The organism is Psychrobacter halotolerans, from assembly GCF_039680845.1.
Taxonomy (GTDB): Bacteria; Pseudomonadota; Gammaproteobacteria; order Pseudomonadales; family Moraxellaceae; genus Psychrobacter.
Genome location: NZ_JBDKWD010000007.1, coordinates 1 through 115,343, shown reverse-complemented (window position 1 = coordinate 115,343; position 115,343 = coordinate 1). Strand labels below are relative to the sequence as shown.

The 115,343-nt window shown below is 43.1% G+C and carries 117 protein-coding genes and 2 tRNA genes (1 of these 119 running past the window's edge); 90 read left to right on the top strand and 29 right to left on the bottom strand.

Annotated elements, in window-relative coordinates:
- Together AAJP47_RS12615 and AAJP47_RS12610 are read left to right on the top strand one after the other, a co-directional pair.
- On the top strand, positions 1 to 1,926 hold the 3' portion of the coding sequence (locus AAJP47_RS12615; RefSeq protein ID WP_346718246.1) for a type I restriction endonuclease subunit R. 1,329 nt of this gene lie to the left of the window's left edge; the window shows 1,926 of its 3,255 coding nt (coding positions 1,330-3,255); the start codon falls outside the window, past its left edge; its stop codon occupies positions 1,924 to 1,926.
- Between the two features lie 28 nt (positions 1,927 to 1,954).
- Complete coding sequence (locus AAJP47_RS12610) at positions 1,955 to 3,163, top strand: hypothetical protein (protein ID WP_346718245.1); 1,209 nt, start codon at positions 1,955 to 1,957, stop codon at positions 3,161 to 3,163.
- 1,203 nt (positions 3,164 to 4,366) lie between these two features.
- Here the strand turns inward: AAJP47_RS12610 and AAJP47_RS12605 are convergent.
- The 6 genes from AAJP47_RS12605 to AAJP47_RS12580 form a co-directional block, all read right to left on the bottom strand.
- The gene (locus AAJP47_RS12605; RefSeq protein ID WP_346718244.1) at positions 4,367 to 6,802 is read right to left on the bottom strand and encodes a DUF927 domain-containing protein; all 2,436 of its coding nucleotides are present in this window, start codon (positions 6,800 to 6,802) and stop codon (positions 4,367 to 4,369) included.
- 62 nt (positions 6,803 to 6,864) lie between these two features.
- Positions 6,865 to 7,113, bottom strand: coding sequence for a helix-turn-helix domain-containing protein (locus AAJP47_RS12600; protein WP_346718243.1), 249 nt, complete (start codon positions 7,111 to 7,113; stop codon positions 6,865 to 6,867).
- 3 nt (positions 7,114 to 7,116) lie between these two features.
- Complete coding sequence (locus tag AAJP47_RS12595; RefSeq protein WP_346718242.1) at positions 7,117 to 7,395, bottom strand: helix-turn-helix transcriptional regulator; 279 nt, start codon at positions 7,393 to 7,395, stop codon at positions 7,117 to 7,119.
- 128 nt (positions 7,396 to 7,523) lie between these two features.
- Positions 7,524 to 8,492 (bottom strand): hypothetical protein, encoded by a 969-nt coding sequence (locus tag AAJP47_RS12590; RefSeq protein ID WP_346718241.1) that lies wholly within the window; start codon positions 8,490 to 8,492, stop codon positions 7,524 to 7,526.
- Positions 8,493 to 8,652: 160 nt separating this feature from the next.
- The gene (locus tag AAJP47_RS12585) at positions 8,653 to 10,116 is read right to left on the bottom strand and encodes a tyrosine-type recombinase/integrase (protein ID WP_346718240.1); all 1,464 of its coding nucleotides are present in this window, start codon (positions 10,114 to 10,116) and stop codon (positions 8,653 to 8,655) included.
- A 172-nt stretch (positions 10,117 to 10,288) separates the two neighbouring features.
- Positions 10,289 to 10,365 (bottom strand) — tRNA-Arg (locus AAJP47_RS12580).
- Positions 10,366 to 10,727: 362 nt separating this feature from the next.
- Between AAJP47_RS12580 and AAJP47_RS12575 the strand changes: the two genes are divergently transcribed.
- From AAJP47_RS12575 to AAJP47_RS12540, 8 genes are all read left to right on the top strand, one after another.
- Entirely contained in the window at positions 10,728 to 11,396 is a 669-nt protein-coding gene (locus AAJP47_RS12575) for a c-type cytochrome (protein ID WP_346718239.1), read from the top strand.
- Positions 11,397 to 11,733: 337 nt separating this feature from the next.
- Positions 11,734 to 12,696, top strand: coding sequence for an ABC transporter ATP-binding protein (locus AAJP47_RS12570; protein ID WP_346718238.1), 963 nt, complete (start codon positions 11,734 to 11,736; stop codon positions 12,694 to 12,696).
- Between the two features lie 44 nt (positions 12,697 to 12,740).
- The gene (locus AAJP47_RS12565) at positions 12,741 to 13,514 is read left to right on the top strand and encodes an ABC transporter permease (RefSeq protein WP_346718310.1); all 774 of its coding nucleotides are present in this window, start codon (positions 12,741 to 12,743) and stop codon (positions 13,512 to 13,514) included.
- A gap of 166 nt (positions 13,515 to 13,680) precedes the next feature.
- Positions 13,681 to 13,860, top strand: a complete 180-nt coding sequence (locus tag AAJP47_RS12560; RefSeq protein ID WP_346718237.1) for a hypothetical protein — start codon at positions 13,681 to 13,683, stop codon at positions 13,858 to 13,860.
- A 118-nt stretch (positions 13,861 to 13,978) separates the two neighbouring features.
- Positions 13,979 to 14,368, top strand: a complete 390-nt coding sequence (locus AAJP47_RS12555) for a hypothetical protein (RefSeq protein ID WP_346718236.1) — start codon at positions 13,979 to 13,981, stop codon at positions 14,366 to 14,368.
- Between the two features lie 122 nt (positions 14,369 to 14,490).
- On the top strand, positions 14,491 to 15,528 hold the full coding sequence (locus tag AAJP47_RS12550) for a FecCD family ABC transporter permease (protein ID WP_346718235.1): 1,038 nt from the start codon (positions 14,491 to 14,493) through the stop codon (positions 15,526 to 15,528).
- On the top strand, positions 15,525 to 16,817 hold the full coding sequence (locus AAJP47_RS12545; protein WP_346718234.1) for an ABC transporter substrate-binding protein: 1,293 nt from the start codon (positions 15,525 to 15,527) through the stop codon (positions 16,815 to 16,817). The genes AAJP47_RS12550 and AAJP47_RS12545 overlap by 4 nt, the downstream gene beginning before the upstream one ends.
- A gap of 33 nt (positions 16,818 to 16,850) precedes the next feature.
- A complete protein-coding gene (locus AAJP47_RS12540) occupies positions 16,851 to 17,627 on the top strand; it encodes an ABC transporter ATP-binding protein (RefSeq protein ID WP_346718233.1) in 777 nt (258 codons plus the stop codon).
- Here AAJP47_RS12540 and AAJP47_RS12535 read toward each other — a convergent pair.
- Positions 17,617 to 18,489 carry a DMT family transporter gene (locus AAJP47_RS12535; protein WP_346718232.1) on the bottom strand — a complete coding sequence of 291 codons (873 nt, stop codon included), beginning with the start codon at positions 18,487 to 18,489 and terminating at the stop codon, positions 17,617 to 17,619. The genes AAJP47_RS12540 and AAJP47_RS12535 overlap by 11 nt on opposite strands.
- Positions 18,490 to 18,698: 209 nt before the next feature.
- Here AAJP47_RS12535 and queF point away from each other — a divergent pair, with 209 nt between their 5' ends.
- Entirely contained in the window at positions 18,699 to 19,577 is an 879-nt protein-coding gene (queF, locus tag AAJP47_RS12530) for an NADPH-dependent 7-cyano-7-deazaguanine reductase QueF (protein WP_346718231.1), read from the top strand.
- Positions 19,578 to 19,660: 83 nt separating this feature from the next.
- Here the strand turns inward: queF and AAJP47_RS12525 are convergent, their stop codons facing one another.
- Positions 19,661 to 21,379, bottom strand: coding sequence for a proline--tRNA ligase (locus AAJP47_RS12525; protein ID WP_346718230.1), 1,719 nt, complete (start codon positions 21,377 to 21,379; stop codon positions 19,661 to 19,663).
- 922 nt (positions 21,380 to 22,301) lie between these two features.
- Between AAJP47_RS12525 and AAJP47_RS12520 the strand changes: the two genes are divergently transcribed.
- The gene (locus tag AAJP47_RS12520; protein WP_346718229.1) at positions 22,302 to 23,060 is read left to right on the top strand and encodes a DUF4230 domain-containing protein; all 759 of its coding nucleotides are present in this window, start codon (positions 22,302 to 22,304) and stop codon (positions 23,058 to 23,060) included.
- A 123-nt stretch (positions 23,061 to 23,183) separates the two neighbouring features.
- Here AAJP47_RS12520 and AAJP47_RS12515 read toward each other — a convergent pair whose 3' ends face one another.
- The gene (locus tag AAJP47_RS12515; protein ID WP_346718228.1) at positions 23,184 to 24,800 is read right to left on the bottom strand and encodes a cryptochrome/photolyase family protein; all 1,617 of its coding nucleotides are present in this window, start codon (positions 24,798 to 24,800) and stop codon (positions 23,184 to 23,186) included.
- Positions 24,801 to 25,060: 260 nt separating this feature from the next.
- Between AAJP47_RS12515 and AAJP47_RS12510 the strand changes: the two genes are divergently transcribed.
- From AAJP47_RS12510 to AAJP47_RS12475, 8 genes are all read left to right on the top strand, one after another.
- Positions 25,061 to 25,744: a phosphoribosylanthranilate isomerase gene (locus AAJP47_RS12510; protein ID WP_346718227.1), complete on the top strand. Its 684-nt coding sequence runs from the start codon at positions 25,061 to 25,063 to the stop codon at positions 25,742 to 25,744.
- Between the two features lie 86 nt (positions 25,745 to 25,830).
- Positions 25,831 to 27,105 carry a tryptophan synthase subunit beta gene (gene trpB, locus AAJP47_RS12505; RefSeq protein WP_346718226.1) on the top strand — a complete coding sequence of 425 codons (1,275 nt, stop codon included), beginning with the start codon at positions 25,831 to 25,833 and terminating at the stop codon, positions 27,103 to 27,105.
- 155 nt (positions 27,106 to 27,260) lie between these two features.
- Positions 27,261 to 27,749 (top strand): HNH endonuclease, encoded by a 489-nt coding sequence (locus tag AAJP47_RS12500; protein WP_346718225.1) that lies wholly within the window; start codon positions 27,261 to 27,263, stop codon positions 27,747 to 27,749.
- Between the two features lie 24 nt (positions 27,750 to 27,773).
- Positions 27,774 to 28,598 (top strand): tryptophan synthase subunit alpha, encoded by an 825-nt coding sequence (gene trpA / locus AAJP47_RS12495; RefSeq protein WP_346718224.1) that lies wholly within the window; start codon positions 27,774 to 27,776, stop codon positions 28,596 to 28,598.
- 338 nt (positions 28,599 to 28,936) lie between these two features.
- Positions 28,937 to 29,893 (top strand): acetyl-CoA carboxylase, carboxyltransferase subunit beta, encoded by a 957-nt coding sequence (gene accD / locus AAJP47_RS12490; RefSeq protein ID WP_346718309.1) that lies wholly within the window; start codon positions 28,937 to 28,939, stop codon positions 29,891 to 29,893.
- Between the two features lie 186 nt (positions 29,894 to 30,079).
- Complete coding sequence (locus AAJP47_RS12485; protein ID WP_346718223.1) at positions 30,080 to 31,465, top strand: bifunctional folylpolyglutamate synthase/dihydrofolate synthase; 1,386 nt, start codon at positions 30,080 to 30,082, stop codon at positions 31,463 to 31,465.
- Between the two features lie 271 nt (positions 31,466 to 31,736).
- Positions 31,737 to 32,861 (top strand): SPOR and LysM peptidoglycan-binding domain-containing protein, encoded by a 1,125-nt coding sequence (locus AAJP47_RS12480; RefSeq protein ID WP_346718222.1) that lies wholly within the window; start codon positions 31,737 to 31,739, stop codon positions 32,859 to 32,861.
- Between the two features lie 269 nt (positions 32,862 to 33,130).
- A complete protein-coding gene (locus tag AAJP47_RS12475) occupies positions 33,131 to 33,661 on the top strand; it encodes a DUF2726 domain-containing protein (RefSeq protein ID WP_346718221.1) in 531 nt (176 codons plus the stop codon).
- Here the strand turns inward: AAJP47_RS12475 and AAJP47_RS12470 are convergent.
- From AAJP47_RS12470 to gatC, 7 genes are all read right to left on the bottom strand, one after another.
- Positions 33,658 to 34,629, bottom strand: a complete 972-nt coding sequence (locus AAJP47_RS12470) for a DUF1853 family protein (RefSeq protein ID WP_346718220.1) — start codon at positions 34,627 to 34,629, stop codon at positions 33,658 to 33,660. The two genes, AAJP47_RS12475 and AAJP47_RS12470, sit on opposite strands and share 4 nt — an antisense overlap.
- 99 nt (positions 34,630 to 34,728) lie before the next feature.
- A complete protein-coding gene (locus AAJP47_RS12465; protein WP_346718219.1) occupies positions 34,729 to 34,902 on the bottom strand; it encodes a hypothetical protein in 174 nt (57 codons plus the stop codon).
- A gap of 140 nt (positions 34,903 to 35,042) precedes the next feature.
- Complete coding sequence (locus AAJP47_RS12460) at positions 35,043 to 36,533, bottom strand: hypothetical protein (protein ID WP_346718218.1); 1,491 nt, start codon at positions 36,531 to 36,533, stop codon at positions 35,043 to 35,045.
- Between the two features lie 210 nt (positions 36,534 to 36,743).
- Positions 36,744 to 36,820, bottom strand: a tRNA-Pro gene (locus AAJP47_RS12455).
- A 117-nt stretch (positions 36,821 to 36,937) separates the two neighbouring features.
- Entirely contained in the window at positions 36,938 to 38,467 is a 1,530-nt protein-coding gene (gene gatB, locus AAJP47_RS12450; RefSeq protein ID WP_346718217.1) for an Asp-tRNA(Asn)/Glu-tRNA(Gln) amidotransferase subunit GatB, read from the bottom strand.
- Entirely contained in the window at positions 38,467 to 39,963 is a 1,497-nt protein-coding gene (gene gatA / locus AAJP47_RS12445; RefSeq protein ID WP_346718216.1) for an Asp-tRNA(Asn)/Glu-tRNA(Gln) amidotransferase subunit GatA, read from the bottom strand. The genes gatB and gatA overlap by 1 nt, the downstream gene beginning before the upstream one ends.
- A gap of 70 nt (positions 39,964 to 40,033) precedes the next feature.
- Positions 40,034 to 40,348, bottom strand: a complete 315-nt coding sequence (gene gatC, locus AAJP47_RS12440; protein ID WP_346718308.1) for an Asp-tRNA(Asn)/Glu-tRNA(Gln) amidotransferase subunit GatC — start codon at positions 40,346 to 40,348, stop codon at positions 40,034 to 40,036.
- 689 nt (positions 40,349 to 41,037) lie between these two features.
- Here gatC and AAJP47_RS12435 point away from each other — a divergent pair.
- From AAJP47_RS12435 to rplQ, 33 genes are all read left to right on the top strand, one after another.
- The gene (locus AAJP47_RS12435; protein ID WP_497198730.1) at positions 41,038 to 42,075 is read left to right on the top strand and encodes a rod shape-determining protein; all 1,038 of its coding nucleotides are present in this window, start codon (positions 41,038 to 41,040) and stop codon (positions 42,073 to 42,075) included.
- A gap of 201 nt (positions 42,076 to 42,276) precedes the next feature.
- Positions 42,277 to 43,137: a rod shape-determining protein MreC gene (gene mreC / locus AAJP47_RS12430; protein ID WP_346718214.1), complete on the top strand. Its 861-nt coding sequence runs from the start codon at positions 42,277 to 42,279 to the stop codon at positions 43,135 to 43,137.
- A gap of 120 nt (positions 43,138 to 43,257) precedes the next feature.
- Complete coding sequence (gene mreD / locus AAJP47_RS12425; RefSeq protein ID WP_346718213.1) at positions 43,258 to 43,743, top strand: rod shape-determining protein MreD; 486 nt, start codon at positions 43,258 to 43,260, stop codon at positions 43,741 to 43,743.
- 74 nt (positions 43,744 to 43,817) lie between these two features.
- On the top strand, positions 43,818 to 44,501 hold the full coding sequence (locus AAJP47_RS12420) for a Maf family protein (protein WP_346718212.1): 684 nt from the start codon (positions 43,818 to 43,820) through the stop codon (positions 44,499 to 44,501).
- Between the two features lie 171 nt (positions 44,502 to 44,672).
- Positions 44,673 to 46,310 carry an Rne/Rng family ribonuclease gene (locus tag AAJP47_RS12415; RefSeq protein WP_346718211.1) on the top strand — a complete coding sequence of 546 codons (1,638 nt, stop codon included), beginning with the start codon at positions 44,673 to 44,675 and terminating at the stop codon, positions 46,308 to 46,310.
- A gap of 406 nt (positions 46,311 to 46,716) precedes the next feature.
- Positions 46,717 to 47,028: a 30S ribosomal protein S10 gene (gene rpsJ, locus AAJP47_RS12410; RefSeq protein ID WP_010196670.1), complete on the top strand. Its 312-nt coding sequence runs from the start codon at positions 46,717 to 46,719 to the stop codon at positions 47,026 to 47,028.
- 49 nt (positions 47,029 to 47,077) lie between these two features.
- Complete coding sequence (gene rplC, locus AAJP47_RS12405; protein ID WP_346718210.1) at positions 47,078 to 47,716, top strand: 50S ribosomal protein L3; 639 nt, start codon at positions 47,078 to 47,080, stop codon at positions 47,714 to 47,716.
- Between the two features lie 14 nt (positions 47,717 to 47,730).
- On the top strand, positions 47,731 to 48,333 hold the full coding sequence (rplD, locus tag AAJP47_RS12400; RefSeq protein WP_193006042.1) for a 50S ribosomal protein L4: 603 nt from the start codon (positions 47,731 to 47,733) through the stop codon (positions 48,331 to 48,333).
- Positions 48,330 to 48,680 carry a 50S ribosomal protein L23 gene (gene rplW / locus AAJP47_RS12395; protein ID WP_040641832.1) on the top strand — a complete coding sequence of 117 codons (351 nt, stop codon included), beginning with the start codon at positions 48,330 to 48,332 and terminating at the stop codon, positions 48,678 to 48,680. The genes rplD and rplW overlap by 4 nt, the downstream gene beginning before the upstream one ends.
- A gap of 11 nt (positions 48,681 to 48,691) precedes the next feature.
- Entirely contained in the window at positions 48,692 to 49,522 is an 831-nt protein-coding gene (gene rplB / locus AAJP47_RS12390) for a 50S ribosomal protein L2 (RefSeq protein ID WP_193006038.1), read from the top strand.
- A 12-nt stretch (positions 49,523 to 49,534) separates the two neighbouring features.
- Positions 49,535 to 49,810: a 30S ribosomal protein S19 gene (gene rpsS / locus AAJP47_RS12385; RefSeq protein WP_010196682.1), complete on the top strand. Its 276-nt coding sequence runs from the start codon at positions 49,535 to 49,537 to the stop codon at positions 49,808 to 49,810.
- A 10-nt stretch (positions 49,811 to 49,820) separates the two neighbouring features.
- Entirely contained in the window at positions 49,821 to 50,150 is a 330-nt protein-coding gene (rplV, locus tag AAJP47_RS12380; RefSeq protein ID WP_021813373.1) for a 50S ribosomal protein L22, read from the top strand.
- A 3-nt stretch (positions 50,151 to 50,153) separates the two neighbouring features.
- Positions 50,154 to 50,882: a 30S ribosomal protein S3 gene (rpsC, locus tag AAJP47_RS12375; protein ID WP_062843939.1), complete on the top strand. Its 729-nt coding sequence runs from the start codon at positions 50,154 to 50,156 to the stop codon at positions 50,880 to 50,882.
- Positions 50,883 to 50,885: 3 nt separating this feature from the next.
- Positions 50,886 to 51,299 carry a 50S ribosomal protein L16 gene (gene rplP, locus AAJP47_RS12370; RefSeq protein WP_010196693.1) on the top strand — a complete coding sequence of 138 codons (414 nt, stop codon included), beginning with the start codon at positions 50,886 to 50,888 and terminating at the stop codon, positions 51,297 to 51,299.
- On the top strand, positions 51,299 to 51,496 hold the full coding sequence (gene rpmC, locus AAJP47_RS12365; RefSeq protein ID WP_346718209.1) for a 50S ribosomal protein L29: 198 nt from the start codon (positions 51,299 to 51,301) through the stop codon (positions 51,494 to 51,496). Before rplP ends, rpmC begins: the two co-directional genes overlap by 1 nt.
- Positions 51,493 to 51,768 (top strand): 30S ribosomal protein S17, encoded by a 276-nt coding sequence (gene rpsQ, locus AAJP47_RS12360; protein ID WP_021813375.1) that lies wholly within the window; start codon positions 51,493 to 51,495, stop codon positions 51,766 to 51,768. The genes rpmC and rpsQ overlap by 4 nt, the downstream gene beginning before the upstream one ends.
- Positions 51,769 to 51,950: 182 nt before the next feature.
- Positions 51,951 to 52,319: a 50S ribosomal protein L14 gene (gene rplN, locus AAJP47_RS12355; RefSeq protein WP_010196702.1), complete on the top strand. Its 369-nt coding sequence runs from the start codon at positions 51,951 to 51,953 to the stop codon at positions 52,317 to 52,319.
- Between the two features lie 8 nt (positions 52,320 to 52,327).
- On the top strand, positions 52,328 to 52,645 hold the full coding sequence (gene rplX / locus AAJP47_RS12350) for a 50S ribosomal protein L24 (RefSeq protein ID WP_011279796.1): 318 nt from the start codon (positions 52,328 to 52,330) through the stop codon (positions 52,643 to 52,645).
- A 21-nt stretch (positions 52,646 to 52,666) separates the two neighbouring features.
- Positions 52,667 to 53,203 carry a 50S ribosomal protein L5 gene (gene rplE / locus AAJP47_RS12345; RefSeq protein ID WP_346718208.1) on the top strand — a complete coding sequence of 179 codons (537 nt, stop codon included), beginning with the start codon at positions 52,667 to 52,669 and terminating at the stop codon, positions 53,201 to 53,203.
- 12 nt (positions 53,204 to 53,215) lie between these two features.
- Entirely contained in the window at positions 53,216 to 53,521 is a 306-nt protein-coding gene (rpsN, locus tag AAJP47_RS12340) for a 30S ribosomal protein S14 (RefSeq protein WP_062843941.1), read from the top strand.
- Between the two features lie 11 nt (positions 53,522 to 53,532).
- On the top strand, positions 53,533 to 53,931 hold the full coding sequence (gene rpsH, locus AAJP47_RS12335) for a 30S ribosomal protein S8 (protein WP_346718207.1): 399 nt from the start codon (positions 53,533 to 53,535) through the stop codon (positions 53,929 to 53,931).
- Between the two features lie 223 nt (positions 53,932 to 54,154).
- Positions 54,155 to 54,688 (top strand): 50S ribosomal protein L6, encoded by a 534-nt coding sequence (gene rplF / locus AAJP47_RS12330; protein ID WP_346718206.1) that lies wholly within the window; start codon positions 54,155 to 54,157, stop codon positions 54,686 to 54,688.
- Between the two features lie 11 nt (positions 54,689 to 54,699).
- Complete coding sequence (gene rplR / locus AAJP47_RS12325; protein WP_346718205.1) at positions 54,700 to 55,050, top strand: 50S ribosomal protein L18; 351 nt, start codon at positions 54,700 to 54,702, stop codon at positions 55,048 to 55,050.
- A 2-nt stretch (positions 55,051 to 55,052) separates the two neighbouring features.
- A complete protein-coding gene (rpsE, locus tag AAJP47_RS12320) occupies positions 55,053 to 55,568 on the top strand; it encodes a 30S ribosomal protein S5 (protein WP_193006028.1) in 516 nt (171 codons plus the stop codon).
- 20 nt (positions 55,569 to 55,588) lie between these two features.
- Complete coding sequence (gene rpmD / locus AAJP47_RS12315) at positions 55,589 to 55,768, top strand: 50S ribosomal protein L30 (RefSeq protein WP_010196714.1); 180 nt, start codon at positions 55,589 to 55,591, stop codon at positions 55,766 to 55,768.
- Positions 55,768 to 56,208 carry a 50S ribosomal protein L15 gene (rplO, locus tag AAJP47_RS12310; RefSeq protein WP_346718204.1) on the top strand — a complete coding sequence of 147 codons (441 nt, stop codon included), beginning with the start codon at positions 55,768 to 55,770 and terminating at the stop codon, positions 56,206 to 56,208. Before rpmD ends, rplO begins: the two co-directional genes overlap by 1 nt.
- Positions 56,209 to 56,227: 19 nt before the next feature.
- Positions 56,228 to 57,559 (top strand): preprotein translocase subunit SecY, encoded by a 1,332-nt coding sequence (gene secY / locus AAJP47_RS12305; protein ID WP_346718307.1) that lies wholly within the window; start codon positions 56,228 to 56,230, stop codon positions 57,557 to 57,559.
- Positions 57,560 to 57,590: 31 nt separating this feature from the next.
- Positions 57,591 to 57,707 (top strand): 50S ribosomal protein L36, encoded by a 117-nt coding sequence (gene rpmJ, locus AAJP47_RS12300; protein WP_010196721.1) that lies wholly within the window; start codon positions 57,591 to 57,593, stop codon positions 57,705 to 57,707.
- Between the two features lie 251 nt (positions 57,708 to 57,958).
- Positions 57,959 to 58,315: a 30S ribosomal protein S13 gene (gene rpsM / locus AAJP47_RS12295; RefSeq protein WP_021813384.1), complete on the top strand. Its 357-nt coding sequence runs from the start codon at positions 57,959 to 57,961 to the stop codon at positions 58,313 to 58,315.
- Positions 58,316 to 58,335: 20 nt separating this feature from the next.
- Entirely contained in the window at positions 58,336 to 58,725 is a 390-nt protein-coding gene (gene rpsK, locus AAJP47_RS12290; protein WP_058368279.1) for a 30S ribosomal protein S11, read from the top strand.
- A gap of 48 nt (positions 58,726 to 58,773) precedes the next feature.
- Positions 58,774 to 59,415 carry a 30S ribosomal protein S4 gene (rpsD, locus tag AAJP47_RS12285; protein ID WP_010196731.1) on the top strand — a complete coding sequence of 214 codons (642 nt, stop codon included), beginning with the start codon at positions 58,774 to 58,776 and terminating at the stop codon, positions 59,413 to 59,415.
- Positions 59,416 to 59,493: 78 nt separating this feature from the next.
- Positions 59,494 to 60,501 (top strand): DNA-directed RNA polymerase subunit alpha, encoded by a 1,008-nt coding sequence (locus tag AAJP47_RS12280; RefSeq protein ID WP_193006024.1) that lies wholly within the window; start codon positions 59,494 to 59,496, stop codon positions 60,499 to 60,501.
- Positions 60,502 to 60,520: 19 nt separating this feature from the next.
- Complete coding sequence (gene rplQ / locus AAJP47_RS12275; RefSeq protein ID WP_021813387.1) at positions 60,521 to 60,880, top strand: 50S ribosomal protein L17; 360 nt, start codon at positions 60,521 to 60,523, stop codon at positions 60,878 to 60,880.
- An 83-nt stretch (positions 60,881 to 60,963) separates the two neighbouring features.
- Here the strand turns inward: rplQ and AAJP47_RS12270 are convergent, their stop codons facing one another.
- Positions 60,964 to 61,584: an L-threonylcarbamoyladenylate synthase gene (locus AAJP47_RS12270; protein WP_346718203.1), complete on the bottom strand. Its 621-nt coding sequence runs from the start codon at positions 61,582 to 61,584 to the stop codon at positions 60,964 to 60,966.
- A gap of 305 nt (positions 61,585 to 61,889) precedes the next feature.
- Positions 61,890 to 62,663, bottom strand: a complete 774-nt coding sequence (locus AAJP47_RS12265; protein WP_346718202.1) for an elongation factor P hydroxylase — start codon at positions 62,661 to 62,663, stop codon at positions 61,890 to 61,892.
- 158 nt (positions 62,664 to 62,821) lie between these two features.
- Here AAJP47_RS12265 and AAJP47_RS12260 point away from each other — a divergent pair, with 158 nt between their 5' ends.
- The 6 genes from AAJP47_RS12260 to lysM all read left to right on the top strand — a co-directional run bounded on the left by AAJP47_RS12260 (position 62,822) and on the right by lysM (position 67,361).
- Positions 62,822 to 63,415 carry a YceD family protein gene (locus AAJP47_RS12260; protein ID WP_346718201.1) on the top strand — a complete coding sequence of 198 codons (594 nt, stop codon included), beginning with the start codon at positions 62,822 to 62,824 and terminating at the stop codon, positions 63,413 to 63,415.
- Positions 63,416 to 63,731: 316 nt separating this feature from the next.
- Positions 63,732 to 63,914 (top strand): 50S ribosomal protein L32, encoded by a 183-nt coding sequence (gene rpmF, locus AAJP47_RS12255; RefSeq protein WP_010196743.1) that lies wholly within the window; start codon positions 63,732 to 63,734, stop codon positions 63,912 to 63,914.
- Positions 63,915 to 64,349: 435 nt separating this feature from the next.
- Positions 64,350 to 65,318, top strand: coding sequence for an ACP S-malonyltransferase (fabD, locus tag AAJP47_RS12250; RefSeq protein WP_346718200.1), 969 nt, complete (start codon positions 64,350 to 64,352; stop codon positions 65,316 to 65,318).
- Positions 65,309 to 66,043, top strand: coding sequence for a 3-oxoacyl-ACP reductase FabG (gene fabG, locus AAJP47_RS12245; RefSeq protein ID WP_346718306.1), 735 nt, complete (start codon positions 65,309 to 65,311; stop codon positions 66,041 to 66,043). Before fabD ends, fabG begins: the two co-directional genes overlap by 10 nt.
- A 270-nt stretch (positions 66,044 to 66,313) precedes the next feature.
- The gene (gene acpP / locus AAJP47_RS12240) at positions 66,314 to 66,550 is read left to right on the top strand and encodes an acyl carrier protein (RefSeq protein WP_058368288.1); all 237 of its coding nucleotides are present in this window, start codon (positions 66,314 to 66,316) and stop codon (positions 66,548 to 66,550) included.
- Between the two features lie 274 nt (positions 66,551 to 66,824).
- Positions 66,825 to 67,361, top strand: coding sequence for a peptidoglycan-binding protein LysM (gene lysM / locus AAJP47_RS12235; RefSeq protein ID WP_346718199.1), 537 nt, complete (start codon positions 66,825 to 66,827; stop codon positions 67,359 to 67,361).
- 130 nt (positions 67,362 to 67,491) lie between these two features.
- Here the strand turns inward: lysM and queG are convergent, their stop codons facing one another.
- Entirely contained in the window at positions 67,492 to 68,739 is a 1,248-nt protein-coding gene (queG, locus tag AAJP47_RS12230; RefSeq protein ID WP_346718198.1) for a tRNA epoxyqueuosine(34) reductase QueG, read from the bottom strand.
- A 192-nt stretch (positions 68,740 to 68,931) separates the two neighbouring features.
- On the opposite strand from queG, the gene AAJP47_RS12225 reads away from it, so the two are divergent.
- Complete coding sequence (locus AAJP47_RS12225; RefSeq protein WP_346718197.1) at positions 68,932 to 70,758, top strand: NAD(P)H-hydrate dehydratase; 1,827 nt, start codon at positions 68,932 to 68,934, stop codon at positions 70,756 to 70,758.
- On the opposite strand, the gene AAJP47_RS12220 is transcribed toward AAJP47_RS12225, so the two are convergent.
- On the bottom strand, positions 70,755 to 71,249 hold the full coding sequence (locus tag AAJP47_RS12220) for a DUF4124 domain-containing protein (RefSeq protein WP_346718196.1): 495 nt from the start codon (positions 71,247 to 71,249) through the stop codon (positions 70,755 to 70,757). The genes AAJP47_RS12225 and AAJP47_RS12220 overlap by 4 nt on opposite strands.
- An 874-nt stretch (positions 71,250 to 72,123) precedes the next feature.
- On the opposite strand from AAJP47_RS12220, the gene AAJP47_RS12215 reads away from it, so the two are divergent.
- From AAJP47_RS12215 to AAJP47_RS12180, 8 genes are all read left to right on the top strand, one after another.
- Positions 72,124 to 73,923, top strand: a complete 1,800-nt coding sequence (locus AAJP47_RS12215; RefSeq protein ID WP_346718305.1) for an acetolactate synthase 3 large subunit — start codon at positions 72,124 to 72,126, stop codon at positions 73,921 to 73,923.
- Entirely contained in the window at positions 73,923 to 74,417 is a 495-nt protein-coding gene (gene ilvN / locus AAJP47_RS12210; RefSeq protein ID WP_346718195.1) for an acetolactate synthase small subunit, read from the top strand. The genes AAJP47_RS12215 and ilvN overlap by 1 nt, the downstream gene beginning before the upstream one ends.
- Before the next feature lie 152 nt (positions 74,418 to 74,569).
- Positions 74,570 to 75,586 carry a ketol-acid reductoisomerase gene (ilvC, locus tag AAJP47_RS12205; RefSeq protein ID WP_346718194.1) on the top strand — a complete coding sequence of 339 codons (1,017 nt, stop codon included), beginning with the start codon at positions 74,570 to 74,572 and terminating at the stop codon, positions 75,584 to 75,586.
- A gap of 453 nt (positions 75,587 to 76,039) precedes the next feature.
- Positions 76,040 to 76,465 (top strand): hypothetical protein, encoded by a 426-nt coding sequence (locus AAJP47_RS12200; protein ID WP_346718193.1) that lies wholly within the window; start codon positions 76,040 to 76,042, stop codon positions 76,463 to 76,465.
- A 376-nt stretch (positions 76,466 to 76,841) separates the two neighbouring features.
- Positions 76,842 to 77,054, top strand: a complete 213-nt coding sequence (locus AAJP47_RS12195; RefSeq protein WP_057758834.1) for a cold-shock protein — start codon at positions 76,842 to 76,844, stop codon at positions 77,052 to 77,054.
- A 281-nt stretch (positions 77,055 to 77,335) separates the two neighbouring features.
- Positions 77,336 to 77,896: a DUF421 domain-containing protein gene (locus tag AAJP47_RS12190; protein ID WP_346718192.1), complete on the top strand. Its 561-nt coding sequence runs from the start codon at positions 77,336 to 77,338 to the stop codon at positions 77,894 to 77,896.
- A 606-nt stretch (positions 77,897 to 78,502) separates the two neighbouring features.
- Positions 78,503 to 79,252 (top strand): electron transfer flavoprotein subunit beta/FixA family protein, encoded by a 750-nt coding sequence (locus tag AAJP47_RS12185; RefSeq protein WP_346718191.1) that lies wholly within the window; start codon positions 78,503 to 78,505, stop codon positions 79,250 to 79,252.
- 129 nt (positions 79,253 to 79,381) lie between these two features.
- On the top strand, positions 79,382 to 80,314 hold the full coding sequence (locus AAJP47_RS12180; protein WP_346718190.1) for an electron transfer flavoprotein subunit alpha/FixB family protein: 933 nt from the start codon (positions 79,382 to 79,384) through the stop codon (positions 80,312 to 80,314).
- Positions 80,315 to 80,415: 101 nt separating this feature from the next.
- Here the strand turns inward: AAJP47_RS12180 and AAJP47_RS12175 are convergent, their stop codons facing one another.
- Together AAJP47_RS12175 and AAJP47_RS12170 are read right to left on the bottom strand one after the other, a co-directional pair.
- Positions 80,416 to 81,210: a TrmH family RNA methyltransferase gene (locus AAJP47_RS12175; RefSeq protein WP_346718189.1), complete on the bottom strand. Its 795-nt coding sequence runs from the start codon at positions 81,208 to 81,210 to the stop codon at positions 80,416 to 80,418.
- Positions 81,211 to 81,327: 117 nt separating this feature from the next.
- Complete coding sequence (locus AAJP47_RS12170; RefSeq protein ID WP_346718188.1) at positions 81,328 to 82,311, bottom strand: class 1 fructose-bisphosphatase; 984 nt, start codon at positions 82,309 to 82,311, stop codon at positions 81,328 to 81,330.
- A gap of 391 nt (positions 82,312 to 82,702) precedes the next feature.
- Here AAJP47_RS12170 and AAJP47_RS12165 point away from each other — a divergent pair, with 391 nt between their 5' ends.
- Genes AAJP47_RS12165 through AAJP47_RS12155 form a run of 3 tightly spaced genes read left to right on the top strand, consistent with a single transcriptional unit; the run spans position 82,703 to position 85,588 of the window.
- Positions 82,703 to 83,776 (top strand): aspartate carbamoyltransferase catalytic subunit, encoded by a 1,074-nt coding sequence (locus tag AAJP47_RS12165; RefSeq protein ID WP_346718187.1) that lies wholly within the window; start codon positions 82,703 to 82,705, stop codon positions 83,774 to 83,776.
- 59 nt (positions 83,777 to 83,835) lie between these two features.
- Complete coding sequence (locus AAJP47_RS12160; RefSeq protein WP_497198729.1) at positions 83,836 to 85,047, top strand: dihydroorotase; 1,212 nt, start codon at positions 83,836 to 83,838, stop codon at positions 85,045 to 85,047.
- Positions 85,040 to 85,588 (top strand): DUF2127 domain-containing protein, encoded by a 549-nt coding sequence (locus tag AAJP47_RS12155; RefSeq protein ID WP_346718186.1) that lies wholly within the window; start codon positions 85,040 to 85,042, stop codon positions 85,586 to 85,588. The genes AAJP47_RS12160 and AAJP47_RS12155 overlap by 8 nt, the downstream gene beginning before the upstream one ends.
- Positions 85,589 to 85,673: 85 nt before the next feature.
- On the opposite strand, the gene AAJP47_RS12150 is transcribed toward AAJP47_RS12155, so the two are convergent.
- From AAJP47_RS12150 to AAJP47_RS12140, 3 genes are all read right to left on the bottom strand, one after another.
- Positions 85,674 to 86,948, bottom strand: coding sequence for a cation:proton antiporter (locus AAJP47_RS12150; protein WP_346718185.1), 1,275 nt, complete (start codon positions 86,946 to 86,948; stop codon positions 85,674 to 85,676).
- A 156-nt stretch (positions 86,949 to 87,104) separates the two neighbouring features.
- Positions 87,105 to 88,739: a DUF2254 domain-containing protein gene (locus AAJP47_RS12145; protein WP_346718184.1), complete on the bottom strand. Its 1,635-nt coding sequence runs from the start codon at positions 88,737 to 88,739 to the stop codon at positions 87,105 to 87,107.
- A gap of 256 nt (positions 88,740 to 88,995) precedes the next feature.
- On the bottom strand, positions 88,996 to 90,546 hold the full coding sequence (locus tag AAJP47_RS12140; RefSeq protein ID WP_346718183.1) for a YihY/virulence factor BrkB family protein: 1,551 nt from the start codon (positions 90,544 to 90,546) through the stop codon (positions 88,996 to 88,998).
- Positions 90,547 to 90,765: 219 nt separating this feature from the next.
- Here AAJP47_RS12140 and wrbA point away from each other — a divergent pair, with 219 nt between their 5' ends.
- Both wrbA and AAJP47_RS12130 read left to right on the top strand, forming a co-directional pair.
- Positions 90,766 to 91,383 (top strand): NAD(P)H:quinone oxidoreductase, encoded by a 618-nt coding sequence (gene wrbA / locus AAJP47_RS12135; RefSeq protein WP_346718182.1) that lies wholly within the window; start codon positions 90,766 to 90,768, stop codon positions 91,381 to 91,383.
- Between the two features lie 111 nt (positions 91,384 to 91,494).
- On the top strand, positions 91,495 to 91,977 hold the full coding sequence (locus tag AAJP47_RS12130; protein WP_346718181.1) for a hypothetical protein: 483 nt from the start codon (positions 91,495 to 91,497) through the stop codon (positions 91,975 to 91,977).
- Between the two features lie 112 nt (positions 91,978 to 92,089).
- On the opposite strand, the gene AAJP47_RS12125 is transcribed toward AAJP47_RS12130, so the two are convergent.
- Positions 92,090 to 92,854, bottom strand: coding sequence for a DUF3108 domain-containing protein (locus tag AAJP47_RS12125; RefSeq protein ID WP_346718180.1), 765 nt, complete (start codon positions 92,852 to 92,854; stop codon positions 92,090 to 92,092).
- Positions 92,855 to 93,348: 494 nt separating this feature from the next.
- On the opposite strand from AAJP47_RS12125, the gene groES reads away from it, so the two are divergent.
- The 3 genes from groES to AAJP47_RS12110 all read left to right on the top strand — a co-directional run bounded on the left by groES (position 93,349) and on the right by AAJP47_RS12110 (position 97,967).
- Complete coding sequence (groES, locus tag AAJP47_RS12120; RefSeq protein WP_346718179.1) at positions 93,349 to 93,639, top strand: co-chaperone GroES; 291 nt, start codon at positions 93,349 to 93,351, stop codon at positions 93,637 to 93,639.
- Between the two features lie 153 nt (positions 93,640 to 93,792).
- On the top strand, positions 93,793 to 95,442 hold the full coding sequence (gene groL / locus AAJP47_RS12115; protein ID WP_346718178.1) for a chaperonin GroEL: 1,650 nt from the start codon (positions 93,793 to 93,795) through the stop codon (positions 95,440 to 95,442).
- A 164-nt stretch (positions 95,443 to 95,606) separates the two neighbouring features.
- Positions 95,607 to 97,967, top strand: coding sequence for a DUF4238 domain-containing protein (locus AAJP47_RS12110; RefSeq protein WP_346718177.1), 2,361 nt, complete (start codon positions 95,607 to 95,609; stop codon positions 97,965 to 97,967).
- A 105-nt stretch (positions 97,968 to 98,072) separates the two neighbouring features.
- Here the strand turns inward: AAJP47_RS12110 and yaaA are convergent, their stop codons facing one another.
- Positions 98,073 to 98,885, bottom strand: a complete 813-nt coding sequence (yaaA, locus tag AAJP47_RS12105) for a peroxide stress protein YaaA (protein WP_346718176.1) — start codon at positions 98,883 to 98,885, stop codon at positions 98,073 to 98,075.
- 489 nt (positions 98,886 to 99,374) lie between these two features.
- Between yaaA and AAJP47_RS12100 the strand changes: the two genes are divergently transcribed.
- The 7 genes from AAJP47_RS12100 to AAJP47_RS12070 all read left to right on the top strand — a co-directional run bounded on the left by AAJP47_RS12100 (position 99,375) and on the right by AAJP47_RS12070 (position 104,377).
- Positions 99,375 to 100,529, top strand: coding sequence for a Re/Si-specific NAD(P)(+) transhydrogenase subunit alpha (locus AAJP47_RS12100; protein ID WP_346718175.1), 1,155 nt, complete (start codon positions 99,375 to 99,377; stop codon positions 100,527 to 100,529).
- A 100-nt stretch (positions 100,530 to 100,629) separates the two neighbouring features.
- Positions 100,630 to 100,977 carry a proton-translocating transhydrogenase family protein gene (locus AAJP47_RS12095; protein ID WP_346718303.1) on the top strand — a complete coding sequence of 116 codons (348 nt, stop codon included), beginning with the start codon at positions 100,630 to 100,632 and terminating at the stop codon, positions 100,975 to 100,977.
- Positions 100,974 to 102,374, top strand: coding sequence for an NAD(P)(+) transhydrogenase (Re/Si-specific) subunit beta (locus AAJP47_RS12090; protein WP_497198728.1), 1,401 nt, complete (start codon positions 100,974 to 100,976; stop codon positions 102,372 to 102,374). The genes AAJP47_RS12095 and AAJP47_RS12090 overlap by 4 nt, the downstream gene beginning before the upstream one ends.
- A 204-nt stretch (positions 102,375 to 102,578) precedes the next feature.
- Complete coding sequence (locus AAJP47_RS12085; protein WP_346718174.1) at positions 102,579 to 103,127, top strand: acyl-CoA thioesterase; 549 nt, start codon at positions 102,579 to 102,581, stop codon at positions 103,125 to 103,127.
- Between the two features lie 104 nt (positions 103,128 to 103,231).
- Complete coding sequence (gene iscX, locus AAJP47_RS12080) at positions 103,232 to 103,441, top strand: Fe-S cluster assembly protein IscX (protein WP_131657563.1); 210 nt, start codon at positions 103,232 to 103,234, stop codon at positions 103,439 to 103,441.
- Between the two features lie 62 nt (positions 103,442 to 103,503).
- Positions 103,504 to 104,013 (top strand): GyrI-like domain-containing protein, encoded by a 510-nt coding sequence (locus tag AAJP47_RS12075; protein WP_346718173.1) that lies wholly within the window; start codon positions 103,504 to 103,506, stop codon positions 104,011 to 104,013.
- Between the two features lie 142 nt (positions 104,014 to 104,155).
- Entirely contained in the window at positions 104,156 to 104,377 is a 222-nt protein-coding gene (locus AAJP47_RS12070; RefSeq protein WP_346718172.1) for a hypothetical protein, read from the top strand.
- A gap of 134 nt (positions 104,378 to 104,511) precedes the next feature.
- Here AAJP47_RS12070 and dapE read toward each other — a convergent pair whose 3' ends face one another.
- Positions 104,512 to 105,729, bottom strand: a complete 1,218-nt coding sequence (gene dapE / locus AAJP47_RS12065) for a succinyl-diaminopimelate desuccinylase (RefSeq protein WP_497198727.1) — start codon at positions 105,727 to 105,729, stop codon at positions 104,512 to 104,514.
- Positions 105,730 to 105,780: 51 nt separating this feature from the next.
- Positions 105,781 to 106,536, bottom strand: a complete 756-nt coding sequence (locus tag AAJP47_RS12060; RefSeq protein ID WP_346718171.1) for a 2OG-Fe(II) oxygenase — start codon at positions 106,534 to 106,536, stop codon at positions 105,781 to 105,783.
- A gap of 185 nt (positions 106,537 to 106,721) precedes the next feature.
- On the opposite strand from AAJP47_RS12060, the gene AAJP47_RS12055 reads away from it, so the two are divergent.
- The 7 genes from AAJP47_RS12055 to cyoE all read left to right on the top strand — a co-directional run bounded on the left by AAJP47_RS12055 (position 106,722) and on the right by cyoE (position 114,826).
- Positions 106,722 to 107,597, top strand: a complete 876-nt coding sequence (locus AAJP47_RS12055; protein WP_346718170.1) for a 23S rRNA (adenine(2030)-N(6))-methyltransferase RlmJ — start codon at positions 106,722 to 106,724, stop codon at positions 107,595 to 107,597.
- 93 nt (positions 107,598 to 107,690) lie between these two features.
- Positions 107,691 to 108,587: a CDP-diacylglycerol--serine O-phosphatidyltransferase gene (pssA, locus tag AAJP47_RS12050; protein ID WP_346718169.1), complete on the top strand. Its 897-nt coding sequence runs from the start codon at positions 107,691 to 107,693 to the stop codon at positions 108,585 to 108,587.
- A gap of 844 nt (positions 108,588 to 109,431) precedes the next feature.
- Positions 109,432 to 110,463 carry a ubiquinol oxidase subunit II gene (gene cyoA / locus AAJP47_RS12045; RefSeq protein WP_346718168.1) on the top strand — a complete coding sequence of 344 codons (1,032 nt, stop codon included), beginning with the start codon at positions 109,432 to 109,434 and terminating at the stop codon, positions 110,461 to 110,463.
- Between the two features lie 14 nt (positions 110,464 to 110,477).
- A complete protein-coding gene (gene cyoB, locus AAJP47_RS12040; protein ID WP_346718167.1) occupies positions 110,478 to 112,481 on the top strand; it encodes a cytochrome o ubiquinol oxidase subunit I in 2,004 nt (667 codons plus the stop codon).
- On the top strand, positions 112,478 to 113,185 hold the full coding sequence (gene cyoC / locus AAJP47_RS12035; protein ID WP_346718166.1) for a cytochrome o ubiquinol oxidase subunit III: 708 nt from the start codon (positions 112,478 to 112,480) through the stop codon (positions 113,183 to 113,185). Before cyoB ends, cyoC begins: the two co-directional genes overlap by 4 nt.
- Positions 113,182 to 113,760 carry a cytochrome o ubiquinol oxidase subunit IV gene (cyoD, locus tag AAJP47_RS12030; protein ID WP_346718165.1) on the top strand — a complete coding sequence of 193 codons (579 nt, stop codon included), beginning with the start codon at positions 113,182 to 113,184 and terminating at the stop codon, positions 113,758 to 113,760. The genes cyoC and cyoD overlap by 4 nt, the downstream gene beginning before the upstream one ends.
- A 163-nt stretch (positions 113,761 to 113,923) precedes the next feature.
- A complete protein-coding gene (gene cyoE, locus AAJP47_RS12025) occupies positions 113,924 to 114,826 on the top strand; it encodes a heme o synthase (RefSeq protein ID WP_346718164.1) in 903 nt (300 codons plus the stop codon).
- Positions 114,827 to 115,343: the final 517 nt, after the last annotated feature.

Genomic DNA, 115,343 nt, shown 5'->3' with positions numbered 1-115,343 from the left:
GATTCGAGTGTGCTCAAGTCGCGCCGTTATGCCATCATCGCCGATGAAGCGCATTCCTCGCAGACAGGATCTACCGCACGCCAGCTCAAAGAAGTATTGGTTTCAGGCGATATAGAGTCTAGTGAAGACATGCTAGATAGTGTACTAGCTGCACGCCGTAGTAATAAAAACTTAAGCTACTATGCTTTTACCGCCACGCCTAAGCCGAAAACTATTGAGCTGTTTGGACGTTTGCCTGACCCTAACTTACCAGCTGCTAAAGATAACCTGCCAGCCGCTTATCATGTCTATTCCATGCGCCAAGCGATTGAAGAAGGCTTCATTCTAGATGTGCTCAAAAACTACACCAACTATAAAGTGGTCTATCAGCTCAAGCAAACGCTGGCCACGAAAGATGATGAAGTCGATGAACGTCGCGCTAAAATCAAGCTCAATAGCTGGGTGCGGCTGCATGAACACAATATCGCGCAAAAAGTAAAAATCATTATTGAGCATTTTAACGACAATATTAAAGGCTTACTGGGTGGGCAAGCCAAAGCGATGGTAGTGACAGGCTCACGTAAAGAAGCGGTACGTTACAAAATCGCTTTTGATAACTATATTGCTGATTACGGTTATAGCAACATCAATGCTATGGTTGCGTTCTCAGGTGAAGTAACCTTTGATGATAATGATCCTGATAGCAGTATATTGATTGATAAAACATTCACTGAATACAATATGAATATCGGGCTAAAAGGGCGCGACCTACGTAAAGCCTTTGACAGTGATGACTATCAAGTGATGCTAGTGGCTAACAAGTTCCAGACAGGCTTTGACCAGCCGAAGCTCTGCGCCATGTATGTGGATAAGAAGCTAACAGGCGTAGATTGCGTCCAGACCTTATCACGGCTAAACCGCACCTATAAAGGTAAAGCAGAGAGTGGCACGTTTGTACTCGACTTCTTTAATGATCCTGAGGATATTCTTGAAGCATTCCAGCCGTACTATGAGACCGCACACTTAGCAGATGTGTCGGATCCTGATCAAGTATTTGACCTCTCTGATAGGCTACGTGCCAGCGGTATCTTCTTATGGCATGAGGTTGAGCAGTTTGTTGAAGCGTTCTATAGTAAGAATAAATCTAATGCCGCTATTAGTAACATTTGCAAGCCAGCGGTCGAGCGTTGGCAGAAACGCTACAGCCAAGCACGTGAGCAAGCACAACATGCTAAGGCGATGCTTGAGCGTACCAAAGCGACAGGTGACGTGGTACTGATTACCAATGCTGAGAATGACTATAAAGGCTTTAAGACTGAGCAGGATGCGCTAGAAATTTTTAAAAAAGACTTGGGTACATTTACTCGCCAGTATGAGTTTATGTCGCAAATCGTCGATTATGATGATAGGGATTTAGAGAAGCTTAGCCTATATGCGCGTAACCTACAGCCACTACTACGTGAAAGCATAGATAATGAGGATAATATTGATCTGAGTAACATCGTCATGAGTCATTACCGCGTCTCAAAGTTACATCAGCAAGACTTAAAGCTACAAGAGTCCAAGACTGAATATCAACTAGATAATGGCAGCAGTGCAGGTACAGCGAAACCAAAAGATCAAAAAGAAGAATTACTATCAAAAGTCATTAATAGATTAAATGAAGTGTTTGCTGGCGAGGACTTTACCGAAAGTGACATGATCAATTTTCAAAACACCATCTGGGATAAAGTGACTGAGAACGAGATTGTGGTCAAACAGTTCACTAATAACAGTACGGATCAGATTATGTTGGGTGGTTATCCTGATGCCGCTATGGATGCGCTATTTGAGAGTCAAGAAGCGTATGAAGGTATGACTATGCACTTATTGTCTAATCCTAATCAGTTTAAGAAATTTATTCGCTTGATGCTTGATACGAAGTTGGGTGATAAGGTTTCAGGATAGGTTATACAGAGAATAAAGGGTACATAGCATGACGGATAAGAACATTAATCTTTGCGACACTGAGAATGAAATACAGCGTTATGCGTATAGTATGTTGCCTACTTATCTCTTGACGAAAGGTACATCTGAGGTCAAAGGTTTTATAAGGAAAGCAACCAGAGACTTACCTAAAAAGCCTTACAAACAGAAGATTCATTTTGCTCAAATTTTTAATGAATTAGCGACCACTCAAACCTATCCAAGTATTGGTATGAGCGACCTAAAAACCGAAGTAGGCGAGCTATCCAATCATCCTTATGAGTATATATTACGCTCATTTGGTGCTGAAAAGGCAACTGAGTTATTGACGCATACTAGGGTTATAGATGCGTGCTTAAGTCAAAAGTTTAATGAGCAGCTTATCATTAATTTCAAAAACCATTTGTCTGACACTTTTAATCACACGGACAATGACCTCAATGACAGTATGACAGCCAAAGATTTTTATGATTACTTAGCTGTCAGCTTTATAGCGCATCTCGATGCTTATATCCATAATACTGCTTATTCAAAAGCTATCACTCCCATAAGCTTAGGGTGGCTTTTTATGCATAAGCTCAACCCTGAAAAATGGAGATATGATAATAAGAGTGAGAAGTATCATTTAGTGAATAAAAACGGAAGCCCTTTTACTTGTACATCGCGCTCGTTTATTCATTTCTTACTAACAATTTTATACTCTCAAACGCATAGCAAAATGCCTGAAAGTTTATATGGTATTCGTGATGATATTAACTGGTGTACAGATGATAAAGAAGGGCGTTTATACGATTTTCTAGATACAAAAAGTGAAAGAGACCCTAAGAGAAATTGGGTTAGTCTTGAAGATCTATTTTGGTTGTTAGGTATGGAAAACTCTCAGGGAAACGACGCTAATGAGGCGCTAGCCAGCTGGCAAGTTTCGATGACTACCTATATAAAGACTCAAAAAATAGATGATCTTAGCGGACTTCCTATCAGTGTTGAAGGAATAATATGGTTCATCTATGCTTTTTTTCAGAACATATATGAGCAAATAGATAATCTTAATAAAAAAACCAAAGAACAAAACTTTTTTATTTATGATGAATACTATGACTTGTGGGAATCAATGACGTATTACTACGAATCAAAAATTAGTGAAGAAGCTAAAAATAAGCGTGCTGAATGGCCAGAATATTTAAAGAGTCAAGCCACACGTACTGAACGCATGGCCTGAGCTAATTTTTTTAGCTAGAATCTGCTAAGGTTTAGGATTGTTGCTTCGTTTTTTACCAGATATTTTGTCTTTTTTCTTACTAGGTTTGTTTTCTGGGTATTGAACATGAGGTTTTGTATTTTTAGACATTGTGGTCACCTTTTTATTGACTGATTTACTTGCTTGGCGGATTGTTATCACGACCACCACCTGAAGGGTTGCCTGTTGTGCTCGGAAAGCCTGCACCTTGACCGCCATTACTCATATAGATTTTCATAGTTGTTACTCCGTTAAAGATTTGGTTTGTATAGCCAGTTATTTACTGTCTATGGTTAACAGAGTAATGCTTAAAATTAATAAGATCTCCCACCAAAACGAGAATTTTGGTTAAAAAATATACAGTTGGTTAGATACTATTAAAAATAAGTAGGATTAAATAAATAATATGACCTTTACTACCAAATCAGAGTCATTTTATTAAATCTATTAGACTTATGTTTAATTAAATGTTGAATATTTAGAAATAAATCAGGTATTTTGAAGAGGTTTTTAGGCATTGTATAACATTGTGAGTAAATCGATTTTTTCAAAATTGCGTGTTTCCGTTTCCTCTTCTGTTTCCGTTTTTGTTTCCATCAAATGGCTTGATTTAGTTGGCCTAAGAGTCAATTTTTCTTGTTTCCATTTTACTTGAGGGTAGGGTATCTTGTTTCCATTTTTTCCTGTTTACTGCGTTTTGTTTCCAAGTCTGTTTCCATATATTTGGTAAAAGTCTTAAGGTAAACAAAGAAAAAATATAATTTCATAGTTATTTATTTGCTATTTAAACCAGAAAAAAGTTGTGTGTAATAGCATATAACTCTTGCCTTTAAAATACAGTTCAGCCATCTCATAGCCTATACTTATAATCTAAAAAATTTACCACATTACTGAGTAGTAGGATTTTGTCATCAGAATGATTTATAAAGTTTCCTAATTTTGCTGCGTTTCGCGTTTTTACTTAGGACAAGCGGGACGAACGGGACGAACGGGACAGCCCTCGTAATTAAAGGATTCTAGCTATTCCATTTAGGTTTTTAGTACTGGGACAAGCGGGACAGAAAAGCTAAAATATAAAATTCTGTCCCGTTCGTCCCTTTACAGTTTGTGTGTGTAGAGCAGTGCCATCTACTGCTGCATATAGCCTGTCCCGTTCGTCTCGTCTGTCCCGTCTTTTTTAGTAGGTTAATAAGAAAGTATGTCAGCAGTAACTGCGTAAACAGATGGGCGTTGCTTGCCATTAAACAAAGTATCAGGCGTTTTATAGATTTTACGGTCTCCTTGATTGAGTAGTAGCAAGTTGGCTTCTTCTAACACGTGCAAGACTTTCTTTTTACTAAAAGAAGCACATACGCTGTCAAAAGTTTCTTTAGAAAAGTAATAATCTCCCGTGTCCATATTGCGATATCCTACGCGGTTTGAAGTTTTCTCCTCAAAGTCTAAGCGCTTGCTCCTATAGCAAGGCTGAAAACGACTTGATCCATGTTGTTCAATAAACGCCTTTATATGCTCTATGATTTGGCGCTGCTCATGCTCACCATCACGCCCATAGTTATCAAGCCAGTTATCCAAGCATGTCATCACGGCTTTGGTGGCTTGTCCCGCTTGCCAGCCTGTTATACCTGCCTGTGTTGCCATTTCTCCAGCTGCTGCCACGATAGCGAACCGTTTAGCCACTCTATGCGCTTGCGGTGCAAGGTTGCTATAGTTACTCATAAAGTCGCTGACAGTCCGCTTAGCGGTGGCTGTGGTTGCTGCTTTGTCACTGGTGATATGTTCTAGCCATGGTATGCCAGCCACGCCATAGTAAGCATGTGACAGCTCTTTGATCTTATCGGCTTGAGCTACGCTCGTGGCTGCCAGTACCAAACTATCAAAGGTCTTTAAGTTTTTGCCAGCATCAGCATCAATATGCGCTACTCGAACCTCAACACCTGCATTGGTTTTTTGTCCTGCTTGCGCCATAAAGTTTTTTAGCGACTCCTCACCATTAGATAAAAAGATAATACGCCATGTTTTGGCGATGCGATTGTGTCCTGTGGTGGTGCTGCGTCCCTTACCTTGACCATTAGCCAGCATGTAAACGGTTTTACCCACTATCTTGGGATCACACTCACTGATCTCATCAAGCGGTAAAAAACTGTCGTTATATTCGCTTGCTGTGCTCTCTAATGCATTGTCAGTGCTGCGCCATGTCTTAACATACTTATCAGGCTTGGCCCATACGCTAGATGCTACTTTAAGCGATAATGACTTACCCATGCTTGATGAGCCTAAGAGGTGAAAACCGCCCCCATCATCATCAAGTAATTCTAGTAATTGACCTGCAAACGCGCACGCAATAGAGAATACAAAACGGCTTTGTTCTGCTAACGGTTTGCATAGCTCATCACGCCACTGACTAAGACTGCCTTTTTGCGTTAAGGTGTTATTTACCGCATTGGCATGTTGATAAATAATCAGTTCCTTACCCTCATTACCTATTGTCCTGTCAGGTAAGATATATTGCTTATCATGCCAGCCCAGTTTATCCACACATAACGCCCGTTTGTGAATAGGGTAGCTTTGAATATAGGTGTCTAAGTAGCTACGCTGTTTTGGGTTGGTAGTAATATTCAAGCCTTGACTGGCAAGCTCCTTACGGTATTCCCTTGCATCACCATGTAGCAGTGATAACGGCATTGACCACGTATGCAATACACCATCATCATCACGCCATTGCAATAATCGCCCCCATGTACCGCTGTTTGTGTCCCGTGTCTTAGCGATAACTTCAAGCGGTGAACAAACAAACGCCTTAGAATTGAACGTAATGTTTGATGGGTCATCATCGTTATACTTTACGAAAAATAACCCATCGTGATATAGCTCAAAACGTCCATCACTGTAGGTCATCGGTTCATTCAGCTGGGGATCATCGCGCCATTCAGGATAATAGGCAGTGTCTTGTAAGTTGATAAGCTGGGTGTCATCAGCTGCCAGTATCGCCTCATAGCTGTCATCTTCTAGCATAGTGACGATATGAGCCACCGTAACCAATGCTTGCGCCTTTACACCTGCCAATAGGCTTATTAAGCCCTTATCATCAAGCGTCATTGGTACGGTAACAAGTGATCCGCTGCTCCAGTGCTGCACCATCTTTTTAAGGCATTGCTTTGTTTTATGAGGGCTAATGATGATCGTTTTATCACTGCTCATCAGGTAGCTGTAAACATCAATACCGCTATCAAGGTCATTAAAGGCTATCACCTCATTGGCTGTGCTTGGCTCACCAATGACGATAGCGCTGTAACCTGTAGGATCAATGACAATGGGCTTTGCTTTGCTGTTTGGTGTGTAGAATACCGCGCCTACTATATCGCCTTGTTTATCAGTGATTGCCAAAGCTATAGTGCTAGCCGTGAGTTCAGTTTTGCCAATTTCATCGCCATGATATATAGTAGTATTGTCTGTAACGGATAGTAGCCGTTCAGGTTCTAGTATTTCATAGAGTTTTATTAAGAAAGTATCGCCCCCTAGTTGCTCAAGCGTAGCTGGTTGGTAGCCTTGTAAAATATTAACATCGCCCGTGTTCGCATCACGGGCTTTTTCATGGGTGGTGGTTTGTGGTCTAGTTGTCATCTAGTCCCCCTGATAAACGATTGGACGTAAAAGAGCACCACGTACCTTGCGTATTGCGGTCATTATTTTTCATCAGTCACCTCATTACTAGTAATGGTGACTGGTTGCTCTATCCAATACGATTTATATCGCTTACCGTTTTTCTTAATTATTTCATCTTGAATGACTATACCTTTGGCTCGTAACTCACTAATGCGTTTCAAGCAACAAGTCATACCGTATAGGTCATAGGCTTCCATATTTGAAAGCCTTTTACCTGCCAGCAAGTGATTAAGTATTATTTGGCTGTAGGTTTGCCTTGAGGTAGTCATCGCTTATACCTCGCTACTGTTAGTAGTATTGTGACTATCTAACCAGCTATTTATATCAGACAAGCGCCACAAGCTGGCACGTCCAATTTTGATCGGAGCGGGGAATTTATTTTCATTAATCAGATGGTAGATGTGCTTTGCAGAAAAGCCAGTGATACCGCGTGTGGCAGCTTTGGAAGTGACAATACGGTGCTGACCTGATCGGGTAGTGTAGGTTTGAGCTGCTCGTTTGGGCTGATTGGCAAGATCTGCCATTCTTAGGTATTGATCATTTAATTTCATTGTTACTATCTCCATAGCATGGTTGGTTATAGCCAGTAATGGCTGTGCTATGGAGTGACTATACTGTCTGAGAAATAGGGTTGAAGGTCACATGACCGTCATGTGACCCTAAAATAATTAGTATAATATTATTTTATACTGTCATTTTTAGCTTGATTAGCCAGCTTAATCCATTCTGATATAAAGTTCCTACTTACCGAAGTACCATGTGATTGTGATGCTATTTCTATTAATTGATTGGTTTTTCCCTTTGGTGCTGATAAGTCGTACTTGTGTTCTACCAAAATTGCGTAGAGCATCCTAGCTACGGTCATTTGTGATTTGTAAGTTAACTGCTTATCTTTAGTTGGCTCTTCTAAATGTGATCTTAATTTTTCTTTAAGCTCATTTATATCTTGCTCTTTCTGTTTGATTAGACTATTAGCGATTGCGAGTTCTTCAAGCTGCTGTATTAGGCTGGCGTTTTCAGACTTTAACTTTTCGTTCTCGGACTCTAATTTTTCGATTTTAGACGATGATGTTTCCATTTTGGTTTCATTCTCCATAGCCTCAATATCTTTTTTCTTTAAATGCTCTTCTAAATCTACCTTAAGTACACCGACCTTACCCTTACTCTTACTACTATCCTCTTCAAATATGGTGGCCTTATTAGTGTAAACGTCTATAAATTTTTGATAGGCAAATATGGGTGCACGCCCACCAGTTTCAAATAAAATATGATCTCCTTCTTTAGGTTCAAGACCGTCAAGGGGATTATGGCGGATACGGTTAAGCTCATTAGCGTTAATATAGTGTGAGTCCAAACGATAAATTCTGGCTTCCCCTAACGATATATTATTTAGTGAACCTCTAAAAAGCTTTCTGGCGTAAATAACATATTGGATATTAAAATAACCTTTTAATTTTATATTAAGCGACTGATATTCGCCTTTATTTCTAAAGTTCCATGTTCCCCATCCTTCATATTCAAAAACTACAGGTATATTTCTTTGCTCTATGAATTTGATGACTTTACCTTGATCGAATTTTCTTTCTGTATTTTTATTTAAATACTCAATCACTTCATCAATATCCATTAAATGACTATATTCATCCATAATTATGCCTCTACACTTATAAATAAGAAAGATGCAAGGTATTAACAGCGTAGGGATGTGATTGCTGTCATTCGGCTTATTAATCCTAGCCTTGCGATTTGATATGACAGCGATTGATGCTGTCAAGTCCAACTTTTCAGTCTAATATTGCACATACTAATTATATTTGCTTGGCAAGCTCTTCCAATAGCTCAGGTGATACACCTTGTGCTTTTAAACTATTTATCAAAATATCTTTATCTTGCAGCGCTATGTCAGTCGCTTGCTTGTTCCTACTATTTATTTCTTTAGTGACTTCATTAGGTGTTAATAAGTCAAAGTTAACTCCCTTGTCGGCTCGTAAGTCATCTAAATAGTCGGCCCATTGGTTCATCATTACTTGTCGTTCAAGTAGATGAAGCGATAAGTCGTAACGCTTTTTAACACTTGTTTGTTCAAGGTGGGCAAGCTGCATTTCAATTATATTCTCAGGGAACCGCAACTCATGTAATCCTGTGCTGGCAAGCTGTCTAAAACCGTGGCCAGTCATTTTGGGGTAGGGATCACCTGTATAGCCCATTCTATTTAACGCCTGATTAAACCATGCTTCACTATAGGGTTTGTTTGATTCAAAGTTATAGAATACATAACCAGTAGTTTCTGTCAGTGGTCTTAAATGCTCAATAATCTTCATAGCTTGTGGTGACAATGGAATAATATGGTCTTGGCGCATTTTCATTTTCTTAGCTGGTATACGCCATACGTTTTTATGATAGTCAATTTCTGACCACTCAAAAAACCTCAGCTCTTTTGTTCTGACAAAACATAGAGTCATGAGCTGCAAGCCAGCAACCGTTTGTTGATGTCCGTTGGGATGCTTTTCTATATAGCTGTCAATATTTCGAAGTAGTTCAGGGAATTGATGCGGCTCAACGGCTTTCATACGCTCAGCTTTATGAGGTCGTAATGCTTTATTACGTCCGCTGGCAACATTAACTATGTTATAACCTAGGGTATTGATAGCATAGTCAAAGATTGAGCTGATCAGCCCCATACATTTATGAGCAGTTTCTGAGGTATGTTTACCTTGCTCTTCAAAGTTCTTCTGAATGGCTAGTCCTGTCCGAATAATATCCTGTGCTGTTATTGAGCCAATGGGGTACTCACCTAAATGATTCAAAATATGATTATCTAGGAATCCTTGTAACTTTTGCACATTTTTTGATGTGGTTTTTGACTTTTCAGACATGTAGTTTTTAGCGATTATCTTGAATAGATCTTTTTGCTCATATTGGTTTTTGGAACGGTTTTTATACTCAGTAGGATCAATACCATCATTAATTAGTTTTTTGGCACTATCACGCGCAAGCCTTGCTTGTTTCAAGGAAACCTCAGGCTTAAAGTTAGTATCAATCACTTGTGAAGAAAGCCTGTAAGTACCTATATGGTAAGTTTTCTGCTTTGGCTCAATATCTTTGTCAGATTGGTAGCGATAAGACATTACCCAATAAAGCGAGCCTTTAGGATCATGAATTAAGGAGAGGCTGTCACCGTCACTATGTCTGGTACGTTTAATAGGTGCTGACTGTTTGGCTATTGCTTTTACACCATTATCAGTTAATAGATAGTTTTTGCGCTTATTCATCATCACACCTCTGAGAACCATAGAATAGCAATGTTGTGTATGTACAACAGTATGTACAACATTCTATAGGTGCTACTAGGTAATGACAAGTTATATCAAAAGACATAAAGTAAGTAATATAAAGGGCTATAGAGGCTTTGGGTAATGCTAAGGAAGGGGTAAATACGGTGATTGGTGCGCTCGGCGGGAATCGAACCCACGACCCTCGGCTTCGGAGACCGATACTCTATCCAACTGAGCTACGAGCGCTTGATAACAACGAATAACAATGACTTTAATCAACACGCTATTTAAACGAGTGTTATAAACAGTATGGCGTGTCGAAAAATAAAGACGGCCTAGTCTAACAAATAAAAGCCACAAAGCCAATGAATGAAGCCAGTGATTGAGGTTTTTTAAGAAAAAACAGGATAGTCATTAAACAGGCATGGCAATTTACCTGCCTTTTCCCTTATAATGACAAGGAGAATTTATATTTATAATCACCGATTACAAGTGTACCGACACGCAAGATAACTGTTTGCTATTGATGACGAGTGCTCATCAAAGGAGGACAGACAGAATGTCTGATACGTGTAGGTCTTTGTATATGTAATAAGAGAACGTGACGAATGAGAAAAGTAGTTATGTTATCGGCAGCTGCCATTCTAGGAATCGCTAGTATCGCGGTGAGCCAAGCTGAAGATGTTGCAGGCACTTCTACCGTAACCGTCGCTGATGTGGCAGAAGGGCAGGAAGTTGTCGAAAACCTCCCCGAAAAGCTGGGTGATGAGCCAAAAGCAGCCGCTGTTACACCAGATAGCGATGCGCCTACTGACGCAGCTGCACAAGCAGACAGCGTCGCTGGTGAAGAAACTGCCGCCGCCGCCCCTGCTGCTGATGAAGAACCCATTCCGCAAGACACGCCGCAAGTACAAAAGCTGATTGCTTTATATCCCAACTTGATTGCTCGTATTCAGCCGATTGCCAAGGTTTGTTTTGAAGAAGATGAAGTGTGTGATGTGACTGCACGTGTGGCAGGACCTGCGCCAGGCGATGGGCCTCGTGATGGTAAAGCGGTATACAATGCGGTATGTCATACTTGTCATGCGGCAGGTTTGCTTGGTTCTCCCATTTTCGCAGATGCTGGTGCTTGGGGACCACGTATAGCAAAAGGTAAAGACACTCTATACACCCATGCTATCAATGGCTTTGGTGCGATGCCTGCCAAAGGTGGAGCGGATATTCCTGATGAAGAAGTCCAAAATGCCGTAGACTATATGGTTGCTGAAGCAAGCTAGTATTCAATAAGACAGTTATTAAAGACAGTTATTAAGCTTTTTGCGATATACCGCTATTGAGCGCCTATTTCATTCGATGAAATAGGCGCTTTTTTCATGATAAGTAATATCAATATGGTACTTCTGATACATTACAGTTGAAATTCATCAGTGATAGCCTCACTTTATGACATGACGTTGTCCCTTCTAGGTTGTCCCTTCTAGATAGTAGGGCATGTTGAATAATCATGATCGATCACTGCTAGTGATACGCTTAAGTGTTTAACACGCCCTAGTATTCCATAACCGTATTCCACAAATTTTTTTATATTGATTCTTAACAGATAAAGAGGTCTTCATGCATGAGGTACCAGCATTAGCTATCGAAAATTTGTCCAAAACCTATAGTAATGGGTTTTCGGCGCTAAAAGATGTCAGTTTAACCGTTCCACAAGGCGGTTTTTTTGCGTTACTTGGACCAAATGGTGCTGGTAAATCGACGATGATTGGCATTATTAGCTCATTGTTTCAGCCCACTACCGGTAGCGTCAAAATATTTGGCACAGACTTATTAGAAAACCCTTCTATTGCCAAGCAGTACTTAGGGATTGTGCCACAAGAATTTAATTTCAATATGTTCGAAAAAGTTGAAGATATTTTGATTACGCAAGCGGGTTACTTCGGTATCCCTGCCAAAGAAGCGCGGCCACGAGCGAAACGATTGCTGACAGCGCTCGGGTTATGGGACAAGCGTGGTAGTAAGGCGCGTGAGCTATCGGGTGGTATGAAACGCCGCTTGATGATTGCGCGTGCGCTGATTCATAAACCAAAGCTATTAATTCTTGATGAGCCGACGGCTGGTGTAGATATTGAACTGCGCCGCTCTATGTGGGAGTTTATGCAGCAGATCAATATCGAAGAAAAAACCACGATTATTCTGACCACGCATTATCTTGAAGAAGCGGAGCAGCTTTGTAAACGCATTGCGATTTTGGATCATGGTGAGATTCGTATTAATACCGAGATGAAAGACCTATTAGCGCAGCTATCGGTTGAAACGTTTGTATTAGATTTGGACACACCGCTTGTCGGTCAACTGTCTTTAACTGGGGTTACTGATATATCTCAGCCCGATGACCAAACGCTTGAAGTAACCTTGACAGAAGGTGAGTCGCTGAATGGCGTGTTTGAACAGCTGTCTGAAAAAGGCGTGACGGTGGCGAGTATGCGTAATAAAGCCAATCGCTTGGAAGAGTTGTTTATGCGCTTAGTAGATAAAAACATTCAAAGCACAGATAGTATGAAGGAGGCCGGATTATGAGTCAGGAAATTGTAGGTCATAATAAGACCGACCTTAATAAAACCATGTCATGGAGCAAGAAGTGGATTGCTTTTCGTACCATCTGGCTAAAAGAGATTCGCCGGATTTTGCGCATTTGGCCACAGACCTTACTGCCACCTGTGATTACGATGAGCCTTTATTTTGTGATCTTCGGTAAAATGATCGGCTCGCGCGTGGGGGAGATGGGCGGAGTGCCCTACATGCAGTTTATCGTACCCGGCCTGATTATGATGTCGATTATTACCAACAGTTATTCCAACGTGGTGTCGAGTTTTTTTAGTGCCAAGTTTACATCTAGTATTGAAGAGCTTTTGGTATCGCCTGTCTCCAAACATGCGATTTTGATGGGGTATGTCAGCGGCGGTATTTTCCGTGGATTGGCGATTGCTGTTATTGTCTCAATAGTCGCGCTATTCTTTACAGAGTTAGGCATTGAGCATTTGTTTGTGACGATATTTACCGTCCTTGGCACCTCCATTCTGTTTTCATTGGGCGGCTTTATTAATGCCGTGTTTGCAAGATCGTTCGATGATATCTCCATTATTCCAAGCTTTGTCCTAACACCACTGACGTATTTGGGCGGCGTGTTTTATTCAATGGAAAATCTATCACCTTTTTGGCAAAACATATCGCTTTTGAACCCCATCGTTTATATGGTTAATGCCTTTCGTTACGGTATTTTGGGTTATTCTGATGTGAATGTTTGGTATTCAATGATCGCCATCTTTGTATTTTGCGTGATATTTTACGTTATATCTTACCGTCTGCTGGTTAATGGCTCGCGTGTACGGTTGTAAACCTCATCAGTTTGATTTGCTGAAGAATGTCGTGTGGCATAGATAGCTTGTAATCGATAGACTGATACCTTTATTATAAAAGCCTAACATTGTTGGGCTTTTTTTTATGTTTAAAATCTCATTAATACATAAGTTTTTTATAGTCGCTGCATTAAGTGGTGTTTCTATGACTGCTACCGCTGAGTCGTTTGCGACTATGGACGATTATGATTGGGAAATTATAGAAGAACCCACTTATCCTAATTGGAGAGAGGCTTGCGTTGATGAAGAACCATTGATATATGAAGATTGCTTAGATAAAAGCTTGATTGCTTACGAACAAGCACTAATTACGAACAAGCACTAATTACGAACAAGCACTAATTACGAACAAGCACTAATAAAGAAATGGCAGTTATCAAAATAATGCAGAAAAAAGTTGGCTTTACTTAATTAGACAGGTTTATGAGACTGACAATACGGTAATGGTTGACTTAGAGTCAGGTTTTATACAAGAATTTGAAGGTTCATATTTAGACTTCTCACCAGATATGAAATATGCTGTGACTGTCGTTGCTGAGTTCCCAGGAGAAGAAAATATCATCATATGGAAGAAGAATAAGTATGGTAGATACCAGTTTGATAAAGAAAGCAGTAGCAATGACAATAAATTTCGACAACACTTAAACTTCTATAATGCCAGTAAAAATGAGCCAGTAATGGTTCATCAAGTAAAGACTGAATGGATTACTAATGAGAGTTTACTAGTAGATTTTTACTTTAAAATGAATGAGGGCGATACTGCTGCTTATCGAGTGCGTTTTAACTATGTAAAATCATATCCTGCGTCAGAGTGGCAAATTATTGTTATGTAAGTCCAAAGAATTAACAAGGATAAAGTCAGACTATCAATTGCGAATAATCCTCATTAGCATTATACTTCTCACCCTTTGAAATGAAAGGTAGCTTAAGGCTGCCTTAGTAATTGAGATACAAGATGACCCAATCCGTCAGCGAACAAATCATTCGACAACAACGTCGAATAGAATCAAAACGCCGAGTGGTCTTATTGGCACTTGCAGTGGCATGTTTAGTGGGTCTGGTGCTTGATGTGATGACAGGGCCTTCCATGCTACCGGTGGGGGAAGTCGTTAGATCTTTACTACAGCTCAGCGGGGTGGATGATACCTCACTGACGATTGTGTATGATCTGCGGTTGCCGATAGCGTTCATGGCTTTGCTGGTAGGGGCGTCGCTCGGTGCAGGTGGTGCTGAGATGCAGACGTTACTTAATAACCCGATGGCAAGTCCTTATACGCTAGGGCTGGCGGCAGCAGCAGGGTTTGGGGCGTCACTGGTCATTGCGTTTGGTAGTTTCGGCGTGCCGCTGCAATATGCTGTGCCTATTGGGGCATTTTCGATGACTATGATAGCCTCTGCGGTGCTGTTTTTGTTTGCGTCATTGCGACAGTTTGCCGCCGCTACCCTGATATTAGTGGGTATCGCTCTGTTGTTTATCTTTCAGTCGTTGTTGTCATTCGTGCAATTTACCGCATCATCCGAGGTCTCACAGCAGATTTTGTTTTGGCTATTTGGTAGTTTAACCAAATCCACTTGGACAAATGTGGTGGTGGTCGCCGTCGTGAGTGGCGTTTGTATTACCTTGCTGATGCGAGACAATTGGCAATTAACTGCGCTACGACTGGGTGAAGAGCGCGCGTCAGCACTTGGTGTCAATCTGACTCGTTTACGCATCAAAACTTTGATTTTAGTGGCGATGATGACGGCAACAGCGATTAGCTTTGTCGGCGTCATTGGCTTTATTGGTTTGGTAGCGCCTCACGTCGCACGTCTACTTGTTGGTGAAGACCAACGTTATTTTTTGCCCGCGACCATGCTTGCGGGCGCAGCGTTTTTATCATTTTCATCGGTGTTGTCGAAAGTCATTATCCCGGGAGCGTTGTTTCCGGTTGGGATTGTCACCTCATTTGTGGGTGTGCCTTTTTTATTTTGGATTATTTGGAGTAAGCGGTGAAAAACTGGATTCGCGGGACAGTGGCAGCAGGTTGTTTAATATTAACGACGTTAAGCGCTCAAGCAGAAATTAAAACCATTAACGATGTGCTAGGGCGTGATGTACAGGTCGATGTACCGGCTAAGCGAGTGGTATTAGGGTTCTATTATCCTGATTATATTGCTGCAACAGGGGCGGACAACTTTGAGCAAGTGGTTGGCATTTCACGAGAATTTTGGGAAAAATTCAATCCTGGTAGCTGGGAGTTGTACAGCCAAAAATTACCCAGTCTAAACAATATCAAAGATATTGGTAACGTAAATACTGGAACGTTTTCTTTTGAAAAAACCTTGGCGATGAAGCCTGATGTCGTGGTATTAGCAAAATGGCAATATGACACATTGAAGGCTGAAATGCCGCGTTTTGAAGCGGCAAACATCCCCGTTGTGGTCGTCGATTACAATGATCAAACGGTGCAAAACCATACCAAAAGCACCCAAATTTTTGGTCAACTGGCAGGTACTGAGCAACGTGCTAATGAAGCGGCGCAAGAATACGCTGATGGCATAGCGGACATTCAAAAACGGGTAAAAGCGGCTCAAAGTCCCAAGCCCAAAATCTATATCGAATTTGGTGATAAAGGTCCGCAAGAGCACAGCTTTACCTTTGGTAAAAACATGTGGGGCGCGATTGCCGATACGGTAGGCGGTGATAACATCAGTAAACCCTTTGTAGAAGAGTGGGGCCCTATTAACCCTGAGCAAGTTTTGGTGAGTAAACCTGACGTCATTATTATCTCAGGTACTGAAGTGGGCATGAAACAGCCCAATGCCATGGCAATGGGGATTGATATTCCAGCTGACGAAGCCCAGCGCCGCTTAAAAGGCTTTACCACCCGCAATGGTTGGGACAATCTGCCAGCGGTGAAAAATAACCGTGTGTATGGTATTTATCATGTCGCTTCTCGCTCGCTCTCAGACTTGGCAGCGGCGCAATTTATGGCAAAAGCCTTATATCCTCAAGCCTTTGCCGATGTTGATCCTGACAAAACGTATGCTGCATTTCACCAAAAATATCTACCGATTCAGCCCAAAGGTACATTTTTTATTCAATTAGGCTGTGGGGCAAGCGTTTGTGATGACAATGCCAACGACCAAGCTAACGATCAGGCCAATGACCAAACTAAATCAGCGACAGCCACGACTCAAACCGATTCTGATTCTGCTGTCAATACGTCTGAAAATGTAGCATCTGAAAATGTGTCTTGGTTCACCAAGCTTGTGAACTGGTTCAAAGGTTTGTTTGCTTAATTGGTTTTTGAAAATTTGATAGAAGAAGTCGCTATGCTCAAGCTTGACCGTTTAATGATCCAATATGGCCCGCTCGCCGTTGCTAAGGATATTGATGCCCAGTTTCAAGCGGGCAACATTTATACCATCCTAGGGGCAAATGGGGCGGGTAAGTCAAGCTTGCTCAAGGCGGTTTTTGGTGAGTTGGCGTTTTCTGGCGCTATCACCTATCAAGACGCTGTACAAAGCAAAGCCCATCTGAACGCATGGCGAAAACCCATTGCTTATATGCCGCAAGACAGCCATACCGACGCTGAGCTCAATACCCTTGAAGTGGTACTGCTTGGCCGTATGGATGCCTTGAGCCGCCATATCAGCGATGAATTATTAACAGAAGCCGTCGAGTTATTGGCAGAGCTGAATATTTCCCATTTAGCCCATCGCTCTATCCGCTCATTGAGTGGCGGACAGCGACAGCTGGCGATGTTTGCCCAAGCCTTACTGCGTCGTCCCAAGATTTTACTGCTGGATGAGCCTGTCTCAGCACTTGATATGGCACATCAAATCAATCTATTGGACAAAGTTCGTCATTACACCAGACAGCACCAACTGATTTGTATTATGGTATTGCATGATTTGAGCCTAGCCGCTCAATTTTCGGATGAAGTCTTGTTATTAGCTGATGGTAACATTCAAGCTCAAGGCATTCCTAAAGCAGTATTAAAATCTGAGATTTTACGCAAAGTGTATCATGTGGATATCGAGATTCTAACGAGTCATCAAGGCTCACCAGTAATTCATCCGTATCGCAAACTACCATCTAACGTCTAACTCTTTTTCGGTCGGGCACGCTGCTAACAATCCCTGCCAAAATGACCGCCATAATACCCAAAATCTCTAACCAACCAATGTGTTCGCCCACAAAAATCACCCCATAAATCGCTGAAAACACGACCGTTAAATAAGACAATGCCGCGACCGTGAATTTTTTGCCCACGTGATAAGCATGAGTCATTGCCAGTTGCGCGAGCAATCCTGTCACACCAATGCCTAAGATGTAAGGTAAACTCTCGCTCGTCAAACGACTCCAACCAAACCAGGTTGCCGCGATGGCTGAGACAATGGTCGCCACTGCCGAAAAGTAAAACACAATTCGCCACGCAGGTTCTCCCATCAAGGATAGTTCTCGTACTTGCAGGAGCGCAAAAGCCGTAAAAATACCGCCACTTAGTGTAATCAAAGTATCTAATAATCTGTCGCTGGCGAAAGCAGGTTTTAACATCAGACAAATACCAGCCAAGCCCATGAGCAAAGCGACCCACGTTTTTGACGATGGTTTGTCTTTTAGCCAAAAAATGGACAGCAAGGCAATAAAAACAACAGAGGTATAGTTCAGCGTCACAGACGTGGCTAGGGGTAAATGGCCCAAGCCATAAAACGCCAATAACAATGCCGTCGTGCCTGCCAGACTACGCTGCATATGACCCCAAAAGAACGGCGTCTTAAGGGTTTGTTTGCGCACAAGTGTCGCACCAAAAATGGTTAAGGCAGGCAATAAAGAGCGCCAAAAGGCCAATTCATATTCATTCATGTGTAAATTAGTGGCAGCATTTTTGACCAAGATATTCATCATGGCAAATAAGAATGCTGCAATAATCATCCAGCCTGAACCCAAAGGAAATCTTTTTATCATAGGTAGCGTCAAAAAAAAGAGGCAATTGTAACACTCCATGCGATAGAACTCTTGGCTAATTTAGGGAATGAATAAGAATGGCTTTAGGGAACGAATGGTGATGACATGTGCAGGTGGTTTGACTATCAAAAGGCGCACACAGATAGGTTGATTGCGGTAAAATAGCAACCATTAATACAATTCACATTATTGAGTAATAAAGGCAGTTTATGAGTATTCACGGTATTTTAGGAGAACAAACCACGGACTATCCAACCGAGTATAGTCCTGAGACGTTATATCCCATTGCACGTAGTATGGGGCGTGATGCAATCGGCTGGCAGACTGACAAATTAACGCTTGGCGTTGATTGGTGGCAGGCTTTTGAGATGTCTTGGCTCAATCTGCAAGGTATCTCGCAGGTTGCTATCGCACGCTTTAGCATTCCTGCCAGCTCGCCGTTTATCGTAGAATCAAAGTCCCTTAAGCTGTATTTGAACAGCATTAACTTTACAGAATTTGCCAGTTGGCAAGACGTTGAGACGTTGATTACTAAGGATTTATCAGCCTGTTTGCAAGCAGAGGTGACAGTTGAGTTGTTTGGCTTAGAGGATGATCTATCAAGCTTATTGATTGCAAAGCCTGAAGGTGTCAGTATCGATAATGCCTTAGACGTCTTGTCAGGCAGCACGGACAAAGTGACGCTATGCGAGCATCCTGATGCGTCCTTGTTGCAGGATCAAACACCAGCAGATGATAGTAATTCAGAAAATGGTAAGTCTCATCCTTATACGTTTTATTCCAATTTGCTACGCAGTAATTGTCCGGTGACCAATCAGCCTGATTGGGGCACACTGGCGGTTTCAATCACGACTGACAAACCTTTTAATAACGCCAATATGCTGCGCTATATATTGAGCTTCCGTCAGCATAACGGCTTTCATGAGCAATGTGTTGAGCAGATATTTGCAGATTTGAGTCAATATTACGCGCCAAGTGAGCTCATGGTACGGGCTTGGTATACGCGCCGCGGTGGTATCGATATCAATCCTTGCCGCGTCAATGATATCAGTTTATTGCCAAAACCAAGTCGTCTAATTCGTCAGTAAATAGCTATAGTCAGGTCAATAAAAAAAGCGCCTATCTCATCGAATGAGATAGGCGCTTTTTTGAACCGTTTTTATGGTTAACGCTATTTATTGCCCACTTTTGCCATGACTTCTTCACGGCTTAGCATTTGCTTTTCTGTTTCACGGCGATTGACGTATTCGTACTTGTCTTCAGCAAGGTTACGGTCAGAGACTACGATACGATGCGGAATACCAATCAATTCTAGATCAGCAAACTTAACGCCTGGGCGCTCGTTACGGTCATCGAGTAGTACATTAATGCCTTGCGCTTTTAGCTCTTCATAGAGTGCCGTCGCGGTTTGCATGACCGTTTCTTCTTTTGACTTCATCGGTATGATAGCCACCTCAAAAGGCGCAATTGAGTCATCAACGGTTGGCGTGGTGGGCCACATAATGCCGTTTTCATCGTTGTTCTGCTCGATGGCCGCTGCGATGATACGACTGACGCCGATACCGTAACAACCCATCATGAGAGTGACTGGTTTACCATCTTCACCAGATACCGTGCAGTTCATCGCTTGTGAGTACTTGTCACCCAATTGGAAAATGTGACCGACTTCGATACCACGTTTGATTTTTAGGCTGCCTTTACCATCAGGAGAAGGATCGCCTTCTTGCACATTACGAACATCAACGATGCGAGTGATACGGGCATCGCGCTCCCAATTCAGACCAATGGTATGCTTATTGATAGTATTGGCACCCGCCACAAAGTCTGACAAAGTGGCCGCTGAACGATCAACGAATACGGGCATGTCCACATCAACACCGATATAGCCTTTATGCAGACCCGCTGCTTTTAATTCTTCATCAGAGGCCAGCGTCAGTGGCACATTAGCTTCTTCGATTTTCTCAGCCTTGATGTTGTTGAGCTGATGATCACCGCGTAACACGATAGCAATCAGTTGTGGTTTGTCATCCTCTGTATGACCATGCACGATCAAGGTTTTGACCGTCTGTTCTAACGGAATGTCCAAATGCTCAGCCACCATCTTACACGTGGTCATGTTTTCTGTTAACACGTCCTCACGCTCCATCGTCGCTGGTTGACGCTCAGCGGTACTTACTGATTCAGCCAGCTCAACGTTGGCGGCATAGTCAGAGGAGTCTGAAAAAGCAATGTCGTCTTCGCCGCTGTCTGCCAATACGTGGAACTCGTGTGACGCAAAGCCACCAATCGAACCCGTATCCGCTTGTACGGCGCGGAAGTCTAAACCCAAGCGGGTAAAGATACGCGTATAAGCATCGTACATATCATGATAGGTTTTAGCCAATGAGGCTTGATCAACGTGGAATGAGTAGGCGTCTTTCATGGTAAATTCGCGCGCACGCATCACACCAAAGCGCGGACGAATCTCATCACGGAACTTGCTTTGAATCTGAAAGAACGTAATTGGCAGTTGCTTATAACTACGCAGCTCACCTTGAGCAAGGTTGGTAATCACCTCTTCATGAGTAGGACCCAGCACAAATTCACGATCATGACGGTCTTTAAAGCGTAATAGCTCAGGACCGTAATCATCAATACGTCCCGTCGTCTGCCAAAGCTCAGCAGGTTGCGTCATCGGCATGAGCACTTCTTGCGCGCCCACATTCTGCATCTCTTCACGAACAATACGCTCGACTTTTTGTAAGACACGCAGCCCCATGGGCAGCCAAATATATAACCCCGACGCAATTTTACGAATCAGGCCGGCACGCACCATCAACTGGCTTGAGGCGATATCAGCATCACTTGGGGTTTCTTTTAGGGTGGCAAATAAAAATTGACTGGCTTTCATAAATAAAGCGTAACCTTATCAACGATAAAAAATGAGAAGTAGGAGGATGTTGAGCGTATGGCTAATCGTTTCGTTGCTGCCGCAAGCTTACCCTTATGAATTAATAACAATCACTTAGCAATAATCTAAGTCATTTCATAGCGACTAACCTGCTTATAATAAGCATAGGTAATAAGCATTGGATCAAAATTGCTCTAATAAGAAAGCGTTAGGTGTTGACGGAGGTAACAGGGATATAACTAATATGGTTATCACTTGCAATACCGTTAAACCAAAATAAAAGTGGTATATACCGTCATTCTGTTCCACGAGTATGAATTTTTCTCACTGACTGCTCGCAAGCGTGACAGAGGCTTAAAAAAATTCACACCCATAAACCCTCGATTTTTAAAAGGAAACAACGATAGCAATGTACCAAGAAGCCATTTACCGAGAAGCTATTTATCAAAAAGCAATGTACCAAGTATCAAGAAGTAATGTACCAAGATATCAAGCGGCTAAAAGGATGATTGTCAGATCAAAGACCTCATAGATGAATCTATGCCAACATTTTATCAACGCAATCTGCCTATGTTAGGTAAAGTTTGTCTAAGACGCAATGATTTTTTGTCTTTTCAGAGCGAACATCGCTCAAAGCACCAAACAAGAGACGCCCAGAATCATTGATTAATGTCATTATAGGTATTGCCATTATGGCCTTGGTTCGTCATGAGAAGGTGTCAATCATGACGCTTCTTAAAAGTAGGGCGATGGGTAATTATGTAAAGTATTGGTAGCCGTTACTTGAAATTACCAAACAAAAACAGCATTAATCCTTTAAATGGTTGTTTTTACTATACTTTATCAGCTAAATAGATTGTAAGTGCTGTATCTCATAAAACTTATAATCTCTCACAGCACACGCCAACTTAAGGTAGCGCATATGAATAAGCCTGACAATCGATCCTCTCTTAATTCTAATACGACCAATCAGCCTACAAAAAAACCCATTGCGATGATGTCTTGGGTCATATTGTTTATTGGGTTGGCAGCGATTGCCTTTGCTATCTATAGTGTTCAGAATCGGGCTGAAGAAGAGCCGATAGAAACCATCACACGTGAAGGAGTCGTCACGCAAATTCAGCAGCTCAACCGTTTGCAAACCGTTGCGTTTAGCGTAGATACGGTGATTACCAGTGAGCGTCCGGGTAGTTGGATGAAGCTGTGGCAAGATGAGCAAAAAGCATTGTTCATCGCACGTGGTCGCGTGCAAGCAGGGATTGATTTAAGCGCTTTGACACCTGAGATGGTGCAAGTAGAGCAACCTACCTCGATGGACACCACTGGAAACAATGTCGAAAATACTGACGCCACCTCGGCTGCAATGATGCCCAAAATCAATATCACGTTGCCACCATCAGAGATATTTGAAGTCTATTTAGATGATATTGAGATTTATGATTGGCAAACGGGTGCCTTTGGCATGATGCAAGTCGATCCTAAAATCTTAGCGCAAGCGCAAAGTATGGCCAAAAAAGAAGTCCTTGAGCGCGCTTGTCGCGGTGATGTGATGAATTTGGCACTAAAAAATGCCCAGACTCAGTTGCAGCAACTGTTTGCTATGACAGGCGCAGTCGTGACTGTGACCACGCAAGGCGCAGGGGCATGCCAGTTACCAATAGCTGCACCTACAAATGGCTAAGCAGTAAAGGGCATGAGCTTTGTTAATGTACAAAAAGGCTATTTTGAGAAAAAGCTATTGTAGAAAACAACTATTTTGAAAAACAACCACTTTCTAAACACGACTGCCTTTTCACGCTTGCCATTATTTTTTAAATTCTGCAATGGCAAGCTTGCGCGCTTTTTTATGTTCGACCATCGGCGCAGGGTAATCAAGGTCAGCAAATTTGCCATCTTTACTGAGCGCTTTACGTAGCTTGTCTTCTGAATGCAGAATACTGGTAGGAACATTCTTTAATTCAGGCAGCCACGTCTTAATAAATTCACCGTTGGTATCGTGCGTTTTGCCTTGGCTAAAGGGATTCATAATGCGAAAGTAGGGCGCAGAATCCGTACCTGTGGAGGCGCTCCACTGCCAGCCGCCATTGTTAGAGGCAAAATCCCCATCGATGAGCTGCTGCATAAAGTAGCGCTCGCCCCACCGCCAGTTGATTAGCAAGTCTTTGGTCAAAAACATGGCAGTTACCATGCGCAGACGATTATGCATAAAGCCGGTCGCATTCAGACATCTCATGGCCGCATCGACCAAAGGGACGCCTGTTTTGCCTTTGCACCAAGCGTCAAAATCTTCATTATTAAATGACCAGTTAATACTGTCATCGGTCTCGTCTTTATAGGCTTGATGACGGATTAATTCAGGCTTATCAACCAGCACATGACGATAAAAATCTCGCCATGCCAGCTCACTGATCCAGCGATTGATATCTTCATTATCACCATCATTACCGTGCAGTTTTTCCTGCTCCTTGTTTGCTGTTAAATAGCAAAGTCTGGGGCTAATCGTACCAATGGTTAGGTAAGCGGATAATTGACTGGTGGCGTGTAGGCTTGGTACATCGCGGCCCACATCATAATCATAAATATCATCAGCGACAAAGGCATCTAACCGCTGGCAAGCTGCCGTCTCACCCGCGGGATAAGCCTCGCGCGCTTGCTTGAGCTGATCATCTCTATCAATGTGCTGTAATGAATCAGCGTCTTGCAGCGACTTTTGATACGCATCGGTAGTTGTTTTGCTAAGACGCTCTATTCCCTTAACCGTGTTTGCGCTGTCCTTTGAGAGGGTAATATCAATTTTATTGTTATTGATGGCTGGTGCGTCATGACTTTCAATGGTACTAACATCCAAAGTATGACGCCATTTTTTATAAAATGGGGTAAATACTTTATACATGGTGTCATCATTGGTTGTGATACTTTGCGGCAGCAAGATACATTGATCGTGCCAGCGGATAAACTCGATATTACTGTCGGCAAGCTGGTGCTTGACTTGTTCATCACGCGCAATCTCATTGCCTTCGTACTCATGATTGGCCATCAGACAATTGATGTTATTTGCCTCACAAAAAGTACTAAGCGCTTGGATGCAATCAGAAAAGCTGGGACAAACCTGTACGGTCAGTTTGATGTTCAGTTGCGTTTGCAAGGTTTTTGCCAGTAACGGCAAAGTGCGGGCGATATGATCCATTTGTGCCAGTGACATATCATGCGACTGCCATTGTTTGGGCGTCAGGAAAAATATGGCACTGACCTGAGCGTTGTCTGCTTTTGCGCGTTCACAAAGCGCGGTTAGGGCAGTGTTATCATGGACGCGTAGATCACGACGAAACCACATCAAATAATGCGGTAGACTTGCAGAATTGTTTTTATTATTGCTGCTATCACTACTATTGGCGCCACTTGCTGCTGCCGTCTTAGACATTCAAATACCCTTATCTCAATCATAAACAAAATTAGGAATAAAAGTATGCTAGGATAAGTTTTTTGATGCAATGGATTTGCCCATCCATTAACAAATTATCATCATAGTTATTTTTATATTTATTTTCACCGTTACTTTTTAGACAGTTACTTCTTTCATAGTTGCTTGTTTCATAGTGACTTGTTTCATAGTTGCTTCGTCATATTTGATGTCAGCCAGCTTGGCAATGTCATACTAAATGCTCTAACCAAGGTCTCAACATGCACGTTAAGTTTTGCGGTTTTACCCAGCTTAGTGATATCCAGACTGCCACACAATTGGGTGTGGATGCGGTCGGTTTGGTGTTTTATCCACCAAGCCCGCGCGCTGTGACACTTGCCCAAGCGAAGACGCTAAGTGCGGCTGTGCCCGCATTTGTGAGTGTGGTGGCGTTGGTGGTAAATATGTCAAAAGATGAGCTGGTTGAACTGGCAAATACGGTGCCTTTTGACATCATTCAGTTTCATGGTGACGAGACACCTGAGCAGTGTGAGCAGCTGGCAAGTGCTGTCAATAAGCGCTGGATTAAAGCACTGCGTATTAATACTGAGCAGCACACACTCGATAGCGTTCGCGCTCAAATTGATAAGTTTGCCGCAGTAGGTGCCAGTAGTATTTTACTGGATGCTTATCACCCCGCTGCTTATGGCGGGACAGGCCAGCGCTTTGACTGGAATCTCATTCCGCAAGACAGCTCATTGCCTATTATTTTGGCAGGTGGGTTAGATGCTGACAATGTTGTCTCGACTTCTGCGCTACCTATTTATGCCGTTGACGTCAGCGGTGGTATTGAGCAAGGTAAAGGCAAAAAAGACACAGCCAAAATGCGCGCCTTTATGAAAGCGGTCAAACGCGATCGATGGCAAAACGAGACGCTTAGCGAACCTTCGAATATCAGTAGCTAGTCCTGTATTAGTGACACGACTGCCTACTCACACTATTTTTATAAAACAAATACTAAAAAATACCTCTTATTATAATAGGAATACTCATGAATCACGTCGTTAATAAAGATTTATCTGAAGCCACAAAAGCCGTCAATTCTTTTACCAACCCTGATAATGTACCGGACTTTAACCAGTATCCAGATACCAGTGGTCATTTCGGCGTCCATGGTGGTCGTTTTGTCTCTGAAACTTTGATGGCAGCACTTGAAGAATTAGAGACGCTCTATACCAAAGTGAAAGCCGATCCGGCGTTTTGGGAAGAGTATCACAATGATTTGGTCAATTATGTTGGTCGTCCAACGCCGCTGTATCATGCCAAGCGCTTAAGCGACGAGATTGGTGGCGCGCAAATCTATTTTAAACGTGAAGATCTCAACCATACAGGCGCGCACAAAGTAAATAACACCATTGGCCAAGCCTTGCTTGCCAAGATGTGCGGCAAAAAACGCATCATCGCTGAAACGGGCGCAGGACAGCACGGCGTTGCCACTGCCACGATTGCGGCGCGTTTGGGACTAGAATGTATCGTTTATATGGGCGCAGACGATGTTGAACGTCAAAAGATGAACGTCTATCGTATGCGCTTGCTGGGTGCAAAAGTCGTGCCTGTCACGTCAGGCTCACGTACGCTTAAAGATGCGATGAACGAAGCCATGCGCGATTGGGTCACCAACGTGGATAGCACGTATTATATTATTGGTACTGTGGCAGGCCCGCATCCTTATCCGCTGTTGGTACGTGATTTTCAGGCGATTATCGGTAAAGAAGCCCGTATCCAGCATTTAGAAAAAACAGGCAAATTACCTGACGCCTTGGTCGCTTGTGTTGGCGGGGGGTCAAACGCCATTGGTTTATTCTTTGATTTCTTAAATGATCCCGAGGTTAAGATGTACGGCGTTGAAGCAACGGGTGACGGCATCGAATCAGGTCGTCATTCTGCACCATTGGCAGCAGGTCGTATCGGTGTGCTACATGGCAACCGTACGTACCTTATGGCAGATGATGATGGTCAGATTCAAGAGACACATTCTATCTCGGCAGGTCTTGATTATCCGGGCGTTGGTCCTGAACACAGCTTTCTAAAAGACATGAACCGCGTCGAGTACGTTGGCTGTACGGATAAGGAGTCGCTAGAAGGCTTTCATGAGTCCACGCGCAAAGAAGGTATCATCCCTGCGCTTGAATCTGCCCATGCCGTCGCTTATGCCTTAAAGCTGGCTAAGACAATGACGCCAGATCAAACGATCATCGTCAATATGTCAGGTCGCGGTGATAAAGATCTGCATTCGGTGATGACGGCAGAAGGGATTGAGATGTAGTATCTACTATATTAGATAGATAATTATCTTCTATAGTTTATAGCAAGGTTTTCTACGGAAAAAGTAGAAGGCTGAATAATATAGTTAATGAGATATTACAACCTGTAGTTATTGAGCTTTATATCCTATTTTTTACCTACGAGAGGTATAGATTTATGGCAAAAGTCACACCTTCTATGGCAAAAAATCAAATCAGACGTAGCTTGCTTCAAATTGTAGATTCACATCCGAATAAGACACAAAAAAAGCAAATATGGTGTTATTTTGATAATTGCTGTGCGTATTGTGACATAACTATTGATCCTAATAGCCGTCAAGGACATCTTGATCACCTATTGGCAGTTCAAGACGGTGGTAGCAATGATATCTATAATTTTGTGCTGGCATGTCATATTTGCAACGGCGACGAAAAAAGAGAAACGCCATGGCGTGAGTTTTTGATGGATAAATGCAAGAACTTATCTAATAGTATCTATATGGAACGAGTAGCAAAAGTAGAGGCATGGCAAAGACAATCAATTATGAGTCAAGTAGATGCAGAATTATTGGCTCGAATGGAAACTATCATAGATAAAGCTAGAGCTGACTTTGATCAATCAGTAGAGCAAATGCGCGTATTACGTGATTCTATAACTACAAATTAATTTTATAATAATTAAGAGAATTTTATGACCAGAATTGAAAGCACTTTTGCAACGCTTAAAGAACAAAATAAAAAAGCCCTGATTCCTTATGTGATGGCAGGCGACCCAAATCCTACGGTCACTGTTGATTTACTGCATGATTTGGTTAAGCATGGCGCAGATATGATTGAGCTTGGCTTGCCGTTTTCTGACCCAATGGCAGATGGCCCTGTCGTCGCTTTAGCTGGCGAGCGCGCATTGGCTGCTGGCACGAGTACTCGTGATGCCTTAAAAATGGTAGCAGAGTTCCGTCAACAAGACACGCAAACGCCAATCATCTTGATGGGTTATCTGAATCCCGTTGAGATTATTGGTTATGACAATTTTGTCGCGCTATGTGAGCAATCAGGCGTCGATGGTATCTTGATGGTCGATTTGCCACCTGCCGAGGCGGGTAGCTTCACTCAGCATTTGACTGAGCATGCGATGAATGAGATTTTCTTATTATCGCCCACCACTTTGCCTGAGCGCCGTGAGCAAGTTCTAACTCACTGCGGTGGCTATATTTATTATGTGTCTTTAAAAGGCGTGACCGGCTCAGCCACCCTCAATACAGACGATGTGGCCACCCAAGTTCAAGCGATTAAAGCGGAGACTGATTTGCCTGTGTGTGTGGGCTTTGGTATCCGTGATGCCGCGTCAGCCAAAGCGATTGGCGCACATGCCGATGGTGTGATTGTAGGGAGTGCCTTGGTACAGAACTTTGCCGATATAGATGGCAACGATGCTACTGCGGTTGCCAATGCTCAGCAAAACATTATGATCAAAATGGATGAATTGCGTGCTGCCCTAGATAGTTTAAGTGCCTAGACGGTTTGAATATATGGCGGTTTCAACACATAGATAATTTGAACGCTTAGCTTAATTTGAAAAGCATAAACATAATTAGGTAAGAGAGACGATTTTATTAAGAGGACTATGATTAAGTGGAGTAATCATGACTCTTTTTATAAAAATGTTTATAAAGACAGGGTGAAATGACTTTGCTAAACTTAGTTTACGTGTGTAAACTAACCTCACCTATACTATAAATCGTTACAGTTGCACAAAATCGTGCCTTATAACTGCTCATGTTAGGACTGTGTGCGACTTTTAAATTGACTCTTTAAGACAAGTGAATGAGCCAACTTGCCGACAAGCCTTTGATAATGGCGAATAATATGACTGATACGACGACAAAACCCGATTCTAATAACGACAGTACGGCCAGCCTTGCACCAAATACCAATACAGCAGGGCAGTCATGGTTTAAGCGCCCAATACCGGGTATTAAACAACAGCTAACGGCCACATTGACCGCCGTTGAAACTGAGCCGTCAACCAAGTGCAGCAATTGCCACTCCATGATTACCAATACGGCGCTGATTTTTAACTGTTATGTGTGCCCGCATTGTGACCATCATTTACCCATGAGTGCTCGTGAGCGCTTAAACTGGTTGCTTGATCAAGTGGGCGGAGAGCTTGGGCAAGAATTTACGGCCAAAGATCCGCTAAGCTTTGTAGACAGTAAGCCGTATCCAGAGCGTATGATCGAAGCCCAAGAAAAAACCAAGGAAAGTGAAGCATTGCTTGTGATGTATGGCAAATTGCGCAATCTGGATGTGGTCGCCTGTGCCTTTGATTTTCGTTTTATGGGTGGATCTATGGGCTCGGTGGTTGGCGACCGTTTTGTCCAAGCCGCCGAAAAAGCACTGGAAGATAAAATTCCCTTGGTTTGTTTTGCAGCCTCGGGCGGTGCGCGTATGCAAGAAGGTCTACTGTCTTTGATGCAAATGGCACGAACAGGCGCTGCTATTGAACGCTTGCGATTGGCTGGCATTCCTTACATCGTGGTGTTGACCAATCCTGTTTATGGCGGTGTGACAGCTTCGTTAGCCATGCTTGGTGATATTCATTTGGCAGAACCAAAAGCGATGATTGGCTTTGCTGGCAAGCGCGTTATCGAACAAACCGTACGTGAGACGTTAGAAGAGCCGTTTCAACGCGCAGAGTTTTTGTTAGAGCACGGTGTGGTTGACGAAGTGGTACATCGTCATCAGCTAATCGATACGATTTATCGTCTACTCGCCAAGCTGTGCCGTGTGCCTAATGTAGATGCTCAGTAGGCAACGGCGTCTACGGTATATAATCGGTCAACGTTGTGCTACTATCTGCCGGATAGCAACACTCCACGAATAGCATTTATCGTTACATCACGGTAAATGCTATTTTTGCTTTTTGCCAAGCCAGTTATACTGTTTTTCGTTTACATTTTTTAGCCTTTATCAAAATTCTTTAGGTAGGTTTTGTCCATGTCTGACTCTCTAATCGCTTCTACGCATACCCCAAATGATCAGGCCAGCCTAACTGAATGGTTGGATTATATGCAGCAGATACATGTCTCTGCCATAGACATGGGGTTGTCGCGAGTGCTGCCCGTTGCGCAGGCACTAGGCGTGGTTCAGTCAGCAAAAGATGATGCCTATGTGTTTACGGTGGCAGGCACCAATGGTAAAGGCTCGACGACGGCGGTTATCGCGCAGATGTGTCAGGCGGCGGGTTATAAGACCGCCTTGTATCAATCGCCGCACTTGAATGTGTTTAATGAGCGTGTTCGCATCAATGGCGAGATGGTCAGCGATCAAACTTTGATTCAAGCCTTTAGCAAAGTGGAGGCGGCGCGATTACAATGCGCGTTGACGTTGTCGTTTTTTGAGATGACGACTTTAGCGGCATTATTGATATTTGCAGAAGCGGACTGTGATGTTTGGGTGTTGGAAGTGGGGCTCGGTGGCCGTCTAGATGTGGTCAATATCATTGATCCGGATATGGCGGTGATTACCAATATCGGTATCGATCACGTTGATTGGTTGGGCGATAATGTGGAAACCATCGGTCGCGAGAAAGCAGGTATTTTACGAGATGGTATTGCTTTGGTTTACGGCAGCACGCAAATGCCAAATAGTGTGCAGCATGCTATTGATACGCATCAAGCGACTTGCTATCAGGTTGGGCAAGCATTTGCTTACCGCGACATCGATGCAAAAACATGGCAGTATAGCAATACGGCAGTCACCATGCAGCTACCACGCCCAGCGCTGTCATTGACCAATACCGCCAATGCCTTATCAGCAGTATTGGCAAGTCCATTAGACATTGACAGACACGCCATTGAGCAAGCACTACAAAGGGTGCAGTTGGCAGGTCGCTTTGATTATCGAATCGTGAAAGAGCGGCATTGGTTGTTTGATGTGGCGCATAACGAGCAGGGCGTTGCGTTTTTATTACAACAGCTATCGCCGTTTTGGCAGCAGCATTTGGCCAGTCAGTCTAAAGACAATTCAAACCTAGACAATTCAAGTTTAGACAATCAAGTCAGCCGTGCGCCTGCTACCATTAAAATGCTATTTTCCATGCTGGCTGATAAAGACATTGATAACGTTATACAACGTTTGACTAAATCAGGTTTGCCCATTAGTGATTGGTTTATTGCTGAAATTGATTATCCGCGAGCGGCGAGCACTGAGCAATTGCGTAGTATCTTGGCAAATTATATCGATGGTGCGCAGATTCATACATTTAAGCGTTTAGAAGAGGCGACACAGGCCGTTATACAGGCCAGTCAGCCGCAAGATTTAATCGTCGTTTGTGGTTCATTTCACACCATTGGAGAAGCTTTGACTGCGATTGAAAAATGATAATTTAGGTGAAAAATGACGTTATTTAATGTTAACCTTAGTATCAGCCTGATTGCAGACAGCGTAAATATTATGCTTTATAATCAAAGTGTTTCAAAAAACGATTATTATAAAATTGGCATAACGCTTGAGACTTAATGGACATTGTTTGATGGTCATTGATAGATGTAATCGACTGCTCTCACTACTGGTCACGGCTATGCGCGCTTCATTTTGAGACGTTAGCGGTGCCACTCAATCAACCTTATCACCAACTAAGAGACGTAAACGGATGAACTTTTCGAGACAAGCCTTATTGGGCATTGGGATGATTATAGGCGGTAGCGTGATGCTATACGCGATGGTGCAACAAATTGGTGAAAATAATAAACCGCATTTACCGCCGGCATTAGTCGATAATCCAAGTATCGAACAACAAGCTCAGCAGCCACTGACCACTGATATCGAAACCGAAAAACGTATTTTGGCTCAAAAACAAAAAGAACGCGCCGCTCGCGTCGCAGAGCAAGAAAAACGTGCTGAGCAGTTTTTAACAGAACAAGAGGCCGCAGAAGCGCAAGCCTTAGCAAAAGCACGTGCTGAAAGTGAGCAATATGTCGCTAGCAATACACCAGCAGTAGAAGAGAGCGACAGTACAGAGTCCACTCAAGGAACCACTGCCTCAGCAGAATCAGCATTGGCATCGCCCATAACCCCAGAGGCGTCACAAATTTCAGAAACCTCGCAACAGCAGGAAGCTCAGCGCCAAGCGGCTTTAAGAGAACAAGCCGCTGCTGAAAGTAAGAAGGCTGCCGACGCAAGAAGACAAGCTGACGCAAAAAAGCAGGCTGAAGCGCAAGCATTGGCTGAAAAAAATAGGGAAGCGGCAGAAGCCGCTAAGAATGAAGCGCCCAAATCGCCTTCTGACTATCAGGTCAAAAGAGGGGATGGCTTGATTAAGCTTGCAAGACAATACAACATGCCCGTAGAAGTTTTGGCACAGGCAAACAATTTATCGCCCTCAACCTCGCTACAAGTGGGTCAAAATATAACGATTCCATCGCGTAGCCAAGTACAACGTTTAGAACGTGAAGCGGCGGCAGCTGAAAAATCCGCTGAGGCGAAGCGTGACGCCCAGCAGAAACTTAGTGAGGCGCGTAAAGAAGTCAAAGAAACCGATGCCAAAGGCAGCTTTGGCGTGCAAGTGGCACTGGCAAACAATCAAGCCAGAGCGGATGAGTTGGCAAAAAAACTTCAAGCCGCAGGCTATCAAGTTAAGACCAGTCCGACCAGTCGCGGTGTTCGAGTAATCGTCGGGCCTGAGCGTGGCAAAGTCGCTGCCTTAGCGCTAAAAGATAAGATCAATAGTGACCCCAAGGTTAATACGACAGGGGCTTGGGTTTTATACTGGCGCTAATGTTGTCTTTGAGGGGATTAATCTAAATGCCCGTTTAACAGACGATAGTTTTTACTGTTTTCCGATATAACACGACATTTACTGTCGTGTTTTTTGCGTTATTGTTTGCCGATTGACACAAGCTTCGCTAGGATAAGTGTCGCGTTTCTCTATTTTTCTTCGTATAACCTGCCAGCCTATAAAGGCTGATCGGTTGTGATTGATTGCTGCTGGCTTTAACTAAGTTATGACGGACAGCCAATCACGCTCATATTGTATAAGGTAAAACCATGTCATTTGGCGTTATATTTTTAATTCTAGCCGTTGGCTTTTTAGGGCTAATTACACTACCAAAGCTGTTAGTAAAACGTCAAAACGTCGAGCCTGACCCACCGCCTGTGCGCGGCGATGACTTAGCGATTTGGCCATTTGCGCCCATGCCGATCATGACTGATACAGAAGTGATCTTTTTTAAGAAGTTAAAAAACGCCTTACCTGAATATCATATCTTTGTTCAAGTTCAACTGTCACGTATCATTGAAGCCAATAGTAACGAGACGTCAGAGCGCAGCTTTTGGTTCAATCGTATTTGTCGTCAAAGCGTCGATTACGTGATCGTGGATATCGATGCCCAAACCACGCTGCTCGCTATTGAGCTTGATGACTGGACACACAGTAGTAAAGCGCGGCAAAAGGCTGATGACAAAAAGGATAAGGCCTTGGCCAGTGCGGGCATTCCTATCGTTCGCTTTCATGCAGAACGTATGCCCAGTGCCGATATGCTCAGATATGAGCTGATGCAGGTGATTGAGACGTATTAAAACGCATCTTCAACCTTATCACGACGGTCATAGTAAATGACGATTGGCCTATCGCCTTCGAAGTACAATCCGGTTCTAAGGGTTTCGGTTTCACACAGATTAAGCGGTGGTAGACGTGCATCATAGTTATCATAAAAGTCACGTTTGCTAAACCATTCCACATAGCGTGCACGTCGTAGTGCCGTCGTATCAATAGTCGCAAGATTGGTCAGGTCATTCTTATCGCACCACTCATGTATGGGAAAGCTTGGTTCCAGCCAAGCAGGCCAATCATGATTGCCAAAACGGGTGTTGTTCATGGGCAAAAAGAAGCGCCCTTTGATGACGCCATAACGCTTATCAATTCTGAGGCGTCCATGATCCTCGGTATCGACCCACACGCTACGAAACTGCTTGGTCTGCATGTGTGTCATTTTGCGCTGCAAATTGTCTTTGGAGTTGATCCCAACCCAGTTTTCAGGCGCAAAAGGCGCAGACCCCATAAAAAACTTAATGGCAAGCTCCCAATGCTCAACCAGCTTCTCTTCATGATTGTACAAGATTAAATCCAGCTCACCCGTTGTCTGCTTGCCGCTATATAACTGCACATTGTTAGCCAATATCTCGTATGGATGCAGGTTACTTGCAAAACCATCTTCTAACCAAAACGACAATAACCCCTCAAAGTGAAAGCCCAAACGGCTCGGACTCGGTCTTTTTAATAAATAGCGGGTCAACTCCTGATAAGCGGTGGTTGTGTCCAATCTTTCTAAGCGCTGTCGATACGCGTTAAATTGATCTTGCCAAAAGCTGGCGTTATGCACATCAACCGTATGCGTATTTTGGTGCGGTGCAAAATCTAACCACGTCGTTAAAACATTGGGACAGGCCAGCACATATGCCAAATCGCGGACAAAAGGACGCTGATACGCGTTCCAAGGCGCGTCATCTGTAAGGGTAAGATTAGGCTGAGCAAGAGTCTCGGACATAGGATAAACCATCATCGTGGTAGAGCATTTACCCTAACTGCTCACCTACTAAAAGTCTAGTTATGGTGAGTATCAGCTAGGGCAGTATATATGCTATCGCTATGAGGGAAGGGCGATAGTCATGTGATAAATGTAAATACTGATATCGGGCGGTGATAGTAGGTAAGGCAATAGGATACCGAGCAGAGCTCTGAGTAAAAAACGCTGCCAGCTTTGGAGTTTTCGGGGTTGGATATTAGGTGGCTGTTGTGAGTTTTGGTTTGGGTGGGTCATTTGTTAGCTCCATGTTGTGTAGAGAGCCGTAACGGTTGCTACGGCTTACATGGTCTATGTTAGGGGGTGGAGCTGGGTAAGAAAATTCCCTGTACACCGTGTTTATTGACATAAACAGAGGTTTTACGTGTTTGGGGACATTACTTTTTCATGATTAGGGATATTTCACTAGGGGCATCTTTTGGAGTTTTACCTCCTTTCTTTGCATAATCTGGGGCAATACCTGATAGCCATTCTCTTATAGCTTTGTCATCAGGTAGCAAGTTAGGTGCTACATTGTGCATTACGTGTCTTATTTGCTGCACCATGTCACCCGTTCTAATCGCCTTTTTGGTGTCCATACCCCATATATATTTAGCAAGTGCTTGGCTTGTAGAAATAATATAGGCTTTATCAGCGTTATATTTAGCAATACCGTTTAATTGTACGTCATCGGCTGGCAAGCCTGCTTGGTTATTCATCTGCTCGATGAGTTCCGCTTTTTCGTTTTCTACCTGTTCATTCTTTTCTGTGAGGGCTTTTATTTCATTTCGGTGTTGCTTGTAAGTATTTCTAGCTGTGCTTAACCTAGAATTAAGGTTGTTATTTTCAGCAGTAAGCTGCGTTATCTGATCTCTAAAGTCACTAATAATCTGTTCACTGTCTCTAGGCTCACCTTGTTCTACTGTGGGGGTTCCCATCATAAAGCTAGCATTAGCTTCCTTCTCCGCTAATTGCTGTTCCAGTTCAGCTATGCGCTTTTGATAAGCGCTATTCTCTTTGTTTGGACTGTGCGTATCGTCTGTTAGGTTGTCATTAAATCCTTTCATTATCCAGTTTTTACTATATAAAAATGATTTTAAACTAGCACTTTTGATTTGATGTTCGCTATCAACTATTAATTTGCCACTCTTAAACCCACCTTCAATAATACATTCTGCCATTTCTAACCCGTCATCGCACCCGTTGAAGTTGGGATGTAAGCCAGCTATAAAGCAGCACGCTTGATGCGGTGTAAAGTAATCATAAAGCATGGTCATATGCTGCCACTTATTAGGAAAAGTAGCTTCTTTAGGCTTCTCAGCTTCAATTACTTTATCTATTATTTTTTGGGATGTTGGGGCTATGTTGATATGGTTTGGTGGTGGCGGTGCGTTCGATTGTCGTGCTATGTTTTTATTATTAATCTGTAGCTTTTTAATAGCTCCATTTTTAAGTAGCTCTATAGCTCTGTCCTCAGTTAAACCAATTACCTTTTCACCAGTTATAAACTTACCAACTGAATGATTTGCAATGTAATGATAACCACGTTTATAAGCAAAAATATCAAACTCTTGTATTGGCTCAAAATCATTTAATGATTTGATAGGAAAGTATGCATTATCCGATACTTTATCGTTAGTTAATTCGTGAAGCGTACTATCAAAACCATCAAAGTTTCTAATAGTCTCCTCTGATGGATCAATAGCTAGCCTAAAGTAATCATCAAGATAAAACACTGGCGTATGATGGTGAATATAATAAGACAGTAGGTAAGTTTTAACATGCTCAAGTGGGCAGTTTTCATTTGCCTGTGACATTAATTCTAGGGTTTCCGAAACCAATATAAATTCTTTATGACGCTCTTTAAGCTTATTCAGCAAAACACTCACAATTACACCCCTACGCCCTTAAGTTAAAATAGGTGCAAGGCAACGCCAGCCTAAAGATATATGAACGACTGGCTTTCGAATACTTGTCGTGCCTTGCAAGATTTTTATTATTTATTCCTTAAATACATCATACAATCAACAGCCAAATTTAGCACAAAAAAAGCCAACCATTGAAAATCAATGATTGGCTTTTCTCTTTACTGCTATGTTTGGTCGGAACGGCAGGATTTGAACCTGCGACCACTACACCCCCAGTGTAGTGCGCTACCAGACTGCGCTACGCCCCGAATGACTGACTATTTTACGCAAAATTTGACACATTGCAAGGGCTATTTATATTAGCCAAAATCTACGATGTCATTTTGCTTATCATAGCCAGCATTATCACGGATTGGCAAGTAATCTTAACCCAATAGCTCTTTTAGGATTTGGTTGACTTGCTGCGGGTTGGCACTACCGCGACTGGCTTTCATCACCTGTCCAACCAGACCGTTAAAGGCTTTTTCCTTACCGCCGCGATACTCATCGACCATCGCTTGGTTTTTAGCAATCACGTCTTCCACGATGGCTTTAATCGCGCCCGTGTCGGTTTCTTGCTTGAGGCCTTTTTCTTCGATGATTTTATCAGCTGCGTCATCCGCATCGCCACCTTCGCGCTCATACAATGCGCTAAAGACTTTTTTGGCCAATTTGCCAGACAAGGTATCGTCTTTGATGCGTCCTAGCATACCTGCCAATTGCTTGGCACTGATAGGGGAGTCGATGATGTCTTTATCGTCTTTATTCAGTGCACCTAATAGATCACCCATGACCCAGTTGGCCGCCATTTTGGCATCTTGTTGTCCTACTTCTACAACGACGTCTTCGAAGTAATCGGCCAACTGTCGACTCCCAGTCAAGATACGAGCGTCATATTCTGATAGACCAAGCGCGTCTTCAAAACGGGCGCGACGAGCAACTGGTAGCTCAGGCATGGCGGCTTTGATCTCATCCACGGTATGCTGCTCAATGTTGACAGGCAGTAAGTCAGGATCCGGGAAGTAGCGATAGTCGTTGGCGTCTTCTTTGGTACGCATGGTGCGCGTTTCGTCACGCTCTGGATCATAGAGCATCGTTGCTTGAACAACTTTACCGCCGTCTTCAATGATGTCAATTTGACGCTCGATTTCGCGGTTGATGGCGCGTTCGATGAAGCGGAACGAGTTCAAGTTTTTAAGCTCGGTACGTGTACCAAGCTCGTCACCAGGTTTGCGCACCGAGACGTTACAGTCACAGCGGAATGAGCCTTCTGCCATGATAGCGTCTGAAATACCGAGCCACGTAACCAACTGGTGAATGGCTTTGATATAAGCAAGGGCTTCATGGGCCGAGCGCATATCTGGCTCAGAGACAATTTCGATCAATGGTGTGCCAGCACGGTTCAAGTCGACACCAGTCATACCGTCGATGGCATCATGTACAGATTTGCCCGCATCTTCTTCTAAATGGGCGCGAGTGATACCCATGCGTTTTGGATATTCGTTCTTTTCGCCTTCGTTGACCACCACATCGATATAACCTTTACCAACGATAGGATTTGCCATTTGCGTGATTTGATAGCCTTTGGGCAGGTCAGGATAAAAGTAGTTTTTGCGGTCAAATGTGTTGTATAAACCCAGCTCAGCATTGACACCGATACCGAATTTTAGGGCGCGGTCGACCACGCCGCTATTTAATACGGGCAGCACACCAGGCAAACCTAGGTCTACAAGGCTGGCTTGACTGTTTGGCTCATGACCAAAATCTGTCGGCGCGGTTGAGAATATCTTACTTTCCGTATTGAGCTGGCAGTGAATCTCAATACCGATGACCACTTCATAGCCATCGACGAATAGCTCTTTACGAACGGCCTCTTTACGAACGGTATTGTTATCAGTAGTAGTTGCTGTGTTCATTATACCGTCTCCTTCGCGATGAGCGATTGTTGTAAATGGTGATCTGTGTGTTGCTGGAACAAGTGCGCAGTAGACAGCAGCTTACTTTCTTGCCAATGTTTGCCAATCAGTTGTAAGCCCACAGGCAAGCCTTCAGAAGTTAAGCCAGCAGGATGACTGAGCGCTGGTAAGCCCGCCAAATTCACAGCGATAGTATATACGTCACCCAAGTACATGGTTGCCGGATCAAGCTCTTCGGCAAGCTTATAAGCGGCGGTTGGTGCCGTTGGACTGGCGATGACGTCACAGTTGGCAAACGCCTCTTCAAAGTCTTTGACAATTAAGCGACGCACCTTTTGTGCTTTAGTATAGTAAGCGTCAAAGTAACCAGCAGAGAGCGCATACGTTCCGGTCAAAATACGGCGTTGTACTTCTGGACCGAAGCCCTCAGAGCGTGAACGTGTATAAAGATCGATTAAATCTTTTGGGTGTTCACAGCGATAACCAAAGCGTACGCCATCGAAACGTGACAGGTTCGATGACGCTTCTGCAGGTGCTAGCATGTAGTAAGTGGCAAGCGTGATCTCAGGATCAGTGATATGCACCTCGACAATGGTCGCGCCCAGTTCTTCGTATTTTTTAAGCGCGGCACGTACGGTTTGCTCAACTTCCGCGTCTAATCCATTACCGAAATACTCTTTTGCCACACCGATACGTAGGCCAGCAAATGGCTTATCGCCCGCCGCTGCTTCTGCATCGTTGATGTCTTGTACGTAATTAGGCATGTCATGTTTGATAGAGGTGCCGTCGCGCACATCATGACCGATCATTGGCTGCAAGAGGTACGCGCAGTCTTTGGCACTGCGTCCCAGACTACCTGCTTGGTCAAGACTTGAGGCGTAGGCAATCATCCCAAAACGTGACACGCGGCCATAAGTGGGTTTGATACCGGTCAAGCCACAAAATGAGGCAGGCTGACGAATAGATCCACCTGTATCACTACCTGTGGCGACAGGAACGAAGCCTGCGGCAACGGCGGCGGCGCTACCACCTGATGAGCCACCCGGAACACGCTCTAGGTTCCACGGGTTTTGCACCGTACCATAATAAGAGCTGCTATTGTCTGAGCCCATGGCAAACTCATCCATATTGAGCTTACCCAAGCTAATCATACCGGCTTTGTCGATATTAGAGACGATAGTGGCATCATAAGGCGAGACAAAGTTATGCAGCATTTTAGAGCCACAAGTGGTGAGCACGCCTTGGGTGCAAAAGATGTCTTTGTGCGCCATTGGTACGCCGAGTAATGGACGCTTATCGCCTTGTAAACGCATCTCATCCGCCGCTTTTGCTTGGGCGCGAGCAGTTTCAGACGTGTGAGTGATAAAGCTATTGATCTTGCCGTCTAGCGCGTCGATACGCTTAATATAGTGGTCAGTCAGCTCAAGACTGCTAAATTGTTTGTTCTGTAAGCCAGTAATCAGCTGCTCGGTACTTAATAGATGAAGCTCAGACATAAGGTGTCGTCCGTCAAAGTGTTAGTAGCATAAATAAAATAAGATAAAGTCAAAAAACAGAGACAACCGTCTATTCAATCACTTGTGGTACCAAGTACAAGCCGTCTTCGACCGCAGGCGCGACCGATTGATTGCGCTCGCGGTTGATATCGTGTTTGGCGATATCGGCACGCAATTCTTGACAAGTTTCATGAATGTTCGCTAATGGCTTGACATCAGTGGTATCAACATTACCAAGCGTTACCATCAGCTTTAAGACTTTGGTAATCTCGTCAGCATAACTGTTGGCCGTACTCTCATCGACACCCAAACGGGCAAGGTTAGCAATTTCTAGGATCTCTTCACGGCTGACGGCGCTGTCAGACGTTGATGGTTGCTGTGACATGGTTTGTTGAGACATGGTTTCTCCATTTAAGGACAGTTTTGGTTAAGTGTGCGTAATAAGTAGACATGGCAATCATGCATACCAAAATAATAAATACTGAAAATGGATATCAAAATGGGTCAGGGTCAAAATATCAGGGTCAAAACTTCGTTGCTAAAAAAGGGTTTTTATAAAGTTGGGTTATTATAAAGCATCTGCTCCAAGTTTACAGAGCATGACGCTTGATTGATGCACAATATCAACCAAGACACTTTAGATAAAATATAAGAATTTGCAAAATTAAGCGGATAATTTATCATTGCCCCTCAATTGCTTACCCATTCTGTTCTGAAATACGTTACAGTATGCACCTGCTATAAAGCAAAACGATCGTCTGCCTGTAGAACTTTGTTAGTTATTGAATTAAATGGTGTTTCATTGAACCGAGTGGCTACCACCGCTATTTTAAACTTTGTAACAACTTTTAGCGTTTAAGACCAAAATCCTGACTTACTGATGCAAATATCTGTGTTTTTTTTGAGCCAAATCGGTATAATTTAGCTCAGTTTTATCATTTCATCATTATTGCTTAGGTTTGACTTGCTGCGATGCTCAATTGTCGCGCCAAGTAATGTCTATCAACGATTTGCTCAACACTGACAAGTTACCCCTCAGTCAATCTCATTCGCCTCATTCGTAAGACGCTGGATATATTAGCCATGAACCTGTTTGGATTTTTATCAAATAATATCGCTATCGACCTCGGTACTGCGAACACCCTCATTTTTATTCCTAATAAAGGCGTCGTACTTGACGAGCCTACGGTGGTTGCATTACGAAGTAATCGTACTCAAAACCCAACCGTTGCTGCTGTTGGTATCGACGCAAAGCAAATGCTGGGTCGTACGCCTGCCAATATTACTGCGATTCGCCCTCTAAAAGACGGGGTGATTGCTGACTTTGAAGTAACGCAAAAGATGCTTAAGCATTTTATCACTAAGGTAAAAGCCAAGCGTTTTATGGCACAGCCAAATGTGGTGGTTTGTGTGCCATGTAAGTCTACTCTGGTCGAGCGTAAAGCGATTCGTGAGGCCGTATCATCAGCAGGGGCGAGTAAAGTATTGTTGCTAGAAGAGCCAATGGCGGCGGCAATAGGCGCTGGTATGCCAGTTCATGAAGCCAGTGGTTCTATGGTCGTGGATATCGGCGGCGGTACCACTGAGATTGCGGTGATTGCTCTATCTGGTTGTGTCTATGCAGAGTCTATTCGTATCGGTGGCGATATGTTTGATGAAGCCATTATCACTCACGTACGCCGTACCCATGGCTGCGTCATTGGTGAAACAACCGCTGAGCGCATCAAAAAAGAAGTCGGTTCGGCATTGAACGAAGACAGCCAATTAGAAGTAGAAGTTCGTGGCCGCAGCATGGCAGAAGGGGTGCCAAAAACCTTCACGGTCAATTCAGAAGAAGTACAAAAAGCACTGAGCGATCCATTGAGCGGTATCATTAGCGCGGTCAAAGCGGCCCTTGAGCAAACACCGCCAGAGTTGTCATCAGATATCGCTGAGCGCGGTATTGTGTTGACGGGCGGCGGCGCATTATTACGGGATTTAGATAAGCTGATTTCAAGAGAAACGGGTCTGCCTGTTACCGTTGCCGAAGATCCATTGACTTGTGTTAGTCGCGGTGGTGGTATTGCCCTTGATTTCATTAATAATAAAAGCTTGAATATGATTTTTGTCTAGCGCGTTTTAATGTAGCATGGCGCTACTATCCTTCTATGTATGATGCTTGATTGCCATTGACATAACATATTGGCATAAAATAGCGAATCAAACAGGTATAAAAATAAAGGTAGCCAATTGCGCTGCCTTTAATTACATTAGCAAGTGCTAGAATCCAGTAATGGTAACTGATTATCTTATAATTTCTGAGTTAGACGACTTATGACCCCAAGTATCTTTGCGCGCCAGCCGCTAGCACTTCGTAAGACTGTCATTGTATTGATCGCAGCCTTGATACTGATGTGGTTTGACAGCAAAAACTCAGCATGGTTCAGCCCTGTACGCGATACTAGCCACGCCGCTATGCAGCCTATTTATGAGCTGTCGCTGTTGCCAAGCTATGCTAAACATTGGACAAGTGGCAGCTTACAATCCAAAGAAGCACTGCGCCGCGAAAACATGCAGCTTAAGTCACAACTGATTCATGCACAAGCCAAGCTGCAACAGCAAGATTATATCTTGGCACAAAATGCTCGCTTACAAGGTATTTTATCGACCACCAAGCCTGAGCAGTTTGATCTTAATTTGGCGCAAGTTATTGGGACAGATGCCAATTTACTCAGACAAATTGTGGTGCTCAATAAGGGCGTTCAAGATGGCGTCCAAGTCGGGCAGACGGTCATCGATGAAAACGGTATATTGGGACAGATTATCAACGTCTATCCCAATACCAGCCGTTTGCTCCTGATTACCGATGAGCAGCAATCGGTTGCTGTCACGGTCAAACGCACGGGTCAACGTGCCATTGTGACAGGCAAAGGTATACCAACGTCACTAAGCCTTGATTATGTCTTTAAAACCTCTGACGTGCGCGTGGGCGATGAATTGGTTTCTTCAGGGTTGGGTGGTCGTATTCCAGCTGGATATCGCGTCGGCCGTATCGCTCATGTCGAAGACATAGAGGCTGATAACTTTAGAAGTATTGAGGTGACACCAACGGCGAACTTTACCGATAATGCTTATGTATTGATCCTGCAAGACAAGCTGGTGGACCAAAACAATATCGCTCGCAATGAACGCTGAGTAAGCAGTAATCGACGCCTATAGGCTGCGCACCGATGACTTTTTAATCATCGTATTTATCTTATTAACAATCAACCACGCTTTAATAGCCGCCGCTAATACCCCTAAGGTAAGTTCATCATGTCGTATCCTGATTCTGAGAATGCAACGGTACTTCTGATTGCTACCATTATATTGAGCTTTGTTATTGCCTCATCGCTCAATATCTATCCGCTCAACCCCAGTATGGCAACCTTGCGCCCTATGGTGCTGATTATGGTGCTGATCTTTTGGTTGTTGTTTCAACCCCGTTATGTCGGTATTTTTACGGCGTTTGCCATTGGGCTCATCGCCGATCTATTAATGGATACTCATCTGGGACAACAGGCTTTTGCCGCTGTAGTGGTTGCTCTTGTCCTTAAGATCAGTAGCATCTACATCAGACAATTGAATACTCTCAGTGCGTGGTTACTGGCGAGCCTAGGACTCATTGTTTTTCAATTGACTTTATGGATACTACAGCTGGCCATCCAAAATGTCTTTGTCGCCCAATCTGCCTTTTCTTTATTGATGAGTATTATAAGTTGGCCACTGGTGCTATTGGCCTTACGCAAATTTGTGCGTTAAGCATAGATCTCGCTTTTTCAATTGATACAAGTCTGTATTAACACCCATTCAATTTATCTATTAAGAGAATAGCGATGGATATTATTTTAGCTTCTGGTTCGCCGCGTCGCCGTGAGCTATTGTCAAGAGTGCAATTGGATTTTAGTCTCTTAAGCGTAGATATCGATGAGACGCAATATGATAACGAGCTGCCAAAAGACTATATCGAACGTATGGTTGCGACCAAAGCGCAAGCGGCAGTGCATCAGCTCAATGAAACACATCAAACGAGCAAAGAGAGTAGCGCTGCACCACTGGCTGAACAACTCATTGTTATCACCGCTGATACGATCGGCGTATTGCCAGATGGTAAAACGGTGCTGGTAAAGCCAACGGATCGCGAGCACGCTTATCGTATGTGGCAGCAAATGTCCGACAATACTCATGAAGTATGGACAGCGGTACAAGTGTCCAAAATAGCTTTATTACCAGTATCCTCATCATTGTCAGACGAATCTTATGACGTGCCAGATCAAGAACGATGTTTTCAAATGATTCATCAGCGACAAATCACTGAGCGTACAGAAGTGAATTTTATCCCCCTAACGACGGATATGATGAGCGATTACTGGGATAGTGGCGAACCTGCCGATAAGGCGGGTGGTTATGGTATTCAAGGCTTAGGTGCCGCATGGGTCAGTCGCATTAATGGCAGCTATACCAATGTTGTGGGTTTACCATTGGCACAGACATTGGCCTTAATCAAAGAGATGCGGTAGCTGAGCGTAAAACCTATTGATTGCACAACGATGACGAGCTGATTGCACATAACTGACGCCACACAATAATACGTTAGGCTAATGAGCAAGCGTAAGCTGCATTTGCTACACTATAAAGCGAATAGGCAATGACAACCTAACAAAGCCGCTAAGAAATAAGAGAATAATACTATGTCCGAAGAGCTGCTGATTAATATCAGTCCCATGGAATCCCGTGTTGCCGTATTAGACAATGGCATCTTGGGCGAGATTTATATCGAACGTCACAACAAACTGGGACTGGTTGGTAATATTTATCTGGGTACCGTCGTGCGTGTCTTACCCGGTATGCAAGCGGCATTCGTTGATATCGGACAGTCGCGGACAGCCTTTCTCCATGTCAATGACATGCAACGTGAGCCGCGACCAGCGGCAGAAAACAAACCAAAAGCTGGCAACAGTGGTAATAAAGAAAAGCCAGATACTGATAATGGTATTGCTAGAGACGTTGATAGAGAACAGACAACGCAAACAACCTCTGCTGATAATCTAGACTTTATGCCACCCGTGGTCAGTACTCAAAGTACTGAGGTCGTACCCGCGTCTAAAACACTCATTCAACATCGCTTGCACGAAAGCCAGCGCATTTTGGTACAAGTGACCAAAGATCAATTGGGCAGTAAAGGCGCTCGTCTGACTACCAATATATCGTTACCATCGCGCTACTTGGTTTATCTACCATCGAGCGATCATATTGGTATATCGCAGCGCATTGATGGGGAAGACGAGCGCACACGTCTAAAGACTGAGCTGACTGACTTGATGCAAACGGTCAATCTAAAAGGTGGTCTCATTGCGCGTACGGCCGCTGAACGCGTGCCTGTCGATAAGCTAGAAGAAGACATCTATTATCTATTGCAACTGTGGCGCACTATTTGTGCCCGTCGTCAAGAGATCAATCATCATCAAAGCTCAGAGCTTATTTACCAAGAGTTGTCGCTACCACTACGCTCCATTCGTGACTTAGTACATGCTGATACCGAAAAAGTCATCATTGATAACACACAGGTCTATGAGCAGATCAGATATTTTGCCAAAGAGTTTGTTCCCTTTGTCTATGATCGTATCGTGCACTATACCGCTGAACAATCCTTGTTTGATGTGAACCGAGTCGAAGATGACTTACGCGATGCGCTAAAACGCCGCGTGGATCTCAAGTCAGGCGGTTATCTGATTATTGATCAGACGGAAGCAATGACCACCATCGATGTCAATACTGGCTCTTTTGTTGGTGGACGCTCATTAGAAGACACGGTTTACAAGACCAATCTAGAAGCCACTCACGCCATCGCTCGGCAATTGCGTCTGCGTAATCTGGGCGGCATTATTATCCTAGACTTTATCGATATGCTTGAACAGCAGCATAAAGACGATGTGCTTGAAAGTTTGCAGTCGCAGCTTGCACAAGACTACGCAAAAACCAAAATCACGCAAGTGAGTGAGCTTGGCCTCGTAGAGATGACGCGTAAACGCACTCGTGAATCATTAGGACAACAGCTTTGTGAGCCATGCTCAACTTGTCAAGGTCGTGGTTTTGTAAAGACAGCGGAAACCGTTTGTTTTGAGATATTCCGTGAAATTATGCGCTGCGCTCGTACTTATAACTCTCCTAAAAAGTTTACAGTCGTTGCCCATGCAGCGGTGATTGATTTACTACTGACATCAGAGTCGGATACTGTGGCAGACCTAGAGTATCTATTGGGTAGAGTCATCACCTTTGATGTCGAAAACCTCTATACCCAAGAACAATATGACATTGTTTTAGACTGATTTAGCGCGTTCACTAAAGCGCTTTTAAAAAAGTGATTATGAACAAATAGGGGGCTATATAGCCGTTAATAACTGAAATCACTGCATATATTGCCCTTGCAATGATAAAAATACTCTGTATAATACACACCACTGAATTATATATGCGCCGCGAATAAAAAAGCTGGCGCTATGACAGCTAGAGCATCGTTTCTAGCACTATTTCATTATGCCTTTGCTGACATCCATTATAGGAGGGTCGGCGGGGCTTTAAACTATTTTGCTTTTGGCACGCTATAAGTTCGGATAAAGAACTCATTCTGGTTAAGAACAGAAGGCCGCTTTAAGTGAATATTTAACCAAACTGCTTTTGATCATAATCTTGCGAAGCAAGGATGACAAAGGCACATATTAGGAGCTTGCTGGCATGGCTAACCAGAGAATCCGTATCCGTCTTAAGTCTTTTGATCATCGTCTAATTGATCAATCTGCACAAGAGATTGTTGATACTGCAAAGCGCACCGGTGCGCAAGTTTGTGGTCCTGTACCGTTGCCGACTCGCATTGAGCGCTTCAACGTTCTAACCTCACCACACGTTAACAAAGACGCTCGTGACCAGTACGAAATTCGTACTCATAAGCGTATGGTTGATATCGTTCAGCCTACTGACAAAACTGTGGATGCGCTAATGAAATTAGATTTAGCGGCGGGTGTTGACGTTCAAATTGCTTTGGGTTAATGCACATTACTCACCCAACCCATTAATATAAGATATAAAGAGGTCTAAAATGGCGATCGGTTTAGTCGGTAAAAAATGCGGCATGACTCGTATCTTCACTGAAACAGGCGCATCTATCCCTGTAACAGTGGTTGAGGTCGATGCAAACCGCATTACTCAAGTAAAAAATACTGATGTAGATGGCTATCAAGCTATCCAAATTACCACAGGCACCCGTCGTGACAGCCGCGTAACAGCCGCACAGAAAGGTCACTTCGCTAAAGCTGGTGTTAAAGCTGGCCGTGGTGTTTGGGAATTTCGTGCCAACGAAAGCGATCTTGAAGGTCGTGAGATTGGTGGCGAGATTCTAGCTGACTTGTTTGAACAAGGTCAGATGGTTGATGTGACAGGACAGAGCAAAGGTAAAGGCTTTCAAGGTCCTATCAAACGTCACAACTTCAGCATGCAAGATGCGACTCATGGTAACTCAGTATCTCATCGTGCACATGGTTCAACTGGTCAAAACCAGTCACCAGGTAAAGTATTCAAAGGCAAAAAGATGGCGGGTCAGATGGGTAACAAACGCGTTACCGTTCAAGGCCTAGAAGTAATTTCGGTTGATGCCGAGAAAGGGTTACTTGTCATTAAGGGTGCTATCCCAGGCGCCACCGGTGGCGATGTCATCGTACGTCCGTCAGTCAAAGCCTAAGCAAGGGGATTAACGTGGATTTAAAAACAGTTACAGGTGCGGCGGTTGAGCTTTCTGATACGGCTTTTGGTCGTGAATTCAACGAAGCATTAGTGCATCAGGTCGTCACCGCATATCTTGCTGGTGCTCGTCAAGGTACACGTGCGCAAAAAACCCGTGCCGAAGTTTCTGGCGGTGGCATCAAGCCATGGCGCCAAAAAGGTACTGGTCGCGCTCGTGCAGGCTCTATTCGTAGCCCTATCTGGCGTTCTGGTGGTCGTGCATTCGCTGCAAAACCACAAGATTGGTCACAGAAAGTAAACCGTAAAATGTATCGCGGTGCGATGCAGTGCATCCTAGCCGAATTGATTCGCCAAGAGCGTTTGATTTTGGTCGAAGAGTTGAGCGTTTCTGGACCTAAGACTAAAGAGCTGATTGCAAAGTTAAATGAGCTTAATGCACCTCGTGCACTAATCGTCACCAAAGAAGTTGACGAAAACTTATACTTAGCCGCTCGCAACATTCCACACGTCAATGTACTTGGTACAAACGAAGTGGATCCAGTGAGTTTGATCGCATTTGATAAAGTGATCATGTCAGTTGAAGCTGCGAAACAATTTGAGGAAGCACTAGCATGAATAACGCAAGACTTTATCAGGTCTTAAGAGGACCTGTATTCTCAGAGAAATCTCAAATGCTTGGCGACTCACTTGGTGTGCAGGTATTTAAAATTGATTCTAATGCTACTAAGCTTGAAGTCAAAAAAGCAGTTGAGTTGATGTTTGAAGGTGTTGAAGTCACTAAGGTGAACACTTTGAATGTTAAAGGTAAGACAAAGCGTTTTGGTAAAAGCATCGGCCGTCGTAACGACTATAAAAAAGCCTATGTTACCTTAAAAGCTGGTCAAGATGTACAAATGGCTGATGCTGGTGAAGAAGTCGCGAATACGACTGCTTCTACTAGTGAAACAGCGAACAACGAATAAGGATTACACTCATGCCTATCGTAAAAGCAAAGCCAACATCACCAGGCCGTCGTTTTGTTGAAAAAGTGGTGCATCCACACCTTTACAAAGGTCGTCCTTATGCAGCGCTTCTCGAATCAAAAAGTAAGTCAGGTGGTCGTAACAATAATGGTCGCATAACTACTCGCCATATTGGTGGTGGTCATAAGCAACATTATCGTATCATCGATTTTAAACGTACTAAAGACAATATCCCAGCTGTGGTTGAGCGTATTGAATACGATCCTAACCGTACCGCGCATATTGCTCTGCTTAAGTACGCTGATGGCGAACGTCGTTATATCATTGCTGCTAAAAAACAAGCAGTTGGTGATACTGTAATGTCAGGCGAAACATCGCCAATCCGTCCAGGTAACTGTTTACCGCTGAAAAACATCCCACTGGGTACTGTGATTCATAATATCGAACTTAAAATCGGTAAAGGTGCACAGATGGCTCGTTCTGCGGGCGCAAGCGTTCAGTTATTGGGTCGTGACGGTATCTACGCTATTCTTCGTATGCGTTCAGGCGAAACTCGCCGTGTACACGTGAATTGTCGTGCGGTTATTGGTGAAGTATCTAACACTGAAAACAACTTGAAATCACTTGGTAAAGCCGGTGCATCACGTTGGCGCGGTGTTCGTCCTTCAGTTCGTGGTGTTGCTATGAACCCGGTTGATCACCCACACGGTGGTGGTGAAGGTCGTAACAAAGGTCGCCATCCAACTAGCCCTTGGGGTCAGAAGTCTAAAGGACTTAAAACGCGTCACAATAAGCGTACTGACAGTATGATCATCCGTCGCCGTCGCGCCAAGAAGAAATAAAGGAAGAATTTCATGCCTCGTTCATTGAAAAAAGGTCCATTCATAGACGCGCATTTGTTTGCCAAAGTTGAGAATGCACTAGACACCAACTCACGCAAACCAATTAAGACTTGGTCGCGCCGCTCGATGATTCTGCCACAAATGGTTGGCCTAACCTTATCTGTTCACAATGGTCGTACTCATGTACCGGTCATCGTAAGCGAACAGATGGTTGGTCATAAACTAGGTGAATTTGCCCCGACTCGTACGTATCGTGGTCACGGCATTGACAAAAAAGCTAAGAGATAAGGTGCTTACCATGGAAGTAACTGCAAAATTACGCGGTGCCGCCATTTCGGCACAAAAAGTTAGACTCGTTGCTGATGAAGTTCGTGGCAAATCTATCGAGCGTGCTTTGGATATCCTAACGTATAGTAATAAAAAAGGCGCTGTATTTGTTAAGAAATGCCTTAACTCAGCCATCGCCAATGCCGAGCATAATCACGGCCTAGATATTGACGACCTAAAAGTCGCTACTATCTACGTTGATGAAGGCATTACGCTAAAACGTATCCTACCACGTGCTAAAGGTCGCGCTGATCGTATCAGTAAGCGTACTTGTCACATCACTATAAAGGTAGGAGAATAAGTTATGGGTCAGAAAGTACATCCAATCGGAATTCGTCTTGGTGTTGTAAAAAAGCATAATGCAAATTGGTATGCTAACCCTAAACAATACTCAGAATACCTCATCAACGACATCCAAGTTCGTGAGTATCTTCGCAAGAAGCTAGATAATGCTATGATTAGTAATATCATGATTGAGCGTCCTACTGGTGCTGCTAAGATTACCATCGCCACTGCGCGTCCTGGTATTGTTATCGGTAAGAAAGGCGAAGATATTGAAAGACTTCAAAAAGAATTGACCAAAATTATGGGCGTACCTGCTCAGGTCAACATTGAAGAAATCACGTCGCCTGATCTTGATGCACGTTTGGTAGCAGACGGTATCGCAAGCCAGCTTGAGCGTCGTGTTATGTTCCGTCGTGCGATGAAGCGCGCCGTACAAAACAGCATGCGTTCTGGTGCCAAGGGTATCAAAGTTGAGTTGTCTGGCCGTCTTGGCGGTGCTGAGATTGCTCGTAGTGAGTGGTACCGTGAAGGTCGTGTACCATTGCACACCCTCCGCGCTGATATTGACTATTCGTCAGTACGTGCAGAGACAACTTACGGCACTATCGGTGTAAAAGTTTGGATTTTCCGTGGCGAAATCCTTGACGGTATGAACAGTGTTTATAATCCCGTCAATGAAGAGAAGCCTCGTGCGCCAAAACGCCGTGGTCGTGGAAACGGAAATCGTCGAAACTCAGACAGAGGTTAAACTATGTTACAGCCAAAACGTACCAAGTTTCGTAAAATGCATAAAGGTCGTAACACAGGTCTTGCTCACCGTGGAAGCACCGTTGCATTCGGACAAATTGGTCTAAAATCTTTGACTCGTGGTCGTATGACTGCCCGTCAAATTGAAGCAGCACGTCGTACCATCACTCGTAAAATTAAGCGTGGCGGTAAGATTTGGATTCGTGTATTCCCAGACAAGCCAATTACCAACAAACCATTAGAAGTACGTATGGGTAAAGGTAAAGGTCCTGTAGAGTATTGGGTATGCGAAATCAAACCTGGTAAAGTGCTATATGAAATTGAAGGGGTGCCAGAAGAGCTTGCACGTGAAGCTTTCACGCTTGCTGCAGCAAAATTGCCCTTTAAAACTACCATTGTTAAGCGGACGATAATGTAATGAAGATCAGTGAATTACGTGAAAAATCATTAGAAGAACTGACCCAGTTACTTGATGAAAAGCAACTTGATGCTTTCCGTATTCGTATGGCTAAAGCAACTGGTCAGTTGGGTAATACCCATGAAGTCAGAGGCAATCGTCGTACGATTGCTCAGATTCAGACTTTGATTAACGAGAAACAACGAGGCGACTCATGAGCGATAACAATCAAACAGCTACCAATGCTAGCGTATTGACAGGACGAGTTGTCAGCGACAAGATGGACAAGTCCATCACAGTTTTGATTGAGCGTCTGGTTCGTCATCCTTTGTATGGCAAACAGCTTCGTCGTTCTACAAAGATCAAAGCACATGATGAGAATAACGTCTGCCAACAAGGTGACCTTGTCCGCATCAAAGAAACGCGTCCAATCTCTAAAACCAAGTCATGGACTTTGGTTGATGTGGTTGAAAAAGTAGAAAAAATCTAAGTAAATTGCATTAAAAGCCAGAAGCTGTTAAAATAGCCGCCTTTTTAAGGATGCTGATTGCGCCGAGCGTATATCACTCACATTAAGAGTAAGCAGCGGTTATTAATATTAAAATGCCGACTACTCATACTGTGCTAGCGGCAGCAACTGGTTTTTATTGCTCATACGTGTGGAGTAACGCTATGATTCAGGTTGAGTCAATGCTGGAAGTTGCAGACAATAGCGGTGCAAGGCGAGTTCAGTGCATTAAAGTACTGGGTGGTTCTCATCGTCGTTATGCATCAGTTGGCGACATTATTAAAGTAACGGTTAAAGAAGCCATTCCACGTGGTCGTGTTAAAAAAGGCGACGTGATGAATGCAGTAGTTGTACGTACCAAAAAAGGCGTTCGTCGTCCGGATGGTTCTGTGTTACGTTTTGATGACAATGCTGCGGTATTGTTGAACCAAAACAAAGCACCTATTGCAACTCGTATTTTTGGACCGGTAACTCGTGAACTACGTGGTGATCAGTTTATGAAAATTGTATCACTAGCACCAGAAGTATTGTGAGGTAATCCATGTCAAAATTACGTAAAGGCGATACAGTTATCGTGATTGCTGGTAAAGATAAAGGCAAACAAGGTACTGTTCAAGCTGTAAAAAATGATCGTATTAAAGTAGAAGGCATTAATATTGTCACCAAACATCAGAAGCCAAATCAGGCAACTGGCGTCGAAGGCGGCATTCTTAAGCAAGAAGCTTTTCTGCATATCTCAAATGTCGCAATATTAAATGCGCAAACCCAAAAAGCTGATCGTATTACTTATCAGTTCGGCGAAGACGGCAAGAAACAACGCGTCTATCGTTCGAACGGTGAAGTAGTGGCGACTGCGTAAGACACTAAGGGTGTAATGGTAATGGCAAGATTAAAATCTTTATATAACGATGAACTAAAGCAGAAAATCAAAGAAGAACTTGGTTTGGCGAATGTGATGCAAGTGCCTAAAATCACTAAAATCACACTAAACATGGGTGTAGGCGGTGCGTCTCAAGATAAGAAATTACTTGAAGGTGCAGTGGCTGATATGACTGCAATTGCTGGTCAAAAGCCTGTTGTCACCAAAGCGCGTAAATCAGTTGCTGGCTTTAAGATTCGTGAAGAATGGCCAATTGGCTGTAAAGTAACGCTACGCGGTGAGCAAATGTACGAATTTTTAGATCGTCTCGTTGCCATTGCAATTCCTCGTATTCGTGATTTCCGCGGTTTTTCACCTAAAGCCTTTGACGGACGTGGTAACTACTCATTGGGTATCAAAGAACAAATCGTATTCCCAGAAGTAGACTTTGATAAGATCGATCGTATCCGTGGTATGGATGTGACTATCACTACGTCAGCTGCTACTGATGAAGAAGGTCGTGCGTTGCTTAAAGCATTCGGCTTCCCATTTAAATAAGGTAAAGACGTTATGGCAAAGAAGAGCATGATTAACCGCGAATTAAAGCGCGAGAAAATGGTTGCTAAATATGCTGAAAAGCGTATCAAGCTAAAAGAAACTATCAGTGATATGAATGCAAGCGACGAAACTCGTATGGAAGCAATGTTAGAGCTACAAGCTCTTCCACGCAACTCATCACCAGTACGTCTACGCAATCGTTGTGCTATCACCGGTCGTCCTCACGGTTACTTCCGCAAGTTTGGCTTATCACGCAATATGCTGCGTGAGCGTGTCATGCAAGGCGATGTGCCTGGTGTTCGTAAAGCAAGCTGGTAAGGAGTAACTATATGAGTATGCAAGATACCGTTGGGGATATGCTAACCCGTATCCGTAACGCACAAATGGCTAACAAAGTATCGGTAACAATGCCGAGCTCTAAATTACGCAAGTCAATTGCTGATTTATTAGTTAGCGAAGGTTACGTAGCAAGCGCTGTTGTTACTGAAGAAGATAACAATAAAGCAAACCTATCTATCGAACTAAAATACTTCGAAGGCCGTGCTGTCATCGAAACTATTCAACGTTTTAGCCGTCCTGGTTTACGCCAGCATCGCGGTAAAGACGCTATCCCTACTGTTAAGCAAGGTATGGGTGTTGCTATCGTATCAACCAGCCAAGGTATCATGAGCGATCGTGCTGCACGCGCTGCAGGTATCGGTGGTGAAATCGTTGCATTCGTTGCCTAATTAGCATTTAATGCGTTAGATAACGAGACGATAAAGTCTATTTGATCTCCTTTAAGATTTGCTGCTACCTAAATAGGTTTAGCAAATCTTGATTAAGCTTTACATCTGATATTAATAAAATTGAAGGGTGTTTAGTGGAGGCAATTATGCTAAACTAGCAGGCTTTTTAGCCTGTTAGTTTTTTCGCTAATATAAAGAAGTCAATTTTTTAAGGAATATTCCTATGTCTCGTGTGGCTAAAGCCCCAGTAGCGTTGCCAAACGGCGTAAGCGTTACTTTGAACGATCGGCAGGTCGAAGTTAAAGGCAAGAACGGCAATTTGTCTTTACGCCTGCATGAATTGGTCGAGCTGAAACAGGAAGATGATGCTATCATTTTCTCACCTACAGTCGATTCAAAAGAAGCTATGATGCACACTGGCACCATGCGCGCCTTGCTTAACAACTATGTTACAGGCGTGAACGAAGGCTTTGAAAGACGTCTTCAGTTAATTGGTGTTGGTTACCGCGCTCAAGTTACTGGTAACAAAGTAACATTGAACGTTGGTTATTCTCATCCAGTAGAGTACACGTTACCTGAAGGTGTGTCAGCTGAAACCCCAACGCAAACTGAAATTGTTTTGAAGTCAAACAATAAACAGCAGCTTGGTCAAGCAGCGGCTAATATCCGTGGTTTCCGTCCACCTGAGCCTTATAAAGGTAAAGGTATCCGTTACAGTGATGAACATGTGATTCGCAAAGAAGCTAAGAAAAAATAAGGTGAGTTGAAATGTTTGATAAAAAAGCAGCTCGTCTGCGTCGAGCTAAGAAAACCCGCGCGCATATCCGTGTCTTAGGCGCTCATCGCTTAACGGTTAACCGCACGCCAAAACATATTTATGCCCAGATTATCTCTCCGAACGGTGGTGAAGTGATTGCTCAGGCATCTACGTTGGACGGCAGTTTACGTTCAGGCGCAACTGGCAACATTGATGCCGCAACGTCTGTAGGCCAAATGATCGCAGAACGCGCAAAAGCAGCTGGTATTACTAAAGTTGCCTTTGACCGCAGTGGTTTTAAATATCATGGTCGAGTTAAAGCTTTAGCGGAAGCAGCTCGCGAAAATGGATTGGAGTTTTAATCATGGCTAGAAATGATAAAAATGATAAGAACGAACAGACTGACGGTCTAGTAGAACGCCTAGTTACCGTTGATCGCGTTGCAAAAGTTGTTAAAGGTGGTCGTATTTTCTCTTTCACTGCGTTGACCGTAGTGGGCGATGGCAATGGTCGTGTTGGTTTTGGTCGCGGTAAAGCCCGTGAAGTACCAGCAGCGATTCAAAAAGCGTTAGAAGCTGCCAAACGCAATATGATCACTGTTGATCTTAATGATGCAACTTTGTATCATCCAATCAAAGCACGTCATGGCGCAAGTAAAGTCTATATGCAACCTGCATCTGAAGGTACTGGCGTAATCGCTGGTGGCGCAATGCGTGCTGTATTAGAAGTTGCTGGTGTCAAAGATGTTTTGACTAAATGTTATGGTTCTACCAATACTGCTAACGTTGTTCGTGCAACGTTTAACGGTTTACGTGATATGTCAACTCCAGAAAAGATGGCAGCTAAGCGTGGTAAATCTGTAGACGAAATCTTGGGTTAACTTAGACTAGGTGAGTTACGATGAAAAAAATGAAAGTCACTCAATTTAAATCGGGTGCCCATCGCCTAAAGAGCCACAAAGCGAGCTTGAAAGGATTGGGTTTACGCCGTATTAATCATACTGTTGAAGTAGAAGATACTCCTTCAACCCGTGGTATGGTCAATCGCGTCAACTACATGGTAAAAGTGGAGGAAGCGTAATGGGACTTAGATTAAATGAATTATCACCAGGTGTTGGCGCAAAGAAAACTGCCCAACGTCGTGGTCGTGGTATCGGTTCAGGTCTTGGTAAGACTGGTGGTCGTGGTGTAAAAGGTCAGAAATCTCGTTCAGGTTCTAGCATTCGCTCAGGATTTGAAGGTGGTCAAATGCCTTTATACCGTCGTCTACCAAAATTTGGTTTTACCAGTAAAATGGCAATGAAGACGGCTGAAGTACGTCTTTCTGAACTAAATAAAATTGAAGGCGATGTGGTTAGCATTGAAACACTTAAAGCTGCCAACCTTATCCGTCATGATATGAAGCGTGCCCGTGTTATGCTATCAGGCGAAGTTACTAAAGCTTATACTTTTAAAGGTATTAAAGTAACTAAAGGCGCTAAGCAAGCAATCGAAGCTGCTGGTGGTAGCATCGAGGAGTAGTAACGTGTCAAAACAATCAATGTCATCGACTGGTATACCGCTTAATCCGTTTGCCTTCATACGTAAGTATGATGAATTATGGACACGCTTATTATTTTTAATCGGCGCATTGATTGTTTATCGTTTAGGATCGCATATTCCTGTACCGGGTATTAACCCAGTTAATCTAGCTGATCTGTTTTCGCGCAACGAAAATACTATTCTGAGCATGTTTAACATGTTCTCAGGTGGTGCACTAGAACGCATGTCCATCATGGCACTTGGCATTATGCCCTATATTTCAGCATCAATTATTGTACAAATGATGTCTGCAGTATTGCCATCGCTTGAAGCGCTCAAAAAAGAGGGTGAAGCAGGACGGCGTAAGCTGAATAAGTATACCCGTCAAGGGACGCTTGGTTTAGCACTGGTACAATCGTTAGGAATGTGTGCTGGATTAATCAGTCAAAATCTTACCTTATCTACTGGCCTTACCTTTTATATCCCAGCGGTTACTTCTTTAGTCGCAGGGGCTATGTTCTTAATGTGGCTTGGTGAGCAGATTACAGAACGTGGGGTTGGTAATGGTATTTCAATGCTCATTTTTGCGAGTATTGTGGCGGGTACACCAGGTATGATTTCGCAGTCCATCGAGCAGGTCAATCAAGGTCAAATGAACTTGATTGTACTGTTTATTTTTGCTTTGTTAGGTATCGCGGTTACTGCTGGTATTGTTTATATTGAACGTGCCCAGCGCCGTGTACCCGTAAACTATGCACAAAAACAGCAACAAGGTCGCAAGATTTACGCTCAACAGCAGTCTCATTTGCCGTTGAAGCTTAATATGGCAGGGGTTATCCCGGCCATTTTTGCCAGTTCATTGTTGTTGTTTCCAGCAAGTTTAGGGCAGTGGGTTGGTCAATCGACTGATCCTACTTTCACACAAAGTATATTACAAAATATGGCATTGGTATTGTCTCCAGGACAACCGCTGTATTTGGTACTGTTCGGTGCGATGATTATTTTCTTCTGTTACTTTTACACGGCATTGGTATTTAGTCCACGTGAAGTAGCTGAGAACCTTAAACGTAGTGGTGCGTATATTCCAGGTATTCGCCCAGGACAACAAACTCAGCGTTATCTCGATCATGTATTAAACCGACTGACCTTTATTGGCGCGATGTATATGACGGTTATTTGTTTAATGCCAATGATCGTCCAGTCATCGTTTGGTGTACCGTTCCATCTTGGGGGTACGTCTTTGCTGATTATGGTGGTTGTGGTAATGGATTTCATTTCGCAGGTAAAAGCGCACTTGATGACTCATCAATATCATGATCAGACGTTAATTCAATCGCCCACTCAATCTTAAATGAGCGGTACGATATTTCAAGGAGCATGCTATGAAAGTTCAAGCATCAGTTAAAAAGATTTGTGGTAGCTGTAAAGTTGTGCGCCGTAAAGGCCGTGTACATATTATTTGTACAGCTGAACCTCGCCACAAGCAACGTCAAGGTTAATATTTAGTATCTTAAGGTTTTAAACTTTTGTTACTATTTAAATTAAAGCTTGAAAAATAACGGCGGATGCGATATCATCCGCCACTTGCCGTGTTTATACAGAATATTTTATAATATTATCGATGATAAGCTTGTCATTAAGCTAAAACAGCGATTTTAATCGTAAAAGATCTAGTATTAACAGCAACAAATCTGAGAAATAATGCCTTATCAGTAGATAACGCTTATTTTTCTTTAATGGAGAGAAATCAATGGCTCGTATTGCCGGCGTAAACATTCCGGATAATAAGCATGCTGTTATTTCACTAACTTACATTTTTGGTGTAGGTCGTACCACTGCTCAGAAAATCTTAGAAGCAGTTGGCATTGCCCCTACTACTAAAGTTAGTCAGTTAGATGATACACAGTTAGATGCTATCCGTGCACAAGTTGCAAACTATATGACTGAAGGTGACCTTCGTCGTGAAGTTTCAATGAACATTAAGCGTTTAGTTGATCTTGGTTGTTACCGTGGTATCCGCCATCGTCGTAACCTACCAGTTAGAGGTCAGAATACCAAGAATAACGCTCGTACTCGTAAGGGTCCGACACGTCCTCTCAAAAGATAATTAACTTAGGAAGCTAAAAGATGGCAAAAGACACTCGTAGTCGCAAAAAGGTGACTCGTCGTTCAGTATCGGAGGGCGTAGCCCATATCCATGCGTCTTTTAATAACACCATTGTTACGATTACCGATCGTCAAGGTAATGCATTGGCTTGGGCCACTTCAGGTGGACAAGGCTTCCGTGGTTCACGTAAATCTACACCATTTGCAGCTCAGGTTGCAGCTGAAGTCGCTGGTAAAGCGGCTCAAGAATATGGTGTTAAGAACATCGATGTTTTGGTCAAAGGACCAGGACCGGGTCGTGAGTCTGCGGTAAGAGCACTAGGTGCATTGGGTTATAAAGTTAACAGCATCTCTGATGTAACCCCAATCCCACACAATGGTTGCCGTGCGCCGAAAAAGCGCCGCGTCTAATATTAAAGACGAAGCTTTTTATTTCAAAAGCTTATAGGAGACATAAACATGGCCCGTTATATTGGACCAAAACTCAAATTATCACGTCGTGAAGGTACAGACTTGGGCCTTAAGTCTGGCGTTAAACCATACGACGTAAAAACGAAAAAAGCTGGTCGTCCACCAGGTCAGCACGGCGTAAGCCGTAACAAGACCTCAGAATATGCTCTACAGTTGCGTGAAAAGCAAAAAGTTAAGCGTATTTACGGTGTATTAGAGCGTCAGTTTGCTAATTACTATAAAGAAGCTGCTCGTAAGCGTGGCGCTACTGGTGAAAACCTTTTAGCTATGCTAGAAAGTCGTTTAGACAACGTAGTATATCGCATGGGCTTTGGCTCAACTCGCGCTGAAGCACGTCAGCTAGTCAGTCATCGTACTGTTATGGTAAAAAAAGCTGGTCGTGATGAGTTTGTTCGTGTGAACATTCCATCAATTCAGCTTCAAGATGGTGATGTCATCGCTATCCAAGAGAAGTCTCGCGAACAGCTACGTATTAAAAATGCTATTGAACTAGCAACACAACGTGGTATTCCAGAATGGCTAGATGTTGATCACAGCAAACTACAGGGTACGTTTAAACAAGCGCCTGATCGTATTGATCTACCTGCTGAAATCAACGAAAGCTTGATCGTTGAGCTATACTCTAAATAAACGTACTGCTCAATGCTATGAAGTTAGCATTGAGCAATCAACGTTAATTAAACCAGTTTAATAAATCGAGGTGACATCATGATGCTAAATGCAACTGAGTTTCTAACGCCGAATGCCATTAATGTGGATACGGTTAATGAAACGATTGCGAAAGTCACGCTCGAACCGTTAGAACGCGGCTTTGGGCATACCTTAGGTAATGCTCTACGTCGCATCTTGTTATCTTCATTACCTGGTGCTGCAGTCATTGAAGCTGAGATTGATGGTGTTGACCATGAATACTCAACGCTTGAAGGGCTACAAGAAGACGTACTTGACCTGCTTTTGAACCTAAAAGGCTTGGCAATTACCCTTCATGACCAAAATGAAGTATTTTTGACCTTGGATAAACAAGGTCCAGGCACTATTACTGCTGCAGACATCTCGTTACCGCACAATGTAGATATTATCAATCCAGAATTGGTATTAGGCACATTGAGCGATCGTGGTCATCTTAAGATGCGTTTGCGTGTAGTGATGGGTCGTGGATATGAGCCAGCAAATCAGCGCCGTGAAGATGGTGATACTAAGGCAATTGGACGCCTAAAACTTGATGCAAGTTTTAGTCCTGTGCTTCGTGTTGCTTATCAGGTTGAGAACGCTCGTGTTGAACAGCGTACTGATCTTGATCGTCTTATCGTTGAGCTTGAAACTAATGGCACTATAGATCCAGAAGAAGCAATTCGTAAAGCAGCCACTATTTTACAACAACAGATTTCTATCTTTGTTGACCTAGAAGCTGAAGAAGCGCCTGAGCCTGTGAAAGAAAAAGAAGAGGTTGATCCGGTGCTATTACGCCCTGTGGACGATCTTGAACTAACGGTTCGCTCAGCCAACTGCTTGAAAGCTGAAAACATTTACTATATCGGTGATTTGGTACAACGTTCAGAGACTGAACTATTAAAAACCCCAAATCTTGGTAAGAAATCATTAACGGAAATCAAAGACGTACTAGCGTCTAAAGATTTAGAGCTCGGTATGCGCCTAGATAACTGGCCACCAGCTGATTTACGTGTTGATGATCGCTTTTCTTATCGTAGCCGTTAAACTTTAAGGATTATTGACTATGCGCCATCGTAAGAGTGGAGTCAAGCTGGGTCGTACCGGCAGTCATCGTAAGGCAATGTTTCAGAACATGACCAACTCATTATTTGAGCATGAACTGATCAAAACAACTTTACCAAAAGCAAAAGAGTTACGTCGCGTTGCCGAGCCATTAATCACTATGGCTAAAGAAGACAGCGTTGCTAACCGTCGTTTGGCATTTAGCCGTATGCGTAGCAAAGCTATGGTAGGCAAATTATTTGGCACGTTAGGTCCTCGTTACCAGACGCGTCCAGGTGGTTATTTGCGTATCGTAAAATGCGGTTACCGTGATGGTGACAATGCGCCAATGGCTTATGTAGAATTGGTTGATCGCGACTAATTTTATACTAATACTATAAGCTATAAAAAAGCTCCAATCCAATTGGAGCTTTTTTTTGCGTATTGTTTACTGCTTTTTACGATCTACAGCAATAGTGATTCGACATCTGCCGCACCTTGTCTCACCACTTCTGGTTGGCTACTGGTCATATCAACAATCGTGGTTAGTTTGGTCGTTTTTATACCCGCGTTAATAAGACCATCTATCTGATTGCCCAATAGCTCTTCAATCTCGAATGGATCATCTAATATGTCGTCTCTATTGGGTAATATGAGTGAGCTGGTCAAGATTGGCTCATCCATGGCCTCTAAAAGTGCCTGAGCAATAGGGTTACTGGGCACTCGTATACCAATGGTTTTTTTCTTGGCATGTGCAAGTTTTTTTGGCACATCTTTTGTGACATTGAGAATGAAGGTAATAGGGGCTGGGGTATGAGCTTTTAGTTGTTTAAACTGTACATTGTCTACAGTCGCATAATTGGCAATTTCACTTAAGTCGCGGCAAAGTAGGGTAAATTGATGTTTATCATCAAGCTCCCTAATTTGCTTGAGCTTTTCTAGCGCATCTTTTGCCCCTAAGCGGCAACCAAAGGCGTAACTGGTATCAGTAGGATAAATAATTAATTGGTCTCTACGTAATAGATCAGCCGCTTGTTCAATAAGTCGGGGCTGTGGATTTTCAGGGTGAATATAAAGTACTTGCATGATGATTCCTTATAATTATTAATTTTTTATCGAGTGTATAGATTTATTATTAAGTAAATATATCGTGGTTTAGGACGATACGCCGTTGTCTTGATAAAGACGATTATAAATAAAGCAATGAGCATATAATTTGGCAAACACTGACCAAATTTACTATTACCAAAAAACGGCCTCAATAATTAGTATAGGTCATAGTAGACATAAATTTAGTGGCAAGGCGTTACTGTCCGTAGAAAATCGTTAACGAAATAATGATAAAGGTAAGAGCAAAGTCAAAAACAACGAAACTGGTATATTAATTTTGGTTATAACGGCTCAGAGGTACAGACATTAAAGCGCATCGCAAGAAAGGTACATAATAAAACTTTAGCATCATGCGGCAACGTATGGGGTTTTGCGATGTATTCTTCAGCTTGTAGATAGACGTCATTAGCAAAAGTGCTCCCACTGGTATCGAATGTCGCAAACAGATTATCCTGCGATACTTGAAAGGGGCGGTCGCACGCCAAAGTAAATAAACATTCTAATGCTTGCGGTTTGATTTCCACGCGCTCAAATGCCTGCTGCTGAGCAGCAGAGCGACCATCTGGTGCGTACCAGTAGCCAAAATCACTCAGAGTTCGACGAGTCTTGCCTGCCACGCACCAGTGGCTTATTTCATGTAGTGCGCTGGCAAAAAAACCATGTGCAAACTCAATCCTTGCGGGTTGATTGTTGCAAGCAGGGAAATATTCCGGTTCTCCTAAGCCACGAGCTAAGACGACTTTTTGGTCTGCAAATAGGGTATTGAATACTAGAATCAACCAGTCTGTCGCTGCTTGTTCGCCACTATCAATTTGTTCGTCATTAGCAATCAAAGTAGGTTGATTGCTATCCTCTACTTTATCGATATAAAGCGTTTGCCATTCTTGTTGCCACTTTTTTAGGTGTGCTTTGTGCTCAAGGGTTTTGCATTCAAGGTTCAACAAATCATTATCTTTCGGAAGACTGGTCAGGTCGATTAAACGTTGCAGCAATTGTACTGCTTTGGCGTGAGACAGGAGAGTAGAGAAATCAGTTTTATTATTAAATGACGTCATAGACAAAACGCTGACCGAATAGAAGATAAAAAGGATAAAAAAACACGCCAAACCATACTATCTAAAACAATTTTAACATACTAGCGCTAGCGCAGCTGGGTGCTTTCCTTTAGTATGGCAGGCAATATTATACACCGTTTTGATGAATGAGGCCTCGCATGTCAAGCACTCCAGAAAGTAAATCGTCGGCACTGCAATCTGATCATAATAAAGCGTCTGTCACCACCAGCATGCCTGAGCATATCTCGTTAGACAAATGGGCAGACACAGGCTATGAATGGTCGGGAGAAGTATCGCCAAATGAATTTAATCGTCTTGCTGGATCTTTATCGACCGAACATGAGCAGTCAAAAACCAAGCTCGATGCTAACTTGTATCGTCGCAATAATGTATTACATTTGGCCTTTACGCTGACTGGTGAGGTTTGGCTCACTTGCCAGCGTTGTCTACAGCCAGTTGCCATTGATTTGTCTGACGACTATAACATTTCGTTATTGGAAAATGAGACTCAAGTGCGTTTGGTCAATGAAGAACAAGATTATTTATTGCTCGACGAAATCATTACTGAGCAGTCGCCAGAGCGTTTATTGCCATTTAAGAAGTTGGTGGAAGATGAGATCTTACTAAAAATTCCGATGGCGCCCAAGCATGTAGACTGTGAGATGACCGTTGAGCAGTTTGGGGAAATACCAGAAGAAGAAGAAAGTGAAAATCCTTTTGCAGCTTTAGCGTCGCTTAAAGGCAAGCTATAACAGGATAATTATTTTATACAGAGTATTTATCATCTCTTTTATGCGCTTTATGTAGAAGAGTGAAAGGCAGGGCTTTATTAATCCAATAAACATGCGTATAATGTCCGGTTTATTGCATTCTAGCAACAAGTTACTTGCTAACAGACGCTGACTAAGCCCGTTGTATAGATTCTAAACATAGTCGGCACCTTTAAGTAGGTGACAATCTATTTAATTACTGATGCTTAAGACTTAGGTTGTTGTGATTGTATAATCTCTGTCAGTATCAACTAAAGCTGAATTTCAAGCTTATCCCTTTAAGTATAGGAGCTACATCATGGCTGTTCAAAAAAGTCGTAAAAGCCGTTCTCGTCGTGACATGCGCCGTTCACACCATCGTATGGAAGTGGCTGAGCTAAGCGTAGATGCTACCACTGGTGAAAAACATCGCCGTCATCACATGACTAAAGATGGTTTTTATCGTGGCCGTCAATTATTCAAAGTCAGTCAAGACGCTTAAGTCCTTGATTGTCTAATATCTAATATAAAAGTAATGATAATACTGGTGATTGTCATTACTTCTTTGCAACCATTATTAGATAATATGCTGTAAATTAAAAAAGCCAAGTTATTTCGTCATCATATATTATGGGGCCGGATAGCTTGGCTTTTTGCTATAAGTTTTTTACAACTGATATTTTAAAAGGTGTTTGTTCTGAATTTTTAGCAGACATTAAAATTAGTTGGTAGGATTTATCCTTTTAACGTATGCAATGTGCTTACTTGCAAGTGTTTGAATGGCCTGCGCTATGATAATAGTGTCTGGCAGTGTATAGTTTGTTGAGGACTGATTGTTGAGACCAGTAATAACAATCATGGCTTGATACAGTATCTAACAATATAATAACCCCCATTGTTTTTAGGGATGTTTCCAATTAAATAAGGACTATTGGTTATGGACTCTGTACCCGATATGGCAAAAAAGCAGCCTATGCGTATTGCAGTGATTTTTCCTGGACAAGGCTCACAAATGGTTGGAATGGTAAGCGAGCTTGCTGAAATTTATCCAGAGATTCGCGATACGTTCACTGAAGCAAGTGATGCGCTTGGTGAAGATTTATGGGCCATCTGTCAAGACGAAGAAAAGCTCAATCAAACGCAATATACTCAGCCAGCTTTATTAACGGCCAGTATCGCGATATGGCGTGTCTTAAAACAAAAAATAACCACAGCGCCCTCTTATTTAGCAGGTCATTCTTTGGGTGAGTATAGTGCGCTTTGTGCCGCTGATGTCATATCCTTAGCGGATGCCGTAAAGCTGGTACATAAGCGTGGTCAGCTAATGCAAGAAGCTGTGCTGGGTATTGATACGGCCATGGCAGCCGTTTTAGGGCTTGAGGACAATCGAGTCGAAAACCTGTGCGAGCAGGCGACCGAGCATGTCGATGGTGCAGTGGTGGGTGCTGCCAACTTTAACAGCCCAGGTCAAGTGGTCATCTCAGGAAATGCAGTCGGTGTTAACGCGGTGATCGATAAAGTACAGAACACTGGCAAAAAAGCCATTTCTTTAAAGGTTAGCGTACCGTCACATTGTGCCCTTATGGAACCTGCTAGCAATGCACTGGCAGAGATATTAGCGGACATCAAGTTTGATCAGGCGACTATTCCTGTGATCCAAAATCGTTATGCACGTATTGAGAGCAGCGCGATAGGGATCAAGCAGGCGTTAACAGAGCAATTGAGTCAACCAGTATTATGGTCGAAAACAATGCAAGAGCTGACTGACAAACAAATCAACGTTTTAATCGAATGCGGTAGTGGTAACGTCTTGAGCAATCTGGCCAAGCGTCAGGCACAGCCAATTACCAGCTATCCTACTGACAAGCCTGCTCGTCTTGATAAATTAATGGAGATATTATCATGAGTCGTACAATTACATTAGTCACTGGTGCCAGTCGCGGCATCGGTAAAGCAGTTGCTAAGCGCTTCGCTAAAGAAGGTCATTTTGTTATTGGGACGGCAACCAGTGAAAAGGGTGCTGAGCTTATCAACGATTATCTTCATGATACGGGCGGTATTGGCAGAGTCTTAGATGTACGCGATACGGCTCAAATTGATAAATTGTTTGAAGAGATTGAAAGCGTTTACGGCGCTGTACAAGTATTGGTCAACAATGCTGGTATCACCCAAGATGGCCTATTGATGCGTATGAAAGATGATGATTGGAGCAATGTCATTGACACCAATTTGACCTCGATCTACCGTATGAGCAAGCGCGCTGTTCGAGGCATGATGAAAGCGCGCCGTGGACGTATCATTAATATTACCTCTGTCGTCGCGCAAATGGGTAATGCTGGTCAGTCTAACTACGCTGCGACCAAAGCTGGCGTTGAAGGCTTTAGCCGTACCTTAGCGCGTGAAATTGGTTCACGCCAAGTGACTATTAACTGCGTGGCGCCTGGTTTGATCGAAACCGATATGACCGATGAGCTGGATGAGCGTCTCCTAAATTCTATGTTAGATGCCGTACCAATCAGCCGTCTGGGTCAACCAGAAGACATCGCAGCAGCGGTACATTTTCTAGCAAGTGATGAGGCCAGCTATATCACAGGCGCTGTTATTCCTGTCAACGGTGGCATGTACATGTAAGCGATAACAGGCGTTACATAGTTATAATAAAGTTCTCATAAAAAACTGTGTGAACGAGTGTAAACTATAATAAAGGGTGCTATAATGACGGACACTTTTATATCAAAGCCCTGTATTATAGTAAGGCTTTATTAAACAGTCGCATAACCTGCATCATGCATTTAGACGACTTACTAATCTAAAAATATCAATTTATGTAAAATGCCATGGTATCTAATCACAGAGCTATGGCAATTTGTCAAAATAATAGATCAAAGAGGAGAAATCTATATGAGTAACGATACCGAGCTAAGAGTTAAATCGGCAGTAGCTGAGCAATTGGGTATGAATGTTGAAGACATCAGTAACGATGCTTCATTCATGGAAGATCTAGGTGCAGATTCACTAGACCTAGTAGAATTGGTAATGTCATTTGAAAGTGATTTTGGTATTACTATTCCTGATGAAGATTCAGCAGAATTGACCACTGTACAAAAAGCAATTGATTACGTACAAGCACAGCTATAATCCGCTATTCGCTTAGCACATGTAATATGGCCGTCTATCTACCAAGATAGGCGGTTTTTTTATCCCCTTTATTTGTCATAACCATTAAAGCCTTATACACAATTACATTAACATAAGCTACGCCAAGTCAACATTACTCAACATACTCTTACTATCCACTCCCTATAACTTTCACTATACTCATAAGGGTAGCAAGGAACGGCCAAATGTATCTAGGTTGGCCGTCAAAAAATAATCACAAATAATAAATAGTAAATCTTATAGGAGCAGTAACATGGGTGTATTTAGTTTTGCAAAAGATATCGGTGAGAAGATTTTCAATCGCGATGATGACAAGCATGACGCAAAATCAGAAACCAAAGCAGCAGCCACAAAGCCAGCTAGCACAACCACGACTAACACACCAGTAGCCAGTAACGAACCTTCAGCACAGTCGGTTGCCAACCTTTTACTCCGCCGTATTCAGCAACAGAATCTTAGTATCAGCGACTTACAAGTTAAGTATAACGGCACAACTGATACGGCAGAAATCAGTGGTAAAGCGAGAACGCAAGCGGATCGTGAAAAAGCTATTATTGCCATTGGTAATGTACAGAACGTCGCCAAAGTCATCGATAATATTGATATCGAAGAAGATGCACCTGAATCTACGATGTACACGGTAAAATCTGGTGACAGTCTGTCTAAAATCGCTCAAGACGTTTATGGTTCTGCGAATGACTATACCAAGATCTTTGAGGCTAACAAACCCATGTTGTCTGATCCAGATAAAATCTATCCTGGCCAAGTACTACGTATTCCTAAGCCATAAATTTATAAGTTCTAATCAAATTTAAAGTAAATTATATTTCCAAAAAGCGCCTCTTAAACAAGAGGTGTTTTTTATTTTCATGATAGTTTTAAATAAGCGTGTTTAAACGAAGGGCTTTGGATTAATCGACTCAATCATTTTGTTGATGAGCAACATTGAGCTTGTCATTTTGCTCAGCGATAGCCCAAGTAATGTGCTCGTCAAGCATGTCATTGTGTTTGCCCAGTTTGGATTGCAACTGGGCAACAGTCTGGGTGCTACCGTTCGCATTGCCCAGTCCAATCGCGATATTACGTAAGAAGTTTATATAGCCTGTGCGTCTGAGCGGGCTGCCTTCTGTTTTTTTCATAAAGTCCGCTTCTTGCCATTGCCAAAGCTCAAGCAAACTGCTGTTATCGAGATCATGGCGTGCGGCAAAGTCCTCTACTGGGGTAACGTTGGCATAACGATTCCACGGGCAAATCAGCTGACAGTCATCACAACCAAAAACGCGGTTACCAATCGCGCGGCGGTACTTTATATCAATAATACCGTCGTGTTCAATCGTTAGATAAGAAATACAAGCGGCGGCATTGAGCTTATAAGGCGCAACAATCGCTTGAGTCGGACAGATATCAATACAAGCACTGCAACTACCACAATGGGCCTTAACTGGTTTATCATCCGGCAATTCGAGACTGATAAACAACTCACCCAATACAAAAAATGAGCCACCTTGCTTATTAAGCAACAAGGTATGTTTTCCTGTCCAGCCAAGGCCAGCGGCATCTGCAATAGGACGCTCAAAAATAGGCGCAGAGTCACTAAAAGGTCTGAAAATAAAATCCTGTTCTGAGCCAATATCAAGATGTTGCCATTCAGGGAGCATGGTTTCAATTTTTAACGCCAACTGTTTCAAACGGCTACGCATGGTTTTGTGATAATCGCGGCCTCTTGCATAACGCGCAATGATCCCTTGATTGGGACGGTCATTATCACTAACCGTACGAGGTGTTGGCGTCTGTGTTAGATAATCCATACGCACACTGATGATGGTTTTGGCGCCTTCCACCAGCTGATCGGGATGAGCACGCAAATGATGATTGTGGTGCATAAATTGCAATTGACCCTCATAACCTTCCTCCAGCCATTGTTGCAATTGCACAATTTGCTTAGCAAACAAAGGGTGGTGAACGGACAAAAAACCGCAATCAGCAAACCCTAAAACTTGTGCCTGCGTCTTAATCCATTGTTTGACATCTTCTGTGGTTGTAAAGACAGAGGCGTTATGAACAACGATGTTGCTTTTAGCAATGCGATTGGTTGTAGCAGGCTGTGGTTTGGTGGATATTTGCTGCTGTGAAGGATCTAATAAGTGTGAGTCAGGGATGTTATTCATGTGGGGCAAACAGTATTGAGGTGAATAGCGTTATGATAAGCCAGTGAGCGACGAGCGCAAGCATAAAAGCAAATAAACTTGCATTCATATTGATACACAAGTTAAAGCAGTCTTTGCTAAGCTAATAATATAGCTAAGCCAATAGCGCTTCTTATGGTAATAAAAAAATTGATAAAAAAGCGAGGATCAATGATGCAACTGCGTTCTAATTTACTAGGCAAAAAAAACATAACGCCGATAGCGCTCTATAGTAGCGAACAACTCTATGCGATGGAGCAAGCATGGTTTGCACAAGGTCATGACAGCTTTGGGTTAATGCAACAAGCGGCTTGGCAAATGGCGCAACACATTGAGCAGCTGTACGAGCAAAAGTATGTGACCGCCAATGCCGCGAATAACACTGAAATGCACTTTTATCAAAACCCTGAACGCCGTGCCAGCGTTTGGATTGGAAAAGGCAATAATGGTGGGGACGGTTGGCTAATTGCCTACTATCTACAACAAGCGGGCTGGCAAGTGCAGGTCATTACGGTTGGTTTTGAAAGCCATGACTTTGCGATAAATGCTAAAAATCAGGGTTCTGACAATATAGACGAAATCACAGATGCCGTACGTGCGCGACAAATAGCTCTGTCAGCTGATTGCGATTATCACCGTTTTGAAGACACCCTCAATGATGAGACTAATTCAAAGAAAAGCGCTTGGCAGGCTGATATTTATATTGATGCACTGTTTGGTATTGGCTTAGATCGTCAACCTGAAGATCCTTATCAGCAAGCCATTCACGCTTTTAATCAGTCGGCTCAACATAATAACGCCTTGGCGATAGCAATCGATATTCCTAGTGGTTTGGTTGCTTCCACTGGCGAAGTGTTTGAGCGCGTAGCAATACAGGCGGATGTAACCTTGTGCCTTATCGCGCGCAAATTTGGTTTACATACCAAAGATGGGGCTGACTACAGCGGGGAGGTGATCGATATACCACTGATTCCTTACCAAAAAACGCGTTCTCAAACTGCATCTCATAGTGACAACAATCAGACGCAAGAGACGGATCAAGCGCTTTTACCAATTGCTGAGTTGTTAACTACTGCTCATGGTTTAAATGCACGCCGTCAAAACAGTTATAAAGGCAGCTATGGTCATGTGCTCATTATTGGTGGTAACCGTATTGATGACTCACAAGGAATGGGCGGAGCCGCGATATTGTCTGCATCCAGTACGATGGCGGCAGGCGCAGGAAAAATTACCGTTGCTTGTCATAGCGCTTTTCACGGATCTTTATTAACCGCATTGCCAGATGCTATGACCATTGATCTGCACGATGCAGAAGGGGTGAAAGGCTTGATTAAAGCCGCTAGCATCATCGCTATTGGTATGGGGCTCGGACGAGATAAAAAAGCGGAGACTTTATTTATAAGCTATATACAGGCAGCTATAACGCAAGAAAAGCCAATAGTCATCGATGCCGACGGTTTGTATCATTTGGCCTCACTACAGAGGGACAATCATACGCTTATCAAGCAATTGCGAGAATATAGTAAGGAGCATCAAGTATGCTTAACACCGCACAGTGGTGAAGCCGCTAGATTGCTTGAGAAAAAGGTAAGCGAGATAGAGAGCGATAGGTTGGCAGCGATAAAACAGTGCACGGCGACTTATGGCGGAGACTGGGTGCTTAAAGGAGCTGGGTCATTAATATTGGAAAATAGATTAGAACCTGCGCAAGTTTATGTTTGCGGTGTCGGTAACGCTGGCATGGCAACCGCGGGTATGGGTGATGTGTTGTCAGGTGTTATCGCCGGATTATTAGCACAACAAGATCTTGATTCTGAGATGCGCAGCTTGCACCAAGCAGCGGTTATTCACGGTTTAGCAGGAGATATATTGGTCAATCGTTACCATAAAGATCATAGCAGTGGCGAGACGTTATTGGTTGGACAACGAGGGCTACAGGCTCAAGATATGTCAGCAGCCATTCGTCATGTGATGCAGTTGGGACTACTGTCTAACGGTTAGGTAGTAGGGTTGCAATATTGATTGATCGCCTGCTGGACACGCTCACGTTTAAGCTCGATTTCGCGGCCATCTAGATACTGACGTTGACCATTAGCGTCCATTTCATAGATGCGTCCGCCGACATTGAGGTTGGTCAAATTATTGCGTAGTGACTGGCAACGCTGGGCATTGGCTTGAGCGTCTTGTTCTTTAATACGCGCCTCTAACTGTGCCACTCGCTGTTCTTCTGCGCTTTGGGCATTGGCGTCTTGGTTGGGATCTGTTTTACCTGCCATCTGCCCTGAATTGTTTTGTCGTCCATCGCTACGAAATTCAATCAGCTCAACATTTTTACCATTTTGCGGCGCAAACTGACTGTATTTGACTTCGCCATGGGCACCGATGGACTTATACACCTGTACTGCCTGACTGGCATTCATCGACAACATTAACATACACGCAGTACTGATAAGCAGTTTGGCAGTATTATTGATTTTAGACGCATATGCCATTATTGCAATCCCCTTAATTGATAAAACAGCTTCGTAGATAAACGTAAATATAACATCTGAGCGTTCTGATGATACTAAAAATGTATGACCCGCTGATTTTAACAAATTATCCTTATGAATGTATATTATTTAATAACTAATAGTTGGGTATGGGCTTTAGAATTTTTTCTTGACAAGCGCTTGTAAACCATCGAATATAAGAACAGTTGATTGGTCAGTGAACGGCTTTTATTACATTGCCGTGGCACTTGAAAATAAGGACTATGAGTGACTTATCGGTGACTTATTTAGTGTTATTTTCTTTGTGACAATGATATAGAAGGGATAGTCTTTGCTATCGAATATTTATATCCATTGTCTCCGGACTTATCTGTCTACAATGACTAAGATAAACTTATTATTTAACATTCGCTTCATATGATGTTAGCGGCTGTATTAAATTGATACTATATTTGAGTATGAGCTTTTTTAACAGATCAGTCGTAAAATCTAATGGTTTTACAGCGCGATATCGGTTATGAAAAGTGTTGACCATGAGCGTGGTCTACTTTAAATAGGTTAGGGCATTCGCGTCCATCAATTTATGCAAGTTTTGACTAATATCTGATGCATAGCAAGCATTAATAATAAGCCTCTTTTATAGATGCGCCCGCATCTTGTCACCGTATATCGATAAACGTCCGTCACAAAACTGATCCTATAAATATTGCTGGAATACAGCGAGCACGAATTCTTGTGATAAACGAGGATTGGCATTCATTTTTATAAAATGAGCAATAGTGTGCAAACCTAGTTGTTTTCTTCAATAAAATAACGCAATTTTTTGCCACAAAAAAAGGTGACGACAGTGACGCAAACCACGCAAAGTCCAAACATGACTGGACATACCCAAACGGCTGATGCTGCCAAAAACTTTGAAAAAAAGCAACATCTTCTAGCTGAGCATAACGGACAGCCTGTAAAGTTGTCTGGCGCTGAGATCTTGGTGCAATCGCTGACGGATGAGGGTGTCGAATATATTTTTGGTTACCCAGGCGGTGCTGTGCTGCATATCTATGATGCCTTGTTCAAACAAGAAAACATTGAACATATTTTGGTACGTCATGAGCAAGCAGCTGGTCATATGGCAGATGCTTATTCAAGAGTGACCGGAAACACAGGTGTCGTACTAGCAACCTCAGGCCCTGGCGCGACCAACACGGTAACAGCGATTGCGACTGCCTATATGGACTCAGTACCAATGGTTGTCATAGCAGGGCAGGTACCAAGTAGCTTGATTGGCGAAGATGCTTTTCAAGAAACGGATATGGTGGGTGTCTCACGTCCTATCGTCAAGCATAGCTTCCAAGTACGCCATGCTAGCGAAATTCCAAGCATCGTCAAAAAAGCCTTCTATATTGCTCAATCAGGTCGTCCAGGCCCAGTTGTGATCGATGTGCCAAAAGACATGACAGCGCCTAACGAAAAATTTGAGTATGAATATCCAAAAGATGTTTTCATCCGCTCGTATCAACCTTCTTTAAAAGGCCATAGCGGTCAAATCAAAAAAGCGGTTGAAACCTTGTTAGCGGCGCAGCGTCCGGTTATTTATGCAGGTGGCGGTGTGATCTGGAGTAAGGCTCACGAGGAGCTGACTGAGCTTGCCCATCGTCTCAATCTACCAGTGACCAACACGCTAATGGGTCTTGGTACCTTTCCTGGTTCTGACAGTCAGTTCTTAGGTATGCTGGGTATGCACGGGACTTATGAAGCCAACATGACCATGCATCATGCTGACGTTATCTTGGCGGTGGGTGCTCGTTTCGATGACCGCGTGACCAACAACGTCAAAAAATTCTGTCCGAATGCGACGATTATTCATATCGATATCGATCCGGCCTCGATTTCTAAAACAATTTTGGCTCATATTCCTATTGTTGGCGATGTAAAATCCGTATTGACTGATATGCTCGATATTATTGGCGACGATAAGGCGCTTGAGCAACATGCCTTACTAGACTGGTGGTCACAGATTAATGAGTGGCGTAAGCGTCATGGTCTACGCTATGACACCAGCACGGATGATGGCATCAAGCCGCAAAGCGTTGTCCAAGCATTGTGCAAAATCACTGACGGTAAAGCTATTATTACCAGTGACGTGGGTCAACATCAGATGTTTGCTGCGCTTTACTACACGTATGATGAACCGCGCCAATGGTTGAATTCAGGTGGACTTGGAACGATGGGTGTTGGCTTGCCATACGCAATGGCCGCGAAACTTGTCAATCCTGAGCGTGATGTGGTGTGTATTACGGGTGAAGGTTCTATTCAGATGAACATCCAAGAGCTTTCTACTTGCCTGCAATATAATTTGCCTGTCAAGATTTTAAATCTAAACAATGCGCAATTGGGTATGGTTAAGCAGTGGCAAGACATGCTGTATGAAGGTCGTCACGCGCAGTCTTATATGAATTCCTTACCAGATTTTGTGAAATTGGCGGAAAGCTACGGCCATGTTGGTATCAAGATTACCGATCCTGCGACTATGGAAGCGCAGCTAGCTGAAGCCATGGCCATAAAAGACAGATTGGTATTTATCGACGTTTATGTCGATCGTAATGAGCATGTGTATCCAATGCAAATAGCTGGACAAGCCATGCGTGATATGTGGTTAACAAAAGGGGAGCGCACCTAATGCAACAACATCTTATTTCGGTATTGATGGAAAATGAAGCGGGTTCGTTGTCGCGGTTGGTGGGCTTATTCTCACAACGTGGTTATAATATTGAGACGCTTAACGTCGCACCTACTGATGATCCAAGTATTTCGCGCCTGACGCTTACCACTATTACGTCACCTGAAAGAATTGAGCAAATTACCAAGCAATTGCATAAGCTGATTGAAGTGGTGAAAGTGCAAAATCTGACAGATAACGTGCATGTGGAACGAGAGTTGATGCTTATTAAAGTACGCGCAACCGGTAGTGTGCGTGAAGAGATCAAACGTAGCGCAGATATTTTTCGCGCCCAAATTGTTGACGTCAATGCCAATCTATATACGATTCAAATCGTCGGTGATAAGGCCAAGCTCGATGGCTTTATCGATGTGCTTGGCCGTGACCGTATCATGGAAGTGGTACGCTCAGGGGTGATTGGTATTGCACGCGGCGAAAAAACACTGAGCCTATAATGTGCATTGATTGTATTTTCAATACTCTATTTTAAACTTATTCATTCAGAATTTAACACAGCGCTTATATCGCCAGCCATTTTTTAAAATGACGATAGACTAAGCGCTCATTTATCCATGGCACGCCATGATTGAGGAAAAGGACTCTATTTATGAACGTATTTTATGACAAAGATTGTGACTTATCGATTATCCAAGGCAAAAAAGTGGCAATTATTGGCTACGGTTCACAAGGCCATGCCCACGCCCTTAACCTACAAGATTCAGATGTTGACGTGACAGTTGGTCTACGCGCAGGCTCAAGCTCATGGAAAAAGGCTGAAAACGCTGGCTTGAAAGTTGCTGAAGTAGAAGAAGCAGTAAAAGCGGCTGACGTGGTTATGATTTTGACGCCTGATGAGTTCCAAAAACAGCTGTATAGTGATGTGATTGAGCCAAATATTAAAGAAGGCGCGACATTGGCTTTCGCTCATGGTTTTGCGATCCATTACAATCAAGTGGTTCCCCGTGGCGATCTTGATGTCATCATGGTTGCACCTAAAGCACCAGGCCATACGGTTCGTTCTGAATTCACTAAAGGCGGCGGCATCCCTGATCTTATCGCTATCTATCAAGATGCGTCAGGTCAAGCCAAACAAGTGGCCCTATCTTACGCGGCGGGCGTAGGCGGTGGTCGTTCAGGTATTATTGAAACCACGTTCAAAGACGAGACTGAAACTGACTTATTCGGTGAGCAAGCCGTACTTTGCGGCGGCGCGGTAGAGCTTGTAAAAATGGGTTTTGAGACACTAACAGAAGCAGGCTACGCACCAGAGATGGCATACTTTGAGTGCTTGCATGAGCTGAAGTTGATCGTTGATTTGATGTATGAAGGCGGTATCGCTGACATGAACTATTCAATCAGTAACAACGCTGAATACGGCGAGTATGTGACTGGTCCTGAAGTGATCAATGAGCAATCACGTGAAGCCATGCGCAATGCCCTAAAACGCATCCAGTCTGGTGAATATGCAAAAATGTTCATCTCTGAAGGGGCAACCAACTACCCATCAATGACTGCTCGTCGCCGTAACAACGCTGAGCATCAAATTGAGACGACTGGTGCCAAGCTACGCGGTATGATGCCTTGGATCGGTGGCAACAAGATCATCGATAAAGACAAAAACTAAGCCAATGTTTTACGATGTAAGATTTGATTAGTCATAAAAACCCACGCTATTCATCAATAGTGTGGGTTTTTTTATAGAGGCTGTCTGACCATTGCTTAATAAGGGTTGTTGATACCAGCTGTCTAATAACGGCGGCCCAATGGTGTTTGTCTGATGGGGTTTATCTGAAGTTGACGGATTGTAAAATGGTTTATTGAGACGGGTTGAAAACCAGTCATCGCTGCCTAATATAGACAAGCGTCATTGTATTTGTTGATGGCTCATTCGATTAGGCGATAATCGTTGCTTTTAAACTATTGGCTTTTGAACCAATTGCTTTTAAATCATTAGCCTTTGAGCCTTTGAGCCTTTGAGCCTTTGAGCCTTTGAGCCTTTGAGCCATTAACCTTTAAACAATTAGTTAGCAAAGACGTTTCTTCATTCTTATTTTCCATAGATTACAGGTTGTATGTTGTGCAAATATCTTATCCTAACTGGCTAACGCCGCAATTCGTATATGTGACTCTTAGCGCCGTGATAGCAGTGTTAATTTGGATAGAAGGAGAGATGCTCAAAAAAACAGATGGCAAACTGCCAAAATCGAAGTTTTTTCAAATCAGCTCACTTTTGGATACAGCCTGGTTTTTTGTTTCTGTCGCCATGCTATATATCATAGATCTGACGCCATTGGCCATCGCTGTACCAGCTGCTTATGGTATTTATACGACGTTTGGCTGGGTCTACGGAACTCGATTATTGAAACGTAAAGGCATTCCTGACTCTCCTAAAGACCTGACCATACCTGCTAAATATATTGCCTATAGTCAGTCATTTTCATTGATATTTTTTGCGCTTTGTCTATTAGTATTGAGCGCTCCATGGCTGCCCGTTCTGAATTAAAATGTTTTTAGATTATTACTGAATAGCAGGGACTACCTTTTATTTGCTATAAGATTAAATGTTTTTCTATATTGGAAATATATTATATATTAAGAAATATAACTTTATATCAATATCTTACAGATATACTTAATGACTGCTTTGGTCATTTTGAGTTAACTATAATTATTTACAAAAATCATCAATTTAAACGGTTGCGCTTATTAAAAGCTGTTATAATCAGGATGTACTCGAAAGATTTTAGGTAAAAACCTTACGTTATTTTAAGGCAGTTTGAAGATTTTAATCATCGAACCGAGCAGAAGACGATTTGAGTATATATCAATTAATCGGTGACGACACAAGTCGCACCAACAGTTAAGAGTTAGGAAAATTTATGTCAGATAAAGTTGAAGGCACTGTAAAGTGGTTTAATGAAGCTAAAGGTTTTGGTTTTATCGCTCAAGACAATGGCGGACAAGATGTATTCGCTCATTACAGCGCTATCCAAGGTAATGGTTTCAAAACGCTAGCCGAAGGCCAAAAAGTGTCGTTCATCTTAGGTGATGGCAAAAAAGGCCCACAAGCTGAGCAAATCGAAGCTATCTAATTTGACTACTTATTAAACGAGCTGATTTTCAGTAAGTTTGATGACAGTTAGATTATCAATAGACATTGATTACTCTGTTTGTTAAAAAAATAAAAATACTGTTTCGACTTTAAAAAAGAGCAACCTCTTATCAGGTTGCTTTTTTTATAGGCTTTTTTTATATGAGTTTTTGTGTGAAATTGCAAGAGAAAGGTTATTGACCATAAACGCTGTGGGACAATAGATGCTGTAAGATAACAAAAATATTGATGCAATAAATAGGCAATAAAAAGGGGTATATTATGGACTGGGGGACTTGGTTATCATTGGATTGGCAGCAAGTGCTGGGTATCACTTTATCGGCATTAGGGTTTTACATAGGACTTATGCTGTATACACGGTTGATGGGATTACGCAGTTTTTCTAAGCTTTCAAGTCATGATTTTGCCATGACGGTTGCCATCGGTAGCATACTTGCCTCAACGATATTATCTGATAAGCCATCCTTGCTACAAGGTTTATTCGCGGTTGCTGTATTGTTTATTATTCAAGGTATTATTTCGGTTATTAGACGTAAAATAAAACCGTTAAAAGCTTTGATTGATAATCAAGCCATCATATTAATGGCGCATGGCGAATACTTTGAAGACAATCTAAAAGAAGCCAATCTAAGCACCAGTGATGTTCAGGAAGTATTGCGTAAGAACGGTATCAAGTCCAAAAGTGAAATATTTGCTGTGATTATGGAAACGACAGGTGATATGAGTGTGATTAAAAATAATGATACCACGCCTGATTGGACTTTGTTCAAAGACATACGCGATAGTGAGTTGCTGATTAAGTCTGACGACAGTACTTTTTGACAAAATTTTATAATGCCAGTTTTGTATTTGCATATTTTAAAGTGATAACTTTTGAAATGATAAAACAATAACAAAACTTTAAATAAATCCAATCTTGGCAATGCTATAAAGGTATAGTCGATACTCAATAAAATCGATACACAACATTATAATGCGTGACTAGTACTAATTTTTCTTGCCAACTGCGGCGTTACTGACAGAGGCGGCGAAAATTCATCCCAGTCACGCTGACTCTTTTTTATAGTGAGCTTACTATACATACAATTTAGAATTTAAGTTGGAACAAGTTGCAAAATCGTTTGCTTATAAACTATTTTTTATGGAATAGTGACAAATTTATGACGCATTATTCACGGCGTTGTCTTGACCTTACGTCCATGCTCACGCAAGATACATAGGTCTGATAATAACGGTTGGCTTAGCTTTGGCAGGATTATTAATAGCGAGAAGAGGACCAGTATGCGTTACCGCGTCAGTTTGTCTTACTCCATTCTCTGCTGAGTCATAACAACCTTGAGTACAATTTTGAACGACAGTTTGAACAAAAAGGACCTTGTGGTTCTTAACTGATAATTTTAATTCATAACATTAATAAACGAGGAACGTATGAAAGCATTAGTAGCGGTCAAGCGTGTCATTGATTATAACGTAAAAGTTCGTGTAAAAGCTGATAACTCTGGCGTTGATCTATCGAACACTAAAATGTCAATCAACCCATTTGATGAGATTGCAGTTGAAGAAGCCGTTCGCTTAAAGGAAGCGGGTGTTATTGATGAAGTCATCGTAGCTTCAATTGGACCAAAAGAGTCGCAAGAGCAGATTCGTGCTGCCCTAGCATTGGGCGCCGATCGCGGTGTACTAGTGGTTACTGATGAAAAACCGTATCCATTACAAGTGGCTAAAATCCTTAAAAACATCGCTGAAAGCGAAAGCACAGATATCATCTTATTGGGTAAGCAAGCCATTGATGATGACAACAATCAAACGGGTCAGATGTTGGCTGCATTGATGGGCATCGGTCAGGGTACCTTTGCGTCGGAAGTCAAAGTTGAAGGCGATAAAGTAAACGTAACGCGCGAAATCGACGGCGGTTTGCAGACCGTTGCGCTTGATCTACCAGCCGTTATCACAACTGACTTGCGTTTGAATGAGCCACGTTATGCAAAATTGCCTAACATCATGAAAGCAAAGAAAAAGCCACTTGATGAAAAAACGCCAGCTGATTTTGGTGTGGATATGACCTCTAAACAAGAGATCACAAAAGTTGTGCCACCTGCTGAGCGCAAAGCTGGTATTACAGTGGGTTCAGTTGACGAATTGGTTGATAAGCTAAGAAATGAAGCAAAAGTAATCTAATACTTCAAGGTAGCCTATGTTGTGCAAGGTTAAAAGGTCTAATTGGTCTTTATAAAAGGCTAAGATATTAATAACGTTGCCCACAAATAACCGAATGAATAGATGACACAAAAATAAAGGATTAAAACCATGGCAATTTTGGTATATGCAGAACATGACAATGCCAGTCTAAAAAAGGCAACTTTAAATACGATCGCCGCTGCTAAGCAAATCGGTGATGATATCCATGTATTGGTTGCTGGCAGTGGCAGTCAAGCAGTCGCTGACGAAGCGGCAAAAGCGGAAGGCGTCACGAAAGTATTGTTAGCAGACAATGCCGCTTATGAGCATCAATTGGCAGGTAATATTGCCCTATTGGTTGCTGATATCGCTGGTGATTATAGCCATATTATTGCTCCTGCTACTACCACTGGTAAGAACTTCCTGCCACGTGTGGCCGCATTACTTGACGTGAGCATGTTGTCAGAAGTTTCTGCTGTTGTAGATGCGCAAACGTTTGAGCGTCCTATCTATGCAGGCAACGCAACGGCAACTGTTAAAACGTCTGAAGACAAAGTGGTATTGACCATTCGTACTACTGCTTTTGATCCAGTGGCAAGCGAAGGCGGTTCAGCCACTGTTGAAACGATTGACAATGTGCAAGAGACGGGTAAAGCAAGCTTTGTTAATGAAGAGATGGCCAAATCTGACCGTCCAGAATTGACTTCAGCAGGCATTGTGGTTTCTGGTGGTCGTGCATTGGCAAATGGCGAAAACTTTACAAAATACATCGAGCCTTTGGCAGATAAACTGGGTGCAGCTGTTGGTGCCTCACGTGCAGCTGTTGATGCAGGCTATGTACCAAACGATATGCAGGTCGGTCAAACGGGTAAAATCGTCGCGCCGCAGCTTTATATCGCTGCTGGTATTTCAGGCGCCATTCAGCATTTGGCAGGTATGAAAGACTCTAAAGTGATCGTTGCGATTAACAATGACCCAGAGTCTCCAATTGCAAGCGTTGCAGATTACTTTTTAGAAGCTGATTTGTTTGAAGCATTGCCTGAGTTGACTAGCAAAATCTAATTGGTCAATTGTTGCTTATTGATACGCACTTAATAAAAACCCACTATTTATTGATAGTGGGTTTTTTTATGCGATAGGCGTTAGGTCGAAGTTAAACTAAACTAAGCGTACTGTCTTTGTCTTAAGGTTTCGTATAAACAAAGCGATCCTGCGATCGCAACATTTAGGCTCTCTTGTCCATTTGGCTGCGGCAGTGCGATGGGCGTGGCACATTGCATTAACTCTTCACAAACGCCTTGACCTTCATGACCCATAACCCACGCAATAGGCGCGCTTAAATCATGCTGATAGATGACGGTGTCGGTGTGAGAGCTGGTAGCCAGTAACGGCGTTTTTACATTGTCTAAAATATCTTGAACACTCAGTCCCTCATAAATCGTTAATGCAAACTGTGCGCCCATGCCAGCTCGTAAGGTCTTTGGTGACCACGCTTGCGCGGTGGCACTGGTACAAAGAATATGGGAGATACCAACTGCGGCGGCTGTGCGTAATAGTGTTCCTACGTTACCACTGTCTTGAACATCATTTAAAATTAAGCAATCGTCTTTGATCATTGATAAGCTGGGTGCAGGTACTTTAATAATGGCCATGATATCGATGCCTGTCCCTAAGCTTCGAATGCTTTCATAAAGCGTATCTGACAACGTTAAAATAGGCGTATAAGTTGGTAGACGCGTCAATACTTGTTGTACCTCAGGATGGGTATGTTCGGACTCAGACAACAGTATTTGGACAAACGGGTAGTCACTACGAAGCGCCGCGTCAATAAGATGAACGCCTTCTATGACGGTTTGACCGTGCTTTTTGCGCTGGCGGGCTTGCGTCAACAGGGCTTTTACCAGCTTGATCGTTGTATTCTTATCTGAGGTAATCAGCTCAGTGGGATTTGAGACCATAGTGGATCGCTTAGAAGTGAGAAGAGGGTAAGGAGAGTAGGGTAAGGATAATTTATATGACCAGTATAATGTCATATGGACCTTATACTGGCTGTTATCCTTTGGCGTTATAATCAATTATTTTTCAGTATAATTCACATGCAAGTCTTTAACATAATTGACTTCGTTCTTACTGCCAAGCACCACAGGCACGCGTTGATGAATATCGTTGGGTTCGATGTCTAGAATGCGATTGACAGCATCAGTGGCACCGCCGCCAGCGCGTTCAATCAGTAAGCTCATTGGATTGGCTTCATACATTAAACGCAGCTTACCCGCTTTATTGGCGTATTTGGTATCAAATGGATAAGTGAACAGACCACCGCGGCATAAGATACGATGCACATCACCTACCATCGCTGCCACCCAGCGCGTGTTAAAGTCACGACCACGTACACCTGTCTCACCTGCGATCAACTCATCGATATACTGCTGCATGGGAGCGCGCCAATAGCGATAGTTTGAAGCATTGATCGCGTATTCGCTAGTATCCGCTGCGATTTGTACCTTGTCCTCGATAAGCACATAGTCACCTGTGTCTGGATCTAAACTAAACATGACGACGTTATCAGTTATCGTCAATGCCAGTACAGTAGAGGTGCCATATAACAAGTAACCAGCTGCCAGCTGTTTATTGCCTGCCTGCAAATAATCACTATTTTCACTTATTTGACCTTGACGCTCGTACGGTAGGACAGAGAAGATAGTGCCAACCGCCATATTGATGTCAATATTTGAAGAGCCATCAAGTGGATCAAACAAGACCAGCAGACTGCCATCAGCATTGGCAGGCGTCCCATCATCCAATTCTTCTGAAGCAACACCAGCACAATGTGCATTTTTTGCCAACGCGTCTAACAATAAATCATTGGCCAATACGTCCAGTTTTTTCTGATCTTCACCTTGGACATTTTGATTGCCGGCTTCCCCTAGGATATCTGCGAGAGCGCCTTTTCTGAGTAATTGCGAGATGGTCTTGCCAACATCAGTCACTGTGGTAATCATATCATTAAGGGCAGGGTTGGTGGCGTGGTCGTTTAGATAGTTTGCTAAGGTCGTCATAAGGCTTCCTAGTGAATGGCGGTGAGAGTAAAATATAGACAAAGTCAAAATAATCAGTAGTAAAGAAAAAGCACGATGGTCTTAAATAGTTATATGGTGCAAATGGCAAATGGTAAATGGCAAATAGCCAATCAGACAACTTTGTACTGACCAAAAAATCAGCTACACTATATCTGTGATTATTCATTAATGGTGTGGATACGTTGATTTTTTATAAGAGGCCTCAAAGGACGGATTCAATCGTCTATGGCGCTGGTTTTATTAGGACAAATTGTAGCAAATAAGCGCCAAAATGTCCCCGTATCTGTGCATATCAACGATAAATGCTCGAACAAAGATGAATAAATGATTACTATAGAGCCATACAAACCCATAATAAAGACTCGCCCTTATGTCAAAATCCCTCGATAGCACCTCAATACATACGGCTTTGTCGACTGATGATGCCACCTTCGATACCAATACCATTCATCAAAAGCTCAATACCTCATTAAGTCGCCCGCAGTTAAATACGGATGGCAGCATTCGCCATTTCTTAGGTGTCGAGGGTTTGAGTAAAACCCAGCTACAAGCGATCATTGCAAAAGCAGAGACATTTTTTGATGATAAAGGACAGCTGATTAACCGTCCTGAGCTTGAAGGCTATACGGTCATGAATTTGTTCTTTGAGCCATCAACGCGCACACGTACTACCTTTGAGGTGGCCGAAAAGCGTCTGGGCGCCAATGTGCTCAATATCGATATCGAACGCTCTAGTACCAAAAAAGGCGAGAGCCTACGCGATACGCTGTGGAACTTGCAAGCGATGACCGCCGATATCTTTGTGGTACGGCATTCATCATCGGGAGCGGCGCATTTTATGGCAACAGAAGTCACGCCTGATATCGCTATTATTAATGGCGGGGATGGCTGGCATGCGCATCCAACCCAAGGCATGCTCGATATGCTGACCATCCATCGAGAGGCGCCGCGTCCGTTTGAAGAGCTGTCGGTGGCTATCGTCGGCGATATCAAGCATTCACGCGTTGCCCGCTCTGATATCAGTGCATTGCAGACGTTGGGAGTCAAAGATATCCGAGTCTGCGCGCCGTTGACGTTATTGCCTAAAGGGATTGAGCGTTACGGAGTCACGGTGTATGAAAACATGAATGAATGCGTGACGGACTGTGATGTCATCATGGGTTTACGCATTCAAAATGAGCGTATCGGCTCGCCACTGCTCGCCTCGTCGAGTGAATATTACAAGCATTATGGTATTACGCCTGAGCGTGTGGCTCTCGCCAAGCCCGATGCGTTGGTCATGCATCCAGGACCGATGAATCGCGGCGTTGAGATTGCCTCAAGTGTGGCTGATGGCGCACAATCTGTGATCTTAAAGCAGGTGAATAATGGTATTGCCATTCGTATGGCAGTATTGTCGCTTGCGATGGAAGGCCAACGCGCGCATCAGGCGGCTGGTCATTGATCGCTTAATCAGCATTTTATTCTTATATATTTCATTTTATTGATACGGTAATAACGCTCATGTCTACTATGCTTAACACTGATGCACCGATACGAGATCATCTTCCTAAAATTATTAAAAATAACCTGCCAAGCGCGGCAATAGACAAACTGGCAGCACTTGAAGCTGAACATGAAATGTGGCTATTACCGCCACTGGTTGATTTGTGCGCGCGCCTGCGTGAGCCTGGCCAGCAGCAACACGGCACATTGGAGTCAGAAGGGCGAGCGGCGCGTGGCAATGGTTTTTTACATGTGGTGATTCCGCCGGACACCAATCCTATCTTAGAAAATGGTTCGTTACTCAAAGGTTTGCGTGAGCGTGCGCTTGATGATGGCGGCATTCACTTACATATTTTGGGAGCACTGACGGCGGGCTTAGAAGGTGAGCGTCCCTCCAATATCGCGGGATTAAAAAAAGGCGGCTGTATTGCGGTCTCTAACGCGCGCAGACCTTTTCGTAATGACCTAGTATTGCTGCGGACATTGGAGTACGCGGCAACCTTTGGCATGAAAGTATTTTTCTATCCAGACGAGCCAAGTTTGTCGGGTGATGGAGTGGCACATGAAGGTTATATTGCGTCTTATCATGGTTTACAAGGCATTCCATGGATTGCTGAAACCGTTGCTTTATCGACCCAGCTATTGATGGTTGAGGAGACGGGGATTGCCGCGCATTTTAGCCAATTGTCTTGTAAGTCCTCCATCGAGCTTATGCGCTGGGCAAAAGACAAAGGCTTACCTGTGACGTGCGATGTGGCCATGCATCAACTTTATCTGACGGACGACAATTTAGAAGGGTTTAATGCACAAGCTTATGTATTGCCACCACTGCGTAGTAATACTGATCAGCAAGCGATTCGCCGCGGACTAAAAGATGGTACCATTGACGCAATCTGTAGTCATCATGAACCGCTAAACAGCACCGCCAAAAAAGCACCGTTTGCAGAAAGCACACCCGGTATATCAAACTTTGATACCTTTATGGCGCTGGCGTGTCAGTTAGTACACGATGATGTACTTACCTTAGAACAATTGGTCGATAAAATCTGCTTAAACCCCGCTAAGATTGCAGGCATCAGCGAGCAATACGAAGGTATTGGGGGCGCTGTATTGGTCGATCCTAATATGCAATGGCAAGTGACGGCGCAATCAATGCTCTCTAATGGTAAGAACACGCCATTTTTTGATCAGAAACTAACAGGCCGTGTCGTGGAGACGTTCTTTGGTTAATTTACCAAGGCAGGATGACGGTTTGCTGTCATCTTCGGACGATCAAGGCGCCAATCTACGTAGACAGAATGAGCACGCGCGTAGTACGGCTAGTGAATCCATCAAGGCGGTGGCAATCTATGAGGTGGTCAAAGGGGTTGGAGCGCTAGTCGGGGCAGGGGCATTATGGTCGTGGCATACCAATCTTGATCATTGGCTGACCATGGTGCAAATCTTTTGGCAACAAAGATTTGGTGAGCTGTTGGCACCGCAAGTAGACAGTGCGGTACAACTTGCGCAGCAGGCTAGCAAAAACTGGCCCATGTTTTTATTACTGATTGTGGCTTATGCCGCTTTACGTTTTCTTGAAGCTTACGGCTTATGGCAAGACAAAACGTGGGCTTATTGGTTTGGGGTACTCGGTTATGTGGTGTTCATTCCTCTTGAGGTTTATTATCTGATCGCCAGTCCCTTTGATTGGTTCAAGCTGGGTATTTTGGTCTTGAATATTTTAATTGTGGTGGTGGTTTATCGCAATATGAAGCAAAAAGGATTGTTGTAAGATATTACTCAGACCTTTTAAGACCATAAAAAAGCCAGTCTAGAGATGATTTTCTAGGCTGGCTTTTTTATAAGCGCTTTTTAAGCTACGTTGTTGCTGAGCTTTTATCGGTGCGAATGCTTTTTGCTACCTTACCAACGCTTAATCCTTGTACCAAGATAGAGAAGATGACCACCGCGTAAGTAAGTGCCAATAAAATATCGCGCTCTGGCCCTATAGGCAGCTGCAACACTAGGGCGACGGAAATACCGCCACGCAATCCGCCCCACGTTAGCACCTTCCATGCGCCTGTTGGTAAATCAAGCTGACGATGAAAGGTTTTGGTGGTCAGACCGACAACGATGAAGCGCGCTAGTAGAGCAATAACAATGGTCAAACCGCTCGCGATAAATAGGTTGCCAGAATAGGCAATCATTACCACTTCTAAGCCAATCAGTACAAACAAAATAGCGTTTAAAATCTCATCAACCAATTCCCAAAACAAGTCAATATAGTGGCGCGTCTGATCACTCATCGCCAGCTCTCGCCCGCGATTGCCAACCATCAGTCCCACCATGACCATCGCAAGTGGTCCTGACAAATGCCAATGACTGGCCAAGGCATAGCCACCGATGACGCCCGCTAGCGTTAGGAGCACTTCTTCTTGATAGCTGTCGATGCTTTTTAATAAGTAATACAAAATGGCCCCGAGCACCAAGCCGAAAATGATACCACCGCCGGCTTCAACGGCAAGCGTATGAGCCACGTAATTGACCGTTGGAATATCACCACTGGATAAAATTCCAAGTAGTAAGACAAAGATGACCACGCCGATACCATCGTTAAATAAGGATTCGCCTGCGATAACAGTTTCGACACTTTTGGGCGCGCCTGCCGAGGAGAGAATGCCCATCACCGCGATAGGATCGGTAGGAGATATTAACGCGCCAAAGAGCAGGCACCAAATAAAGGACAAGCCAAAACCGAACAATGGCAACATCAAATAAATGGCCGTGGCAATGAGCAGGGCTGATACGATGGTGCCAAGTCCGGCAAGAATACCGATAGGTAATTTATAACGTTTTAAATCTGCAATATTGACATGCAACGCCCCAGCAAATAACAGCATAGAAAGCATGCCATCCAACAGGACCTCAGTAAAGTCAAGCTGCTCTAACAAACTGACTTCGTAATCAATAAGCTGATCAAACCCTAAAAAGCCTAAAAATATCGCACCGATAGACAATAAGATAGAAATAACCATCACCCCAATCGTGGTCGGTAGACCGATAAAGCGATGATTGATATAGGTCAATAAAGCGGTAATCGATAAAAATATAGCGCTGATTTCAAGTATGCTTAAGCTGGTTGCAGATGCCATAAAGACGGTCTCGTATAAATATAAAATAACTTCGGATTTTAAAACGTTGGATTTTAAAACATTAGGTCTTAAAAAATTGGGTCTTAAAAAATTGGGTCTTAAAAAAGGAGGCAGGAGAGGATGTATGATGCATAAGTCCCGCCTGTACCAACCATGTTAAGACCTCAATGAGGTTTGTAGCGCTTGCCGAATATGGGCAGAAAACTCACTGACATAGCTAAAGTGCTGATGCTGTGCTGCTTCACCAATAATGAACTGCTCTGCTTGTTTGCACATATCGACCAAGTCATTGATCAATTCTTGGTAACCCAAATTCTCTTCTCCAGCTCGCTTGATCAAATTTAACTCATGTAACAGGGTTTGTTGCTGTGCCGGATTGACACTAGAATAGTTGAGATTGACCATGGCCTGACACAAGGCTTTTAGTACCATCAGATCGGTCGATGCATACCGACGTATTTCACCAAGCGATAGGTTGATAAAATCTGATATGGCGGGAGTATGAGTGACCAAAGCCAATAGAGCAACTCGTTGTGCTTTGACGACAGGTTTAGACTCGGACTTCTCCGTATTTTGCGCCTGCTTTGGGATATAAAAGTAATAGGGGCTTGGTGGCTGATAACGCATCATAATACTCAAACAACTTGTCAATGACTGTATGCAATTGATCGCTGTTTTTGGGTCATTGATACCAGGCGACAACGCTCGAATGGCAATTTCAGTCATTTGACTTAAGCTATAAGAGATGTCGTTGGAGTGTGACAGTCGTTGTTCAAGCCGTATACAGCTGGCAAAGCGCTGCCAAAAATCGCCATCAGGCGCACGCGGTACGACGGCCAAATGCGGCGTTACGGTTTTTCGTTGGTTGCTTGGATGGTCTGCTGGGCGTTGATAAAAATAACCGATCACGTTTTGGTCAGTGACATAATCGCCCACATTGATATGAATCTGCACCACACCGCCATACTCTTGTGTCAGGGTGATAAGTGACTCAAAATAAATCTGTTGGACATAGCCTGAGCTTGGTGGATAAATAGGCATAGCAGTCCACGTACGGAACGTCTCAACATCGTGATGCTCAATATCGCGCTGATGCTGAATATCACAATGAGCGCTATACCAATAGTGAATGTTTTTAATCGCCTCGTTACTGGCTCCTTGAATGACATGGGATGCTTGGATGGCGTGTACCATGTGCTGCACAAAGTAGACCAGTAAAAGGGCACAGATAATGGCCATGACAATAGCAAAAGTCACTGCTAATTGGGGTACGCCAAAATCCACGTCATACTTATGAATAGATTTTAGCACAAGCAAGCTGTAACTAAAGGTGCCGATAAAAGCGCCCAATACAAATTGGTTTGGCGTATCGGTCAAAAAATTGCGTAATAATCGTGGACCAAACTGCGAGGAGGCCATCGATAACACCGCGATGGTAATCGAAAAAGTGGTGCCTGCCACGCCTAAGACAGCGCCTGCAATTGAGGTCATGATAGCGCGGGCGGCGTCATCGTTACCAGTAAATGCAAAAGTAATCTCTCTCACCGCGTCCCGATCAAAGTACTGATCGACAGTCAATAATAAAGGTGCAAGCAATAGGCCTGCGAGCACACAAGCCGTTGGGATAAACCAATAAGAACCGATCAACTGTTGCCACAAGTTTCTCAGGCGATCAGGCAGGTCAGTCAGTGTTTGTAGCGACCAAAACTGAGTGATTTGCTTCAATTTATCTTGGCTTATATCAAATGAGCGCACCCATAAGCTTTTTTTCTCGCCTTTATTCACTGTCATAAATGTCAAGGTATCCAAAAGTCATCAAATAATAGTAGGGGTAATCGGTTATCACTTTTTTGTTCTATTTCAGACGTTGTATAGTCAGTCCTAAATAAAAAAGATACGCCTATGATCATGCGATACTGGAAACCATTTTCCTCGCTTGCTGTGTCGTTGCTGACAGAGGCGCCGCAAAATGGTTGCCAGTATTGCTGTATCTCTTTTATAGTGGATCGACTATATTTAAAGGTTGTGATTAGATTGCTTCTTTCGATCAAAGGGCTTTTGGATTGTCTGCCTCAGTAATAATCGCGTTCTTATAGCCGTGTCTGGCGTTACTTACTTCAGTATGCGGCTCACCAGAACCCTTAGGAATAATTGCTTCATTGTTGTGATCGTCATACTCGATATCGCTTTCTTTATCATAGGTGATAGGATCAAAATTTGGCGTTTTTTCAAGCGCTGAATTATCTTTTGCGAGCGTAGGAGTCTGCGTGGTTCTGGTCTTTCTAAACAAATTATTCTTATGGCCGCTAGTGGCATTTTCTTTATCATCAGACGCTTTTTTACGTGGTTCACTATTAGCAAAGATAGTATCCAATGGCAGATTAAGCTGCTGCTTAGCATAACTCTCAGTATGTTCAAAACGTTTTACCAGCAAGTTCAACCAAGGCTTTTGGTTTTCTAACGTCATTTCATCGAACTCATCCTTGATCGGCAATGGATAAGGCAGGGTGCGATAAAAATCCCACAGCGTCATTCTACTCAAGTCTCTTTTGAGCACATAATCATCATCTTCGGTCATAGTGATGAGATTGCTTTTTTGTAGATAGTTGATATAGGTATACCATTTGGGCAGCTCTTTACGTCCCAGTACATTGCGCAATGCCTGCTCGCTGACAGCTTCCCCCTTCAGATGGTGCATATATACCAAGTTGAGCATGTCAAGCAAACTGAGTAATGGGTGACGAGGGTATACCTCTTCAGTCTCAAAAATGGTCAAAGTATAGCTAACCTCCACACCCAATAAGATAAGATTCCAAGACAAATAAATCCACAACAGGAAGATAGGGAGTGCTGCAAACGCGCCATAAATCGCTTCGTAACTGGTGAAGTTTGCCATCACAGTACCGAAAAGATGCTTCATCAGCTCAAACACGACGGCCACAAACAGACCCGCAATAGCCGCATTTTTAAAGGGCACACGTGCTTTTGGAATAAACCAATACATGCCAATAAAGCCTGCAATCGTAATCCCAATGGAGACAGCTTGTACCCAAAATGACCAATCAATGCCGTAGCCGGCAATTTGCCGATTGAGAAAGCTTAAGCTTTGTACCGTACTTGAGGCGATAAAAGCCGTACCTAGTACCAGCGGCCCTAAAGTCACAATGGTCCAATAACGCAGCATACTTTTTAGACCGCCCGATCGGTTTTCTACTCGCCAAATCTGGTTAAAAGCGCGCTCAATGGTCGTCAATGTCATGATAGTCGTAAAAAGCAAAATCATGGCACCGATGATGGTTAAGTTGGACGATTTTTCTGCAAAGCTATTGATATACTCGCTGACCTGCATGCTTGATTGCGGCAGTAAGTTACTGTAAATCACCTCATAGATTTGCGCACGCACAGAGGCGAGGGCTGGTACTGAGGATAAGATCATCAAAAGTACGGTCAATATGGGCACAATCGATAGCATCGTGGTATAGGTCAATGATGCTGCTTTTTGTTGGCAATCATCTTCAAAAAAATGCCGCGTTAAAAATCGTAAGAATTGAAACCAACGTTGATGCAAGAACGGGATTTTTTCTGATAAGTTTTCCATGTTGACCATTTAGCATTAGCAAAGATTAGAGTGACAATAGTGTAACAAAAATACGCCATTATCTTCTGCCTTATAATTGTGTCAAAATGCACAGCCATCATGACTATGGCAACGTACTGTCTACCAGATAGTGTTAGGCAGTTTGCATGTCAGGGAATGACTGGGGCATAATGTAGAACGGCAATAATGACGTTAACGATTTTATGAGGAAGTGTTGTAATGAGTCAGACCGCCCCTTATGTTTTGGTGCTCTATTATTCCAATTATGGTACAACTAAGTCGGTGGCCTATGCGATTGCACAAGGTATCGAAGATGCTGGGATGACAGCACGTATCCGTACGGTGCCAACCGTTGCCCCTGAGACCACTGTCAGCAAGCCTGCGATACCGGACGAGGGCGATCTTTATTGCACCATGGATGATCTTAAAGACTGTAACGGTCTGGCACTTGGTAGTCCCACCCATTTTGGCAATATGGCAGCGCCCATGAAGTATTTTTGGGACAATACTGTCACGCTATGGCTGGCTGGCAATCTGCAAAATAAACCGGCTTCTGTATTTACTGCCACAGGATCAATGCACGGTGGTCAAGAAACGACCTTATTGACGATGATGTTGCCATTGATGCATCACGGCATGATCATCCTTGGGGTGCCTTATGCCGAGCCTGCGTTAAATCGCACCAATCGAGGCGGTACGCCTTATGGTGCCAGTCATGTTAGTGGTGCTGCTCACGATCAACCCATCTCTGCTGACGAGCGTGAATTAGCCGTCGCCCAAGGTCGTCGTTTGGCTATTAGTGCCACGGCGCTGGCACAAGCCAATTGGCGTCGTTAGACAATGTCTACAACACAGTGCTTGCAACACAGTGCTTGCAACACAGTGCCTACAGTAGTGCTTCAGCGATGATGAAGCCGCCTATTTTTGATTAGGAAATATATATATCCAATGTCTACAAACCGCTCCGATAGTAAGATAAGTGCGATTTCACCAAAGAAAGCTGGCAAACCTATCAAGGCCAAAAAGCCGATTACGCCCATTCGTCAGCGTTTGCTTGTGACATGGTTGATTTGGTTGGTCTATAGATTACTTGGATTGCCTATTTTTATTAGTATTTTTAACCCAAGTCGTCCTGATATTATCGGTGGTATCGCATGGCAGGCGTTATGGCTAGTACCAGCGTTTATTTTGACGCCGTGGATAGTCCGTGGGCGCTCTCCCTATGCATTGCTGATAGGTAGTATGTTTACGTTGGTCTATTTGGGTGCAAGTGGGGTGGTATTGTTTGCCCGTGCTTACGGTAGTAGCTGGGCAGAAATAGCCATTTATTTGATAGATTTTATATTGTTATTGGCTATTAACGTTTGGTTGTTTATTTTGCTCAAGCGCTTGCCATCCATGAACAATGTGGTAAAACAACCGCGTTCATAAGCGATTAATCATTTGACACTAAAAAGCGGCGCTCTTATTAAGAGCGCCGCTTTTTTATTACCTATCATCTCGAGATAAAAAATCTCAAAACTTCAAGAGGTAGATAGTTTTATTAATTAACTTTGGTTAACTCTAAGTCCATTTTTTTACCATCATTCACTTGGGTTACTTTTACTGGTAAGTAATCCAAACTTGGGGCCAACCAAAAGCTGGTAGAGCGACTGTTGTCATCATGAATGCGATCGACACGTACCGTATCAAATGTACCAGCTGGCACGGTAACTTTAGTATTGCCAGACTTCTTAAAAGGTGTTTTTTCTATTTTGTCTTTTTTGGCCATGTAGTAATTACCAGAGAATTTACCATTCAATAAATCTTGGCGAATTTGTACTTCAAGGCTCAAATCATCAAAAGCTTGTTGTGCCATGTTCATGGTCGTGGTTTTGCCTTTGTAGGTACTGGCGACTTTTTTGGCACTTGGATCAAAGTTTAGCTTGTGGGTACGGCCAAGACCGAGCAGTTTATAAGTGGTCTGGGCTTGGGTCGGAACCACATTATTACCATTAATCGTGAAGGTGCTGCTTTGAGCAGCGCTCGCCACGCCTGCAACTCGCGCATTCACATTGTACTTCCACGTATTACCGGATTGGCTCAGCGTACGCGTGGCTGTGCCTTTGTACTTGTCCTCTACCGTAAAACTATAATTGGCACTTGATGGTTGCACGGTTTTTGCGTTAGCAAGGATAGGGGCGGTCATACTCAAAGCTCCGATAGCAACGATACTGGTGCCTGTGGTCAAGGCAGTTAACAGTTTAGATTTGCTGCGCTGGGTGTCGTTAGGGGTTAAAGATCTTTTAGAGGTTGATAAAAAACTCATGAATGTTCCTTAAATAATTTTTGTGCGGCTTATTAAGTTTGGACTGTGGCTGTTTTGGTTATGATTGTTTTATTGATAGCTAGTTTAGATGATGACTGTGATGATAGCTGCAACCACTATAATGATTATAGGTGGTTACATTTTCAAGAGTAGCCGCCGCGCTTGATGTGTTGCTCTTGTAGCCAATGTTACTGGCAAAGCCGCCATCGCTGGCGATATGTCTAAGATATCCTTATAAGACACCGTTCGTAAGTTCTCGTCCATAAGTTTAAGTGCTCAATGAGCCAATAGGGTCGCTAAAATCCGCAAAAAATCTTGTAAATTTTTGGGCTTACCACTTGAAGCGATCTTACCTTGCCCCCACTTTTTGAAACAAGCTCGATGCTTATCTTTAGAATGCTGTTGTTGTAAAAAGATTCTGATAGATAATGGCGTTGAGATCATTTATTCAAATAAACCCTTAATTCAAACAACCAACTTTTGGAGTCATTTCGATGAACATTCGTCCTTTACATGACCGTATTGTCGTCCGCCGCATAGAAGAAGAGACAAAAACAGCTGGTGGCATTTTATTGCCTGGTTCAGCACAAGAAAAACCATCACAAGGTGAAGTCATTGCTGTTGGTAATGGTCAAGTCCGTGACAACGGTGACATTCGTGCGTTAGATGTAAAAGCTGGCGACAAAGTGTTGTTCGGTCAATACGCTGGTCAAACGGTAAAAGTTGACGGCGAAGAACTGCTTATCATGAAAGAATCTGATGTATTGGGTGTACTAGAAGGTTAATGGTTTGCAAAACCGTGTTTACCAATGCTTTTTTATAAGAAGCTCGTGACCAAACACCGTATAACTGGATACTTTTTTATCTAGTTTCTTTATAAAAAACTTATCGAATCATTTAATTGTATTCTCATACTTATAATAATGGAGTAATTTCACATGGCAAAAGACGTAAAATTCGGCATAGATGCCCGTAAACAAATGATGGACGGCGTAAACGTTCTAGCAAATGCAGTACGTGTTACCCTAGGCCCTAAAGGTCGTAACGTGGTTATCGACAAGTCATTTGGCGCACCGACCATCACTAAAGATGGTGTATCGGTTGCCAAAGAGATTGAGCTTGAAAACAAATTTGAAAACATGGGCGCACAGTTGGTACGTGAAGTCGCTAGCCGCACAAACGATGTGGCGGGTGATGGTACGACTACTGCGACTGTATTGGCGCAATCAATCTTGCAAGAAGGCATGAAATCAGTTGCCGCTGGCATGAACCCAATGGATCTTAAACGCGGTATCGATAAAGCTGTACGTGAAGCTGTTAAAGAGATTCACAAGCTATCAACACCTGCTGATGACGAAAAAGCCATCGCACAAGTGGGTTCTATCTCTGCCAACTCAGACACCAAAATCGGTGAGTTGATCTCGCAAGCGATGCAAAAAGTCGGCAAGCAAGGCGTTATCACCGTTGAAGAAGGTTCAAGCTTTGAAGATACCTTGGAAGTGGTTGAAGGTATGCAGTTTGACCGTGGTTATATCAGCCCATACTTTGCTAATAAGCAAGACAGCTTAACCGCTGAATTTGAAAACCCATACATCTTGCTTGTTGACAAAAAAATCAGCAACATCCGTGAGATCGTGCCATTACTTGAGCAAGTCATGCAGCAAAGCAAACCGTTGCTTATCATCGCTGAAGACGTAGAAAACGAAGCCTTGGCAACCCTAGTCGTGAACAACATGCGCGGTGGTCTAAAAACTTGTGCCGTTAAAGCACCAGGTTTCGGTGATCGTCGTAAAGCCATGCTAGAAGACATCGCAACGCTAACTGGCGGCACCGTAATCTCTGAAGAGATTGGTCTAAGCCTAGAGACGGCAACGCTTGAACAATTGGGTACGGCGAAGAAAGTCACTGTTGGTAAAGAAAACACCGTGATCGTTGATGGCGCTGGTAACAAAGCTGATATCGAAAACCGCGTTGAGTCTATCAATCGTCAAATCGCAGAGTCTACTTCTGACTACGATAAAGAAAAGCTACAAGAGCGCGTTGCGAAATTGGCAGGCGGCGTAGCAGTTATCAAAGTTGGTGCAGCCACTGAAACTGAAATGAAAGAGAAAAAAGATCGCGTTGACGATGCGCTACATGCAACTCGTGCCGCGGTTGAAGAAGGCGTTGTACCTGGTGGCGGTGTTGCGTTGGTTCGTGCCATGAACGCCTTGTCTGAGCTAAAAGGCGACAACGATGACCAAGACGCAGGTATCAACATCCTACGTCGCGCGATGGAAGCACCATTACGTCAAATCGTAACCAACGCTGGCGAAGAAGCATCAGTCGTGGTTAATGAAGTGAAGAATGGTACTGGTAACTACGGTTACAATGCGGCTTCTGGTGAATACGGCGATATGCTTGAGATGGGTATCCTTGATCCAGCAAAAGTATCTCGCTCAGCGCTAGAGAATGCTGCCTCTGTTGCGGGCCTCATGCTAACGACCGAAGCCATGATTACTGACCTACCAGAAAAAGATGATGGTATGGCTGGCATGGGCGGTGCTGGTGGAATGGGCGGTATGGGTGGAATGGGCGGCATGATGTAATTTATGCCTCTTAATCTATACTTGCTTTAAATAATAAAAAACCCTAACTCGTTGAGTTGGGGTTTTTTATTATTCATTGATTGAGTACATCCCCTTTATTTGAGTTTCTTATTGATAGTTGCCAGTTTATAATTATATTAATTGGACTTTATTTTGGAGTTATTATGACAGTAACTAGAAATAATCATTATGTACCGCAGTGGTATCAGAAAGGTTTTACCTCTGATAGAGATAATGAATTGTGCAATTTATCGCAGAAAAAAATTACTCTTCCAAATGGGAAAATAAAAAAATTAGATTCTAAAAAGTGGTATACACCTGCTCAGTGTTTTTATCAGAAAGATCTATACAGTACTTTTTTGGGTTCTGAAATTAGTGATGAGATTGAGCAGAGGTTATTTGGGGATATTGATGGCGCTGGTGCACTGGCAGTTAAAGCATATTTAACTGACGACCAATCTGAATGGCATAACAATTTTCAAAGCCTATTCTTCTATCTAGATGCTCAAAAACTTAGAACTCCTAAAGGTTTGGACTGGATAAAAAGTCATTATCCTGATCTAAGTCAAAACCAGCTCATGATTGAAATGCAATCTATTCGTAGACTTCATTGTATATTATGGACTGAGGGAGTGCGTGAATTAGTATCGGCTGAAGAGTCTGATATTAAGTTCATAATTTCGGATCATCCGGTTACTATTTATAATTATGCTTGTCCACCAAACTCTGAACAATGTAAATATCCAAATGACCCTGATATTTCATTAAAAGGAACACAAACAATTTTTCCACTTGATAAAAATAGGTGTTTAATACTAACGAATCAAGAATACGTACAAAATCCAGATACTATCAACCCATTAGAGCAACGAACAAACCCTACTAAAATACGTAATAGTTTAGTTAGCACTATCGACTTTATTAATCATCGAAAACTCAGTTCTGATGAAGTATTGCAGATTAATCATATAATAAAGGAACGATCTAAAGCGAGTGTAGCGGCAGGCTCTACAGATTGGTTGCACCCTGAAAAAGGTGTAGGGACATCTTGGGCTAATTTGAGATATGTATTATTGCCTCCACGTAAAGAATTTACTACTGAGATTCTTGCTAAATTTAATGATGGTAGTGTCTATTATCAAGATGCTTTTGGATGCACAAAATCTCGCAATACACTCCTAGAAAAAAATATTGATGAAGGCAAACTGCGACAAAACGATGAATGCGGATGCGGAAGTGGTAAAAAATATAAAAAATGTTGTCGTGATATTCCTAAAAATCAGCGTATAACTTGGAAAGTACGAAGTATTAGGGAGAGAAATATAGCTTTATGTAATGAAATAAGACGCGTACTTGGTTTTGATAGTGGCAAGACATGGGAAGATGTTAGGCATGGATTAACTGACAATCAGATCTCGGAAATATATAAGTTCTATGCTTTCTTATGGCCTACAACTACAGAAATTTATTCTATGTTACCAAGACCAGATGGAAAATTTCGAGCTCTCTATACTGGTCAAATAGATATCAGGAAAATAAATGTCTATGCGCTCAAAGTAGCTTCACACTTTGATGAGTTCTTAATTCAGCATCCATTTATTCACCCTAATAATGTTAAGCCTAGTTTTAGTCCTATCGAGAATCCAAGTAGCTATAGGTATCAGGCCCTTAAAGAAATTTATTTAATGATGACGTTAGAGCCATATATTAATTCTGGATTAATAAATCTTATACCTGCACCTAATTCTCTTGATAGGTATCTATTTAGTGAAATATTGGATATGGTTGAGCTAAGAGGCAAAGAAAGTGTTAGTGAAGAAGAAAAGAAACAGTTTATTAGACTGGGAAGAGAAGATAGATTGAATTTAGCATTTAGCTTACTGGATAAGGAACGTAAATTATTATTAATAGATGAATTTTCAGATTGTACAGAAAAAGAAATTGAGGAAATAGACAAGGCTTTGGCTGAAAAAGCGAAATATGATCCTTTAGTCCCACTTAAAGACTTTATGACTAATTCTACTACACAGAATATACCTTTTGTACTGGTACCTAACTATGAGATGAGTATGTTTATAGCTCAAGTTACAGGATCAGTAATTGTTACTGATAGTGAATCAAGGTGGATGGAGTTTCAGTTGGCTCAACATCGTGGCAATGGAATAGTGCATTATCCTTGGAAACCTATTCATGACTCAATTAATAAAATACCGTTAGATTCTCAAGTTGCTGAAACATTCGTTAAACCTTCACATAGTAACTATGTTAAATTTAGAAGTGATTTAAAAGCTATAAACGCTTTAGTTGCTAGTAATAATCAGAAAGTTGAAACTATATCTAAATGGAAAGCTGAAGCTCTTAACTGTGAGGGTAACATTATTAGAGAGGTTGTTGATAAAGCTAATATAAAAATTCTTGCACCAGAAGGTGGTTTCTATGATACGAATGTTCAGCGTCTACTTTTAAAGTCTAATTGTCAGCATTACCTCGATAAGGTAGATTCAGTATATTACGTAACTTCTTGATGCTGATTACTCTACTAATATAGAAAGCCCTAATTGAATAAATTGGGGCTTTTCTGTGCTCTCTGTTTTATTAGTGTTTTATTCTAAAGCCAATATAAAGATTAATTACTGATTCGCTACATCCCGTCTAAACGTCCACGTTTTATCATCAGACGCCTCGATGCAGTAATAATAGCCCGCCAAATCAAACTGTTTTAGCTGCTCAGCATTGCTCAGCTTATTGTCAGCCGCATATTTCACCATCAATCCGCGTGCTTTTTTGGCATAAAAGCTAATCACTTTATATTGACCATTTTTTTTATCTTCAAATCTTGGCGTGATGATTTCGGCATTGAGCGCTTTCTTTTTAACAGACTTAAAATATTCGTTAGAGGCAAGGTTAATCAAGACTTTGTCTTCACTATCAGCCATGCGCTCATTAATGATATTGGTCACGTCCTCGCCCCAAAACTCATATAAGTTATCGCCACGCTCGTTTTTAAGCTTAGTACCCATCTCTAAGCGATAAGGCTGAATCAAATCTAGCGGTTTTAATACTCCATAAAGACCTGACAAAATCCCCAAATGCTCATTAACATAGATAGCCGTGTCTTTATCCATATGATACATATCAAGACCCGTATAGACGTCGCCATCAAACAAATAACCCGCTGGTTTGGCCGTATTGCCAGATTCGTCATCAGTAAATGGTTGCTCTTGACTCCAGCGCCATTCCTGATTGCGCGTGGCATTAAGCTGAGCCAAATCATCAGAGATGCCCATGAGTGCTTGCAGATCCATTGGCTCTTTTGATTTTAGAGTCTTCATTAGACTTTGTGAATGTTCAATCAACGCAGGCTGACTGTAGTAGTTGCCGAGATTTAGCGGTACAGCGTCTGTTTCATTCAAAGATTTGGCAGGAGAGAGTAAAAAGTACATCGTTATTCCTTATTATCGTGAATCAATGACCCATCCAAGCATCAAGTTTCCCCATTATACGACATACGCAAGCGTCATTTCTTCTATACAAAGGGGTTTTATTTCTCCTAATACTGTATTTAAAAGAGAGCAGCGCTCAAAGGAAAATGATGCGCATTATTTACCTATGCTTAAAACACTATACCGTTTGCTAGCAAGATAAAACTTTTAATATAACAATAAAAGTTATGTATATGGTGTAAGAACCCAACTTTTTATTTACTTGTAAGTCATCATTTGGCAATGAAAATAACCGAATGATGTCTTTATAATAAAAAGGCATGATGGTGACGACGCCATCATTTATTAAATTGATATTCTTTGGTCGTCATTTTGAAGCAATCACGACTAGAGATTTTTGTCCCCTGTGCTTTTTGAAAGTGCGTTAAGGGTATTAAGGACAGTCATTAGACGTAGGTATAGTCCATTAGACGTAAGTAAGGAGACGGTATGAAAATTGGTGTCATCAGTGCAGATAACGCGAGCGAGAGCCGGGTTGCACTAACCCCAGACTCGGTCAAAAAGTTACGTAAGCTTGGGTTTGAAGTTGTCATTGAGTCGCAGGCAGGAAAAGCCGCCTACTACGCTGATGAGCTGTATCAAGCCGCAGGGGCAGATATTGCCAATAGCAGCGCCGAGGTAGTCAGCCAGTCTCAGATTATTGTGACGGTTCACGATTTACCAGCTTCGGTTGCTGACAGTTTGACGTCTGGTCAAATCGTAATTGGGATGCTTGATCCGTACCGCAACACCCAGCTTGATACTTACGCCGCCAAAGGTGCCACTGTCTTTGCCATGGAGCTATTGCCTCGTACCTTATCACGCGCACAAAATATGGATGTGTTGTCATCACAAGCCAACCTTGCTGGTTACAAAGCGGTATTGATGGCGGCCAATGAGTACTCACGTCCTTTTCCAATGTTTATGACCTCAGCCGGAACGGTCAAGCCTGCCAAAGTAGTTATTTTGGGGGTCGGTGTTGCAGGTTTGCAAGCCATTGCCACGGCCAAGCGCTTGGGCGCCGTGGTCGAAGCGAGTGACTTACGCCCTGCCGCAAAAGAGCAAGTTGAGTCGTTGGGCGGTAAATGGCTGGATGTGCCGATGAGTGAGGACGAAGCACAAAAAGCAAAAGCGACAGGCGGCTATGCATGGACACCCTCAGAGCAGTACATCAAAGACCAAGCCGCTGTGGTAGACAAAGCCTTAACCAATGCTGATATCGTCATTACCACCGCGCAAATCCCTGGTCGTCAAGCGCCACGCTTGGTACACGGGGCCACGCTTGCCAAAATGAAGGCAGGTGCGGTATTGATTGATATGGCAGCAGGGACGGGCGGTAACGTAGAAGGCAGCGTGCCTGACGAGACTATCACTACCGATAACGGTGTGCGTATCGTTGGTGCGGCCAATATTCCATCACAGCTTGCCGCGCAGTCCTCAGACTTGTATGCCAATAACCTTGTTAATTTTATTACTACGCTTATTGCGCCTACCACAGAGGACGCATCAACAAACAAATTGGCAATCAACTTAGACATGGAAGATGAGATTCAAGGAGCGCTGGCAGTGACGCATGACCGTCAAGTACGTCTTGCCAAGCGCTAATTCTTGATGATTGATCACACTACATTTGTCAATAACGAATAAATTTTAGGAGGATAAGATGATTGCCACTATTTTAGCCGCTGCACCCGTTGGTGCTGGCATGAGTAGCACGCCGTTTGTCGCGATTTTTACGGTATTTGTGCTTGCCATTTTTGTTGGGTATTACGTTGTTTGGGGCGTCACGCCTGCATTGCACACGCCATTGATGGCAGTGACAAATGCTCTGTCAAGTATTGTCATTGTCGGCGCGATGCTACAGACCGTCACCATTGATGGCTCGATGTTTACGCCGACCAGCTTATTAGGTGCGTTTGCCGTCTTTTTAGCCAGTATCAATATCTTTGGTGGGTTTGCCGTGACTGAGCGTATGCTGGCCATGTTCAAACCTAAAGTAAAAAAAGCCTCTGCTCTTGAAACGAATGCAGCGGAAAGTGGAGGCGACGTATGAATGATTTGACAACGATGATAGCGGCGAATGCTGACTGGTTTTATCTGATCGGGGCTATTCTTTTTGTTTTGACCTTACGTGGTCTGTCCAGTCCAAAAACGGCCATTCGTGGTAACCGCTTTGGCATGGCGGCGATGGCAATCGCAGTAATCACGACTTTCTTTTTAGCAGAAGGCCCAGTACTTTGGCTGATTATTGGGGCAATGATTTTAGGGGCCATTGTCGGCATGTGGAAGGCAAAAACAGTGGCCATGACACAAATGCCAGAAACGGTCGCGCTTATGCACTCGTTCGTTGGTTTGGCAGCGGTTGCGATTGCACTAGCAACGGTCTTGCATACTGAGCAACAACACGGTGCGGTTGCCCGTGTAGAATTGTTCATCGGTTGCTTTATCGGCGCGATTACTTTTTCAGCATCGGTTTTTGCCTTTGGTAAATTGGCCGCAAAAAGCTGGGCAAAAACAGTCACAGGCGGCTGGGTCAAACCCGTTCAAGCTTTATTGTTCATTGCCATGATTGGTTTTGGTGGGATATATTTCGTCACCGACTCCTTACCAGCCTTTTGCGCCATGGCAGTCATTGCGGTCATATTCGGTTGGATGTGGATTGCGCCCATCGGCGGCGGTGATATGCCCGTGGTTGTGTCTTTATTAAACTCATTCTCTGGTTGGGCGGCCGCTGGTATTGGTTTTACCCTTGGCAACTCGATGCTAATTATCGCAGGCTCATTGGTTGGTTCGTCAGGCGCAATCTTGTCTTATATCATGTGTAAAGCCATGAATCGCTCGCTCCTTAATGTACTATTTGGCGGCATGGGCACGTCAGCCGTGGCGGCCAGTGGCGATGACGGTGCGCCCAAAAATTACAAAGCAGGTTCAGCAGAAGATGCTGGTTTCTTAATGTCTAATGCCAGTAGCGTGGTTATTGTACCGGGTTATGGTATGGCACAAGGCCGCGCACAAAATGCCGTCAAAGAGCTGTACGAGCTACTAAAAGAAGAGGGCGTTAACGTACGTTTTGCCATTCATCCAGTCGCTGGTCGTATGCCAGGGCACATGAATGTGCTATTGGCTGAAGCCGATGTACCGTACGATGATATTTTAGAGATGGATGAGATTAATTCAGACTTTGCCAGTACCGATGTGGTCTTAGTCATCGGGGCAAACGATGTGGTGAATCCGTCTGCTAAAGACGATCCGACGTCCCCCATCTTTGGTATGCCTATTTTAGAGGTAAATAAAGCGCAAACGGTGATGGTCATTAAGCGCTCAATGAGCACAGGCTATGCAGGCTTAGACAACAGCTTGTTCTATATGGATAAAACCATGATGATCTTTGGCGATGCCAAAAAGATGGTTGAAGAGATGGTACGCAGTATCAATGGCGGTGGTCATTAATAGTTCAAAAATAGTTCAAATACGTTTTTAACTATTGGCTTTTGCCTATAAGTTGTTAAACAAATTATAAGTTTTTAAAGACAAAAAGTCACTGAGGTGGCTTTTTTTACGTTAAAGTGTTCGGCATTTATGAAAAGCTGATAAGGCGATATCATTGCCACTACCATTATTAATTATAAATACAATGAAACAAGAGAAAGATTTATGAATATGTTACTGCGTTTTTTTATTATGACCACCTTGCTCAAACAGCAGCTTGAACAGCAATCTATTAGTGAGCGTTTGAGTATTGAGACATTGACCGCACCGACCGTTCGTGATTATCGAATATTACCGCACGATATGGGCTTTCGCGATCACTTGCCAAACTATCGTTATTTGTCTTTTATCGAACTAAATGTCACCCGCTGGGTAATGGCGTGCTGTCATCAAAAAGGCATTAAACCTTTAAAATGGGTTATCGCCATGCAAGAGATGGTGTATCTTAAGCAAATTAAGTTTTTGGACAAAATGACGCTCAGTAGTGCTGTGGCAGGGTGGGATCATAAATACGTCTATTTTGAACATCATTTCTTTGTAAAAAACCAGCTGATGGGGGTTGGTATGACCAAGTTTGTGTTGATGGATAAAAAAGGCAAGCAGCAAGCGCCAGAAGTGCTAGATATGACAGGAGAGCGTCTCACCGATGTCATTACGACGTGGAATAAACACCAAGTAGCGATTAAATCGGCCAAGTCGACGATGGATGCTTAGACAACTTATCTATAGTCATTGATCTATAGTCATTAATCTATAATCATTGAGTGAATTTTGGTAGGATAGAGCCTATCAAAACGATTAAATGTTAAGGAGCCGTTATGACGCCGCAAAAATTAAAATGGACAGACAGCCTAGATATCGCTATCGAGCTTTATGAAAAATTCCCAGAGACCGATCCACAATATATACGCTTTACGGATTTGCATCGCTGGGTAACTGAGCTTGAAGGCTTTGATGATGATCCAAACAAATCAAACGAAGGCATTTTAGAAGCCATTCAAATGAATTGGATTGATGAAGCCGACTAATCGATTGCCCTATAATAGGTACGATAGTAAATAAAAAACCAATAAACAGCACAGGTAGCATCATGACTTCACAAACCAAAACTTTAACCGAAGCGCTAACCTGTAAAGGCATTAGCGTTCGTACTACTAACAACGCCGAGATCAGCCATGAAACGGCGAAATTGGGTAGATTATGGCAAAAATTCTATCAAAATCATGCCGGTCAACTTCCTGAAGGCGAAGACATTTATGGCGTTTATCATAACTATGAGAGCGATGACTTAGTCGGGGCGTTTGATGTGGTCGCTGGCTGGCAGATCAACCATGAGCAAGATGAGACCGAGCTTGCAAGTAGTGACGCTGCGCTGAATACAGGCAATGTGGTAGAAGTAACCATTCCTGCTGGCAAGTATTTGGTGTTCTCTGAAAATGGCAATATGCCAAATACGGTCATGAATGCATGGGAGAAAGCGTGGGAGTATTTCAATGCGCCAGACTGCGAACATACGCGAACGTTTGAGGTTGATTTTGAGCGTTATATCGATGGCAATTTAGAGTATGGTCAAGTAGATCTGTATATTGGAATTGAATAAAGCTCTTGAGGCATGATATGGAATCTTCTAAACGTCCACTTTGAGCTTACGAAAACTTACTCACACTTTGGCGCTTTACCGTATATTGCTTACTATGTCGATATGAGAAAAATCTCAAAGACACTAGGGATGTAAAGTAAAAATGGATAATAACGATGAGCATAAGATTTCAGTTTATGAGTTAGGGATTATTAAGAATGCATTGCGTGGACGCATATTGGATGTAGAAGAGTTTAGGACAGAATATGTGCTCAAAGAAGAGCAAGGCGATATGAATGATAAGGTCGATGCTTTTCAAGCGGAATTGGTTCACATACAGCAAAAACTTGAAAATATTTCACCAGAAAAAGGCCTTGATATCTAGGTAATGCTTTTCCATTAATTAAGCGGGCAACGAATCATTGCTGTGTTAGTCAACTTTAACTCTTGCTAGTCAATTACTAATAAAAAAGCGCCCTTTCATATAGAGGGCGCTTTTTTAGTTGTCTATGATGAATATTAATCTAGCAACAAGTTCTCCAAAATCCCTTCATAAATCTGCGCAAGTTTACCCAAATCATCCACCTCTACCTTTTCATCGACTTGATGAATCGTGGCATTACGCACGCCAAGCTCCACAACTTGGGCGCCCGTTGGCGCAATAAAACGTCCATCCGATGTGCCACCAGAGGTTGATAATGTGGTATCGACGTCGGTCACCGTTTTAATTGCTTTTTGACAGGCGGACACCAATTTGCCTTCTGGGGTCAAAAACGGCTGACCAGATAACTTCCAATCAATAGCATAATTGGCTTTGCTGTTTGAAAAGTGCTTATCAAAAATCGCGTGCGTTTTTGCTTTTAGCTCATCCTCAGTGGTTTCTGTTGAAAAGCGAAAGTTAAAGATAACTTCCAAGGTTTCTGGAATGACATTGGTCGCGCCTGTGCCACCGTTAATATTTGAGATTTGCAAGGATGTGGCAGGGAAATAGTCATTGCCTTCGTCCCAAGCAGTATCTGTCAATTCTGCCAACGCTGACATCGTAGCGTGAATAGGGTTGCAAGCCAAATGTGGATAGGCGACATGGCCTTGTTTACCAGTCACGGTCAGTACCGCACCCAATGAACCACGGCGACCATTTTTGATAATATCGCCAAGTGTGTCGGTACTCGACGGCTCACCCACGAGGCAATACGTGATTTTTTCATCGCGCGCTTCTAAGGTTTCAATGACTTTAACTGTGCCATTCACCGACGGGCCTTCTTCATCTGAGGTGATCAAAAAAGCAATAGAGCCTTTATGCTCAGGATAATTGGCCACAAAACGTTCCGCGGCAATGGTAAACGCCGCAATACCGGTTTTCATATCAGCAGCACCGCGCGCCCACAGATAGCCATCAGCGATGGTAGGGGTAAACGGCGGATACGTCCAATTATTCTCATCACCCGTTGGCACAACATCGGTGTGACCTGCAAAGCAAATGACGGGATCAGTCGTCCCGCGACGCGCCCATAAATTCTTAACTTCAGCGTGCTCACCGCTTTGTCGTCTATCACCAAAGTACATAAACTCACAGTCAAAACCCACCTGTTCTAATCGCGCTGACAATATATCTTGGCAACCATCGTCATCAGGTGTTACCGAAGGACGTTCAAGTAGGGCCATACTCAAATCTAGCGTCGCTTGCTGATGGGTCATCTGCTGATTAGCGTTTGATTGGTTATGAGAGTCGGACATGAATAAACCTTTTATATAAAGTCAGTATTTAGAATTAAAGTAAAGCATGAATTAATGGTTTTCTTCAACAAACGGCACCAATCCATCGCGGCGCATCCAAGTGGCGATAGAATAGCGTTGGCGGTGGGCAGTTTGTACTTGATGCATAAGATCGCTATCGAATATCACCAGCCTGTTGGCAACAGGGGTAACCTCATGATGGACGCCATGTTTATCAACAATTTCTAGCGCACCGCCATCATTGGATGTCCAATCATCATTAAGATAAAAAACGGCTGAGATCACGCGCTCATCCCGCTCAGCAGGATTGTCGCTGTGCCATTGATAGCCAAATCCAACGGGGTAGCAAGCGTAATGCGCTTCACTGTGGCGAATACCAGCAAACAAGCTGCGGTTAAATAAAGTGGCAAGGGCATTGATACTTTGCAAGTAATAATAGCCAGCAAAAAAATCCTCGGTGATCCAGCGAATTTTATCACCGCGAATGTCACTGACACGGATACCCGCCGTCAGCGCAGCATCACGATAATCAACAAAACCGCTTTCTACTTGTAGGGCTAATAATGCTCTATGCTCAAACACATCATCAAGGACAAGCCAGCCCTCACTGACAAACCGATCGAGCTGCGCATCTGTCAGTTTATCCTGCCAATTTATATCAAAATCGGAGGGCTGCAACAGCCGCTGCGTTGGCGGGGTTTCACTTGAGTCTTTATTGGGCGGAAACAGCAGTGGCGGATTATCCTGACCTATCGGATGCTGAGCCAAAACTTCTGTGACCTCAAGATTGCTAATAATCTGTGTCATTTCATCTCGTTACTGTCAAATAGTTGTCAAATAGCGGTCAAATAATTATCGAATAGTTGCCAAATAGCGGTCAATACGCAGTCAATCGAGGCTTTTTTATTGAAAGCACTTACTAAAACCACATTATCTTTTACTCCGCCTATGCTACCATAGATGCAATTTTTCTTATTTAAACTTTTGAGATTATGAACTATAAACACGCCTACCACGCTGGTAACTTTGCTGATGTCGTTAAACACATTTTATTGGTACAACTGCTCAACCAATTGGGGCAAAAAAACAAACCTTTTTATGTGCTTGACGCTTATGGCGGCCGTGGACTGTATTCACTGAGCAGTGAAGAAGCGCGTAAGACAGGCGAGGCCAACGGTGGTATCCAAGCATTGCTAAAAGCCGATACCGAAAAGGCACCTGCTGCTGTCAAAGATTATATGGAAGGCATTAAGCAAGCCCGATTTACTTATGACAATAAAGTCTATCCTGGTTCTCCTTGGTGGATTGCTCATCATATTGAAAAAAATCCTGAGGCAGGCGTACGCGGCGAAGCATTTGAAGCCAAAGCCACCGAATACGATGCGCTCAACTATCAATTGCATAAATTACCCATCGGTATTCACCACCGTGATGCGTTTGAAGGCATTACTGCCGTCATTCCGCCAAAAGAAAAGCGTGGTCTTATCTTCCTTGATCCCCCTTATGAGCAAGAGCATAAAGACTTTACGCGTCTCATTGATCTATTAGTCACCTCTTATAATAAATGGCCACAAGGCACCTATGCGCTTTGGTTCCCTATCAAGAATATGGAAGCGGTTGAGTTATTTTATAAAAAGCTTAAGCGTACCGACATGCGTCGCCAGCTGGTTTGTGAGCTGAATATTTATCCAAATGATGTGGCGGTTGGTCTAAACGGCACAGGTTTGCTGGTGATTAATCCACCTTGGCAATTTGATAATCATGCGCGTGAAATATTGCGCTTTTTACAGCCTGCTTTAAAAGTGGCTGACGCGCCAGATCTAACCCCTGATAGCGCGACCAATGTGCGCTGGCTGGTTGGTGAGTAACGATGCTAGTAGCTAATTTAACAACTAATTTAACAACTATGTTAGTAATGATCCAATGTTAGTAATAGTAAGGTTAGCAATAAGGATATTGAAATGACTAACGTACAACCACCCAAAAGCCAAGCAAACAATACCTCCGTAAATGATGCAACGCTACAAGACAGTGCGGCTACTCAGCCGCCTTTTGTCGATGAGCACGATTTTAATATTCGCCTAGCGAATAATGACAGTTACGATGGGCTAACTTTTGAGGTGATTGAAGCAGAAGTCGCTGAAGGTAAACGAGTTGTCAGTCGCGGTGTTTATTTAGCGCCCAATTTGATCACGACTTTATCACTCTTGTCAGGCTTTTATTCGATCTTAGCAAGTACGCAAGGGGAGTTTTACAGAGCCTCGCTAGCCATTTTCTTATCTGCCATTTTGGATGGGGCTGATGGCCGAGTTGCCCGCATGCTCAATGCGCAAAGTCCTTTTGGTGAGCAATACGACTCATTAGCAGATATGTTAGCTTTCGGCGTAGCACCGGCTATTTTGATTTACAGTTTTGCTTTGCAGCCCTTGGGTCGTATTGGCCTTGCTTGCGCTTTTGTCTTTACCGCTTGTGGCGCATTCCGTTTAGCACGCTTCAATGTACAGGTCGGTATCGTCGATAAGAAGTATTTTGTTGGTTTGGCCAGCCCGCTTGCCGCCATCTTGGTTACCGCGTCGGTGATGGTGGCTATCGACCATAATGAATGGGTAGGGCAGTATGATACGGCAATCATGTTGTTATTCGCCGCTTGGGTAGTCACCTGTGGTTTGCTTATGGTCAGCAATGTTAAGTACTACAGTTTTAAAGAATTTGACAAAAAGAAAGTGCCATTTGTGGTTCTGATCATTGGGGTGTTGGTCATAGGTATTGTACTCTATGATATACCCGTTGGTATTTTAGCCATTGGCATTATTTATGCCTTATCCGGCATTGTCACTACGATCAAAGCCAAGATGTAAAATCAGTGATATGCTTTATATTAAGGAGCTTGCCAATAGGTAAGCTCCTTTTTTTAGCTGATTTATCCTATAAAAATACTGCGTTTTAGAATAGGAAGCGCTTTGTAACTCTACAACGGAGTCAGTAACACTGTTATATGACTATTTTAGGCTGTTTAGCTCATTTAAAAGGCAATATGCCCAAAACAGCAAAATTTTCAAGCTTAATTTATAGATTTTGAATAGTGAAAACATGTTTTTTTATTTCTACTTTGTTGCAGATAGTGTTTTTCAAAAAAAGAAGCGTATAGTGTCTGTGAATTGAAAGGGCAGCTTTTGATGGTTTTATACCTTATAGACAGCATGGAATAATGCTGGGGTAGCCAGACAAAACTTAGCGTCAAAGTAAGCTGCTCTTACATATTGATACCCTCTTAGTAAAGCGATTTACCAATCTTCCCAATCTACCAGGACAATAGAAACAGAGCATTATTGCTACTGTTACTTAATCCTGTGCTACTGCTATGGTGAGATAGGTAAATCTAAGATTTATTCTATTGATTATTGTTGCAATATAGCGACCGATGACACTCTTTAGAGCGTGAAAACTGTCATAAATGTTCGTTACCAGATTTAAATGGGTAACAGTAATGACATTGTGACAAGCAAAGTGACAATCATTGTGACAACCAAAGTAACAACCAAAGTAACAACCAATGTCACAAGCAACGCTACTAGGAGTATCAATAAGGTCAAAATCCAGCGTCATTCCTTTGCTGTTCGCTATCAGATTGTGACAGCTATAGAGTGTCTCTAAAATTTAACAAATATTAATAAAACTGACCGAATATAAGGTTAACAAGGCATGACGTTTTTCAAATTACCGATCTGGCTAAAGGCCAACTTAGTGGTATTGATAAGCAGCTTGCTCCTGACCGCCTGTGATAAAGGTGTATTGCATCCTCAGGGCGCAGTTGGCGTGCAAAATAAAGAACTTATCATTGTTACCACTGCCTTGATGTTGATTGTGGTTATACCAGTCATCGTCATGGCTCTCTGGTTCACCTACCGCTATCGTGCGGATAGACCGGATGCTGATAAAGACTTCGACCCACAGTGGTCACACAACACTTGGATTGAAGTTTTAATGTGGACGATTCCCATTATTATTATCGCAATCTTAGCGGTGATTACGTGGAAAAGTACCCACGCGCTTGATCCTTATAAGCCACTAGAGACCACAAGTGATAATCCACCGCTTGAGATTCAAGTTGTGGCGCAAAACTGGAAATGGTTATTTATCTACCCAGAGCAAGATATTGCCGTCGTTAACGAGCTTTATTTGCCAGTAGATCGTCCAGTTAGCTTTAAAATTACCTCTGATACGGTAATGAATTCGTTCTTCATTCCTAGGCTTGGTAGTCAGATTTATGCCATGTCGAGCATGGTGACGCAGCTACATCTGATCGCTAATGAACCTGGTGTCTATAACGGGCTTTCTGCCAACTATAGTGGCCCTGGTTTCTCAGATATGAAGTTTTTGGCACATGCTGTTGATAAGCAAGGTTTTGATAACTGGGTCTCTAACATTAAAGCGGGAGACAACAAGGTTCTTGATACCGCTGTTTATGAAGAGCTATCGAAGCCGTCAGAGAACCATGCCATCGAGTATTTCAAATCAACGCAACCTGATATGTTTGATTATATTGTGAATCAATATAGCTCAGATACAAAACAACAAAATCAGTTTGTGGCGCCAAATGAAGTCAATCAGCGTGATAATAAAAACGCTGTCAACAAAGGCTTAGAGTCTGATTTGAAGAAAGACGGTGAAGGTAGCATTAACCCAGCAGCGCCATCGAATAAAGATGATGCGCAAGAAGCTGACGCTCAATAATAGGAAAGGTAACTATGGAAGCAATACTCGGTAGATTGTCCCTCGAGGCAATACCTTTCCACGAGCCTATCATTATGATGGCTGGTGGTATGATGGCCTTGGCTGGGCTAGCAGTTTTAATTTTTCTAACCAAAAAGAAGCTTTGGGGCGTTTTTTGGCACGATTGGCTAACCTCGGTTGACCATAAAAAAATCGGTATCATGTATATTGTCGTCGCTATCGTCATGTTACTACGTGGCTTTAGTGATGCCATCATGATGCGTACCCATCAGATGTTGGCCAACTATCCGGATACGGGATATTTACCGCCGCATCACTATGATCAGATTTTCACCGCCCATGGCGTGATTATGATTTTCTTTGTCGCGATGCCATTGGTCGTAGGGCTGATGAATGCGATCATACCTTTACAGATTGGCGCACGTGATGTGGCGTTTCCGTTTCTAAACTCCCTATCGTTTTGGCTATTTGTGACGGGCGCTTTATTGGTTAACGTCTCGCTAGTCATTGGTGATTTTGCGGCGACAGGTTGGTTGGCGTATCCGCCATTGTCAGAATTAACCTACAGTCCAACAGTGGGGGTAGATTATTATATCTGGGCCTTACAGTTATCCGGATTGGGGACGTTGCTGACGGGTGTCAACTTCTTAGTGACTATCTTAAAGATGCGCGCGCCTGGCATGAAACTCATGCATATGCCGATTTTTACTTGGTCAGCACTTTGTACCAACATCTTGATCGTTGCCGCTTTCCCTGTATTAACCGCAACTTTAATAATGTTAACGTTAGACCGCTATCTTGGTATGCACTTCTTTACCAATGATGCAGGCGGTAACGTCATGATGTATATCAACCTGATTTGGATTTGGGGTCACCCAGAGGTATATATCTTGGTACTGCCAGCTTTTGGTATTTTCTCAGAAGTCATCTCGACTTTCTCACAGAAAAAACTGTTTGGCTACGTCAGTATGGTCTATGCCTTGATGGTTATTGCGATTCTAAGTTTCATCGTTTGGTTGCATCACTTCTTTACCATGGGTTCAGGCGCCAACGTCAATGCCTTCTTTGGTATTACGACCATGATTATTGCCATACCCACTGGGGTTAAGGTCTTTAACTGGCTGTTTACCATGTATCGAGGCAAAATCGTTTTCGGTACGCCAATTCTATGGACGCTTGGCTTTATCGTTACCTTCACGATTGGTGGTATGACGGGTGTCATGCTAGCCGTTCCTGGTATTGATTATGTCTTGCACAACAGTCTGTTCTTGATTGCGCATTTCCATAACACCATCATTGGTGGTGCCGTATTTGGATATTTTGCAGGTATTACTTTTTGGTGGCCGAAGATGTTTGGCTATCGTTTGGATGAAAAATGGGGCAAACGCGCTTTTTGGGGCTGGCTCATCGGTTTCTTTGTGGCCTTTATGCCGCTGTACGTCCTAGGATTCTTCGGTATGACGCGTCGTACCAACCACTATGCCAATGATGTTTGGCAAATATGGCTGATCGTGGCAGCAGTCGGTGCCTTTATTATCCTGTTCGGTATTTTCAGCCAGCTGATGATGTTCTATGTCAGTTATCGTGATCGTGAACGTCTTGCTGATGTTAGTGGTGATCCTTGGAATGGTCGTACGTTGGAGTGGAGCACACCATCACCTGCGCCGTTTTACAATTTTGCACAGCTACCAGTGATCAATGATCTTGATGCCCTAGCCCATCTTAAAGACAGTGGCTGGACATCAGACAAAGCGCCCAATTATTACAGCCCGATACATATGCCTAAAAACACAGATTCTGGTGTGATTATTGGTCTATTAACCTTTGTCTTTGGTTTTGCTTTTATCTGGCATATCTGGTGGTTGGTAATCGCCTCTTTCTTAGTCATGATTTTCTTTGTTATTCGTGAAGCCAACAAACGTGATATCGATTATATCGTACCGGTTGATGAGATTGAAAAAATTGAAAATGCTTATTATAAGCGTCTTCGTACGGCTCACGCAGGAGACGGGTTATGAGTAGTACCGAAAGTATGAATAAACATGAAGTAAATAGTAATTTACCAGACGACAACGGCGAGGAGTTGTTGCCGTCTGATGATCATAATAAAGGCAACATAGACTACTTTAACCATAGTGATCCTCACCATCCAGACCATTTGGATGCGCAGGGCAATAAAGTACTCGGTTTCTTTGTTTACTTGATGACCGATTTGGTGTTGTTTGCCACGTTCTTTGCCGCCTATGCAGTATTGAAAGTTGGCGTGGCAGATGGCCCAAGTCCTAAAGATATTTTTGACCTTAAGTTTGTTTTGGTTGAGACGTTCTTGCTGCTGATCAGTAGTATTACCTTTGGTTTTGCTATGCTGGGTGCTTATGAGAACAACATGTCAAAGCTTAAGACGTGGTTGATTATTACGGCGCTATTTGGCATGGGTTTCATTGGAATGGAGATTTACGAATTCCATCACCTCATTGTCGAAGGCTTTGGACCTGATCGCAGTGCTTTCTTATCGAGCTTCTTTAGCTTGGTCGGTTTGCATGGTATACACGTCACGGTCGGTATCTGCTGGTTGTTGTTTACGTTGTTCCAGTTGAACAAGTTTGGTCTTTCTGAGCGTATGATGACGCGTTTAAGATGTCTAAGTCTGTTTTGGCACTTTTTGGATATCGTGTGGATTTGCGTCTTTTCGCTAGTGTATCTGGTAGGAGTGGCATTATGAAAAATGAAAATTTGCATGCAGCCGAGCAGGCTCATGCACATGGAGATGTAAGCCACGGCCAAAGCAGTCATGGAAGTAAAAAGAGTTACATTATCGGCTTTGTGCTATCGGCAATCTTGACGGTTATTCCATTTGGGCTAATCATGAGCGATATGATGTCAGGAATGAGCGCGATTTGGATGATTGCTGTTTTTGCAGCAGCGCAGGTTTTTGTACAAGTTTACTTCTTCTTGCATGTGGACTTTAGTCCTGAGCAGCGCAATACGCTTTATAGTTTTTTATTCACGTTGTTTGTAGTGGCAATTGTTATGGTTGGTTCATTGTGGATTATGCACAACGCCAACGAAAACATGATGCCGGGTATGGGTAAAGATATGCAGATGGATATGGGCATGAAAATGCCAACCAATGCAGATGGTACGCCTAGGTTAGACCGTGAGCTTGAAGGTTTTGAAGATAAACTGGATCTACCGGATACGTATCAAGCGCCTAACCAAGGTAGTCCTGCTACCACGCAACAAGAAGATCACTCAGATATGTCTGATCATTCAGGCATGGCTGAAATGCAACAGTAGGGCAGTTACTGCCTTTATTATCTGCGCTGCAAGTTGGCGTATGTAATCTATCTCAAATGCCGCTGCAATGATGAGCCGCTAGCATCGGGCTCATCATTGTTTTAGATGGTAATCTTTTAACCATATGGCCAAGGTATTTGACGATATTAACTGATGGATAATCATGAATAAACTTGCACAATTAAAACTCGATGTTGCCAAACAACCGCTGGTTCAGGTAATCAAACCTGGCATCGTATTCGGCAATGCTATCACCGTACTCGGCGGCTATTTTTTAGCGGCTAAAGGCAATCCTGATTGGCTGGTATTAATGCAAGTCTTGGTTGGTACCTTGACGGTGATAGCTTCTGGTTGTGTGATCAATAATATCATCGACCGTGACATCGACTCAAAGATGCAGCGTACTTGTGACCGAGTTTTGGTCACAGGTGAGCTCTCGATTCCGCATGCCATACTTTATGCAGTCGTCCTACTAGGTATTGGCGTACTGTGTCTAGCCGCGACCACGCCACTGGCTTTATATTCGGCGCTATTTGGTTATGTCATCTACGTCGGTTTCTATAGCCTATACTTCAAACGTCAATCTGTTTGGGGAACGTTTATTGGTAGCTTCTCTGGTGCCATTCCACCAGTGATTGGTTATGCTGCGCTAACGCCTTCTATCGATGGTGTATATTGGGTGCTGTTTGCGATGTTTGCTATTTGGCAAATGCCGCATGCTTATGCCATTGCTGTGTTTCGCAAAAAAGATTACAGCGCAGCCAGTATTCCGGTACTACCAGTAAAGCATTCTTTTAGAACAACCCAGTGGCATATTGCTATTAGCATTGCTTTTTTCTTGATTGTGGGTAGTTTGCTCACGGCCTTAAAAGCAACGGGCTACTGGTATTTAGGCGTACATTTGTTGTTGTCAGGCTATTGGTTGTTTATCGCTATGAAGCCTATTAAAGGCAATAGCGAGCAAGAGCAGATTCAGCAACAGGTTAAATGGGCTTATAAAATCTTTGGGCTTTCCATCATCATCATGATGGCACTCTGCTTAATGATGGCGATTGATTACGTATAACGTTGCTTGGCTATAGATAGTACAACGACCGTGGTTCATAGAACGGAGACAATCTAAGTTTTAAAATTAGATACTGTTAATAAACACCATTAAGAAGCCACTAACATGAATAGTGGCTTTTTTTATGACTATTGCTTCAATGAGAGTATCCGAAATTATCCATAAGCCATATTTTTCGTAACTTCTAATAAATAAATTCAAATTAACCAAGTCTTTAACCTATTGAAAATACTATAATATTTACCTTCTACCAAACTGATTTGATAAACAACCAAAATAACCCCTTGACCCAGCATCAAACCTGCGTATAATGCGTCCCAGTCGGAGAGGAAGGTGGATTAAGGAGCGGGTTTACTGCTTAATAAACTTAATCGCTGCATGTTTAGGAGAAGGGATTTGAGCTTAGTAAAATAAGCGAGAATAAAACTTCAAACCAATCAAAAAATACTTCTTGACTTCATAAATAAAGCGTCTATAATACGCACCTCATTAAGGCAAAGCAGTTAAGAAGATAGTG

Excerpts from the sequence above, each read along its gene's own strand:
- AAJP47_RS12610 (WP_346718245.1), top strand. The coding sequence starts at position 1,955 with ATGACGGATAAGAACATTAATCTTTGCGACACTGAGAATGAAATACAG.
- AAJP47_RS12605 (WP_346718244.1), bottom strand. The coding sequence starts at position 6,802 with ATGACAACTAGACCACAAACCACCACCCATGAAAAAGCCCGTGATGCG.
- AAJP47_RS12600 (WP_346718243.1), bottom strand. The coding sequence starts at position 7,113 with ATGACTACCTCAAGGCAAACCTACAGCCAAATAATACTTAATCACTTG.
- AAJP47_RS12595 (WP_346718242.1), bottom strand. The coding sequence starts at position 7,395 with ATGAAATTAAATGATCAATACCTAAGAATGGCAGATCTTGCCAATCAG.
- AAJP47_RS12590 (WP_346718241.1), bottom strand. The coding sequence starts at position 8,492 with ATGGATGAATATAGTCATTTAATGGATATTGATGAAGTGATTGAGTAT.
- AAJP47_RS12585 (WP_346718240.1), bottom strand. The coding sequence starts at position 10,116 with ATGAATAAGCGCAAAAACTATCTATTAACTGATAATGGTGTAAAAGCA.
- AAJP47_RS12575 (WP_346718239.1), top strand. The coding sequence starts at position 10,728 with ATGAGAAAAGTAGTTATGTTATCGGCAGCTGCCATTCTAGGAATCGCT.
- AAJP47_RS12570 (WP_346718238.1), top strand. The coding sequence starts at position 11,734 with ATGCATGAGGTACCAGCATTAGCTATCGAAAATTTGTCCAAAACCTAT.
- AAJP47_RS12565 (WP_346718310.1), top strand. The coding sequence starts at position 12,741 with ATGTCATGGAGCAAGAAGTGGATTGCTTTTCGTACCATCTGGCTAAAA.
- AAJP47_RS12560 (WP_346718237.1), top strand. The coding sequence starts at position 13,681 with ATGACTGCTACCGCTGAGTCGTTTGCGACTATGGACGATTATGATTGG.
- AAJP47_RS12555 (WP_346718236.1), top strand. The coding sequence starts at position 13,979 with ATGGTTGACTTAGAGTCAGGTTTTATACAAGAATTTGAAGGTTCATAT.
- AAJP47_RS12550 (WP_346718235.1), top strand. The coding sequence starts at position 14,491 with ATGACCCAATCCGTCAGCGAACAAATCATTCGACAACAACGTCGAATA.
- AAJP47_RS12540 (WP_346718233.1), top strand. The coding sequence starts at position 16,851 with ATGCTCAAGCTTGACCGTTTAATGATCCAATATGGCCCGCTCGCCGTT.
- AAJP47_RS12535 (WP_346718232.1), bottom strand. The coding sequence starts at position 18,489 with ATGATAAAAAGATTTCCTTTGGGTTCAGGCTGGATGATTATTGCAGCA.
- queF (WP_346718231.1), top strand. The coding sequence starts at position 18,699 with ATGAGTATTCACGGTATTTTAGGAGAACAAACCACGGACTATCCAACC.
- AAJP47_RS12525 (WP_346718230.1), bottom strand. The coding sequence starts at position 21,379 with ATGAAAGCCAGTCAATTTTTATTTGCCACCCTAAAAGAAACCCCAAGT.
- AAJP47_RS12520 (WP_346718229.1), top strand. The coding sequence starts at position 22,302 with ATGAATAAGCCTGACAATCGATCCTCTCTTAATTCTAATACGACCAAT.
- AAJP47_RS12515 (WP_346718228.1), bottom strand. The coding sequence starts at position 24,800 with ATGTCTAAGACGGCAGCAGCAAGTGGCGCCAATAGTAGTGATAGCAGC.
- AAJP47_RS12510 (WP_346718227.1), top strand. The coding sequence starts at position 25,061 with ATGCACGTTAAGTTTTGCGGTTTTACCCAGCTTAGTGATATCCAGACT.
- trpB (WP_346718226.1), top strand. The coding sequence starts at position 25,831 with ATGAATCACGTCGTTAATAAAGATTTATCTGAAGCCACAAAAGCCGTC.
- AAJP47_RS12500 (WP_346718225.1), top strand. The coding sequence starts at position 27,261 with ATGGCAAAAGTCACACCTTCTATGGCAAAAAATCAAATCAGACGTAGC.
- trpA (WP_346718224.1), top strand. The coding sequence starts at position 27,774 with ATGACCAGAATTGAAAGCACTTTTGCAACGCTTAAAGAACAAAATAAA.
- accD (WP_346718309.1), top strand. The coding sequence starts at position 28,937 with ATGGCGAATAATATGACTGATACGACGACAAAACCCGATTCTAATAAC.
- AAJP47_RS12485 (WP_346718223.1), top strand. The coding sequence starts at position 30,080 with ATGTCTGACTCTCTAATCGCTTCTACGCATACCCCAAATGATCAGGCC.
- AAJP47_RS12480 (WP_346718222.1), top strand. The coding sequence starts at position 31,737 with ATGAACTTTTCGAGACAAGCCTTATTGGGCATTGGGATGATTATAGGC.
- AAJP47_RS12475 (WP_346718221.1), top strand. The coding sequence starts at position 33,131 with ATGTCATTTGGCGTTATATTTTTAATTCTAGCCGTTGGCTTTTTAGGG.
- AAJP47_RS12470 (WP_346718220.1), bottom strand. The coding sequence starts at position 34,629 with ATGTCCGAGACTCTTGCTCAGCCTAATCTTACCCTTACAGATGACGCG.
- AAJP47_RS12465 (WP_346718219.1), bottom strand. The coding sequence starts at position 34,902 with ATGACCCACCCAAACCAAAACTCACAACAGCCACCTAATATCCAACCC.
- gatB (WP_346718217.1), bottom strand. The coding sequence starts at position 38,467 with ATGAACACAGCAACTACTACTGATAACAATACCGTTCGTAAAGAGGCC.
- gatA (WP_346718216.1), bottom strand. The coding sequence starts at position 39,963 with ATGTCTGAGCTTCATCTATTAAGTACCGAGCAGCTGATTACTGGCTTA.
- gatC (WP_346718308.1), bottom strand. The coding sequence starts at position 40,348 with ATGTCACAGCAACCATCAACGTCTGACAGCGCCGTCAGCCGTGAAGAG.
- mreC (WP_346718214.1), top strand. The coding sequence starts at position 42,277 with ATGACCCCAAGTATCTTTGCGCGCCAGCCGCTAGCACTTCGTAAGACT.
- mreD (WP_346718213.1), top strand. The coding sequence starts at position 43,258 with ATGTCGTATCCTGATTCTGAGAATGCAACGGTACTTCTGATTGCTACC.
- AAJP47_RS12420 (WP_346718212.1), top strand. The coding sequence starts at position 43,818 with ATGGATATTATTTTAGCTTCTGGTTCGCCGCGTCGCCGTGAGCTATTG.
- AAJP47_RS12415 (WP_346718211.1), top strand. The coding sequence starts at position 44,673 with ATGTCCGAAGAGCTGCTGATTAATATCAGTCCCATGGAATCCCGTGTT.
- rpsJ (WP_010196670.1), top strand. The coding sequence starts at position 46,717 with ATGGCTAACCAGAGAATCCGTATCCGTCTTAAGTCTTTTGATCATCGT.
- rplC (WP_346718210.1), top strand. The coding sequence starts at position 47,078 with ATGGCGATCGGTTTAGTCGGTAAAAAATGCGGCATGACTCGTATCTTC.
- rplW (WP_040641832.1), top strand. The coding sequence starts at position 48,330 with ATGAATAACGCAAGACTTTATCAGGTCTTAAGAGGACCTGTATTCTCA.
- rplB (WP_193006038.1), top strand. The coding sequence starts at position 48,692 with ATGCCTATCGTAAAAGCAAAGCCAACATCACCAGGCCGTCGTTTTGTT.
- rpsS (WP_010196682.1), top strand. The coding sequence starts at position 49,535 with ATGCCTCGTTCATTGAAAAAAGGTCCATTCATAGACGCGCATTTGTTT.
- rplV (WP_021813373.1), top strand. The coding sequence starts at position 49,821 with ATGGAAGTAACTGCAAAATTACGCGGTGCCGCCATTTCGGCACAAAAA.
- rpsC (WP_062843939.1), top strand. The coding sequence starts at position 50,154 with ATGGGTCAGAAAGTACATCCAATCGGAATTCGTCTTGGTGTTGTAAAA.
- rplP (WP_010196693.1), top strand. The coding sequence starts at position 50,886 with ATGTTACAGCCAAAACGTACCAAGTTTCGTAAAATGCATAAAGGTCGT.
- rpmC (WP_346718209.1), top strand. The coding sequence starts at position 51,299 with ATGAAGATCAGTGAATTACGTGAAAAATCATTAGAAGAACTGACCCAG.
- rpsQ (WP_021813375.1), top strand. The coding sequence starts at position 51,493 with ATGAGCGATAACAATCAAACAGCTACCAATGCTAGCGTATTGACAGGA.
- rplN (WP_010196702.1), top strand. The coding sequence starts at position 51,951 with ATGATTCAGGTTGAGTCAATGCTGGAAGTTGCAGACAATAGCGGTGCA.
- rplX (WP_011279796.1), top strand. The coding sequence starts at position 52,328 with ATGTCAAAATTACGTAAAGGCGATACAGTTATCGTGATTGCTGGTAAA.
- rplE (WP_346718208.1), top strand. The coding sequence starts at position 52,667 with ATGGCAAGATTAAAATCTTTATATAACGATGAACTAAAGCAGAAAATC.
- rpsN (WP_062843941.1), top strand. The coding sequence starts at position 53,216 with ATGGCAAAGAAGAGCATGATTAACCGCGAATTAAAGCGCGAGAAAATG.
- rpsH (WP_346718207.1), top strand. The coding sequence starts at position 53,533 with ATGAGTATGCAAGATACCGTTGGGGATATGCTAACCCGTATCCGTAAC.
- rplF (WP_346718206.1), top strand. The coding sequence starts at position 54,155 with ATGTCTCGTGTGGCTAAAGCCCCAGTAGCGTTGCCAAACGGCGTAAGC.
- rplR (WP_346718205.1), top strand. The coding sequence starts at position 54,700 with ATGTTTGATAAAAAAGCAGCTCGTCTGCGTCGAGCTAAGAAAACCCGC.
- rpsE (WP_193006028.1), top strand. The coding sequence starts at position 55,053 with ATGGCTAGAAATGATAAAAATGATAAGAACGAACAGACTGACGGTCTA.
- rpmD (WP_010196714.1), top strand. The coding sequence starts at position 55,589 with ATGAAAAAAATGAAAGTCACTCAATTTAAATCGGGTGCCCATCGCCTA.
- rplO (WP_346718204.1), top strand. The coding sequence starts at position 55,768 with ATGGGACTTAGATTAAATGAATTATCACCAGGTGTTGGCGCAAAGAAA.
- secY (WP_346718307.1), top strand. The coding sequence starts at position 56,228 with ATGTCATCGACTGGTATACCGCTTAATCCGTTTGCCTTCATACGTAAG.
- rpmJ (WP_010196721.1), top strand. The coding sequence starts at position 57,591 with ATGAAAGTTCAAGCATCAGTTAAAAAGATTTGTGGTAGCTGTAAAGTT.
- rpsM (WP_021813384.1), top strand. The coding sequence starts at position 57,959 with ATGGCTCGTATTGCCGGCGTAAACATTCCGGATAATAAGCATGCTGTT.
- rpsK (WP_058368279.1), top strand. The coding sequence starts at position 58,336 with ATGGCAAAAGACACTCGTAGTCGCAAAAAGGTGACTCGTCGTTCAGTA.
- rpsD (WP_010196731.1), top strand. The coding sequence starts at position 58,774 with ATGGCCCGTTATATTGGACCAAAACTCAAATTATCACGTCGTGAAGGT.
- AAJP47_RS12280 (WP_193006024.1), top strand. The coding sequence starts at position 59,494 with ATGATGCTAAATGCAACTGAGTTTCTAACGCCGAATGCCATTAATGTG.
- rplQ (WP_021813387.1), top strand. The coding sequence starts at position 60,521 with ATGCGCCATCGTAAGAGTGGAGTCAAGCTGGGTCGTACCGGCAGTCAT.
- AAJP47_RS12270 (WP_346718203.1), bottom strand. The coding sequence starts at position 61,584 with ATGCAAGTACTTTATATTCACCCTGAAAATCCACAGCCCCGACTTATT.
- AAJP47_RS12265 (WP_346718202.1), bottom strand. The coding sequence starts at position 62,663 with ATGACGTCATTTAATAATAAAACTGATTTCTCTACTCTCCTGTCTCAC.
- AAJP47_RS12260 (WP_346718201.1), top strand. The coding sequence starts at position 62,822 with ATGTCAAGCACTCCAGAAAGTAAATCGTCGGCACTGCAATCTGATCAT.
- rpmF (WP_010196743.1), top strand. The coding sequence starts at position 63,732 with ATGGCTGTTCAAAAAAGTCGTAAAAGCCGTTCTCGTCGTGACATGCGC.
- fabD (WP_346718200.1), top strand. The coding sequence starts at position 64,350 with ATGGACTCTGTACCCGATATGGCAAAAAAGCAGCCTATGCGTATTGCA.
- acpP (WP_058368288.1), top strand. The coding sequence starts at position 66,314 with ATGAGTAACGATACCGAGCTAAGAGTTAAATCGGCAGTAGCTGAGCAA.
- lysM (WP_346718199.1), top strand. The coding sequence starts at position 66,825 with ATGGGTGTATTTAGTTTTGCAAAAGATATCGGTGAGAAGATTTTCAAT.
- queG (WP_346718198.1), bottom strand. The coding sequence starts at position 68,739 with ATGAATAACATCCCTGACTCACACTTATTAGATCCTTCACAGCAGCAA.
- AAJP47_RS12225 (WP_346718197.1), top strand. The coding sequence starts at position 68,932 with ATGCAACTGCGTTCTAATTTACTAGGCAAAAAAAACATAACGCCGATA.
- AAJP47_RS12220 (WP_346718196.1), bottom strand. The coding sequence starts at position 71,249 with ATGGCATATGCGTCTAAAATCAATAATACTGCCAAACTGCTTATCAGT.
- AAJP47_RS12215 (WP_346718305.1), top strand. The coding sequence starts at position 72,124 with ATGACTGGACATACCCAAACGGCTGATGCTGCCAAAAACTTTGAAAAA.
- ilvN (WP_346718195.1), top strand. The coding sequence starts at position 73,923 with ATGCAACAACATCTTATTTCGGTATTGATGGAAAATGAAGCGGGTTCG.
- ilvC (WP_346718194.1), top strand. The coding sequence starts at position 74,570 with ATGAACGTATTTTATGACAAAGATTGTGACTTATCGATTATCCAAGGC.
- AAJP47_RS12195 (WP_057758834.1), top strand. The coding sequence starts at position 76,842 with ATGTCAGATAAAGTTGAAGGCACTGTAAAGTGGTTTAATGAAGCTAAA.
- AAJP47_RS12190 (WP_346718192.1), top strand. The coding sequence starts at position 77,336 with ATGGACTGGGGGACTTGGTTATCATTGGATTGGCAGCAAGTGCTGGGT.
- AAJP47_RS12185 (WP_346718191.1), top strand. The coding sequence starts at position 78,503 with ATGAAAGCATTAGTAGCGGTCAAGCGTGTCATTGATTATAACGTAAAA.
- AAJP47_RS12180 (WP_346718190.1), top strand. The coding sequence starts at position 79,382 with ATGGCAATTTTGGTATATGCAGAACATGACAATGCCAGTCTAAAAAAG.
- AAJP47_RS12175 (WP_346718189.1), bottom strand. The coding sequence starts at position 81,210 with ATGGTCTCAAATCCCACTGAGCTGATTACCTCAGATAAGAATACAACG.
- AAJP47_RS12170 (WP_346718188.1), bottom strand. The coding sequence starts at position 82,311 with ATGACGACCTTAGCAAACTATCTAAACGACCACGCCACCAACCCTGCC.
- AAJP47_RS12165 (WP_346718187.1), top strand. The coding sequence starts at position 82,703 with ATGTCAAAATCCCTCGATAGCACCTCAATACATACGGCTTTGTCGACT.
- AAJP47_RS12160 (WP_497198729.1), top strand. The coding sequence starts at position 83,836 with ATGTCTACTATGCTTAACACTGATGCACCGATACGAGATCATCTTCCT.
- AAJP47_RS12150 (WP_346718185.1), bottom strand. The coding sequence starts at position 86,948 with ATGGCATCTGCAACCAGCTTAAGCATACTTGAAATCAGCGCTATATTT.
- AAJP47_RS12145 (WP_346718184.1), bottom strand. The coding sequence starts at position 88,739 with ATGACAGTGAATAAAGGCGAGAAAAAAAGCTTATGGGTGCGCTCATTT.
- AAJP47_RS12140 (WP_346718183.1), bottom strand. The coding sequence starts at position 90,546 with ATGGAAAACTTATCAGAAAAAATCCCGTTCTTGCATCAACGTTGGTTT.
- wrbA (WP_346718182.1), top strand. The coding sequence starts at position 90,766 with ATGAGTCAGACCGCCCCTTATGTTTTGGTGCTCTATTATTCCAATTAT.
- AAJP47_RS12130 (WP_346718181.1), top strand. The coding sequence starts at position 91,495 with ATGTCTACAAACCGCTCCGATAGTAAGATAAGTGCGATTTCACCAAAG.
- AAJP47_RS12125 (WP_346718180.1), bottom strand. The coding sequence starts at position 92,854 with ATGAGTTTTTTATCAACCTCTAAAAGATCTTTAACCCCTAACGACACC.
- groES (WP_346718179.1), top strand. The coding sequence starts at position 93,349 with ATGAACATTCGTCCTTTACATGACCGTATTGTCGTCCGCCGCATAGAA.
- groL (WP_346718178.1), top strand. The coding sequence starts at position 93,793 with ATGGCAAAAGACGTAAAATTCGGCATAGATGCCCGTAAACAAATGATG.
- AAJP47_RS12110 (WP_346718177.1), top strand. The coding sequence starts at position 95,607 with ATGACAGTAACTAGAAATAATCATTATGTACCGCAGTGGTATCAGAAA.
- yaaA (WP_346718176.1), bottom strand. The coding sequence starts at position 98,885 with ATGTACTTTTTACTCTCTCCTGCCAAATCTTTGAATGAAACAGACGCT.
- AAJP47_RS12100 (WP_346718175.1), top strand. The coding sequence starts at position 99,375 with ATGAAAATTGGTGTCATCAGTGCAGATAACGCGAGCGAGAGCCGGGTT.
- AAJP47_RS12095 (WP_346718303.1), top strand. The coding sequence starts at position 100,630 with ATGAGTAGCACGCCGTTTGTCGCGATTTTTACGGTATTTGTGCTTGCC.
- AAJP47_RS12090 (WP_497198728.1), top strand. The coding sequence starts at position 100,974 with ATGAATGATTTGACAACGATGATAGCGGCGAATGCTGACTGGTTTTAT.
- AAJP47_RS12085 (WP_346718174.1), top strand. The coding sequence starts at position 102,579 with ATGAATATGTTACTGCGTTTTTTTATTATGACCACCTTGCTCAAACAG.
- iscX (WP_131657563.1), top strand. The coding sequence starts at position 103,232 with ATGACGCCGCAAAAATTAAAATGGACAGACAGCCTAGATATCGCTATC.
- AAJP47_RS12075 (WP_346718173.1), top strand. The coding sequence starts at position 103,504 with ATGACTTCACAAACCAAAACTTTAACCGAAGCGCTAACCTGTAAAGGC.
- AAJP47_RS12070 (WP_346718172.1), top strand. The coding sequence starts at position 104,156 with ATGGATAATAACGATGAGCATAAGATTTCAGTTTATGAGTTAGGGATT.
- dapE (WP_497198727.1), bottom strand. The coding sequence starts at position 105,729 with ATGTCCGACTCTCATAACCAATCAAACGCTAATCAGCAGATGACCCAT.
- AAJP47_RS12060 (WP_346718171.1), bottom strand. The coding sequence starts at position 106,536 with ATGACACAGATTATTAGCAATCTTGAGGTCACAGAAGTTTTGGCTCAG.
- AAJP47_RS12055 (WP_346718170.1), top strand. The coding sequence starts at position 106,722 with ATGAACTATAAACACGCCTACCACGCTGGTAACTTTGCTGATGTCGTT.
- pssA (WP_346718169.1), top strand. The coding sequence starts at position 107,691 with ATGACTAACGTACAACCACCCAAAAGCCAAGCAAACAATACCTCCGTA.
- cyoA (WP_346718168.1), top strand. The coding sequence starts at position 109,432 with ATGACGTTTTTCAAATTACCGATCTGGCTAAAGGCCAACTTAGTGGTA.
- cyoB (WP_346718167.1), top strand. The coding sequence starts at position 110,478 with ATGGAAGCAATACTCGGTAGATTGTCCCTCGAGGCAATACCTTTCCAC.
- cyoC (WP_346718166.1), top strand. The coding sequence starts at position 112,478 with ATGAGTAGTACCGAAAGTATGAATAAACATGAAGTAAATAGTAATTTA.
- cyoD (WP_346718165.1), top strand. The coding sequence starts at position 113,182 with ATGAAAAATGAAAATTTGCATGCAGCCGAGCAGGCTCATGCACATGGA.
- cyoE (WP_346718164.1), top strand. The coding sequence starts at position 113,924 with ATGAATAAACTTGCACAATTAAAACTCGATGTTGCCAAACAACCGCTG.